The 95,082-nt window shown below is 46.8% G+C and carries 80 protein-coding genes (1 of these 80 cut by a window edge); 32 read left to right on the plus strand and 48 right to left on the minus strand.

The window, feature by feature from the left end; genetic code table 11:
• Positions 1 to 1,222, minus strand: the 5' portion of a protein-coding gene (locus tag HQN90_RS21410) for an MFS transporter (protein ID WP_246362711.1). It extends 53 nt beyond the left edge of the window; 1,222 of the gene's 1,275 nt are visible here — the first part of the coding sequence; the start codon lies at positions 1,220 to 1,222; the stop codon falls past the left edge of the window.
• A 129-nt stretch (positions 1,223 to 1,351) separates the two neighbouring features.
• On the opposite strand from HQN90_RS21410, the gene HQN90_RS21415 reads away from it, so the two are divergent.
• A complete protein-coding gene (locus tag HQN90_RS21415) occupies positions 1,352 to 1,909 on the plus strand; it encodes a hypothetical protein (protein ID WP_173222439.1) in 558 nt (185 codons plus the stop codon).
• 247 nt (positions 1,910 to 2,156) lie between these two features.
• Here the strand turns inward: HQN90_RS21415 and HQN90_RS21420 are convergent, their stop codons facing one another.
• The 4 genes from HQN90_RS21420 to sigI form a co-directional block, all read right to left on the minus strand.
• Positions 2,157 to 3,665: a leucyl aminopeptidase gene (locus tag HQN90_RS21420; protein WP_173222441.1), complete on the minus strand. Its 1,509-nt coding sequence runs from the start codon at positions 3,663 to 3,665 to the stop codon at positions 2,157 to 2,159.
• 27 nt (positions 3,666 to 3,692) lie between these two features.
• Positions 3,693 to 4,706, minus strand: a complete 1,014-nt coding sequence (locus HQN90_RS21425; RefSeq protein WP_173222443.1) for an aldo/keto reductase — start codon at positions 4,704 to 4,706, stop codon at positions 3,693 to 3,695.
• A 203-nt stretch (positions 4,707 to 4,909) separates the two neighbouring features.
• On the minus strand, positions 4,910 to 6,379 hold the full coding sequence (locus HQN90_RS21430) for an anti-sigma-I factor RsgI family protein (protein WP_173222445.1): 1,470 nt from the start codon (positions 6,377 to 6,379) through the stop codon (positions 4,910 to 4,912).
• A 29-nt stretch (positions 6,380 to 6,408) separates the two neighbouring features.
• Positions 6,409 to 7,188 (minus strand): RNA polymerase sigma factor SigI, encoded by a 780-nt coding sequence (gene sigI, locus HQN90_RS21435; protein WP_173222447.1) that lies wholly within the window; start codon positions 7,186 to 7,188, stop codon positions 6,409 to 6,411.
• Between the two features lie 196 nt (positions 7,189 to 7,384).
• Here sigI and HQN90_RS21440 point away from each other — a divergent pair, with 196 nt between their 5' ends.
• On the plus strand, positions 7,385 to 8,026 hold the full coding sequence (locus HQN90_RS21440; RefSeq protein ID WP_173222449.1) for a helix-turn-helix domain-containing protein: 642 nt from the start codon (positions 7,385 to 7,387) through the stop codon (positions 8,024 to 8,026).
• On the opposite strand, the gene HQN90_RS21445 is transcribed toward HQN90_RS21440, so the two are convergent.
• The gene (locus HQN90_RS21445) at positions 7,997 to 8,626 is read right to left on the minus strand and encodes a hypothetical protein (protein ID WP_173222451.1); all 630 of its coding nucleotides are present in this window, start codon (positions 8,624 to 8,626) and stop codon (positions 7,997 to 7,999) included. The two genes, HQN90_RS21440 and HQN90_RS21445, sit on opposite strands and share 30 nt — an antisense overlap.
• 154 nt (positions 8,627 to 8,780) lie before the next feature.
• Here HQN90_RS21445 and HQN90_RS21450 point away from each other — a divergent pair, with 154 nt between their 5' ends.
• Positions 8,781 to 9,581: a response regulator gene (locus HQN90_RS21450; RefSeq protein WP_173222453.1), complete on the plus strand. Its 801-nt coding sequence runs from the start codon at positions 8,781 to 8,783 to the stop codon at positions 9,579 to 9,581.
• A 34-nt stretch (positions 9,582 to 9,615) separates the two neighbouring features.
• On the opposite strand, the gene HQN90_RS21455 is transcribed toward HQN90_RS21450, so the two are convergent.
• The 5 genes from HQN90_RS21455 to HQN90_RS21475 form a co-directional block, all read right to left on the minus strand.
• Entirely contained in the window at positions 9,616 to 10,419 is an 804-nt protein-coding gene (locus tag HQN90_RS21455; protein WP_173222455.1) for a (2Fe-2S)-binding protein, read from the minus strand.
• A gap of 15 nt (positions 10,420 to 10,434) precedes the next feature.
• Positions 10,435 to 11,421, minus strand: coding sequence for an ABC transporter substrate-binding protein (locus HQN90_RS21460; RefSeq protein ID WP_173222457.1), 987 nt, complete (start codon positions 11,419 to 11,421; stop codon positions 10,435 to 10,437).
• Positions 11,422 to 11,437: 16 nt separating this feature from the next.
• The gene (locus HQN90_RS21465) at positions 11,438 to 12,643 is read right to left on the minus strand and encodes an acetylxylan esterase (protein ID WP_173222459.1); all 1,206 of its coding nucleotides are present in this window, start codon (positions 12,641 to 12,643) and stop codon (positions 11,438 to 11,440) included.
• A 102-nt stretch (positions 12,644 to 12,745) separates the two neighbouring features.
• Positions 12,746 to 14,284, minus strand: a complete 1,539-nt coding sequence (locus HQN90_RS21470) for a helix-turn-helix domain-containing protein (protein WP_173222461.1) — start codon at positions 14,282 to 14,284, stop codon at positions 12,746 to 12,748.
• 199 nt (positions 14,285 to 14,483) lie between these two features.
• A complete protein-coding gene (locus HQN90_RS21475) occupies positions 14,484 to 14,906 on the minus strand; it encodes a hypothetical protein (RefSeq protein WP_079418816.1) in 423 nt (140 codons plus the stop codon).
• Between the two features lie 182 nt (positions 14,907 to 15,088).
• Here HQN90_RS21475 and HQN90_RS21480 point away from each other — a divergent pair, with 182 nt between their 5' ends.
• The 9 genes from HQN90_RS21480 (at position 15,089) to HQN90_RS21520 (ending at position 29,136) form a co-directional block, all read left to right on the plus strand.
• Entirely contained in the window at positions 15,089 to 15,595 is a 507-nt protein-coding gene (locus HQN90_RS21480) for a DUF4912 domain-containing protein (protein ID WP_173222463.1), read from the plus strand.
• A gap of 9 nt (positions 15,596 to 15,604) precedes the next feature.
• Positions 15,605 to 18,508 carry a 1,4-alpha-glucan branching protein domain-containing protein gene (locus HQN90_RS21485; protein WP_173222465.1) on the plus strand — a complete coding sequence of 968 codons (2,904 nt, stop codon included), beginning with the start codon at positions 15,605 to 15,607 and terminating at the stop codon, positions 18,506 to 18,508.
• A gap of 39 nt (positions 18,509 to 18,547) precedes the next feature.
• Entirely contained in the window at positions 18,548 to 20,956 is a 2,409-nt protein-coding gene (locus HQN90_RS21490; protein ID WP_173222467.1) for a sugar phosphate nucleotidyltransferase, read from the plus strand.
• A 77-nt stretch (positions 20,957 to 21,033) separates the two neighbouring features.
• Positions 21,034 to 21,255, plus strand: coding sequence for a hypothetical protein (locus tag HQN90_RS21495; protein WP_216855408.1), 222 nt, complete (start codon positions 21,034 to 21,036; stop codon positions 21,253 to 21,255).
• A gap of 121 nt (positions 21,256 to 21,376) precedes the next feature.
• Positions 21,377 to 21,937, plus strand: a complete 561-nt coding sequence (locus HQN90_RS21500) for a DUF4912 domain-containing protein (protein ID WP_173222471.1) — start codon at positions 21,377 to 21,379, stop codon at positions 21,935 to 21,937.
• Positions 21,934 to 25,005: a 1,4-alpha-glucan branching protein domain-containing protein gene (locus HQN90_RS21505; protein ID WP_173222473.1), complete on the plus strand. Its 3,072-nt coding sequence runs from the start codon at positions 21,934 to 21,936 to the stop codon at positions 25,003 to 25,005. The genes HQN90_RS21500 and HQN90_RS21505 overlap by 4 nt, the downstream gene beginning before the upstream one ends.
• 221 nt (positions 25,006 to 25,226) lie before the next feature.
• The gene (locus HQN90_RS21510; protein WP_173222573.1) at positions 25,227 to 27,188 is read left to right on the plus strand and encodes a glycoside hydrolase family 15 protein; all 1,962 of its coding nucleotides are present in this window, start codon (positions 25,227 to 25,229) and stop codon (positions 27,186 to 27,188) included.
• A 168-nt stretch (positions 27,189 to 27,356) separates the two neighbouring features.
• On the plus strand, positions 27,357 to 27,926 hold the full coding sequence (locus tag HQN90_RS21515; RefSeq protein WP_338042364.1) for a TetR/AcrR family transcriptional regulator: 570 nt from the start codon (positions 27,357 to 27,359) through the stop codon (positions 27,924 to 27,926).
• A 73-nt stretch (positions 27,927 to 27,999) separates the two neighbouring features.
• On the plus strand, positions 28,000 to 29,136 hold the full coding sequence (locus HQN90_RS21520; protein ID WP_173222477.1) for a cytochrome P450: 1,137 nt from the start codon (positions 28,000 to 28,002) through the stop codon (positions 29,134 to 29,136).
• A gap of 1,224 nt (positions 29,137 to 30,360) precedes the next feature.
• On the opposite strand, the gene HQN90_RS21525 is transcribed toward HQN90_RS21520, so the two are convergent.
• From HQN90_RS21525 to HQN90_RS21540, 4 genes are all read right to left on the minus strand, one after another.
• Positions 30,361 to 31,434 carry a YbjQ family protein gene (locus tag HQN90_RS21525; protein WP_173222479.1) on the minus strand — a complete coding sequence of 358 codons (1,074 nt, stop codon included), beginning with the start codon at positions 31,432 to 31,434 and terminating at the stop codon, positions 30,361 to 30,363.
• A 160-nt stretch (positions 31,435 to 31,594) separates the two neighbouring features.
• Positions 31,595 to 32,152: a hypothetical protein gene (locus HQN90_RS21530; protein ID WP_246362712.1), complete on the minus strand. Its 558-nt coding sequence runs from the start codon at positions 32,150 to 32,152 to the stop codon at positions 31,595 to 31,597.
• A 44-nt stretch (positions 32,153 to 32,196) separates the two neighbouring features.
• On the minus strand, positions 32,197 to 32,373 hold the full coding sequence (locus tag HQN90_RS21535) for a hypothetical protein (RefSeq protein ID WP_173222481.1): 177 nt from the start codon (positions 32,371 to 32,373) through the stop codon (positions 32,197 to 32,199).
• Between the two features lie 25 nt (positions 32,374 to 32,398).
• Positions 32,399 to 33,106: an aminoglycoside phosphotransferase family protein gene (locus HQN90_RS21540; RefSeq protein WP_173222483.1), complete on the minus strand. Its 708-nt coding sequence runs from the start codon at positions 33,104 to 33,106 to the stop codon at positions 32,399 to 32,401.
• Between the two features lie 578 nt (positions 33,107 to 33,684).
• Here HQN90_RS21540 and HQN90_RS21545 point away from each other — a divergent pair.
• Positions 33,685 to 33,849, plus strand: coding sequence for a hypothetical protein (locus HQN90_RS21545; protein WP_173222485.1), 165 nt, complete (start codon positions 33,685 to 33,687; stop codon positions 33,847 to 33,849).
• Positions 33,850 to 34,066: 217 nt separating this feature from the next.
• Here the strand turns inward: HQN90_RS21545 and HQN90_RS21550 are convergent, their stop codons facing one another.
• Together HQN90_RS21550 and HQN90_RS21555 are read right to left on the minus strand one after the other, a co-directional pair.
• Entirely contained in the window at positions 34,067 to 35,284 is a 1,218-nt protein-coding gene (locus HQN90_RS21550) for an MFS transporter (RefSeq protein ID WP_173222487.1), read from the minus strand.
• Positions 35,285 to 35,300: 16 nt separating this feature from the next.
• The gene (locus HQN90_RS21555) at positions 35,301 to 35,870 is read right to left on the minus strand and encodes a winged helix-turn-helix domain-containing protein (protein WP_173222489.1); all 570 of its coding nucleotides are present in this window, start codon (positions 35,868 to 35,870) and stop codon (positions 35,301 to 35,303) included.
• A 982-nt stretch (positions 35,871 to 36,852) separates the two neighbouring features.
• Here HQN90_RS21555 and HQN90_RS21560 point away from each other — a divergent pair.
• Positions 36,853 to 37,134: a hypothetical protein gene (locus HQN90_RS21560; protein ID WP_173222491.1), complete on the plus strand. Its 282-nt coding sequence runs from the start codon at positions 36,853 to 36,855 to the stop codon at positions 37,132 to 37,134.
• On the plus strand, positions 37,097 to 38,581 hold the full coding sequence (locus tag HQN90_RS21565; protein WP_246362714.1) for a GDSL-type esterase/lipase family protein: 1,485 nt from the start codon (positions 37,097 to 37,099) through the stop codon (positions 38,579 to 38,581). The genes HQN90_RS21560 and HQN90_RS21565 overlap by 38 nt, the downstream gene beginning before the upstream one ends.
• 541 nt (positions 38,582 to 39,122) lie before the next feature.
• Here the strand turns inward: HQN90_RS21565 and HQN90_RS21570 are convergent.
• The 11 genes from HQN90_RS21570 to HQN90_RS21620 form a co-directional block, all read right to left on the minus strand.
• The gene (locus tag HQN90_RS21570) at positions 39,123 to 39,416 is read right to left on the minus strand and encodes a hypothetical protein (RefSeq protein ID WP_173222493.1); all 294 of its coding nucleotides are present in this window, start codon (positions 39,414 to 39,416) and stop codon (positions 39,123 to 39,125) included.
• Positions 39,417 to 40,161: 745 nt separating this feature from the next.
• Complete coding sequence (locus HQN90_RS21575; RefSeq protein WP_216855404.1) at positions 40,162 to 42,639, minus strand: hypothetical protein; 2,478 nt, start codon at positions 42,637 to 42,639, stop codon at positions 40,162 to 40,164.
• Between the two features lie 98 nt (positions 42,640 to 42,737).
• On the minus strand, positions 42,738 to 43,745 hold the full coding sequence (locus tag HQN90_RS21580; RefSeq protein WP_173222495.1) for a peptidylprolyl isomerase: 1,008 nt from the start codon (positions 43,743 to 43,745) through the stop codon (positions 42,738 to 42,740).
• Positions 43,735 to 45,006: a Gfo/Idh/MocA family protein gene (locus tag HQN90_RS21585; RefSeq protein WP_173222497.1), complete on the minus strand. Its 1,272-nt coding sequence runs from the start codon at positions 45,004 to 45,006 to the stop codon at positions 43,735 to 43,737. The genes HQN90_RS21580 and HQN90_RS21585 overlap by 11 nt, the downstream gene beginning before the upstream one ends.
• Before the next feature lie 19 nt (positions 45,007 to 45,025).
• The gene (locus HQN90_RS21590) at positions 45,026 to 45,916 is read right to left on the minus strand and encodes a carbohydrate ABC transporter permease (protein WP_173222499.1); all 891 of its coding nucleotides are present in this window, start codon (positions 45,914 to 45,916) and stop codon (positions 45,026 to 45,028) included.
• An 18-nt stretch (positions 45,917 to 45,934) separates the two neighbouring features.
• Positions 45,935 to 46,804 (minus strand): ABC transporter permease, encoded by an 870-nt coding sequence (locus HQN90_RS21595; RefSeq protein ID WP_079414195.1) that lies wholly within the window; start codon positions 46,802 to 46,804, stop codon positions 45,935 to 45,937.
• Between the two features lie 105 nt (positions 46,805 to 46,909).
• On the minus strand, positions 46,910 to 48,616 hold the full coding sequence (locus HQN90_RS21600) for an extracellular solute-binding protein (RefSeq protein ID WP_173222501.1): 1,707 nt from the start codon (positions 48,614 to 48,616) through the stop codon (positions 46,910 to 46,912).
• Between the two features lie 148 nt (positions 48,617 to 48,764).
• On the minus strand, positions 48,765 to 50,450 hold the full coding sequence (locus tag HQN90_RS21605; protein ID WP_173222503.1) for a response regulator transcription factor: 1,686 nt from the start codon (positions 50,448 to 50,450) through the stop codon (positions 48,765 to 48,767).
• Positions 50,443 to 52,188: a histidine kinase gene (locus HQN90_RS39685; protein WP_173222505.1), complete on the minus strand. Its 1,746-nt coding sequence runs from the start codon at positions 52,186 to 52,188 to the stop codon at positions 50,443 to 50,445. The genes HQN90_RS21605 and HQN90_RS39685 overlap by 8 nt, the downstream gene beginning before the upstream one ends.
• 198 nt (positions 52,189 to 52,386) lie before the next feature.
• Positions 52,387 to 54,288: a family 16 glycosylhydrolase gene (locus HQN90_RS21615; protein WP_173222507.1), complete on the minus strand. Its 1,902-nt coding sequence runs from the start codon at positions 54,286 to 54,288 to the stop codon at positions 52,387 to 52,389.
• Between the two features lie 160 nt (positions 54,289 to 54,448).
• Positions 54,449 to 56,086, minus strand: coding sequence for a hypothetical protein (locus HQN90_RS21620; protein ID WP_173222509.1), 1,638 nt, complete (start codon positions 56,084 to 56,086; stop codon positions 54,449 to 54,451).
• A gap of 197 nt (positions 56,087 to 56,283) precedes the next feature.
• On the opposite strand from HQN90_RS21620, the gene HQN90_RS21625 reads away from it, so the two are divergent.
• The 5 genes from HQN90_RS21625 (at position 56,284) to HQN90_RS21645 (ending at position 63,259) form a co-directional block, all read left to right on the plus strand.
• Positions 56,284 to 58,056 carry a sensor histidine kinase gene (locus HQN90_RS21625; RefSeq protein WP_173222511.1) on the plus strand — a complete coding sequence of 591 codons (1,773 nt, stop codon included), beginning with the start codon at positions 56,284 to 56,286 and terminating at the stop codon, positions 58,054 to 58,056.
• A complete protein-coding gene (locus tag HQN90_RS21630; RefSeq protein ID WP_173222513.1) occupies positions 58,034 to 59,638 on the plus strand; it encodes a response regulator in 1,605 nt (534 codons plus the stop codon). Before HQN90_RS21625 ends, HQN90_RS21630 begins: the two co-directional genes overlap by 23 nt.
• A 160-nt stretch (positions 59,639 to 59,798) precedes the next feature.
• Positions 59,799 to 60,755: an ABC transporter permease gene (locus tag HQN90_RS21635; protein ID WP_246362716.1), complete on the plus strand. Its 957-nt coding sequence runs from the start codon at positions 59,799 to 59,801 to the stop codon at positions 60,753 to 60,755.
• Positions 60,756 to 60,765: 10 nt separating this feature from the next.
• The gene (locus HQN90_RS21640; RefSeq protein ID WP_173222515.1) at positions 60,766 to 61,635 is read left to right on the plus strand and encodes a carbohydrate ABC transporter permease; all 870 of its coding nucleotides are present in this window, start codon (positions 60,766 to 60,768) and stop codon (positions 61,633 to 61,635) included.
• A 67-nt stretch (positions 61,636 to 61,702) separates the two neighbouring features.
• Complete coding sequence (locus tag HQN90_RS21645) at positions 61,703 to 63,259, plus strand: type 2 periplasmic-binding domain-containing protein (RefSeq protein WP_173222517.1); 1,557 nt, start codon at positions 61,703 to 61,705, stop codon at positions 63,257 to 63,259.
• A 343-nt stretch (positions 63,260 to 63,602) separates the two neighbouring features.
• Here HQN90_RS21645 and HQN90_RS21650 read toward each other — a convergent pair whose 3' ends face one another.
• The 10 genes from HQN90_RS21650 to ilvB form a co-directional block, all read right to left on the minus strand.
• The gene (locus HQN90_RS21650; RefSeq protein WP_173222519.1) at positions 63,603 to 63,980 is read right to left on the minus strand and encodes a glycine cleavage system protein H; all 378 of its coding nucleotides are present in this window, start codon (positions 63,978 to 63,980) and stop codon (positions 63,603 to 63,605) included.
• A gap of 81 nt (positions 63,981 to 64,061) precedes the next feature.
• On the minus strand, positions 64,062 to 64,610 hold the full coding sequence (locus tag HQN90_RS21655; protein WP_079414036.1) for a peroxiredoxin: 549 nt from the start codon (positions 64,608 to 64,610) through the stop codon (positions 64,062 to 64,064).
• 171 nt (positions 64,611 to 64,781) lie between these two features.
• Positions 64,782 to 65,861 carry a 3-isopropylmalate dehydrogenase gene (gene leuB / locus HQN90_RS21660; RefSeq protein ID WP_173222521.1) on the minus strand — a complete coding sequence of 360 codons (1,080 nt, stop codon included), beginning with the start codon at positions 65,859 to 65,861 and terminating at the stop codon, positions 64,782 to 64,784.
• A gap of 152 nt (positions 65,862 to 66,013) precedes the next feature.
• Entirely contained in the window at positions 66,014 to 66,859 is an 846-nt protein-coding gene (locus HQN90_RS21665; protein ID WP_173222523.1) for a VanW family protein, read from the minus strand.
• The gene (locus tag HQN90_RS21670; RefSeq protein ID WP_173222525.1) at positions 66,856 to 67,125 is read right to left on the minus strand and encodes a hypothetical protein; all 270 of its coding nucleotides are present in this window, start codon (positions 67,123 to 67,125) and stop codon (positions 66,856 to 66,858) included. The genes HQN90_RS21665 and HQN90_RS21670 overlap by 4 nt, the downstream gene beginning before the upstream one ends.
• A gap of 111 nt (positions 67,126 to 67,236) precedes the next feature.
• On the minus strand, positions 67,237 to 68,433 hold the full coding sequence (locus HQN90_RS21675) for an aminotransferase-like domain-containing protein (protein ID WP_173222527.1): 1,197 nt from the start codon (positions 68,431 to 68,433) through the stop codon (positions 67,237 to 67,239).
• 74 nt (positions 68,434 to 68,507) lie between these two features.
• The gene (locus HQN90_RS21680; protein ID WP_173222529.1) at positions 68,508 to 70,055 is read right to left on the minus strand and encodes a 2-isopropylmalate synthase; all 1,548 of its coding nucleotides are present in this window, start codon (positions 70,053 to 70,055) and stop codon (positions 68,508 to 68,510) included.
• Positions 70,056 to 70,383: 328 nt separating this feature from the next.
• On the minus strand, positions 70,384 to 71,376 hold the full coding sequence (gene ilvC / locus HQN90_RS21685) for a ketol-acid reductoisomerase (protein WP_079414041.1): 993 nt from the start codon (positions 71,374 to 71,376) through the stop codon (positions 70,384 to 70,386).
• 193 nt (positions 71,377 to 71,569) lie between these two features.
• The gene (gene ilvN / locus HQN90_RS21690) at positions 71,570 to 72,061 is read right to left on the minus strand and encodes an acetolactate synthase small subunit (RefSeq protein ID WP_079414042.1); all 492 of its coding nucleotides are present in this window, start codon (positions 72,059 to 72,061) and stop codon (positions 71,570 to 71,572) included.
• A complete protein-coding gene (ilvB, locus tag HQN90_RS21695) occupies positions 72,058 to 73,803 on the minus strand; it encodes a biosynthetic-type acetolactate synthase large subunit (RefSeq protein ID WP_079414043.1) in 1,746 nt (581 codons plus the stop codon). Before ilvB ends, ilvN begins: the two co-directional genes overlap by 4 nt.
• A gap of 715 nt (positions 73,804 to 74,518) precedes the next feature.
• Here ilvB and HQN90_RS21700 point away from each other — a divergent pair.
• From HQN90_RS21700 to HQN90_RS21720, 5 genes are read left to right on the plus strand one after another with little or no spacing between them, the layout of a single operon-like run.
• Positions 74,519 to 75,103, plus strand: coding sequence for a TetR/AcrR family transcriptional regulator (locus HQN90_RS21700; RefSeq protein ID WP_173222579.1), 585 nt, complete (start codon positions 74,519 to 74,521; stop codon positions 75,101 to 75,103).
• Between the two features lie 39 nt (positions 75,104 to 75,142).
• The gene (locus HQN90_RS21705) at positions 75,143 to 76,009 is read left to right on the plus strand and encodes a transporter substrate-binding domain-containing protein (protein WP_173222531.1); all 867 of its coding nucleotides are present in this window, start codon (positions 75,143 to 75,145) and stop codon (positions 76,007 to 76,009) included.
• Positions 76,010 to 76,036: 27 nt separating this feature from the next.
• The gene (locus HQN90_RS21710; protein ID WP_173222533.1) at positions 76,037 to 76,681 is read left to right on the plus strand and encodes an amino acid ABC transporter permease; all 645 of its coding nucleotides are present in this window, start codon (positions 76,037 to 76,039) and stop codon (positions 76,679 to 76,681) included.
• A gap of 12 nt (positions 76,682 to 76,693) precedes the next feature.
• Positions 76,694 to 77,446, plus strand: a complete 753-nt coding sequence (locus HQN90_RS21715; protein WP_173222535.1) for an amino acid ABC transporter ATP-binding protein — start codon at positions 76,694 to 76,696, stop codon at positions 77,444 to 77,446.
• A 54-nt stretch (positions 77,447 to 77,500) separates the two neighbouring features.
• Positions 77,501 to 78,718, plus strand: a complete 1,218-nt coding sequence (locus tag HQN90_RS21720) for a M24 family metallopeptidase (protein ID WP_173222537.1) — start codon at positions 77,501 to 77,503, stop codon at positions 78,716 to 78,718.
• A gap of 85 nt (positions 78,719 to 78,803) precedes the next feature.
• Here the strand turns inward: HQN90_RS21720 and HQN90_RS21725 are convergent, their stop codons facing one another.
• The 7 genes from HQN90_RS21725 to HQN90_RS21755 all read right to left on the minus strand — a co-directional run bounded on the left by HQN90_RS21725 (position 78,804) and on the right by HQN90_RS21755 (position 84,196).
• Positions 78,804 to 78,956 (minus strand): hypothetical protein, encoded by a 153-nt coding sequence (locus tag HQN90_RS21725; protein ID WP_173222539.1) that lies wholly within the window; start codon positions 78,954 to 78,956, stop codon positions 78,804 to 78,806.
• Positions 78,957 to 79,039: 83 nt separating this feature from the next.
• Positions 79,040 to 79,945 carry a helix-turn-helix transcriptional regulator gene (locus HQN90_RS21730; RefSeq protein ID WP_173222580.1) on the minus strand — a complete coding sequence of 302 codons (906 nt, stop codon included), beginning with the start codon at positions 79,943 to 79,945 and terminating at the stop codon, positions 79,040 to 79,042.
• Between the two features lie 120 nt (positions 79,946 to 80,065).
• Positions 80,066 to 80,425 carry a 50S ribosomal protein L20 gene (rplT, locus tag HQN90_RS21735; RefSeq protein WP_028553998.1) on the minus strand — a complete coding sequence of 120 codons (360 nt, stop codon included), beginning with the start codon at positions 80,423 to 80,425 and terminating at the stop codon, positions 80,066 to 80,068.
• A gap of 54 nt (positions 80,426 to 80,479) precedes the next feature.
• The gene (gene rpmI / locus HQN90_RS21740; protein ID WP_079414050.1) at positions 80,480 to 80,683 is read right to left on the minus strand and encodes a 50S ribosomal protein L35; all 204 of its coding nucleotides are present in this window, start codon (positions 80,681 to 80,683) and stop codon (positions 80,480 to 80,482) included.
• Positions 80,684 to 80,713: 30 nt separating this feature from the next.
• Complete coding sequence (gene infC / locus HQN90_RS21745; protein WP_141224956.1) at positions 80,714 to 81,214, minus strand: translation initiation factor IF-3; 501 nt, start codon at positions 81,212 to 81,214, stop codon at positions 80,714 to 80,716.
• Positions 81,215 to 81,435: 221 nt separating this feature from the next.
• Positions 81,436 to 82,671, minus strand: coding sequence for a glycosyltransferase family 2 protein (locus HQN90_RS21750; protein WP_079414051.1), 1,236 nt, complete (start codon positions 82,669 to 82,671; stop codon positions 81,436 to 81,438).
• Positions 82,672 to 83,017: 346 nt separating this feature from the next.
• Positions 83,018 to 84,196, minus strand: coding sequence for a glycosyltransferase family 4 protein (locus HQN90_RS21755; RefSeq protein WP_173222541.1), 1,179 nt, complete (start codon positions 84,194 to 84,196; stop codon positions 83,018 to 83,020).
• A 205-nt stretch (positions 84,197 to 84,401) separates the two neighbouring features.
• Between HQN90_RS21755 and HQN90_RS21760 the strand changes: the two genes are divergently transcribed.
• On the plus strand, positions 84,402 to 84,929 hold the full coding sequence (locus HQN90_RS21760; protein WP_173222543.1) for a phosphatase PAP2 family protein: 528 nt from the start codon (positions 84,402 to 84,404) through the stop codon (positions 84,927 to 84,929).
• 3 nt (positions 84,930 to 84,932) lie between these two features.
• Positions 84,933 to 86,060, plus strand: coding sequence for an MGDG synthase family glycosyltransferase (locus HQN90_RS21765; protein ID WP_173222545.1), 1,128 nt, complete (start codon positions 84,933 to 84,935; stop codon positions 86,058 to 86,060).
• A gap of 71 nt (positions 86,061 to 86,131) precedes the next feature.
• Here HQN90_RS21765 and trmB read toward each other — a convergent pair whose 3' ends face one another.
• Positions 86,132 to 86,863 carry a tRNA (guanosine(46)-N7)-methyltransferase TrmB gene (trmB, locus tag HQN90_RS21770; RefSeq protein ID WP_173222547.1) on the minus strand — a complete coding sequence of 244 codons (732 nt, stop codon included), beginning with the start codon at positions 86,861 to 86,863 and terminating at the stop codon, positions 86,132 to 86,134.
• A gap of 458 nt (positions 86,864 to 87,321) precedes the next feature.
• On the minus strand, positions 87,322 to 87,948 hold the full coding sequence (locus HQN90_RS21775) for a WGxxGxxG-CTERM domain-containing protein (protein ID WP_173222549.1): 627 nt from the start codon (positions 87,946 to 87,948) through the stop codon (positions 87,322 to 87,324).
• 151 nt (positions 87,949 to 88,099) lie between these two features.
• Here HQN90_RS21775 and mnmL point away from each other — a divergent pair, with 151 nt between their 5' ends.
• From mnmL to HQN90_RS21795, 4 genes are all read left to right on the plus strand, one after another.
• A complete protein-coding gene (gene mnmL / locus HQN90_RS21780; protein ID WP_173222551.1) occupies positions 88,100 to 89,059 on the plus strand; it encodes a tRNA modification radical SAM protein MnmL/YtqA in 960 nt (319 codons plus the stop codon).
• Between the two features lie 250 nt (positions 89,060 to 89,309).
• On the plus strand, positions 89,310 to 89,705 hold the full coding sequence (locus HQN90_RS39385; RefSeq protein WP_173222553.1) for a c-type cytochrome: 396 nt from the start codon (positions 89,310 to 89,312) through the stop codon (positions 89,703 to 89,705).
• A 22-nt stretch (positions 89,706 to 89,727) separates the two neighbouring features.
• Positions 89,728 to 90,309, plus strand: a complete 582-nt coding sequence (mnmM, locus tag HQN90_RS21790; protein ID WP_173222555.1) for a tRNA 5-(aminomethyl)-2-thiouridylate-methyltransferase MnmM — start codon at positions 89,728 to 89,730, stop codon at positions 90,307 to 90,309.
• 72 nt (positions 90,310 to 90,381) lie between these two features.
• Complete coding sequence (locus HQN90_RS21795) at positions 90,382 to 91,347, plus strand: type I phosphomannose isomerase catalytic subunit (RefSeq protein WP_246362718.1); 966 nt, start codon at positions 90,382 to 90,384, stop codon at positions 91,345 to 91,347.
• 85 nt (positions 91,348 to 91,432) lie between these two features.
• Here HQN90_RS21795 and HQN90_RS21800 read toward each other — a convergent pair whose 3' ends face one another.
• On the minus strand, positions 91,433 to 92,932 hold the full coding sequence (locus HQN90_RS21800; protein WP_173222557.1) for an IMP dehydrogenase: 1,500 nt from the start codon (positions 92,930 to 92,932) through the stop codon (positions 91,433 to 91,435).
• A gap of 382 nt (positions 92,933 to 93,314) precedes the next feature.
• Between HQN90_RS21800 and HQN90_RS21805 the strand changes: the two genes are divergently transcribed.
• Positions 93,315 to 93,986, plus strand: coding sequence for a DUF559 domain-containing protein (locus HQN90_RS21805; RefSeq protein WP_173222559.1), 672 nt, complete (start codon positions 93,315 to 93,317; stop codon positions 93,984 to 93,986).
• Positions 93,987 to 95,082: the final 1,096 nt, after the last annotated feature.

The raw sequence follows: 95,082 nt of genomic DNA on the forward strand, positions 1-95,082 counted from the left end.
CTAACACGAGCAAAATGGCCCCAACAATCGTTGAAACGCCGTATATTTGAACCCACTGCGGAGCATCGTTCAGCAAGGCATAGACCTTCCCGCCAAAAATAGGCCCCAAGAACGCTGCAAAGCCGGTAATCGCTGAATAAGTGGCAATGTACATCGGACGTTCACTCTTCGGCGTGTCGCCAATCGTAAATGTAAAGACCATCTGATTAAACCCGCCTAAGCCAATGCCCAGCACAATGTGAACGGCGTACAAAACAACGATAGCCGGTATGAAGGCGATTGCTCCCCATAATAAACAAGCCAGTGCAATGATCGGCAAGGACCACAGCAGCAAAGTCTGTGCGCTGAACCGTGTGTTTAAATTGCCCCAGACATAGTAGCTGCCCATCATGACCAAAGTATGCACCACGGTAATTAACGACACGGTTTCATAATTGATTTTCATTAACTTAAGCATAACATACGAGAAGAGCGGCACCGTCACTCCTTGTACGAATAAAAATACAGCTAGAAAGAGAATCGCTTTCAGAAAAGCGCGATCCTTCAGTGGCTTGCCGATCATCCCTACCGGATTGGATTCCGTCGAAGGCTCGAAGGGAGGGTTCGGGTATAAAGAGAAAGCTAATATATTCAAAACGACACATACCGCACAGATCATAAATAAAATATTAAAACCCTGCCCGCCGGGATAACGGTCCAGAATTTGCCCGCCAATGAACAAGGCAAGTGAGCTGACACCGCCGAGAATCGTATTGCGCATCCCAAAATAGCGACCGCGGACCGGACCTGGGACAGCATCGCTAATGAGCGAAGTCCAAACAATTCCACCTGCGGCATTGCCTAAATGAGCGGCCGTATAGAGCACGATATACATGAAAACCCACATGTCCTTGGGAAATACAAAAGGAATAATACCAACTGAAGTCCATAAGAATCGATGAGCCGAAGCGAAAACGAGCAGCATGCGCTTGCGGTTTCTGAATTTCTGCATGACCACCGCCATGCCAATCTGGATTATATTCACAACGGTTGTAATCGCCAAAACAAAGCCGATTTCCGTTGAAGTTGCGCCCAGGAACAGCAAATACCCGGTTAAGAAGGGGCCGCCTAATAGCTGAAAGATGATAACAGCCGGGAATCCTTCCATGGTCGCAACGAGCAAGCTTTTTCGATTGGAAGACATTTTTTTTCTAGGATGCCGCACACGATCCCATACATTCATAAGCAAACTCTCCTCCATTTGTAAATGTTCGTTGTTTCGCTGATCTTCTAGTTACAAATTATAGAGCGCTTATGGTAAAATAGGACTGACTTCCTAATCTATCATGTCAGGCGGGATCATCGAATAGTTATGAAACCAAACCAATTTGGTCTTATCACAAGCCTATTACTCTTTTTGATCTTCATTGTACTCTCTCTTGTGTTTCAGTCAACAACTTATTTGTATATCGCAAGCGTAGGTCCTCTCCTCATTGTCCCTTTTCTTCCTGATATCCGAACCAGCCAATTCATTAAACCGAATCAAGCCAAGGGTGCTGTCAGGCTGATTACCATGGAAAACAAAGATAAAGCGGACTCCGATTTTCTTGTGATCTATTTTGAACCAGGTTATGTCAATTGGACAAGCGGGAAGCTTTACTTTCATCTGGATGATGTTATGAAAAATGTGTACATCAAGCCGGATCCCCTAGCCGCTGCGATGACAGTACTAAAATATGATCTCTTTCTCCACCGAAGCAAAAAGAACTGGGTAGGCATTTCCTTAAACCAACTTAAGCAGCGCACCGAACAGCTGTCTTATACAACGAATGAAATTAACCGTTTAGTGATTCAGCTATCGGATGTGAATGAGCTGCTCCAGCGGCCGATCTCCCAACCAGCAGCTACTGGACAAAGTGTTGGCGCTTAGGTGAGAGCTATTAGCGAGGACGACGAAATTTCAAAAAATAAGAGCCCCTACAGACTCTTATTCGCGGAAAATGGAGCATTTCCCAGGGAATAAGAGGCTTTAGAGACTCCTAATTTCTAAAATTGCTATCACAATTGGTATGATTTCTGAAACAAGAGTCCCTAGGGACTCTTGTTTTTATTTTAATCCTGTTTTTCATGTAAATAGGAGTCCTTAAAGACTCTTATCCCCTGAAAACAGCTAAGTTCTACTTAAGCTGCTCCCCACATAAGTAGGCGGCAAGCGTCCGAACCATCACTCCGGTTGCTCCTTTAGGCTCGATGCCTTTGGCGGACCATAACCAGGCTGTGCCGCCCGTATCCAAATGGATCCACGGCGTTTCTTCGGCAAAGTAGCCAATGAATAAGCCCGCTGTAATCGCTCCTGCCCACCGATCGGAGGACGTGGAATTCTTGATATCTGCGACATCGCTCTTCAGCATGGCGCGATATTCAGGGTAGTTTGGCAGCTGCCAAACTTTCTCGCCTGCCGCCGAAGCTGCCTGAAGCAGCGGTTTCAGAAATTCATCGTCATTCGTGACCGCCCCTGTTGCGACATCCGCAAAGCAAATCAGGATGGCGCCTGTTAGGGTCGCTACATCAATTAAGCGGGTAGCTCCCTGCTGCTTCGCATAGGTGATACCCTCTGCCAAAATAATGCGGCCTTCGGCATCTGTATTCAGCACTTCCACGGAATGCCCGCTGAGCAGTGTGACGATGTCGCCAGGACGATAGGCAGCGCCTGATGTCATATTTTCCGCAGCCGGTATAACCACGACTAGGTTCACCCTCGGCTTCAGTTGCCCAACGATGTGCAAAGCACCCAGCAGTGTGGCGGCTCCGCCCATATCACTGATCATCTCTTCCATGCCATCGGGCCTTTTCATCGAGATGCCGCCGGTATCGAAGGTCACGCCTTTGCCAACGAGGCCCAGCACGTCGGCCGATTCCGGATCCCCCTTATACTGAAGGGTGATCATGCGAGGCGGGTTGACGCTGCCTGCGCCAACCGCGAGGAGACCGCCCATTCCGCGGGCGGCCAGCTCTTGCTCGTCCAGCACTTCGCAGGCGAAGCCATAGTGCTGTGCGAGGCGAACGGCTTCCTCGGCGAGGGAAGCCGGAACGAGCTTATTGCCCGGGAGGTTCGTGAGATCCCGGGCATAGTTCGTGCCCTCCGCAACCGCCTCGGCGGCTGCGATCGCTTCCTCCAGAAGCGCTGCATCGGCAGCCGCTTCTGTGAGCAGTACCGCCCGGCGCAGCTCTGCGCGCGCCGGCTCGTTCTTCCGGTACGCCGCGATGCGGTACGTACCGAGGAGCAGCCCTTCGGTCAGCGCCGAGGCGGCTGACCGGCTGTCGAACCCGCTTGGCAGCTTCAGCGCCAAGCTCTCTACCCCAAGCGCAAGCGCCTTGCGGCTTGCGAACACCGCGGCTGCGCGCAGCGTATCGCGTGACGCTGCGGGGCCAAGCCCCGCAACGAGCACGTACGCATACGGCAGCAGCCCGTAGGTAGGCAGCGCCTCAAGCTCGTCTGAGGCGCCGGTGAATTGGCCCTTGGCGCGCATGCGCGCAAGGGCTTGATCAAGCTGCGGATGCCCAAGGACGGCGTCCTGGCGCAGCTCAGCTTCACTTAGGCAGACAAGGATCGCGTCTGCCCCTGTCTCATTTGCCAGCAATGACGTATGTACTTGCGTGGTGATTTTCGTAAGTTTAGCAAACATAGCTTCAATCTCCCTGTTCATTTCATATTAATAGAAAGATGCGGCCTTCTGCACAACCGATTGCATCGGCAAGTGATAAGGACATTTCTCTTCGCAAAGCGGCTTTTCTTGGCATGGATCGTGATCTGCACAGCCTGTTATTCTTTCCTTTTGCCGTTCGAAAAATCCATGGCCTTTGGGCAGCAGCCCGAATTTCTCCCTGAATTTACTGGCAATCATCACATCCGGGATCGAGATTTCAAGCGGGCAGGAGCAATAATTACAGCGCCTGCAATCATGCTGGCCCAGCTCGGAAGCCAACTGTTCGAGCTCATGGCGTTCCTCCGTGCCAACTTCTTCCTCTTGTGCCGCCAAGTTCTCCTTAACTTCCTGCACGCTCACCATTCCAGAGATGGTAACGTGTACGTCTTGGCTGTACGGATACCGGATTGCACGATCCACAGGCTGAATAAACCCGCCCGATAAAGGCTTCATCGCCACTTTCATCAAATCCATTTCCGTCGCTTTGGGGATCAATTCATCCAACGCAAATGGCTGTGCCAAATTCAGATGAAACAAAATTTGTGAGAATTGCCCTTTGGCAATCCATTTGACAAGAAGATCCGGGCGATGTCCGGAAATGCCAATGAATCGGACCTTCCCTTCCCGCTGAGCTTCGAGGGCTGCTTTATATGCCCCTTCCACATCCATCGCTTTCTTATACTCGCTTACATAATTTACATAGTGAATTTGAAGCAAATCAACATGATCGGTTTTCATCCGTACCAAGCTGCGTTCGATTTCCGCTTTGGCCGTTTCATAGTCACGTGCCCCGGTCTTCGTTGCTAAGAAATATTCCTGTCGGCGATGGGAAATGCATTCGCCAATGATTTCCTCGCTATTGCGGTAAGCCGCTGCGGTATCTATATAGTTAATACCCTGATCGAGGGCATAATTTAAAGCTTCTCTTGCCTGCTCTAAGGGCACGCTTGGCAGGTTCATAGCACCAAATCCAAGCGATGATACATGGAAGCCAGACTTTCCAAACCTTGAATATCGCAAGCCTCTATCTCCCTTCCCATTCAGCTGCCAAGATTAAATGAATAATTGCATATATAACATATTGTAATACAACTCGCTCCTACTTTCCATGAACCATGCATAGAAAATGTACCTGAGCGAATTTTTCAAACAAAAACAAGCGCTTTAGGAATTCCTCGCATCGAAGAGTTCCTGAAGTGCTTGTGGTCTGCTGCCTGTATGAATTAATCTCTTGAATCATTTCCGCTATTCCTGGAATCTGATCCCCGATCTCCCCAATTCCAATTGAAGTTCGAGTTTCTATCATTCCCCTTCGGTGTCGCCGTTGGCTTGGCCGTTGGTTTCGCTGTAGGCTTGGATGTAGGCTTTGCGCTAGGTGTTGGCGTTGGTTTCGGCTTGTTGGACGATCCCTTCTTGGGATCATTGTCGTCATCACCTTCATCCGAGCGTCCCGGCTTTGGGGTTGCCTTGTTGTCATCATTTTTGTCATTTTTGTTGTTGTTCTTGCCATCATTCTTGTTATCATTGTTGTCGTTCTTGTTATCATTTTTGTTATCATTTCTATTGTCGTTCTTATTATCATTCTTATTGTCGTTCTTGTTGTCGTTCTTGTTGTCATCATTTTTATTGTCATTCTTGTTATCGTTCTTGCTCGTATTGCGACCATTCTTAGGCGTAGGGGTGGGCTTCGTTGTAGACTTCCCATTATTGCCGATCTTTGTATTGCCGTTGTTTTTATCATTCTTATCGGTATTCTTATCGTTATTCTTGTCGTTGTTCTTATCACTATTCTTATCGTTGTTTTTGCCGTTATTTTTGTCTTTATCCGACTTCTCATTTTGAATCTGTTGAATTTTCTCGCTCAGTTTGCCAGATTTCTCTTCTGCGACCAACCGCTGCAGGGAGGATTTATCTATCGGTTTATCTGGTTTGACGAGCTTATCGAGTCCGCCGCTTTCTTTGGCTAGCTGGTGAATCGACACCGTTTTGATATCGTCCAGAGAGACTTTAGCGCCATTATCTACGGCATTGAGATAAACAGCGTACTTCCCGGCCGATACTCCGCTGGCTTTGGCTTCTTGTCTGATTTCCTGCGGTGCAGCGAAAGCCGTCACACCATAATTGTTCACTTGATCCGGATGTGCCTCTTCAATATGCTTGCTAACTTGGGCTTTGAGCTTGGTTGCGATGGTTTCATCATTCACAGCTGTCTTCTGCTGCACGACAGTTGAACTGATAATAATATCGCCTTCGCCCTTAGCCAGTGCGCCCTGCTCCGCTTTGTCGAGAATATCCGAGGTAACGGCCTCCAACGATTTGCCCTTAAATACTAACGTCTTAATCAGTTCGTCGCCATCTGAGTTCAAGCCTTGCAAGTCTTGCACGACTTCGTCATTATCAATGCCAATTTCTACACTTGGATTGATATCTATCGTTACATAAGCAACCACTTGGCCCCCTGGAACGCTTCCAGTCAACGTTGACACTAACACAAAACATAAAAGAATAGCGGCTGTCAATCCCGATGCAATGGCCATCTGCGGCACGCGCAAACGTCGTTTTACAGGGGCAAACAGGATTTCTTCCCCAACTTCACAATTCCGTGTTCCCCTTGGAAGCTTCTCAAACCGACCCTCTGGATTCATGACAATAATGGAGTTTTCGCTCAGTTCCATTACGATTCCCTTGTTCATGCGCTGTTCTTCCCTTCTTTATGCTGTCCTCATTCTCGAATCTGTAAATAATCCCGCAAGTAAGGGTATGGACCATTAAATATGAGAGCTATCGCTATCAAATATTTACGGTTCCGCTCCAATGTTTTTCTGGAAACCTGTACTTGCTCGAGCAGCTCTTTGATAGGCAGCTGCCGTTTCGTCAGAAGAGTACGCATAAGTTCTGCATCCTGTGCTAGCGTGCGGCCGATACCGAACAGCATCTGTCTGGAATCATCGTGTTTGGGGGCTGCCTCTGTCAATTCAGAGAACTCAATATCGAAATCACGTAAGCATCGGCTAAAATCAAGAATTTCACTTCGTCGTTCTTCCAAACCTTTTTGCTTTTCATAAGCTTCTATCGCTTGATGAACCTCAATCGGATTCAACAGATTATCTTCATCATCTTCCTGATCGAATGAGCTGTATGGAATCTGGCCTTTGAATCGCTGCTCCTTGCGCAAGAAATCAATTAATCTTCTTCGCATAACGGTTTCAGCAAAACCCAGAAAAGATCTGCCCATCACAGAAGAATATTGATTGATTGCTTCGTTAAACGCCCCAAGAGCGATACTGAATTCATCATCTCGAGCTGGGTCAATATATCGTTTGCAGAACCTGCTGGTTACTTTGGCTACGTAGGGCTGGTAGTCCGAAATAAATTGATTCCTTAGTCGTAGGTCTCCTGCTTGAATTTGATGGATTGTAACCTCAAGGGAAGAGGCATGGGGTTCACTTTGTCCCTGGGACTGCTTCTTTCCAAGGAACTTTTTGAATAGTACCAGTAGCACCTTTCCACCTCACAGTATAGTAGTTTCGTCCTTATGTATCCTAATTAGGGGGGTATGTTGATTGAAAAAAATAAATAAAAAGTAGATTTATTATACCATACATGTGCAAATCATCACCTAATGGCAAATAAAACCTTTGGTTGCGATTTCATTTTGATCAAGAATCCTTTACAATTAGGGCAAGGAGGTGTTTCCTATGGAACAAGACAATCAATTTGGCAAGTTTCTTGAGTCATTGCGCGGCAAGATGTCCTTGCGTAAAGTTGCAAGCAAATGCGGTTTATCTCATGCTTATATTAGAGACTTAGAGCTAGGACGTAATCGTACCACGAATGATGTCATCAAGCCATCTCCAGACACGCTAAGGAAATTATCCCAAGCATATGAGTATCCATATACCGATCTATTAATGAAAGCCGGTTATTTAGAAGATGCGAGTTCTGGCCAGACGACATTGCCCGTCCGATTAGATACAGTTTGGTATGTTGAGTTCGGGATCAAGACGATTACTTATGTTAAGGCAGAGGCAAGGATAGAAGAAAACGTGGAATCACTCGTAGCTTTCACTAGCTTTATAGATACCCTAACCGATCATGAATTTGTGAAAATGGATATGCATTTGTTCGTGAATCTCAACAAAATAAAAAAGTATGCCCCCGCTGAGGGCAAACTTTATTTTGATCTTTATGAGGACCATACCGGAGTCACCATCGCGGCTTTGCCGCAAAAAAAGTATCACCAGCTCCTTCTTGATTGTGCTGCTCGTAACAATGGCCAATTTATTGGTGAAGATTCCGCTTTGGGACACTCAACGCTGAAAGCCAAGTTCCTTACCTAGCATCACGCAAAGGAAGAGCACGGTTGCCATACTTAACATTTGGATGGGCATGAGCGCGCTTAGGACATTGTCTGCGTACGAATGACGATTGGTGATCCCGATGATAACCACAGCAATAAACAGGTAAAAACCAACATTGGCTGGTGTAAACGGAATTCTTGTATAGTTGGACAAAAAAGTGAACCCCAAGCGCAGCTTGATAATGAGATACAATACACTGCATTTGGCCATCAAAATAAGCATTAGCGTCACATTCGCTATTTTTGAATCTGAACCGAAGTCTGCATAGGAAATGAATTCCGTCATTTCACAACTAATAAGTACTGCCGTAGAGACAATAACAGACAAAATGTAGCCCGATAAAGCGATAAGCAGCGAAGGTACTACACTGAATTTCCATACAACTCTAAGCAGCACACAAATAATAATTACGTATAATAAAGGCCAACTATCGAATAAAGTGACAATCGTTCCTGCCAATGCAGCGAGCGATATTTGTTTCCAATATGGTTTCAGTCTTTGTCTGAAAAGCACCAATGAAAATAAGATCATGGGTACAAAATCAATGCAGGTTAGGATAAAATTCACCCATGTAAACAAGTACAAATCCCTCATTTCTAAGCATGCTCTTAAGCTGTCTTCCTTAACTTATTATCTGCACCTAGAATTATACAGGATTACGGAGCTTTTGCGTTCAAAGTGGACTAAGTTGGCTGTTTCTGAGCATAAGCTGACAGGATGCAAGAGGCATGGGGTGAGAGAATTGGAGTGCGATGAACGTATGGGGCACCGTCACACAGTTGCGATTGTAGAAGATAATTACTGGGCAGGCAAATTGCTCGAGAGCTACAGTGAGCAGTGCGGATTGAAAGTTATCTCCATCGTTTCTGATGGTGAACAATTCATTCGGTTGTATGACCAGCTGCAGCCTGATATTTTGCTGGTAGACATCGGATTAGAAGGGAAATTAGATGGCATTTCAATGGTTCAAACTTTGCGCAGGGCTGGATATCAGCAGAAAGTTATCATGGTCAGCGGCACGACGAACATTGACCATGTTTTGACAAGCTTTCATGACTTAGGCTCTCTCTACTTTTTATCGAAGCCTGTCATGCTGCCTAAGTTCCAAGCTGCCATTCGTAAAGCGATCGCTGAGCTGCAGTTAGCGCGCAGTCAGCAGATTCAAACCGATAAACCTGCAGCTACAACATGGATTACAGTTAAAAATCAGAAATCAACATTGCCAATTTCAGAGGATTCCATCCTTTTCATAGAGAAAGAGGATAAGCGATTAACTCGCATTCATCTTATGAATGGCGCTCAAATGGAATCCAGTACGAATTTATCGGATATTCTGGCCCAAAGCTCCGCCTATATGTTCAGTCCTTTCAAAGGATTTCTAGTTAATTTAAAACATGTTGTTTCCTATGACAAAGAAAGTGGATTTCCCACGTCGCGAAGGTTTCTCATTCATCTGAACCATACCGCGATTAAAATACCGCTAAGCCGGAATTTGCAGAAAGAGTTTGCGAGATTACTGCAGGATTCGCAGTGAGTCAACTAGATAAAAAAAGGAAAACGGTTATGGCTCATTGGCCTCCGTTTTCCTTTTTGCTTCTTAACTTCTCCAGCCACAGCAATCGGTCAGCTTCTTTCATTCTAGGGCACGTATAGCAATAGGTACGATTCTCTCTCTTGTAATGAAGGCAGCAAGTACTCTTCATTCTAAGCTGCTTGGCGGCATCTCTGGGGTCTTCGATCCATCGCTCCTTCTTATCGAAAGGATTTCTGGACAAGCCGAACAGCTCGCCTTCCAGCCCTTTTTGGAGATACAAGTAATCTTCTGCTACCTGCTTGCTGACAGATTCGGAAAGCGGCTCTGAGGCCAGACGATCCATCCCATTGACAAGAGAATCCGGCAGTTGTCCCCACGCTTGACCAATCGGCAAGCCAGATACGGCAGCTAAGCAGTCCATTAAGGGGCGAGCCGTATATTGATAAAAAGAAGTGAAAACCGCCCTTCGCCACTCGCTTCGCTCTTCCTCCGGAGCCCAATTCTCCTGCCTGCTGCTAAGTTGAAAAGCGAGCCTAGTGTAACCCTCTTCCGGAATGAGATGAACAGTCAGGTTGGAAAGAGATAGATCCAACGCTGTATCATGGATCGAAACTGCATACTGCAGCGCACTTACAACGTCGCCAAACCAGCTGCTAAAATACGCTGCTGCGACAGTATCATCTAACGCATGAATGTGAACAGCATACGCAGCAAGGAATTTCCTCATCGCCGCAGGTTCCGTCAGTTCATTGCCCTTTAGCGAAATAACCGCTTTGTCCTGCGGCATAAGCGTAAGGTTCATTTTATTTTCAAGCACATCACGATCTATTCGATACATAAGCTCCCCCTCAGCTTACTTCTTCCCGAACAAACGCGTCAAATCATCTAACATTGCGTTCGCTGCATTGGGCCCATATCCGCCGAACCATGTATCCGAAGGGATCTGATAGACATGTCCCTCTTTCACTGCGTTCAGGCCTTTCCAAATATTCGTATCTTGCAAGCTATTTGTCGTGTCTTTATCATCGTTGATCAGCAAAATGTAGTCTGGGTTAATGTCCGGCAGCTTTTCTATGGACAATACTTCATAGTGACTCTCTGTGCTCGTTTTAGGAAAAACAGCCGGTCGAGAGAATCCGAAATCGTCATACAACCACTTGTAATCAATGTCGCCGTAATAGCGCAAATCTTTTCTAATGCGGAATACCATCAACGATTTGCCTTTAACTGTGCCTGCTAATTCTTCAATCGTTTTCTTCTTTTTATCCTGATAAGCCGTTATAGTCTGCTCTGCTTTATCGTTAAGTCCAAATGCTTTGGCGGTAGCACGGAAAGCATCCTGCCAGGTTGGTGCGTTGTAGCCATTTTCCAAATAAGCGGTAGGAGCAATTTTGGCAAATTGATCGTACACCTCTTTGCTGTTCGTGTCCGTAACGATCAGCTCTGGTCCGACCGATAACAATTTCTCGATGCTTATCCGTCCTTGCTCCCCGATAATTTCAACATTAGGCAGATACGGTTTCAGGTATAACGGGAAATCTTCGTTCTGAGATTTAACGGTTGCCGTTGGGGTTAGACCAAGCGCAATCATATGGTCTGTCAAATAAGTTACGGCCGTTGCAATTTTTCGGGGCGGCTGGGCGAGCTTCTGCTCTCCCTTCGTATCCGTAAAAGTGAATGCCTTTGAACTCGGGGTTACGGTAGCCTCGGCCTTCTTGGCTGCCGCTGGTGAGGCTGCTGGGGTTGACGTGCCCCCTTCAGTTACCTTGCTTCCGCAAGCGGAAAGCGATAGAACGGATGCTGCAAGCAGCGTGGAAATAACAACTTTACTGGCTTTCATGAATACAAATCTCCTTTTACTGCTGATTTATTAGTGATGTCTTCTCTGTCTTATTCACCCTTGCATCTGTCATAACAACAGTGCTTACAGTCAACCCCCTACAATCTGTTACATTCACAAAAAAGGACCCGTTGGCATGCGGCAAAATGGTTTTTACTATACTTAATTCCTCATGCAGAAAAGCTTCATAAGGCTCCCAATTGGCTGTTCGCCACTCCGTAGGATCGTTGCACCAATAAAGCTTGGCGTTTCTAACCGGAAGCTCTGAGGTGTACGTAACGGTCACTTCATTGCCTTGCTGCTTCATCTCTCCCAAATGAATAAGTCCAGGCGCAGCTTGGGTCGCCCAATCAGCAAATGCGGAAATCTCTTCGCTCGCCCAGCCTTCCTCATAGGAATGCCCTAGACCGGGATGAATGCTGAGCACACTATTCGCGTGACATCGTTTATTCAGCACATAAGATTTCACGAAAATGTGCAAGGAGAAATGCGTATCATTACTGCCATTCAACCACAGCATAGGTACCTGGCTTCGCGCCAAATACGAGGAAGGATCCCATAGCAAACGAACCCGCTCCGCTTCCTGTTCAGGCATCGCAGAAAATCCATCTCCATACATCGTTCCAGGTTCATGTAGAAAACCACAGCCGTAGACGGGAACCGCAAAGCAGAATCGATCGTCTACTCCTGCAAGGAGACTCGTTATAATACCGCCCCAAGAGATACCCGTAATGCCTATTTGGGTTGGGTCAACTTCGTCGAATGATCGAATGAGAGAATGGGCTAGAATGACATCAGCAACAGCATGGTACATCCATTGATCCTGAACGGGGAGCTGATAATCGTTGAAGACCCGAGGTTTAACGGGGCCGCTCCATGTATGGGAAGGCAGCTCATCTTGCTCATCGCATGGACCAGGAACATGTCCTTCCAAATCCATTGCAATCGCAGCGTATCCGCGATCCATCCACATACGGACCCACATCTTGAACGCTGTGCCTGCACCGCCATGAACGAGTACAACTGCTGGAACCTTTCTGCCGTGAGCAGCCTTTGGAATGCCATAATAAGCGAAAATGCGTGTTTCTTTCCCTTTATAAGGGAGACCTCGATAAAAAACAGCTTTTATATCATCGCTCTCAAAGCTTGGCGCAGTAAACAGCTCAGGGGCCTCATAGAGCTTTTTTAAATTCCATGGTAGTTCAAAAGCTATAACAAGCACTCCTCTTTATCGGATGATAATGATTTTCTTTCTCAATGTATAGATTAGCATAGGACCGTTCCGCGTAACATGGACTGCGAAACGGTCCTATCTGGACGATTATCATCTAAGCATTTCGGTGACATAGGTCAAAGCACGCTCATGTGACAAAGCTGAATATTCGAGCAGTTTATCTGTTCCCATTTGATAAGCCCGCCCGCTTCTTACTGCCTTAAGCTTAGTCCATTCATCGCTTGCTCGGAACGACTCCCATGTCCTGGCTGATTGGGCTGTTGGATCGACCATGACCAGCAAAATATCTGCATCGTAATTAGACATGGCCTCCTTCGATACAATTTCGTAAACATCATCTACCTTATAAGTAGAAGCAAACTGCAGGTCGCCATACAGGACAGTTCCCGCATTGCGCTCTCCGTATATTCGATACTGCGAATCCATAATTCGCCATATATTCAGCGTCGCACCGCCATACTTGCCTCTCACCTTGCGGTAGGCCGCTTCCGCTTTGTACGCATAGTTCGATAACCAGATTTGGGCTTCGCTCTGATGACCAGCGGATTCTGCCATCTTACTGAAGTGCTGACGCCAATCCATCCCCATCCAATCAATCTGGACTGTCGGCGCAATTCGCTCCAGCTCCTGCAGAGACCTCTCGTCCAAAAAATCCGTACAGAAAATCATTTCCGGAGCCGTCTGGCGAAGCATGGTCAAATTCGTTTCCCACACGTCTCCTCTCCCCAACTCACAGGAATGGAGTCGTGTCATTCGGCTGTTTAATTCATGGTGGGCGTATAAAGCAGCAGCCCGGGGCAGCAGTCGCAAGGCCAGCAGATTAGCAGAAAGCGGATCAGAAGTACTTGCAATATTCCGGCAGCGGCTCTTGACGAATGCCACCGGCGAAAGTCCTGTTTGCTTTTTAAAGCGGCGGCTAAAATAAAACTCGTCATCAAACCCAACTTTCCCAGCGGTCTCCTTAACTCCCTCACCCGCAAGCAGCAGCTGCTGGGCATGCGCCATTCGGATGTCCAGCAAAAAAGCGGTCGGACTTTTACCCATATATTGTTGAAAGGCCGAAGAGAAATACCCCTGACTTAAACCTGCCAACCTCGCCAGCTCCAGCCGGGAATGCTCTTTCTCATAATACTGTTCCATGAAGGCGGATACGCGTTCAATCGCTTCATCCGTGGTTTCTTCCTGCTTATGCACTGTCTGCTCCTGCACAGCCAAGCCGATTAGTTGGTAGAACACGGACTGCTCCAGCAGCCGATTCCTTGGCTCAGCAGTATGAAGGCTTAGCAACTGATCACAGCATTTCAGCATTTGCGGCCAATCTCGGGCGATAGAAGGGCCTTTGCGATACTGCGGCATGCGGATATAGCACTGCTCACTGTTTTCCTCATAAGCATCAAAATAGACAAAGCAGCCTCTGAACAGCTGTTCACCAGCCAACAGCCGAATTTCCTGACTCGATGGAATGAAAAAAACGTCCCCTTGCTTGATCACATAGCCGGCGTCCTCCATCCAAACCTCCCCTTCACCACTTAGGCAGAGGATCACTTGCTGGAAATCATTAGGTTCAAAGCTCATTTCCCCGCGCATAGGCAGCTCGAATGGCATTGCTTTATAATAACGAAACATCATTTCGGATTGCTCCTCTGATGGCTTCTCGATAGTCACTTGTAGGCTTCCTCTCTTGCTTTTCAAATTATCTTCTATCTAAATGATAATGATTTTCAATGGATAAGCAAGCTGAAATTCGCAATGAAAAAAACCGCTTAAACTTGAAAAGCCAAGTTCAGCGGTTTTTGTTCAGTTGAATCCTTTTCTATCTTAGAAACCTCTACGTGTTTTTGGAGGTTTTTTTGTTTTTCAGCTTATCGCGACGTACGCTCAGCATTTTCAAACGTTTCTTGAGCTGATCTTCCCACTCGGCATCGCCAATAGTCTTAGCAACTCCCAGCAAATCGAGCGCCATGTCAATCTGACTGCGTACGATATCCAAAGGCTCTTCGCCTTCATGATTCACACAATTGTCATGCAGCAAATGATCTTTGCCGTCGACATATTCAAGGAAATCAACCTCTGCCGCTCCATCGCCATGGGCGTATTCCGCTAAGATCTCGTATTCGTTCTCTACCAAATAGTGAACCTCAATACGGTGACATACCGGGCAGAAGAGAATGGGCACATTGTGAATTTGTGTACGAATATGCTTCAGTGTACCTTTCGTTCCAATCATACTGGCTCCACAACAAAAGCTCATGGATATCCCTCCTTGTTTGTTTACCCGGATTTACTCAATATATTCGCCATAAAAGTGTGAAATTCCTTTTTTAATCGACAGCTAGATTTTAACAGTCCGCGCATATTTTTCTGCCTAAAGGCGAATGCTTTTATCATCAAAAGCTCTCACGAAACAGCACTTGTCAGAAAAGAGGAATCGCCTTGGAAGCTTTAACTACTGCGGAATTCGAGGTTCCTGACCGCTATCATAAGGACTTACTCCATCTTATGGCAGTAAGTGCAGATTCGCTCTATGTATATTGGGAAATTAGCGATAGGCGAAGATGGCTTTTATCTCAGCATTTTGAGTGTGACTATGGCGCCATGCCCAAGGTCATTCGCCTGTACGATGTCACTCATATGTATTTCGATGGTTCAAATGCGCACGCCTATTGGGATGTTGTCACGACACCGGAAGCGACCAATTGGTATTTTCATGGGCTGAAGGCCAATCGAACTTATTTGACAGATATCGGGACTTACACCTGGGAGCATGAATTCATTCCTCTGCTTCGCTCCAACTGTATCGTAACGCCCAGAGACTCCGAAGCCGTATGGGGAGAACCGCTTCAAACGGTTGTTCCCGAGGCGCAGACAGATCAGGTCGATCAGCGCATCCGGCCAAGCTTCTTCGAAAATATTCAAACCTATACTCCTTACATGAGGTGAACGTATCCTTTGATCAACCGCATCAAGCAGAAGCCCGAGCTCAAAGGGTATTTAGCCCTTGTTTTGCATGCCCACCTTCCCTTTATTCGTCATCAGCAGCAAGAAGATGTCTTGGAAGAGCGATGGTTCTATGAAGCGATGACTGAAACGTATTTACCCTTATTGGAAGTTATGAATCATCTCGCTGAAGATCAGATTGATTTCCGCTTAACTTTCTCCTTGACACCTACGCTCTTGTCCCTGTTAAGCGACCCGCTCATGCAGATGAGATATCGGGCTTATCTGACTAAGCTTATCGCTTTAGCAGATGCAGAGCAGGCACGTCTCGCTAAGAATCCAACCCTCCTAGCTCTTGCCAAGCAATACGCGAAGCGGTTCCGGGAGCTGGAGCAGCTGTATGAACGCTATCAAGGGGAGCTCATCCCTGCTTTCAAGCAGTATCAAGATCTTGGGCTTATCGAAATCGTAACTTGCGCCGCGACGCACGGCTTTCTGCCGCTTATGAAAACAGAAGAAGCCATACGCGCTCAGATTATGACGGCTGTTCGGGATTATGAACGGCATTTCGCTCAGAAGCCCCGCGGGATTTGGCTGCCAGAATGCGGTTATACCCCTGGGCTGGACCGTATTCTGAAGCAAGCCGGCATTCGCTACTTCTTCACGGATGCCACAGCGGTCTCTTTCGCTTCTCCCCAGCCTAACCGGGAATTGGTTGCCCCGCTCCTGACACCTTATGGCGTAACGGCCTTTCCTCGCGACCCTGAATCAGCCAGTCAAGTGTGGAGTGCCGAGCATGGCTACCCGGGAGACTATCAGTATCGCGAGTACTATCGTGACATTGGCTGGGATCTCGGCTGGCAGGATCCAGTAGAGTGGGCTTATATTCAGCCCCATGTTCTACCGACCCACGAGCGGGTGAACACAGGAATTAAATATTATCGCATTACAGGCAAAGGCAATCAGAAAGAGCCCTATAATCCGGATATCGCCCTCGCTAAAGCAGCCGAACACGCTGAAGATTTTCTGGCGAAACGTCAAAAGCAAGCTCAGCATTGGCATCACTGGATGGATCGCAAGCCGATCATGGTATCGCCCTATGATGCGGAGCTTTTCGGTCATTGGTGGTACGAAGGGCCGAGCTTTCTTGAGCAGCTTTGCCGGAAAATGTTTCACGATCAGATTACCGTCAAAATGATAACACCTAGCGAGTATCTGGACGAATATCCCCTCGCCGATGTCGGCAAATTAAACGAATCCAGCTGGGGCCGCAACCATTCGGCCGAAGCTTGGCTGAGTGGAACGAACGATTGGATTTATCGTCACCTGCATCAAGCTGAGGAACGCATGATTCAGCTGGCAACGAAACATGAACATCTGGCTCGGCATGGCCAATTGCAGCCTGGCATGCTCAAGAGAGCCTTGAATCAAGCCGCAAGAGAGCTCATGCTGGCCCAAAGCAGCGATTGGGCGTTCATTATGGACTCCCAAACCGTGCTGGACTATGCCATTCGCCGAACGAAGCAGCATCTCGGCAGCTTTCATCAGCTCTGTGATCAGATAGATCAGAAGGCTGTGGACAATAGCTTCCTTGCTGCTCTGGAGGGGAGCAACAACTGCCTGCCAGCGATTGATTATAGCGATTATATCCGCATACAAAAGCTTTCCCCTATCCCTATTATTCCAAGCTTGGCCGATTGGGAAACATGCCTTGCAGAAACAAAGCACCGGCCAAACGTATTTATGCTCGCGTGGGAATACCCGCCCAAACAAGTAGGCGGCTTGTCCCGAGCCGTTCATGAGCTATCCGAAGCTCTGGCAGCTCGCGGAGAAATCGTTCATGTCATCACCACATCGGTACAAGGGGCGCCTGCTTTTGAAAAATTGAACGGTGTTTATGTACATAGGCTTCCGGTTGATCATTCCGGTGATACGCACTTCTATCACTGGACCTTTGAAATGAATCTGGCGATGATTGATCACTTGGTCAGGTGGCGGGAAAATGGCGGCCGAATGGATCTCCTGCATGCCCATGACTGGATGGTTTATCTCACGGCAAGAGAAATGAAAGCCAGCTACGGACTTCCCTTGATCGCCACGATTCACGCAACCGAATGGGGCAGAAACCAAGGCAATCTCTATACGGAGCTCCAGAACAAAATTCATCAAATCGAGTGGAAGCTGACGTACGAGGCTAACCGAGTATTTGTCTGCAGCTCCTATATGAAAGAAGAAGTTGGACGTATATTCAGTCTTCCCTACGACAAAATAAGCGTCCATCCGAATGGGATTGAAACTTTGCCCAGCGAAGCCAAGCTAGGTCGACCTGCGGAAGTGGCGAAGCAAGATAAAGTCATCTTCTACATTGGCAGGCTGGTTTACGAAAAAGGCATTCAAATCTTGTTGGATGCCATGCCCGCCATTCTCTCGCAGCTTCCGCAAGCGAAGCTCATTATTGCCGGCTCCGGACCGATGGAAGGCGAGCTTCGAGCCAAGGCTGCTCATGTCGGAGATCGCGTCTTATTTACCGGTTTCGTGAGTGATACCTACCGGGAACAGCTCTATCAAGCGGCGGATGTTTGCGTAATTCCCAGCTTGTATGAGCCCTTTGGCATTGTCGCCTTGGAAGCAATGGCACATAAGAAACCACTCGTACTTTCGGATACCGGCGGTTTAGCTGAAATTATCCGTCATGGCGTGGATGGTTTTAAAGCGCTCCCTGGCCATGTCGATTCGTTAGCCTGGCACATTACCGAAATGCTGCTGCAGCCTCAGCATGCGCGCCGCATGGCAGACAGTGCTTACCAGCTGCTTCAAGAGCACTATCAATGGCGCCATATTGCAGCAAATATCCAGCTGGAGTACCAACAGCTAACCCATTACCAGCCTGCGACTCAGGCCACTGTAACGGTTTAAAGACAACCCTATACAAGATATGCGAAGGAGGTCATCCCAATGAAGGCTGTTATTATGGCCGGAGGTAAAGGAACGCGACTTCGTCCCCTTACTTGCCATCTCCCCAAGCCCATGGTGCCTCTTCTTGGAAGGCCCTGCATGGCCTATATTATTGAACTGCTTCAAGGGAACGGCATTCAAGATATTGCCGTGACCATGCAGTATAAACCTGACGTGATTCGCGACTATTTCGGCGATGGGCAAGCCTTTGGTGTCAATCTCCATTATTTCGAAGAAACGAGTCCGCTCGGTACAGCCGGAAGCGTGAAACAGGCCCACGAATTTCTGGACGAAACTTTCATTGTTATTAGTGGTGATGCACTGACGGATTTCAACTTGCAGCATGCCCTCGCTTTTCATAAAGAGAAGCAAGCCAAGGCAACTTTAATTCTTACTCGTGTTAGCCATCCTCTGGAATATGGTGTCGTGATGACCGATGAACATGGTTCGATTACACGTTTCCTTGAGAAGCCAAGCTGGGGGGAAGTATTCAGCGATACCGTAAATACCGGCATTTACATTCTGGAGCCTGAGATGCTGGAACGTGTTCCACTCGGCGTGGAATTCGATTTCAGCGGGCAGCTGTTCCCTGAATTGCTTCAGGAGAAGAACAGTCTGTATGGATACATCAGTCCTGGCTATTGGATGGATATCGGCAATCTCCAGCAATATCGCCAAACACAATTTGATATGCTCGAAGGGAAAGTCCAGCTGCATATCGAGGGTACGCAAATCCGACCTCATGTTTATTTGGCGGAAGGCGTGGAAATCAGCGCATCTGCGCTAGTATCAGGCCCCGCTTTTATCGGTAAAGGGAGTATTCTGGAGGATGAGGTAGAGCTCGGGGAATACTGCATCATTGGGCAAAACAACCGACTTTCCAAAGGCAGCAAACTAACCCGCAGCATCTTATGGGACCATAATCATATCGCCCCTTACAACGAATTAGCCGGTTCTACATTAACAAGTCGGATTGTCAGCAAAGAATCCTCCTATATGGGGGATGGTTCCGTGATTGGCAATCATGTTGTCCTTGGCGCCAACAGCCGAGTTGAGCCGAATGTGAAAATCTGGCCCTACAAACAAATTCGTGAAAAAACCCGTCTTCATACTTCTTATATTTGGGGAGATCACGCAACGAAGACGTTATTCAAGACACATGGGGTAAGCGGCGTTCCCAATCTTGATTTAACACCGGAACTTATCGCCAAATTTGCCACGGCTTACGGGGCAACCCTTGCTGCGGGCAAAACAATGACCGTTAGCTGTGCGCCTCATCCTTTCACGCAGCTATTGAAACGAACACTAACCGCCAGCTTGCAATCGGTTGGCACGAATGTCATTGATTTGGGCGATTGCTTCGCACCGGCGGCTTGTTTTGCCATTCGCCACTTGGGAGCCGCAGGCGGCATTCATCTGGACTGGTCAGGCAACGATAACGAGTCTTGCTGCCTGTCTTGTTTGGACGCGGAAGGTTTGCCGATTCCCAAATCCCTTGAACGGAAGGTGGAAAATAGCTTTTGGCAGGAAGACTTCAGCCGGGCTTCCATGAAGGCGATTGGCACCTACAAAGACGAAACACACTGGTTTCAAACGTATATTGCCGCGCTCGCGCAAGAAATCACCGATGAGAGGAATGACTTGCCTACATCTCCTATGCGCATTGTCGTTGAGGCAAGCTCTTGGCTGCAGCCTTATCTCGTCCCTTTTTTCGCCAAGCTGGGGATCGAAGCCATTCATGTGACCTCGGCCAGCTCGCAGGAGCCGCTTCAACAGTTTATCCCACTGTCCGGTGCACACCTTGGACTTCGTATCCACGATGACGGACGCAGCATGCAGCTTATCACAGAGCAAGGAACGGCGGTAGACAGCGACTTGCAAACCATTTTCCTCTATCTGTGTTATTTGCACAGCCGTCCGGGATCAGCCATTGGCGCCCCAGTCAGTGCCCCCGAGCTGTTGGAAAGCATTGCCGAGGGGCTTGGCGGCACGATTATTAGGACCAAGGAGGGCGCGCGTGCCCTTCTGGAAGTTACGCATGAGGCGAAGATGCATCCGCTGCACGATGCCCTTTTTGCCATTGGACTCGTCGTCCTGCAGTTGGATCGAACGGGTCTGCCGCTCTCCGAGCTGCTGGCCTTATTTCCGACTCCCTACCTTCATCGCGAACGAATTGACTGCCCTTGGGACTCCAAGGGTGCCGTCATGCGGAGAATGATGGAACGAACGAAGGATACACGTGTCGACTTGGTTGATGGCATTAAGTTTTATCACGAGAACGGTTGGATCCTGCTGCTGCCGGATAGCGATGATCCCGTCTTTCAGCTGGTTGCGCAATCTACAGCGCCAGAGCTGGCCGAGCAGCTTGTCCACTCCTACCGTGAACACATTCTAAATGTTCTTCAATAAGCATATCTATGTACAGATACGGTAATATCCGATACGGTTTTCCAAAGTCTTAAGATGAAGGGGAGAGCGGCGTGAATATGATTCCAAGCGTTTCCAGGCAGATTGCTTTTGTACAGTATGACGATCAATCCTCCAGTATGACCGTGCAATATCATACCGGATTTAAAGCTTCTTATACGAATGTAAAGCAAGATGAATATCAGCTGATCTTCACCTCAATAAATCGGTATGACTCCTTGATGAGACTGACGGAAGCCTGGTACATGGAAGGCCAACACGCCCAACACCCTGCCAAGTAAAGGATGTACTCGTGATCTCCCCCTTTTCCATAAGGAGGAGATTTTTCGTTTGTATTCTGCATATGCTACAATACTGCTCAAAGGTCCATGCTGCTTATTCCCACTACTTTCCTGAGAAAAGGTGAGTCCGATTCCTACCCAAGCTCTCTCTGCTGAATCATTTGATCGGGATACACTTCAGCTGCTTGTCCAATCTCCATCTGTTCTGTTTGTCTATTGGCAGCTATCAACAAGAACGGCTAGACTGATCCACGAACATTTCAGTGCCCAGTGGAAGGCACTTCAACCAACCTTGCGCATATACGCTGCCCCTGATCAAGAAGGCGATGATTCACAGAAAGATACGCAGATCTCCCAGCTGCCGCTTCCTGAAGGAAATTCTTGCTTTCTCAGCGGTGTTCACCCAGGCCAAAGCTGCTACGCAGACCTTGGCATCGTGAATGAGCTTGGCCAGTTTCTCTCACTTCTTCGTTCCAATACGGTCCAGACACCCTATAGCCTTACGAACAAGGAAGATTCCAATAGCATGCTGAACCAAGAACAGCTAGAAACATACAGGCTTGCTCCTGTTTCCTTGAAGCTTGTCCCTACCACGACTTGTGAGTATTTCTCTGCCTATTCGGTCTATGCACCCAAAAGCGCATACGCGGCAGATACGGAATCCGGAGGCGATACAGATTGAGCAACCCCCACGCACACGGCTATGTTGCTTTCCTTTTGCATGCCCATATTCCCTATGTTCGTCATGAGAAGGACGACATTACCTTGGAAGAACGCTGGTTTTTCGAAGCGGTCGTTGACAGCTATCTGCCTTTGATCGAAATGATGGATCGTCTTCTGGAAGAGGACATCCCCTTTCAACTCACCTTGTCGCTTTCTCCTCCGCTGCTCGCCATGCTGGCAGATTCAACTCTGCAGCAAAGGCTTCGCAAGCATCTGGAATCACTTTGTGAGCTTTCGCAGCGAGAAGTGATTCGCCTGTGGGGCCATGCCGATTTCAGCACGACCGCCAGACAGTATGCCGATCACTTTCATCGGCTTATGGCTCTTTACGATCGTCTTCGCGGCGATCTGATCCGTAAATTTCGCAGCCTTGGAAGCTCAGGCTGCTTAGAGTTAATCACGTGCGCCGCAACGCATGCATTCTTGCCATTAATCAAGAACGATGCCGCTCTGCGGGCGCAGCTGGAGGCCGCCGCTGCTGAATTCCGGCGGCATTTCGGATCAGCTCCGGCTGGCATCTGGCTGCCGGAGTGCGGCTATACCCCTGCGATTGAACCCCATCTGCAAGCACTGAATCTGCGCTACTTCGTCGTTGACGCTCATGCGCATGCACTGGCAGTAGAGCAGATGGACAGCGAAGAGCAGCAGAAGATTTCGGGGCTCTGCGTACCCTTGCGGACGCAAAGCGGCGCCTGTGCCTTCGCGCGGGATCTTGAAGCCGGTGCCCAGGTGTGGAGCGCCGAGGTCGGATACCCAAGCGACGCCGACTATCGCGAATATTATCGCGATATCGGCTATGACCTCGGCCACTCCGGCGGGGCCGAGTGGGAGTACTTGAAGCCCTATGTGCTGCCGGACGGCGCACGCATTCATACGGGCTTCAAGTACTACCGCGTCACCGGCGCAGCCGCCGGCGATGCCAAAGAGCCCTACCACCCGGCGCGTGCCGCACAGAAAGCTCAGCAGCATGCTGAGCATTTCGTCGCCAGCCGGGTGGCGCAGCTGAGCCGCCTCGCTCGCGCGGCTCAGACGGAAGCAGGCCGCGAAGCGCAGCCTGCGCAGCCGCCGGTCATCGTATGTCCATACGATGCCGAGCTGTTCGGGCACTGGTGGTACGAAGGCCACCAGTGGCTGGAGGCTGTGCTGCGCGGGCTCGCCGCCGCGCAGGATCAGGGCGTAGTCGTGTCTACGACTACGCTTGGCGGCTACGCCGCCGGCCATGCGCCGACCACGGAAGCGAAGCTTCCCGTGTCGAGCTGGGGCCGCGGCGGCTATGCCGAGGTCTGGCTGCAGCCGCGCAGCCAGTGGGTTCATCCGCAGCTGCACGCAGCGGAGGATCGCTTGGTGCTTGCTGCGCAGAAGCACCCTGCCCCGGAGCTGCTGCCAAAGATGCAGCTTCGGGCACTAAACCAAGCAGCGCGAGAGCTTATGCTCGCGCAAAGCAGCGACTGGACGTTCATCCTGGACGCTCAAACCGTAACCGAATACGCGGTGAATCGTATCGAAACCCATTTAGCCCATCTCCACCAATTATTGCAGCTGGTAGAAGATGAAGCATCAGATCTAGACCTTTCCGAAATCGTCATTGCCTTGGAGCGGAAATCGCCCTTTTTGCCCGAACTCAACTATCAAGTATTCCAACCAAACCCACCAGTTGTCTCTATAGACAGCTCTTTAAATAGATCGGCAGAACCTGCAAGCCCGCTCCACAGCTTTCCAAGCAGTCTTTTCAATCTTTCATCGCTTAAAACTTCATCTTCTTCTCACTTGTCGATCATGGATACACACCCAGCATCCTCCTTGCGTATTCTGATGCTAGCATGGGAATATCCGCCGCATGTAATTGGCGGCTTGGCGAGAGCCGTATGCGATTTATCCAGACAGCTTGCTCGTTCCGGTCATGAGGTACATGTCATCACCTGTCTGACGACGGACTGCGTTCCTTATGCCTATTCGGATGGCGTGCATATTCATCGTGCTGAAGTGCTGGAGTCCATTGGCAGTGTGCATTTCCTGGATTGGGTTTTTCAAATGAATATAGCCTTCCTTCAAACGATAACTCGATTATCCGAGCAAGGCCTGCAGTTCGATCTCATCCATGCGCATGATTGGCTGGTCTTTTACGCAGCAAATGAATGTAAAACAACACTTCAGCTCCCATTGATCGCAACCATTCATGCTACTGAACATGGTCGAAATCAAGGAAAACTGGAAACGCACGTTCAACAACGAATCCATCTCCTAGAAAACAAACTAGCCAATAGGGCTGATCATCTTATTGTATGCAGTTTATATATGCAGCAGGAAGTTATGGACCTCTTTCAAATTCCAGAGCATAAAATAAGTGCTATCCCCAATGGGGTTATGCCTTTTCTCATCCCTGCGGATACTCTTTTGGCAACGAACCCGCTTCTATCTGACGTATTGCTTGACGGCGAATCGCCAATTCTTGTTTTTCTGGGGCGGCTTGTTTATGAAAAGGGCGTACATGTCCTTATTTCGGCCATGCGCCTCGTACTCAAACGCATTCCGCAAGCTAAACTCGTCATCGCAGGCTCGGGGCCTGAGCTAGAGGGGCTTCAACAACTGGCAGCAACCCTCGGGGACCGCGTCAGCTTCGTTGGTTTTCTGGAGGAAACCGACAAAAACCTGCTTTTGCACAAGGCAGCGCTCTGCATTTTTCCAAGTCTCTATGAGCCCTTTGGTCTGGTTGCTTTAGAAGCTATGGCCAGCGGCACGCCGGTTATTGTCTCTGATACAGGTGGACTTACAGAGATTGTCGATCATCCGATCAACGGTTGTAAAGTGAAGCCGGGGGACGCTCCTGCACTCGCCAAGGTAATTGTCAGCCTCTTGCAGGACCCCATGACTGCAGCTAATCTGACAAGTGACGCTCTAAGCAAAGTCAGCTCCATGTATAACTGGGAACTCATCAGCACTTTGACAATTGAGGTTTATAGCAAATTGATTTTCCTTCATGACCAGGAAACAGGTATATTCCGGCATCAGAAGGAAATAATCAAATAATATGGAGAACTATGCCAATTGTAAGCGTGACCAGTCTAAATTTTCAGAATTTTTTCAAAGAATCATTGATTCCTTGGTAATAATTAGGTAACCTATTGGCAAGCCCTGTGCTAACGAAGTCCTAGCAATTGCATTGCGAGAGACGCGATATCCCATAAATGGGCACCTCAAGGACGGGTTCTGAATTCGCGATCAAACAAACGAGTGGGGAAGTGATTGTATTGCCTAGACATCTGGTCATCGGAAACGGTAAATTTCTTATTAACCTCGATCAACATTCCTACATGCGAGATCTGTATTATCCTTTCGTAGGCCAGCTTAACCATATTGGTGGCTACCAATGCCGCGTTGGTATTTGGGTAGATGGTGACTTCGCTTGGTTGAATGCCCCAGAGTGGCAGTTCAAACTTGGCTATGTCGAAGATTCACTAGTCACCGAAGTGACAGCAACGCATCCGGGTCTTGGAGTCACCCTCCTCATGAATGATGGTGTGCACCAACGTGAAGATATTTACTTGAAACGCATTCAAATTACGAATCACAAAAGCACGGTTCGTGAAGTAAGGATGTTCTTCAATCAGGATTTGCTTATCAATGAGACTGAGGTCGGAGATACAGCCGCCTACTATCCCTTAACCAATACCGTATTCCATTATAAAAAAGACCGCTATTTTATGTTTAACGGCAGCACGGGAACAGAGGGCATTTATCAATATTCTACCGGTGTCAAAAGGTTCTATAACGCTGAGGGCACGTGGCGTGATGCGGAAGACGGCCATCTCATGGGGAATGCCATTGCACAAGGCTCTGTCGACAGCACGATTTCCTTCCGCTTATTCGTACCTCCTAACGCCAACCAAACGCTTTATTATTGGATGGGGGCAGGCAAGAATCTGGAGGAAGTTAAGAAGCTTGATGCTTATGTCAAAGACAGCCATCCTGGGAAGCTATTGGACCGTGTAACCGTCTACTGGCAACGGTGGGCCAACAAAATTGAGCGCGATTATTTCGATTTGAATGTGGATGTTCAGCGCCTCTTCAAACAAAGTCTGCTGCTTGTCCGCACACAAACCGATGTGAACGGAGCGATCATCGCGGCCAATGATTCTGACATTATGCAGAGCAACCGTGACCATTACAGCTACATGTGGCCGCGGGACGGCGCTTTAATCGCCTACTCCATGTCCATGGCAGGCTACCAGGGCATGATTATTCCCTTCTTTAATTTCTGCGCGAACGTGCTGTCTCCTGAAGGGTATCTGCATCATAAATACAATCCGGATGGTACCGTAGGCTCTAGTTGGCATCCTTATATTCATTCGGGACGTGTGCAGCTTCCGATTCAAGAGGATGAAACCGCACTAGTCTTGTTTGCGCTATGGCAGGATTTCCAGAAAAATGGAAGTCTCGAATTTGCGCAATCCCTGTATCGCAACCTCATTCGCCGAGCGGCTCGATTCATGTCCACGTACATTGATCAAGAGCTGAACTTGCCGAAGCCGAGTTACGATCTGTGGGAAGAGCGTTACGGTATTTATACGTTCACCGCTTCTGCCGTGTATGGCGGATTAATTGCAGCTTCCAACTTCAGCAACTTGTTTGGTGACGAAGAGCGAAGCAACCGCTACAAGCATACCGCGGAGAAAATCAAATCCGGCATCCTCAAGCATCTGTGGGACGAAAAAGAAGGTCGTTTCGTTCGCGGCTTGTATATGGAGGATGGCGAATGGGTCAAAGATATGACGCTCGAGAGCTCGGTCTACGGCATCTTCGAATTCGGCGTTCTGCCTGCGGATGACGAGCGGGTCGTTGGCACGATGCGAGCGAATAAAGCCGGTCTCACGATCAAAACCGAAGTTGGAGGCTCAGCCCGCTATCATCATGATTATTACTTCCAACGCTCTACGGATATTGAAAATGTACCCGGCAATCCATGGATCATCTGTACCCTCTGGATCGCCGAATGGGAAATCGAATACGCCAAAACGTTGGCTGAACTCGAAGCCCCGCGCCAAACGCTAGAATGGGTCGTCAAACATGCGATGGAAAGCGGCGTGCTCTCCGAGCAGCTCGATCCTTTCACTGGTGATCCGGTTTCCGTTGCTCCACTCACTTGGTCTCACGCGACTTACGTGCTTACCGTTGTGAAGTATTTGAATAAATACAAACAGTTGTCGAAGTAATTACGAACCTCTCGGAATTGAACATTTGTTCATTTCGGGAGGTCTTTTTATGCTGCCAAACTTGCTTTCACCTGTATTGACTGTTCTTTTACCAATATGTTACACTTCACTTGTACTGACCAGTCAGTTATTCATATCGTTACGAAAGGAGAATCTTCATTGAGCAAAGTGAAAATTATTCATGCCGCGGTCGACGTATTTTCTAAAAACGGTTACCATCGAGCAAGCATGGACGAAATCGCCCTGAGAGCCAATGTGGCCAAAGGAACTCTCTACTATCATTTTCCGGGTAAAGCCCAATTGTTTAAAACGCTTGTTATCCAAGGTTTCCAGGAGGTTATTGATAAAATCCGCGCCGATCTTCAGGCTAATCTCACTCTCGAAGAACAAATTCGACGAATTGTCAGGCACAATCTCGATCTCTTTTTGGAGTCCAGCGGCTTAGCTCACATCGTTTTTAATGAATTATCCAATGGAATCGACCAGGAAGTGCTGGAAGAATTGAAAAAGCTGAGAATTGACTACATTCATTTTCTTGCTGAGGTTTTGGAAGAAGGCAAGCAAGAGGGCGTGCTGCGCGATGTTAACTGCAAGTTAGCCGCTGCAGGCATTGTCGGCATGCTCGACAGCGCAGCTAATTATTTTATGAGCAATACGCATGAATTGTCTCGTGAGCATATGGAGCGATTCTTCTACACAATCATTACGTCGGGGTTGTTTATGACTGCAGGTGAGTAATTCACCTTTTTTTGATTTCTTTGTACTGACTAGTCAGTTTAAGCGAAAATCAAATGAAAGCATGGTGATATGAATGAATTGGGAAAATTCAGCTTCAAACGAACTGATTCCATTACCTTATTTTAAAGAAATGCGCAATTCCTCCCCGGTTTCGTTAAATAAAGAGAAAACGGCATGGAATGTTTTTAAATACGAAGATGTCAAAACGATTTTCGCTCGTCATGATCTGTTTTCATCGCAAGGCGTAGAATCCGTGAATGATCCGATTGAGTCGAGTATTCTGAGACAGGATCCGCCCAAACATCGGCAATTGCGGATGCTTGTTTCTCAAGCTTTCACGCCTCGAATTATCCAAGGACTGACAGCTAAGATTGAGGCGATAGCCGGAGCGTTAAGCGACCAGATGGAGACAAACGCCAAGGTCGATGGTCTGCATAATTATGCGAGTCCTCTGCCGATTATCGTCATTGCCGAAATGTTGGGTATTCCACCGGAAGATCGTGAGCGTTTCAAAGCGTGGTCGGATGCGCTGGTTGGGAACGATACCGATAGGTATTATCAATGTCAGCAAGAGATGAGTGTCTATTTTAGTGAGATTGCCGCTAGGCGGCGAGTGGAGCCTCAGGAGGATCTAATTAGCAATCTTGTGCGCGTCAATGAAGAAGGAGCCCAATTAAGTGATGTAGAAGTGATCGGTTTTTGCATACTGCTGCTTGTAGCGGGAAATGAGACCACAACCAACTTGATTTCCTCGGCGATGCTCCTCTTTGACAGCTATGCGGATGTCAGGGAACAGGTTATCGCGGATCACACCTTGATCCCGCAAGCCCTTGAGGAAGTTCTTCGTTACTGTTCACCTGTTCAAACGATGATCAGAACGGTAACGCAGACAACGATTCTACGCGGGCAAACATTGAATCCCGGACAAATGGTCAACATCTGGATCGGCTCGGCCAACCATGATGAAGATATCTTCGAGCATCCGGAAATCTTCAATATCCACCGGAATCCGAATCCCCATCTCGCTTTTGGTCACGGCATTCACTACTGTTTGGGCGCGCAATTAGCACGTTTGGAAAGTAAAATAGCGATGCAAACGCTGCTGAAACGGTTCCCTGATTTCCGTCTCGATTACTCGCAGCCTTTGGAGCGGATCGACAGCTGGATTATGTTTGGTGTCAAACAACTGCCGATTATTTTGCGACGTTAATACCTGATGGAACAAGTATTAATAAATGCTCCCGGGAGGTATAGGAAAATCTCTATTAAATCGACTTTAAACGGGTTTCTTATACTTTTTGTTTATACTTTTGGAGCATTTCGTTATATTTCGACTACATGTTTTATGATAATTTAGGGACATAAAAAATTATAATCCTTTAATGATATTATTTGGCGTTCTAAATTATCTGAAAATTTAGATTTTTAGGCCGAGTATTATCAATACGAAGGGAGGCGGTGCCTGATCCAACTGAAGTATTTTACAAGACAGGAGGAAAATTATGGGTTCTTAGACGTATAAAGAGGCGTGTATTGGCATAATCGAGCTGCCTTTGGCGGTACGCAGGAGAGATTGCAGCCTGCGTCCAGCTTGGCCGCGGAGAATCGGTAAGGCGTTTGGTAAACGGTATTTCGTTGACGACTTTATCCATTTCATACCAGGTATTATCTGTAGGGGAAAAAACAACTTGAAACTCTTTTTCCACCAACACTTTATATTGTCGTTCCTCTTTCTGAGTTGATCTATAAGTGAAAGAATCATTCCTGATCAGTGGGAGTATTTCCATTCAAACCAATCCAGAGGGAATAATGGTCGTATGAGGTTTTCAGCTGTGGGAATCACTCCTATTGAAGCTTCTGGTGTCAAATTAAATTGATTCTTGATTTGATACAGAAGCATTTGTTTATCTACTTCGCGTACTCCTAGATATACTATGGCAAGAGTAAGAAAAACAGATACAACTCTCTTTTGGGTAGGCTGGAAAAACATTGTACCTAAACTAATGACTAACGGAAACAAAAACCAAGGGTCTCCTAGAAGCAGAACATCAAAGCTAAGAAAGGAACCCCATGTTCTAAGGAATCGGGTACCAAATGAGCTCCCCCAATAATGGCTACCGCTATACCAAATTGCTTACTAAAAGTCTTCTTTCTCGTAATCATTGCAAAAACTAGCCCTAAAAATAGAGAAAATAGAATGGAATGACTTAAGCTAATGAGACTAGAAAGAAAATACTTAAAAAAATCAGGAGATATTGCTATTTGCAATTATACCAAAAAATAACAATTTTAATATTATAATGCACTTCTAAATTTCTCAGATCGAAGCCTGTAACAAGCGCAAAAAAAGCGAACTGCGCATCTCTGCGCAGCTCACTTTTTTCAACGAGAAAACCATTCCAGAAAATCCTCGCACGCACCGAACTACCGCTTCTCAAGCCTGGCCGAAAATATGCTGCAATACATATAGATTTTCTTTTAGCTTGGACAACGTGTCTTCAATGCTGACCTCGCCTTTCTTGAACCCCCGATCATCCTGATCGCATGACTTGCAGTAGATGATGCCCGACTTGTTCACCTTGCCGCATTCGCAGGTCCATTTGTCTGAATCGTGCTTCCCCCGTTGAACAAACGTGCGCGTGACTAGAGCAATCAGCTTCTCGAGCTTGCCAATGTCATCAACGTGATACTTGCGTTTATCTCCTGATACGAGGACAAGCGCATATTTCTTCACGATCCATTCCGTATTGGTAACGAGCAGGTTCTCGATGAAATCATAGTCCGTCAGCTTCGCTTGTTTGATCACGGTCATCGCTTTGCCGTTGGTTTGGAGCTTGTCGTACAAAAACGCCTTGGCGAGCGGCTCTTCAACACCCGCGAAATATTGGAACACATTTTCCAGCGAATTATTGTAATCATAATCGATCGAATGATAAAACTTGAATACTTGGGCCATCACTTCTGGCGAAAAATACTCCAAAATGGTAGGCCAATAGTTTGGCACCACATTAAAATCTTGGTTCACGTTATTAATCATACTCAACCGTTTGTGCTCGTACTGGTACTTCTCGAATGAGATCTCATCCTTCACACCAGCGGCTGCGACTTCCTTCTCATAACCATAATCCGGGATGAAGGCGGACGTTCCGGTTGCCGTGACCATAAACATTTGTTTGCCTTTACCGGAAACCTCATCATGGTCAATCCTCACTCCTATGATTGCGTTAGCCCCCAATTTGACGGCCTCCTCTGTCAGCAGGTGGATCACTTCGTCATAAATACTTTTCAATTGTTTCTGATAGGTGGCGGACCGACCGCCAAAAACATCGCTAAAACTAGCGAATAAGTCCGAGAATAGATCGACGCCAGTCACGACTCTTGCCGACACGATCCCTTTGTAATGTTCGAGTTTGATCGCTTCATTAACAGATGTCGTTGTAATTAACACACCATTTTTCGCCATATGTATCGCCTCCATGAGATGCTGCCAAGCAGTATTGATACCCATTCTCGAGATTCCTCAAAATAATCCTTTCAAAGCCACTATTCGTTTCTTATTATTAGATCTATCTGACGTATGAAATCTTCCGCAAGTTCTAGCTGTCTAGTTGCGAATTCCAAATCTCCGTGACCTGCAAGGGCGACATCCAAATTACCTAATGTAGACATTAGTGTACGTGCGGTAATAGCAAACTGGGTTCGAGCCGCATTCGTTTATCTACCCTTAGAAACACTTTGATAAGTGCTTGTATACGCAGATCGGAGTATTTTCTCAATCTGGCAGCCGATTGGCATGTCCGCTCCCAAACACCAAGCATAGGAAGCTCGTCAAAGAAATCTTTCATTGCTAGTGAAAGTCCGTTTACCAATTCGACTACTTCACTCGGTGAAGGAGGTTGAATTACTGTGGGAGGGATATATTCCCATAATGTCAACCAAGTACCCGCTACATCGTGCGGTCCTGCATCACTAAGGTCAGCAGGACATAACACGGGGACGCTCTTGGATTGGAGGTGACGTGATATATGCAACTCACGATCAAGTATTTTGTATGCGTACTCTGCATTTTCTTTGGAAATGACAGTAGCTATTCGGGCCACAATCGGGTAGGGAGCCAAGTGAATGATCAGGTTCCCACCATTACTGAGTTCAATTGGTGTAATGTCAGTTAAACCATTACTTTCAGCAATTGATAATACTTGTGAAATAAGTATGCCTTTCTCCAATACTACAACAGCTCCTTATTTGTTTGAGTTAATCGAGATAGACCTCAATCCAGACATTTGGCGAAGCGTTCCGTTACTTGAATGCCTCTGTGCCAATCCGTTCCTCCGTCTTCAATCGACCAGCAAGCCTCAAGCACGCCTCGCACCACACCCCACATCGCGATTCGGCGGGGGGCCAGATTGAGGCGGTCAGCCATAATCGCAATTCGACCCCGCAGCACCTGCTCACATTCACCACCCCGATCCTTAGTTAAGCAGATACTGGACCGTGTCGAAATGGATGTCGCCGATGATGCCTTTTGGGTCAATGACTGCCCATTGCTCTTCGCCTTGTCGAAGGATATTTTCATGATGCAGATCACCATGCAATAGGAAATTCTCACTCGTGGTCGTGATGAGGTACTCCAGACATTCTTCCGCATTTTCCACCCAGCTCTCAGGTAGCGGTGCGGCTATGCTCACGTCGTCGAATCGCTTGCGGTATCGCTCGATTGCCGCGAAGTGCCGCTTCATGGACGGATAGAGTCTGCCCGTAGGTACCAGTAGGTGAAGGCGGCGAAACACTTCGCAAAAGATATTCGTCGCACGCGCATCATCATCAATTATGGATAACGGTGTGCCAGGGTCGGCACCCTCCAGCAGGGCCACCCCCCACTCCTCGTCTGCATCAAGCACTTGAATCGCCCCACGGCCCTCAAAGGCACGAAGTACACTGACTTCTCTAGAAAGCTCCTCCTTCATGAAAGATGCTTTAAGAACGACTGGCTTCCCATCGCTGCGCGTTGCGCGGAGCACGAAGTTATAGGTTAAATTGGAAAATGGAGCTTGAGGACTAAAATCAAAACGGCTTGCACTGTCGGCGATCAGTTTAGGCAGCGCCTCCGACCATGCGACGCCTTGCTCACCGTGAAGCTCTTGCATTCTATCAGTAAATGTATCAGGGATCACAAGCATGCCGCCTTGCTCCTTTAAGCAATGTAGTCAGAGTAAGTTGTCATTAATTACTTCACTACTCTTTACTAACTCTTTTCCAAATAATAACACAATTTTCCTGTAACTGTGGAAGAAAGCAATTGTCAGAGTTCCCTAGTAGGTAACATTATGGAGGAGAGCCCGCATAAGCGGGCTCTCCTCCATCTCCTCTCCCCTATAGTCACCTAGCGCTCAGTATCCGATAACAAGTCCGACTGCCCCAGCTAGTTGTACGAGCCCAGTAACAACTCGAAAACATCCCGCAGTTGGTTGTTCTCGTTCACAACACCCTCTCCCATGTTCTTTATGGTCTATCTAATAGGACACTATATGGTGAAATTTTTTAGCATGTGACACCATTTGGTGTCTTGTAAATAATAGTAAGCAAATCCTAGCCTGCGGCAAGGTCTTCAACTCCATGCACCTTCGTAAGCCTCCCAACGAACTCTATCCCCTTTATTTACACGAAATTTTAGAACATTTTTTGGGGGCTCGCCAGAGACTGAGCTTTTCCTGTTAATGACCGGCGATTATAGGGCGAGGAAAGGAGTATATATAGGATGGGAACAAAAGATGATGTTGGGCAATTTCAAGACTGCATCGATGAAATGGAAGCAACCATTGAGCGTCTTCGGGCAGAGATACAAAGACTTAAAGAACAACAGGACGCACTTGAGCAGGGAAATCTGCTACTTTACCAAAAACTCACTCAGACTGATTATTGACGTGTTCCTCAAAGGGAATATTTAGACTCACATAAAGACGCAGCGGCATACAGAGATTAGAAAATATAGTCTTAAGTTGCCGCTATAATATTTTAACGATCGTTCACCGTTTGTTTAACAACAATCAAATATTCATATGGATTTTTAGTCTATTAGGTACCTTCTCTTCTGATATCTCTAGTGCCTAATTAAAACGGATACGAGCATGTTGCATATACTAAACTGAATGTTCTGCGAGTTCAGTATGCTGCCCGTAAGAGAACAGCCAACTGCTTAACAATCCACCTAATATAATAATAACCCCGCCGCTAATTACAAGTGCTCGTAATGGAATGAATTGATACATCCATCCTGAAACTAAGAGTGCTACTGTCAATGCCCCCATTAGAGCGGAATGAAAGGTCATCTGAACACGTCCTTGATACGTATACTGCACTTTGGTTTGCATTAACGTAGCTATCCCTACATTTAATGAGATTTGTCCTAAACTAAATACAAGGATACCTGCTGCTGTAATGGCAAGATTCGGATAAAGAACCATCAATCCAAGCCCTATACCCATGACAATCATCCCGTAGGTAATTAATTGATCTGCGGATAACTTAGATCTTTGAACAAGAAATGCACTAACTAACATTCCTCCCCCTTGTATGGAACCTAATACAGCTATAATTGTCTGGGGAAGCTCAAGAAAATCGGTAATAATAAAAATTTCCAAAACTTGAATGAGACCGGCACCAAACCCAACAAACATCGCTGAAATTAATATGGGTCGAACAGTTGTATGTTTAAAAGCGTACCGAATTCCTGTTAATAAATCGGACCAGACAGAATAGATACTAAGTCCCTTTCTCTCGATAATTTCAGAAGTTAATATGGTTTTTATGAGCACGGCGCTTATTACAAATAAAAGGATGGTGATTAAAAAAGACCATTGTACACCTAGAAACATATAAATGGATGTACCCACTACTGGTCCTATTAAAATCATTACACTACTAGATATTTGACGAAGGCTAGCTGCAGTTTTCCGATCTTCTTCTGGAACAAATTGCATTGTGTAAGCATTCCCTGGTGCTCGAAAAAACAAAGTTCCGACCGCAGATAGAAAAGCTCCGAGAAAAATGACCCACGAAGGTCCGAACCACACAGCCTCTAGTAGTAACATAACCATCCCAGCGCGATACCAATTAGCGGCAATTATGGTCCGTTTACGATTCCAACGATCAGCAAACACACCAACAAGAGGTGCAAATAAGAAAATTGGTGCATACTCAACGAACATAATATAAGACATGGCAACAGATGATTTATGAAAAAGATCAAGAACAGCGTACATTAGCGCCATATTTCTTAACCAGTCACCTAACTCTGATAACCAAGTTGAAATCCAGTATTTTCTGAACAAAGGATTTCTTTTCAAAAATGAGTACATAACTTCATGCCCCTTCCTATAGTTTTCTGTGGGCTGTCATCATAATTCGAGTGGGCTCGCTTTGCTCTATATCATTCTCCGCGATCTTACTCCATCTTTCAAAAACATCAGTGATTTCGTTATAAAATTCGATTTGTTTCTCTTTGGATAAAAGTAATGTAGTTGATTTAATAAATGCTTTTTGAGTGTCAAACTCTTTCATTTGCTCAAGTTTTACAATAGTTGAAAGAATGGAATCCTGATATTCCTCTAATACCGATTTAGCGACAATATATCGACCGCTTTTCTCTCCTTCTTCCGATAAGAATTCATCACTTAGACAAATACGATAGGTTTGAGCAATCGGCAAATAATATTTCTCGATAATTCCTCCTTTATCTTTTTTTTCCTTGAGGAGCAGCAAATTAACTTTGGCTAGTTCACGAACATGATAATGCACTTTGGATGCAGGTAGTCCCAATTCATCAGCTACTTGCTTAGATGTGCGGGGAATACCATCTTCAAATGTGGAGATTATTCTCATACGAAGTTTATTTGATATAACTTTGGCTTGCTCATAGGATGTAATTTCGTAAATCTCGTCCATCAAGTACACCTTACCTTTAATCAATTTTATTTGCTCGATCAGTTTTTTTTGATCGTATCATTAAATTATACTAATGTACATTATTTGTAAACTAATGAATAATATGTATATCCCTTTATTTTATTCTTAATACACCTGGATCACGCCTTGAGTGACGCGAACTGGGTATCAGCAGTGGATTTGTCTCAAACGACTTGCGCGCCGGCTTTTTTTGTATTTCTTAATCAGTTCGGCGACAGCCGCATCCACCACGAAATTTCCAACCTAATGAGCAATTTGGTCAGCAATTCCTCCATGGGATTGTGCGCCCAGAACTGCTCCCAGGTACTCTTGGGAGCAATGTAGAAATTATTCCCGGAGGCACGATTGAAATATAGCCTTGTATGGCTAAAAATTCTTGTTGCACGTACACGATCAATCCTGTCCCGGACAATGTGTACGTGTACATCATTAACCAGTCTTTGGTTCCAAGAGGCCGATAGCAGGAGTAACCATGCGGTACAAAATAATGATCGGATACGAGTACGCCTGCAGGCCGCACAGGGTCTGAATAATCAAGTGACAAACGACAAACAAAAGCATTAGCAATTATCAACGTATATACAGCAGTATTGTTCGAGCAAATGAGAACGTGAACGAATAAAATAATATGCAAGCGCTTACCTAGCACGAATTCGAGGAGGAATGATACCGATGAGGAAATGACTCTGCTCAGCCAGTTCATAAGCGCGGGCACCATGGATGCTCAGCTGGTCGTCAGGCAGCGATGCCAATGCTTACAAAGGGAATATTCGGTGGGCAGGAACCGCAGGATATCCCTATTCCATCCGATCCATTGGTGATCAGATTACCTTATACGGCTCCAAGGATACGAATCAAGGCCGGGCCCGTCTATGGTCGCAGCGAATAACGGGCTGGCCAATGTTTCGATCGAATTGTCATTTCCAAATAATTAGTGGGTTCAGAAAGGGGAAGAGGCTTTATGACAATCAATCGGAGGAAAAAGGGGTTGCTCGCGCTAGTCTGCACGATGCTGCTCCTGTTCACAACATTTTATCTTGTCACTCCTGCAGAAGCAGCGGACAATCAGGTTCATAATCCTTCGTTCGAAGACGGGGGCAGCAGCCAAACGGCGACCGGATGGTCGACTTGGGGGCCGAATCCCGAGGCGGATTATTATCAGGCAGGCGGCGTTACTGGCGGTTCGAATGAAGGGGTTCACTGGAATGCTAGCAGCTATACTGTTTATACGTATCAAACGTGAAGGGGGTCATTGGAAAGCTAGCAGCTATACCGTATATACGTATCAGACGCCGAGTCTGGAGAACGGAACTTATACCCTTAGCGCATGGGTGAAATCAAGCGGCGGACAAAGGGAAGCCAGAATGGTGGCCAAGAACTATGGGGTAACTGAAATGTCGGTTAACATTCCGGCGGCATCTTCCTATACTCGAATCAGCATTCCGAATATTAACGTTACAAACGGTTATCTTGAAATCGGTTTTTATTCGGTTGGGAATGGGGGCAATTGGATCACTTTCGATAATATCGAACTGACTGGAGAGCGCAGCGCTAACACATTTTACGGAGGGAAAGCTTCCGGGACCGTTCTTGGCACGTCGAATAATAAAATCATCAACTTTGTGACCCCATTTACTTACACCTATAGAACTTATATTAAACCGCACGAATACGGGGACTTCATGTGGAGCTTATGGTATAGCAACAGCGTGGATAGCACTTGGGCAGACGGAGCGTTAGCGTACGCCAATCAACCAGGTTCAACTTGGCGTATTGATGCTGCATATGTGGCAGACGGCGGAACAAGTCCTGATGGTTCTGTTGTGTCCGGAACCCAGCAGCAAGTCTCCTATGGCGCATCGACTTCCAAATTAGTGCGTCCGGGTGAGACTTTTTGGAGCAATCCGGTCCAAATTAACATTCCATCCGGGCATTATCTTGCTTTTACCTGGACGATTGCGACTTATGCCAGCGGCAGTACAATTCCCTATACGTACAACTCAATGGTCACAGCATTTCAAGCAAACGGCAGTTATGCAGGCTCCGAAAGCGGGACGCCCTTCAGCAATACCGGCGATTATTTAGTCGCTCCGAATTTATTCGCCTATAACAAACCCGTTACAAAGAATATCGCATTCTTGGGGGATTCCATTACTCAAGGGATTAGTACAACGAGGGATGCTTATGCCTACTGGGTATCTAAAATTGCAGACGGAATGCCGACTGACAAGGGCATCTGGAATCTCGGCAGTGGATACGCACGGGCACAAGATGCGGCATCCGATGGCAGATGGCTAAACAAAGTCAAAACAAATGATGAGATTAATATCTGTTTGGGCGTGAACGACATCGGCACGGGAGTGAGAACCGCAAGTCAAATCGTTGCGGATCTCACGACAATTGTTAGCAAAATTAAACAAGAGAATCCCTCTGCCACCGTTATATTGTTTACGATACCGCCGTTTAATTTCACCGCCGCAGCTGAAACGACGTGGAGGAGCGTTAACCAGACCATTCGCACCAGTCCACCGGCCGGAGTTGACCGCGTATTCGACATTGCCGCAGTGCTGTCGCAAGCTGCGCCGAATGATAACAATATTCAAGTGCAGTACCTCAGTCCCAATAACGATCCGCATCCCAATGGTTTGGCTGGAACGGCGGTTGCCAACGCCTACCTCAGCTGGTATTAAGCGTACATTCCAAGAAAGTATACTCTGTTCCGGAGGCTGCCCATCACCTGTGGGACAGCCTCCTCTTATTCCCTAATGGACTATTTTCGTTATTAATTATCAATTGAATATTGATTTATTGACTTGCCTTGCGAAACCCTTGCGGTTTTGCCCTTTCGCATGAATCACGCTTGTAGAGGCTCCATGTCAAGAGTCACCAATTTTACCACTACAATTCTTGTAAATGGCTCAAGCCATTGTAATCAAAGAGGCTCAACCACTTATTAGCGAATACAGGGCTGTTCTATTGGCGACAGAGCGCCAGCAAAAGGAGCCCCAGTAATGAGTAAACCCTAGGAAGTCGAAAGGTTTCTGGTTTCTTTAAACCTACCTCTTTGCATGCCACTTCTGACTGCCTTCCGAATCGGATAATTTTCGTCTTCTCTTCTACAATCTCTAACCCAAACGTATTCAGCCTTACAACCAATGCCTCATAGAATCGCTTTGCATCCTTTTCCTGTTCAAAGCAACACACAAAATCATCCGCGAGTGTCATCTAAATTCACAACATCGCCTTCTTGTAGCTGTGTTTGCTCATCTTGCTGAAGGCGTTCAATTCGCTTTTTCCCGACGTTTTCCACGCAAAAGAAGTGGTGAAAAAGCGGCTCATCGTGTACTGAGCAAGCTTCCGTGACTTAAACATGTGTTTTAATAACGAGTCCTTTTGAGCCATATCGGCCATTTGGACAACGGAAGAACAATTCGAAATGAGACCCACAACGTAGAGAAAACATAGCAACCAGGACGGAGTCCCGCTGCGCTTCATCATGCCAGACTGAGTTAAAAGTAGCGACATGTCAAAACGTTCCCAAAGGGTACGCAAAATTGGAGCCCCCGCACACTCACTCAGTTGTAATCACGATATTTCGGTTCTTTTAGCGTTTTCATTAGAAAATCACCTACATATTTGAAGTAATACCTTGGTTAAGGTATCCTTCGCAATTATTGTGGTGAATTCCAAAAGTCAAGTGTTTTTTATCTTCCTATGCTTTTTGACTTTTACCAATATTTATCTCGAACTGCATAGGTCTATAAACGAACTTTGCAGGGATTGTGCAAAAAAGTAATGAATCAATTATTTATCTTTAGAGGCATTAGTACAAGTGATTGTGTACTAGGAAATCAAGTGTATGAAGGGTATTTAGATCTTCTACAAAAATCTGAATATCTTTAGTTTTTTACAGCCCTCAAAGGCTTTTTGGGAGCTGAGTTTTTATTGGAATTGTTAAGAAACGTGCGTCTGTTGTTGTATAACTTACGATCACCGAAGGTCCCCTAAAAAGGCCGGGTCTCGGAATGTCCCAAGCCTGGCATTAGTTAACATACCGACGAAGTCGGCGCGCGGTACTTTGCTGAAGGCGTTCGATTCGCTCCACACAAGTGAAGTAGTGAAAAAGGGTACGTACTAAAACTCGATGATTATCATGAAGACCCCTTCGTCCGGCAAAATCTGCGGCCAAGGGGTCTTGCTGCATTTGCTTCCTAAGTTTTTCGGCAGACTCAAAAGCTTAGTTTCCCGCCACAGGAAAGACGCATCCGCATCAATTCGACCACACACGCAGCTCATTCAACGCGATATTGCCCCACTGACGGTTCCCATTATTAACCTTTAGCCTGATTTTGCTCGTAGTAACCGTAGGGAATACAACATCTCTCGTCTCCACTGTACTGTTATTAAGCCCCCAAACGATAGCCGCATTGGATAGCGCTGCTGCCCAGCTGGTGCCGTTGAAATACTCGACATCCACGTTCGTAATTCCCTGGCCCATGCCGAAATGGGTGGCTAAGCTGAGCTTACTCGTGGTGACGGAATTGCTCCCAAAGTCCAGCGTAATGTACTGCGGGAATGTGAACGATGTCGCGCTGGACCACGCTGTGGAGTCGCTGTTATCGTTGATATTGCTAATAGGTCCGGCATTTCCCGCCGGAAATGTAGTACTTGCCGCTGCTGAAGCCGCAGCGTTGGTCGGAGCGTTATACAGCTCCAATTCATTCAACGCAATGTTCCCCCACTGGTGGTTTCCGCTATTAACCTTCAATCTAAGTTGTGAAAAGGTTTTTGGGGCAAAGTTTAAGGTTTTGACTTCATCGGCGCTGGTGTTGGAAGTCCATGTGAGATTGATCCCCGATTGAATGGGCAGCCATGCCGAGCCGTTATAGTATTCAAGATCGAAATTCGTTATTCCCTGTCCCTGGCCAAACCTCGTATTTAGCTTCAATTGGTTGGCCGTCACCTGAGCCCCGCCGAAATTGAGCGTTATATAGTTCGGAAACGTAGGCGTCGTGCTGCTTGACCAAGCATAGTCATAATACGTATCGTTGATATTTCGGATCACAGCGGTCGTCGCGTTTAAAGATGCGAATGTGGTGCTTGCTAGAGCACGCGAAGCCAGATCATCGGCTGCTGCTTTGGCTATCGTCGGATAAGCGACCGGCGCCTTGTTCGTTGCCGGAGGCACAGAACCTTGGTACTCGTGGGCCCCGATGTCAGGATCTCCGTTATACAAGCTATTTCCGAAGTAGTCTCGGTCACCGTTCGATGTAATAGGAACACCGGCACCAATTAACGGAGAAGTGGACTGCAGCTGGTATCCGCTCACCGAATTCATGCCGTTGCCTCCGCTGCCTGAGCTGACAAATTTCGGATCACTCGTCACTTTATGCGTATCGGAGCTGACAAGCGTACTGCCGCCATAATAGGCGTTGTAATCAAACGATTGTCCCGTTAGATTCCATCCGCGATCTCCTACGCTGTAATAAGCGTTGTTGTAGTTTTTAATATTGGTCGGAGAGCCTGAGGTCTTCGTGAAATAATCGCTCATAACGGGATTGCCGGATTGGCTTCCTACATAGATCGTATTATTGTGATTGGTCACGTTTTTAATCGAACCACTGTACCTGTAAATGCTTCTTTTGTCATTTTGGCTGATATTATACCTGACCACCGTATCGACCGTGTAGTACGTATCATTCACAAACAGCATAAAACCGCCTGCATTATCATGGCTGTAGTTATACTGAACCAGCGAGCCGATGTTCCCCGCATCAACGTCAAATCCCTCGCCGTCCTCGGCGCCATTATGGCTTCCGAACGACTCGTTGAATTGCACCACGTTGCGATCCGAATAAGCCCACCAAATGGATGCATTCGTTGCCAGATAGGTGGCTTCTTGAACCGTATTGCGCTCAACGACTGCCCCGTCCGTCACGTTCCAGGCGATTCCGCCCGTAGCCGGTCGAATGATCGTATTGTTCGAGATTCTCAGATTCGTCGTCGGTGTCCACGGACCGTAAGGCTTAGGCACCCAAGGCCATAAATCGCTCATCCCATAGCGAAGAATGCAATTGGAGCTGATGTAAATCCCATAAGCATCCACATCCGTCAATACATTGCCATCGATCAGGATATCGTCGAAAGCACTCGGCACATTCGATCCTACAGAATCGAAAATAATGCCCCCGGCGCGCGTTGTATAGATCCCATCCACATCGTGAATGTTCATATTTTTCACATAAATATGCTGCAAAATCCCGCTTTCCTCATTCAAAATATAAACACCACGCCGTTCACCACGCGCGCTATTGGTTAAAGGTCCAGCAAACGGATTCGTCACTTCCAAATTGTTAATTTCCCAATACCGCTGGTTTTTCAAAAGCACGGTTGATAGCTCCGTAGTTACGCCAGCGATAAGCGGCTTGCTGCCCGTTCCGTACTGGTCAATTACGATCGGACTTCCGCTGGCACCGGAACCTTTGGGCCATAGCTGACCGCTCCAGCTGCCGCCTGCCTTGAATAAAATGCGGTCCCCGGGAGCAAAGTTTGTGGCATTCACCTTCGCCAATGATTGCCACGCTGCGGATGTACTCGTTCCGCTGTTGCTGTCATTGCCTCCCGTATTATCTACGTAGTAGGTCGTTCCAGCTGCCTCAGCAGTTGGCGGCGTTGCAACACTCAGGCTGAGAAGCATAACGGTCGCAACGATTAGACTGAGGATTTTTCTTGCCGTCCATTTGGACATAAAACACCTTCCTTCCTATTCTTGTTTATGTAATGCTTCACATGTAATCCCACAAAGGAATATATATGAAGCGCTTACAACATTCAAATTGCAGCCTCTCATTCACCAACTTTCACAGCTTGATACAGCCTGTCATTTACCATAATCTGAGCTCGCGAAATCCTTGTTTGAAGCTGCTCTTTATATTTGTCATCTATATAATCTTTGAGGATTTGTTCCTTGATTTCCTCAAACGGGGTATAAGCGGAACCGGGCTCGCTTTTCTCCATACATTTCATAAGGATATAGCTGCCATTTTCTTCAATGACATCGCTTATTTCCCCCTGCTTCATCTTCAGGGCTGCTTGCGCTGCAGGGCTTCTTAAGTTTTGTCTGACGTTGTTTGCAGCAAACTGCTGCACGGAAATCGTCCCCTCCGGCATATAAGCTTTGGCAACCTCTTCCAAATCTGCCCCAGATGAAAGCTTGGCCTTCACCTCTTCCATCTCCTGCCGTTTCTTTTCTTTCAAAGAAGCTTGATGATTAGCATCAAGCAAAGTCAGCATAACCTGCTGCACCTTCACAGAACCGGGTGAGGCATATAACGAATCTTTTTTCCTCTCATAAAAGGCTTTCAAGCCATCCGCCAATCCCGCTTCCTGCTCTTGCATCTTTTTCTTCACCGCTATATTGGCATTGCTGAGCATGTATTCAAAATAGCCATCTTCGCTATATTGGGTTGGTCCAAACACAACTTGTTTGTTCTGAATGGCTTGCTGTCTTCTTTCATTTTCTCGCTTCCACTGCTGCAAAAAGCTCGAATAGCTGATATCTGACCATACGCCGTTTTCCTGCGCAATGATTTGCTGCATTTTGATGCTTACGCTGTCGTCGAGCGCCTTTTGCTTCCACTCATCCGTCGGCGTTTCCCCCGAGTAGCCTCTATTCTTGCGCAATGCCTTATTAAATTCAACGACGCTAATAGGAATCTCATTGACCCAAGCCATGTCATCGCTGCTTGCTTGAACGACAAATAGACTCCCTTTTGCCAGAACAACAATAGCAACCGCAGTGAGCACAAGTACTACTGCGGCCATCCATTTGCCTAAACCCACTTTACGCCTCATTTACTTCATTCACTTCCCAAAACTCCTTCAAAGCAACAACTTTTCGATCCAGCCTTGACCGCTCCGCCGCAAATGCCATCAAGTGGCTCTGCACCGATTGAGCCGCAGATGTCAATCCATCCCCTTTGCTGTCCTGTTGAACCAGCTTGATGAAATCGCGAATCAGACCAAAATCTCCGCCTCCGTGCCCGATATGTCCTCCCGGGATTTCCAGTGAGATTTGCGTAGCTGTGCCTGTTGCAAAGTCAATCACTTCAATCTCATTTTTCTCCATCGCACCGCGAATTTCGCCTTTCGTTCCCATCAATTTCAGCGTTCGACTGCAATCATTCGTAAATGCGCTCATCGTAAAAGCAGCCGTCACTTCATTGGCAAACGCCAGATTGACCACTTGATGGTCCACGACATCATTGTCGCAATGATACACGCATCTGCCGTATGGTCCTTCTTGCAGCGCTTTGGTGCGGGCTTCCAAGCTAAGATCATCGCTGATCGCAGAAGTAGGCCAATATATATCGTCCGTCAGATACACGTTAGGCGCGTAGTATAGACATTGATCCGAAACCGGGCATCCGTCCAAGCATCGCTGCGGTGCTCCTTCCGGGGCATTTTCCTTTTTAAAATGAGACAAAGATCCAAATGAGGATACATGCGTGCAATCCGCTCCTGCCAACCATAGAATGATATCCAGGTCATGGCAGGATTTGGCCAAAATCATCGGACTGGATTCGGAAGCTTTGCGCCAATTCCCTCTGACAAAGCTGTGTGCTTGATGCCAGTACGCTACATTTTCATTGTGTTGAATCGACATGAGCTGTCCAATCGCACCCTCGCTTATCAACCTTTTGATCGTTGTGAAAAAGTTTGTATACCTGAGCACATGACAAATCGAAAATACGCGTTCAGCTTGCTCCGAGCGCTTCCCCATTTGGATGCATTCCCATGGATCGGAGGACATCGGCTTTTCGAGCAGCACGTGATAGCCCGCTTCCAAAGCTTTCATCGTTGGTTCATAGTGCATATGGTCCTGCGTGCAAATAAGGACGGCATCCGCAAGATTAGGTTTACCCAATAAATCTTCCCAGCTCTCAAAACAGAGCTCATCGGATAATCCGTGCAGCGCTTGAAAATTGTGCCTTCTACTCATATTTGGTTCAGCGACAGCAACAACCTGCAGTTGATCTGGATGCTCAAGCGCATATCCCGCATAGTTAACTCCTCTTTGTCCCGCTCCGATTAATGCCACTGTTATTTTTCGCATGTGTTACCCCGCCTTCGTTTTATTCCTTCACACTGCCTACAGTCATTCCTTTAATAAAAAATCGTTGTACGAACGGGTACACCACTAAAATCGGCAGCGCCCCCATGAAAATCTGCGCAGTGCGCAGCGTTTTCTCACTCAGATTCTCCAACTGTTTGAGCTGCTCGACATTCACAGACTGCATTTGCGCATTCATTGCGGTGATTAAGGTGGACAGGTAGGTTTGAAGCGGATATTTATCCGGTGAATTCATATATAGAATACCGTCAAACCAAGAATTCCAGTGTCCGATAATGGTAAATAACCCTATGGTTGCAATGGCTGGCAACGAGACAGGCAAATAGATTTTCCATAGCAGCGTCCAATGACTTGCTCCGTCAATCGTAGCAGCTTCTTCCATTTCTTTGGGAATACCTCGGAAGAAGTTCAGCATCATAATCATATTCCATACATTCAATGCGCCAGGCAGAACAAGCGCCCAGATCGTATTGATTATCCCGGTTGATTTGACAATCATATATGTCGGAATGAGTCCTCCGCCCAAGAAAATCGTAACCGCAAAAAACCATACATACACGGTTCGTGAGCGAAACTGCGTCGTTTCTTTGGCAAGCGGATAAGCGGTAATGAAAATCAGGAACATATTGATGACCGTTCCGAGCACGACCCTTTCCAGGGAAACACGGAGAGATCTAATAAATTCCACCTTATGTCCAAGATACACGTAAGCATCTAGCGTAAATCCTATCGGCAGCAGCTTAACTTCGCCAGCCATCGCCGCTGTGTTGGAGCTTAACGAGACAGCGAGCAGGTGAATGAACGGCACAATACCGATGATCATAATGAAGGTAAGTACCAAGGCATTCATCAAGACGAACAGCTTTCTGCTAAACGATGGTTTATAAACCATATGAAGTCCCCCAGCCGTCTAAAATATTCGGTAATTGCTGAATTTATACGCCAGATAGTAGGATAGCGATACCAAACCGACGGATATGCCTGACTTAAATAGTCCCACTGCCGCAGCAGGTGCAAACTGTTGACTGAATAAACCAAGCCTGTAAGTGAAGGTATCAATAATATCAGCACCCTGATACACGGTTGGATTGTACATGATCAAGATTTGGTCAAACCCTGCGTTCAATATATTTCCAAGACTTAATGTCGTCATTAGAATGATGATTGGCATCATCCCTGGCAATGTAATATGCATCATTTGCTTCCATTTGCCAGCCCCGTCTACTTCGGCAGCCTCGTATAAACTTGCGTTAATGCCGGTGATGGCAGCCAAAAAAATGATCATATTATAGCCCATGCCTTTCCAGACATCCGAACCGACCATAATCGCTCGAAACCAATTATTGCTGCCCATGAACATAATCGGCTCCAGACCCATGCTTGAAATCATGCCGTTAACAGGGCCCCTCAAGGAAAACAACTCCAGAATGACTCCGCCAAGAACCGTCCACGCAAGAAAAAACGGTAGAAAAATACTCGTCTGAATCATGCGCTGAAACCACTTTTTGGTGATTTCATTCAGCAGCAGCGCCAAAATAAGGGGAACCGCTAACGAAAAGATAATTTTCAAAGACGCGATAAGCACCGTATTCCACAAAACTTGGTTAAAGTCAGGCAGGTTGAATACGTATCTGAAATTTTTCAGCCCCACCCATTTGGATTTGAAAAAGCCAAGCACCGGTTCATATTTTTGAAATGCCATCACGACGCCAAGGATAGGGCCGTAAGCATAGACAAGCGTAACTAAAACGCCAGGCAGCAGCATTAGATGCAGCGGCATATCTGTTTTTATTCTCAACTGTGTAGCCTCCAATCGCACCTAAATTCAGCCATCTTACTAAAAAAGGGGAGCGTGTAAAGGGCCTCCCCCGCTTTATGCTTCACCCTATTTCAATGCATTCTTCGTATACCACTCGTTGACTTCCTTCGTAATATCGTCACCGCCAAGCTTCTTCCAGCTCTCCACATACTTGTCAAATTCGCTTACAGGAGCGCCCATAATAATCTTGGTATACGTTTCGTCGAGCAGCTTGTCGAGCTGTGCTCCCTTCTCAACCTGTGTTTCCGTCGGAACGCCGTAGAACTCGTTGAAGAACACCTGCTTGTTGTCGCGAATTTGGCGTGTCATGCCCCAACCGCCGTTTTTGGCTGCACGGCTGTAGTACTGACCCCAGTTAGAGCCTTTTGTGGCGTTCGTCGTATCGCCGGCAAGGAACTCCTTGGTTGCTTTGAATACGTCCGCAACATTCTTATAGTTCTCATCATCGAGTGTAATGGCATCTTGCTTGGCATCCAAAGCCTTGTTAACCTCTGTATAAATGTTGTCAATTTGAGCAGGATTATAGATTCTTGGCACAAACCAGTTGTACACGTATCCGTTTTCTGCTTTGTTTTTCTCCAGATACTGTTTTTTGCCCATTTCAATGTAGAAGTTAATCATCTTAATCGCAGCTTCCGGATTTTTGGCTTTTTTGTTCACAGCAATAATGTGGCTCATCCGTACCTTGCCGACCATCGATTTCCCTGGCTGACCGTCCAGCGATGGAATCGGATAAGCTTCCCATTCTGCATTGGGATCTTTATCCTTGCTAATATTAAGCGGCCAGTTCGGGTACCACCATTCACCGTACGAAATACCAACCCTGCCGGCAACAATATCTTCCACAACCTTGTTTTCGTCTTTCAGCGCAAATTCTTTATCCAGCAGTCCTTTCTGATACCAAGATTGCAGCTTGGCAAGAGCGGTTTTCGTTTCGGGCTGGATTTCACCTGCGGCAAGCTTACCGTCTTTGCCTTTGAGCCAAGCTTTGGGAGCTGTGCCATAGCCGTTAAACACACCTCTGGCATCAAATCCCCAGCCGATCAGTGTTTTCTGCATCGCGATGCCATACCGGTCATTTTTACCGGTTTTGCCAGGGTCGTTTTTGACAAAGGCTTCGGCAATTTTCTCCAGATCGTCTATTGTTTTTGGCGGCTGCAGGTTGAGAGTGGTGAGCCAATCCTTCCGAATCCACAAGAGCTGTGTGGACAGATAAGGATCCTCGAACCCCGGAATGCCTAATATTTTGCCATCTGTCGTCGTAGTTTTCATGGCAAACCCGCCGTCCACCTGCATATAATTTTTTAAAGCGGGGGAGGCGTATTTATTATAGGCATCTGTCAAATCTGCAAGCATACCCTGACTTTTCAATTTCTCATATTGCATCGTATCCAGATCCAAAATATCAGGCAAATCGGCAGAAGCAAGCGCAAGCGAAAACTTCTGTTCGAATTGTTCGGTCGGTACGCTCCACATATATTTCAGATCAATATTAAGCATCTCTTTCAAATCTTTTAGATAGGCGTTCTGATCAGGCGTAATTCCCTTCGGTGTTTTCGGATCTTCCGGCGGGCGGAAGCCCAGCACTTCGGTAACCGTAACCGGTTTAGCGTATTTACCCAAAGGATCTATGTTTTCCGTTGTTTGGGCACCCGTTGTTTGCGGTGCAGCACTTCCTGCACTTGAAGCGCTTTCATTGTTACTGCTGCATCCCATTAGCGCAGTCGATATCAGTGAAGTAAGTAGGACAGAACGGACAAGCTTTTTTCTCATGTTATACCCCCCACATTTTATGCGAATTAAGTAACTGGAACGATCGTTGTTCATGGTCTGTGGTAAAGGCTCGAGCTTTACTGTACTTATTGTAATGCTGCGGGACGAACAACCGCTATACTAAACTGTTTACATCGTTCTGTTTTGTTTACTTCCTTGTTTTATGGAGGATCGCTTCCCTAAATTCCTGTGGCGACACCTCTTTCATTTTTCGAAAAAATGCTGTGAAGTAGGAAGGAGATTCAAAACCTAATTTCAAAGCAATTTCATTTATTTTCATCTGCATATCCTCCAGCATGTTCACCGCCATCTCCGCTTTGGTTGCATTAATATAATCGGACAAATTCCGCCCCGTAAGCTGCTTATAGAAACGCGATAGATAGGAAGGGTTGAAATGGACCACTTCAGCAATTCTGGCAAGGGAGAGATCACCGCTCAAATTCTCGTTAATAAACCTGTGAATGCGCTCAACCAGCAAATTTTCTCCCTTTTCAACCTGCTGCTGTTTCTCCAGGCATATCTGTTTGCCAAGTTCGAGATAATAGGATTCCACCGCCATCCAATCACCGGGAATGTCCATCATAGCAAAACTTTCGATCGGCATATGATCCTTGGCTCTGTCCGATAGCTGTTGATTATTGATATTGGCCAAGAAGACCAGCACAAACGCATAATACCTTTCTAGACCAAGAAGGTAATTCTGAGAGGTTTCATGCTGCAAGCTGATGATCAGGTCTTTGCAAATCGTTTCTGCTTGGAGCTCATCCCCTTCATCCAACTTCTTTTCCAGTAAGCGCAGCTTTTTGTTAAATTCATCCGAATAAGCAGCAACCTTGGAAGGCTCCACTTTAAAAAGTTCGTTCGCCATGCCAAGGTCCATCATCGTCATTTTTTGCCCGGATACCATTCTTTTCTTGATCATCGCTTTCATCAGTTCGAATTCTTTATGCAGGTTGTCCCACTCCACAGCGCCTCTTGATATGACGAAAGATATGTCCATTTGCAGCAAATCGCGGCATGCATTTTGAACCGATTCAAGAATGCCTTTTAAATAAGTGACAAATCCTCTCCAATCGACCGCATCGTCTTCACTTCGAAATCTGTCCGCATTCGCAGCTAGTTGCAGAAACGAAATCATCATCGAATTCTCATAGACAATCTCTTCGCTTGTTAGCACAGAAGGCCAATACTGTTCAACTAGGTTTCGCACAGCATACAGGGCGTTTCGTTTATTGGCATACGACATGCCTTCGGACCAACTGTCAATCTTGCCAACGAGCAGCAGCACAGGCGCTTCCCGATTCAACTTTATGGCTTGTTCTGCAAATAATTCTTCGGATAAAAGGTCATATACACGCTCTCCTAATAGAAGCGCCTCGAACAATTCCTTTTTCAGCAGCGGCGCCATGACTAGCATTTGGTTTCGGGCCTTTTCCACGATATCCTTGTTCTTAAGCTCATCCTCTATTTTCTTTAACGCATTGGTGACCGCCCCGATGACAACCTTATCTTCTTCTGTTTTTAAAATATAGCTTTCCACATTTTTTTGAATCGCCGTATAAACATAATCAAACTCATTATGCCCCGTCAAAAAAATGATTTTGCAGGCAGGCCAGTAAAATAAAATCTCATCCATTAACTGCAAGCCATTTTTCTCCGGCATACGAATATCGCTGAGCACAACATCAATCTTCGTCTTCTTGATCACGTCAATCGCCTCAAACGCTGAATACGCCTTGCAGATATCGAGATCAAGCTCCTCCCTTTCCTGAAACATCTGTACCAGTCCTTCAACAATCGCCGGTTCATCGTCAACAATTAAGAGTCTATACATCACTGCCGCCTCCATAATTAAAATGAATGATCACTTCTGCTTTCAACCCGCCATGTTCGCTTCTGGAAACAAATACGCCGCTAGGCTTGCCATACTCCAACTGGATTCGCCTGCACACATTGATGATGCCTGTCTTTTCAAGAACAATGGAGCAATTAGCCAACTTCTTCTGAAGGGCATGAAGCCTTTCATCCGTCAGCTTATTTCCGTCATCCTCCACACAAATACACAAGGTTTTTTTCCCGTAAGTGACCGTAATATGGATATTGCCGCCTCTACGTTCGTTCTCGAAAGCATGCTCAAAGGTATTCTCGATAATCGGCTGCAGAATCAGACGAGGCACCATGAGATGCTTGCAGGCATCTGGAATTTCACCGGTAACAACATGAATCCGATTCGAAAACCGTATACGCTGAATCTCCACATAATCCATAGCATGCCGATATTCCTTGTCAAACGGCACCTCATCCGCACCGCTTCTTGTAACAAACTGATAGTAACTGCCCAGCTTCTGGGCTAAAGTGGCCACGGTTTCATAATCCTTCGCCTTGCACATCATATAAATATTGAAAAATCCATTGTACAGAAAGTGAGGCTTGATCTGCGACTGCAGCTGCTTTAACTCCGAATGCTGCAGCGCCATCTTTTGCTCATAATTTTGCCGGATGGATTGCCTCAGCTTGTCGATCATCTTATCGAAGCTCCTGTAGAGATAGCCAAACTCAATATCATTTTTGGGCCTAATCAAAATATCCAGGTTATCCGTTTCCAGCGTTCTGAACGCAGCAATCAGTTCTTTCAAAGGGTTATGGATCATCAATTTGACTGAAAATGAAAAAACAACAATAATGACAACCGAAACCAGCGACATAACAAGCAGCCAAATATTAAATGTCTTCAGAGACCCCGTGAGCTCATTTTGGTTCATATAGGAATAGAGTGACAATCCGAGCGTACTTATGTGGTTGTAAGTGATCCTGTAACTTTGATCTCCAAATTTTAAAATATGGCTATCATCATTTTTATTGTTCTGCTCCACGGAAACATTATCATGTATTTTTCTTACAATAGGGTCATCCTGCTTGGCCGATATATAGTAGCTAAAATCCTCATTGGTAATAAAAGCTCCCGAGTAGCCATAATTGCCCACTAATTGGTCTAATGTCTTTTCCAGCTTCTTAACGGACAGCTCCAAATACACAATTACACTTGAATTGTTGGCCGCTTCAATAAAAAACAATCTTCCTTCATAATAATAAATGGAAGATTTCTTGCTATTTGAATACAGTTTACCAATTATTTCATATTCCTGATTAGGCAGCTTATTGATCCCGCTTTGGGTAGAGATCGTTCTTCCGAATGATTTCATATATACCCCGGTGTTCAGCAAATAATCACTCGAGTTCTGTATCGTGGACAAGCGTTCCTTAACCCTGTTTACGAGTTGGATTTCTTCAAATACATCCAGTGTGCCGGACAGAAAGTTCAGCTTCTGGAGATCGGAATCATTGACAACCTGCAGCTGCTGATTGCGAATGAAGGAAATCTGATCATCCAACTGGTTCGAATAAAATTGCACCTTAGACTGGATAGAGTCGGAAAATTCCTGTTTAATAAAGGATTGCCCCTTCATATTCATCAGCAGATTGACGAAATAGACAGGAATGATCAAAGCTGCAAAAACGATAATCACTTTTTGATACACATACAATTTGGGAACCCTTGTTTTTTTTATCACCTATTTCCCTCCTGTAGGACATCCAGCTTCAAAATGAATTTATTGCCTATAAGCTTAGCATGAAATCAATAAGCCATGTATAAGGTCTGCCAAAAAAAGCATTCCGTGCGGTTTTGGATGATTTCGGGAAATTAAAAAAAAGCTGCCCTCTAAGTAGATAAACCTACTTGAGGACAGCTCCTTGATCATCGGAAATGCTTATCTTGCTTCTACGTATAGGTCATCTACTTCGAAGCTGGCTGTGTATGCTCGAACGCCAACCTTGCCTGGAGCAAGCGGAGCATTGTCCGTCGCGCTGAGTTTCTCTTCGCCATTCAAGTATCCTTTCAATTGATTGCCGACAATTGAAAGCTCCATTCGGTACCATTCGTTGATAGTAATACTCATCGGATACGAGGCTAGATCCGTTACGACACCGTTGCTTTTTTTGCTAATAGCTAATTTATTGGAAATTTTATCCAACCGCAGCATGTAGAAGTTATTGCTGTCTGTATAGCGGCCTGTCACGCTGGCATAACCTGTGTTCGTAAGCAGCTTGATATTGGCCGAGATGAAAGCATTATTGTAGGATGCGCTGTTCGCGAAAGCACGGGCTTCACCAGCGATAGAAGTATTTTTCAATACATAGCTTCCATCCGTTGCAACAGACCATGTGCCCGTTGCTGTTGTCCATTTGTCAGCATTGCCGGACTCTAGGTCATCGCTGTACATGATTCGTGAGGATAGGAAATTATCCACGCTGACGATTTGATTATAGGCTCTGAAACCTGCGGCACCAAGTGTCAACTGATCGTCAGTCACCGAGAATCGTTCCACACCATTCAAATACCCTTTCAACGTCGAACCATTCAAGTACAATTTTAAATTGTAATCGTTTCCAGAAACAAACGTTTCAGGAGAAGACGCAAGAACCGTAGTCGCAGATGGAGTGACTTTGGCCAGTTCAAACATATGGTTAGTTGCATTTATTCTCAGATAGTAGTAATTGGCTGGATCCGCAGGATTAGGAGGCACGACCTCTTCATAGCGCGCTACCAAGCCGGTAATTCCTGTTGTGCCGTTCAACTTGAAATTGGCTTGCATGGCGCTGTCGGACCAACTTGCGGAAGAATAAGGTTGATCATTATACACAGCCATGGAAACTCCGCTAGATGTGGATGTGTTGAGTCGGTTGCTGTTTCCATCGGATACGAGGCTCCAGCTGCCCGACTTTAAGTCCCAATTCGTAATGGTTCCGCTTTCAAAATTATCCGTTCGAATTGGATTGTGAGGCGAGGGGGACACTGGCGATGTAACTGGCGCCGTGCCAGTTGTCGTATAGTATCTAAAGTAATCGACATCGTACGTACCGTACAAGTATCCCGGAGGTTGAGCTGGATCAGCATTTTGTGGAATCGTTGACAAGTAGAACACCATTGGCGAATTGAATGGCGATGCTGCCTTATCTAGTGTTGCTTCTGTCCGAAGCGGATAAATAAATTCTTTCACTAGTACGTTATCTTTGTAAAAGGCCATGCGCTGAGGCCCGTAATCAACACCATAAGTATGGTACTCGTTGGAATAGTCTCCTGTGTAAACTCCGCGGTTAGAAGCAAATAATTTGGCGTCTCCGCCGCCCGATGCAGCCAATTCCGTATTCCAGTTTAAATAACCTGCGGTAATTTGGCCGTTCTTATAGTGCTCAAAGAAGTCGATTTCCGTGAATTTGGAAAGACTATTCGTTTTGGGTAATTGCGCGTCCCAGATTTGAGTCCAAGCGGAAGGATGGAAGCCCGCGCCTGGATTGGTCCACTTGGCATTTAGTTCATAATAACCGTAACCGAAGGTACGCTTGGTTGTAACCCCAGCGCCGCGGTAGCCGGAAACGGAGCGAGTCATGTTCAGATGAATGGCCCCTCCGGAGACCGTCACATTATTTTCGTCCGTGTATTGATTTTGTCGATAATTCCATTCTTGCTCGTCCAGACTAGTTCCGTTAAATTCGTCTTGCCATACGAGATTGTAGCCTGCAGGGGGAGCCGCTTTTGCCTCGTCTGCTGCCGCAGATGATATTGCTACCGCAGCCAAAGTCCCCAAGCCGAATGCTAGCATCTTTCTCATGAATGAATCCACCTTTCAGTTTTGAAGTAGTGACACTGCTTCTGCTTCATTTGTCGACATATGATTTAAGAAGTGAGTTTAGCATATCGCACTGCTCACGGTGGAAAAATGCATTATTTATCGAAATTATGCGATATCCAATGAAAATAAGTTCACTTAATCAGTCAATCCCTGTCCCTGTTCGTTCCGTTGATAGAATCGTTCCATTCACTTCCTCATCCTGTAGTAAAGGCATGTCGACGCCTTCAAACGTATTGCCGATGAGACAAACGTGATGTGCATCAATGGCGTGAACGCCAATTTCCGAATTCTTCATGATATTGTTCATAATGATGATATCTGTATTGAATTTGCCGCTGAAGCCCGCAGATTTAATACCGATACAACCGGATGCGCCATATCTCGGAAAAAATCCGCAATTGTCAAATTCGCAATCCTTGATCACAATATCCGTCGCGTGTCCGCCTTCCGAGTGCACAGGCAGCTCGGCGCCTAACAAAATACCGGGATTCATTGTATTCTTATATTTGCAATTGAGAATGAGCAGATGGTCATACCTGACTAGATGACCCGCTCCGGCAATATTCGTAAATTGCGAATCTTTGCAGATGTAGCGATCCGGCTCCCAACAGGATGCGGTTCCCAGCATTCCCGTTTGTGCCATGTCAGGCAAAGGCTGCTCGAACCAAATGCGATAATAATGTCCTCGCTCTCCTTTTCCCTCATGCTGCCACTTGGATATAGACAATGGATAAATGTCCTCCTCATGCCATAACTCGACGACACTGCCAATTTCCAGACTAGCAAATGTATGCTTGCAGAAAAAGACGGCCTCATGCCTGCTTTCAATCCGGCTAAGCTCCAGCCAAGTACTGTGCATATTCTGTCCATCCATTCGCACGCCTTCAATGATCATCTCGTTAATAAAGATATCTCCGCTGCATTTGAACAATTTCCAGGCATCGCGGGGAGCCGTGAATAAACGGTTCCCATCCGGCTGAAAGATGATACGATCGGCATGGATTCCCTTGCAAGATTCGGTTAACATGCAAAATCCGTTTGCATTAAACGTCCTTAAATTCAATAATTTCAATTGATTGCATCTTGCAAAATAGGTTTGAAAATCCGTTTGCGCGCCTTGATGCCAAGACAGGTGTTCGCCGACGTGCACTTTGGAAGCGACATCGGCGCTTTGTAGCCTTAACTGATTAGGTCCCACTAGTTCCCAAAGTGCCCCAGCGCCGCCTCCATACGTAACACTCTCCCCTGTTAACGCTCCTGTCTCCGGATCGAAACGGTTCATACAATAGCAGCCCATATGATCCGAGCAAGGGTTGCCCTCGAACACTTCTACCCAAATATGAGTGTCGTCTTTACGCAGCACAACTCCGGCCGATGCGAACTCCGGCTCGCGGGTAAAGGCGATATTTTTCACGGTTAGCTGATCGCAATCCTCGCACCATAGAATGGCCGGGAGGTAGCTGTGAACTTGTCCATTATTAGAACCAACAAGCACAGTTGCGGGGTTGCCTTGTTCGTCGGTAGCGCCTAGCAAGGTCAGGCTTCGCACTCCTTGGATAACGATATGGCACATCTTGCTGTCTTGCTTGGAGCTTCCAGCATCATGTTCAAAGCCATCTGTCCTGAATGTGATCTCACTCTGAAGGATATAGCGGCGCGGCTCAAATACAACGAAGCCTGCGTTCGTCTCCACTGCCCTTTGGATCGCTGCCCGAATGGCAGCCGCATCATCTTGTCCTTGGAAGTCTTTTACATAAATTGCGTCTTGAGTCATCATCCTTTTACCCGCCTTTATCTGAATTTTAAAAACAGTATAGGGCGTTCGAAGTGAAAAAAACATAAAATATCACATGATAATTTGAGGTATATGGCGGAATCATCGAAATTTGCTATATTTAGCATGATAGTGACTGTTTTTTGTCGTATACGTAGATATAATCAACTACATAACCTCCCTGAAGGAGCTAACCCGCAATGAGTCGAGCAAGAGCAATGCTAAGAAAATTAAGGATCACGCCAAAAATTTTTCTGCTTACGTTTGTTTGTTTCGAACTGCTTACTCTTTTGATGGCCTTTTCGTTCAATCGGCATTCCTCCGAAATTCTAGTGAAATCGCAAATGGGATATGCTCGGCAAGCTGTTCAAAAGTCAAACCGGTATTTGGATTCGAATTTGCAAAATATACGCACAACAATGAGTTCAATTGTGAATGACAGCAGGCTGCAAAATGGGGACTACAAGCAGTTGGAGAAGTGGATGTCGGGCAGCCTGCTTTATTTGACGCCTAATCTCAGCAACGTTCATTTCATCTCCGGAGATGAAGTGCTCGCCAGTACATCTACCCATAGCTGGGATGTGTTCAGCGACCCGGTCATCACGCGGATCTTGTCGGACGCTACCCGTGCAGAACCTTCTTGGGTAGGACCTTACCATTCCAATGTATCGGGATATACGATCACGTATGTGTTCCCGACTACCCTAACGAATGGCCGTTCCGGCTTCCTGCTCGCAGATATTAGCCTAGACAGGCTGTATTACACGTTATTTCCGGAAGAAACGCAAGATGTCATGGAGAATCTCATTATTCTGGACAAATCGCTCCACCCTGTTATGGGCAAAGCTCCTTATGTTCGCTTCGACTATGTCGACAAGCAATACAATCTCACTGGATTTGATCCTTCCATCCTGCATTCCGATTGGGGACAGATGGAGATTGCCGGTTCTGCCGACAAGGACAGCATCATTGTAACTAGAGGGTACAATACCATCGTTCAATGGCAGCTTGTGATGGTCATGAACAAGCGCGAGCTGTTGGAGCCTCTGAAACAATCGGTCGCCTTTACTTGGCAGCTTACGATTATTTGTTTTCTGCTGTCCCTCGGCTTGTCACTGCTGTTAACCGTAATCATTTCTGGCCCGATTAAGAAAATGACCAAATTTGTACAAAGAGTCGGAGAAGGGGAGTTAGATACCTATATCGCGATCAAAACGGAAGATGAGATCGGCTACTTGGCTGTGCAGTTCAATCTTATGACCAAAAAAATGGCACAGTTGATCGTGGATTTAAAGCATAGCGAAGAGCAAAAGAAGCTTTCTGACTTCCGCGCCTTGCATGCCCAAATCAAGCCGCATTTTCTGTATAATACTTTGAACACGATCTCCATGCTTGGACGGCGGGGCGATATGGAGAAGATGGACAGTTTAATTTCCGCGTTGTCCAACCAACTGCATTATGCCCTAGATAATTCCCCCGATCCGGTTAAAGTTCGAGAAGAACTGATTACGATTGAGAATTATTTGGAATTAATGAAAATTCGGTACCCGAATAAATGTGAATTTCAATTCGATATGGACCCGCTATCCCTGGAATATAAGCTGCCAAAGTTCATTCTTCAGCCGCTTGTCGAAAATGCCATTTTTCACGGGATTGTTCCCAAACCTACAGGGGGGAGCGTCTACATTGCCACTATGGTCGATCATGATTATTGGGAAATATTAATTGAAGATAACGGAATTGGCATGAATGCTGAAACTCTGCACGCCCTTACGGAGAAGCTGCGGCGCAAAGGGACGGTTTTTGAAAATGCGGAGCATATCGGTATTCTCAATGTTCATGAACGATTCCAGCTTATGTTCGGCGATGCCTATCAGCTTACGATCGACAGTCAACCTCATATCGGTACGAAAGTTTGGATAAAGCTTCCTAAAGAAAGGATAGATCCCGGTGAAGCGTCTTTTATTGATTGATGATGAATTCATGGCAAGGCAGCATATCAAAGAGGCTTTTCCCTGGGAGGAATGGGGATATACGATTGTAGGTGAAGCCACGAACGGAGTGGAGGCGCAGGCGGCAGTTGAAGCGCTTGATCCCGACATTGCGTTAATTGACATTACCATGCCTGTAATGGACGGCTTGACGCTGCTCAAGCATATGAACACCCGTTTCCCCCATACGAAATGCGTGATCCTCACGGCGCACCGGGAGTTTAGCTATATTAACCAAGCGATGCAGAATGGAGCAGTCGGATATATTCTCAAATCGCCGATCAATCTGACGGAAACGAAAGCAGCCTTGGACAAGGCTTTAAAGGAATCAGAGAAAGATTCCCAAATTTTATCGGCCTCTCAGAATCGCAAGACGATTCAAAGCAACAGTTATCCGCTCAGGAAACATTTTTTTCAGCAGCTGCTTACGGGTTTATATGTGAATGATGATGAAATTACCCAGCGCGCTAATGATATTGGGGCACAATTGAAATTTGCTTCCTTCCTTCTGCTTACCGTTGAAGTGGATGGTTTGGCAGGCGTATACAGCCTTTACTCCAACAACGATCGAATGCTCATTGAATTCAGCATGCTGGAGATTATTCGTGAATCCTTGCTGGAGCTATTGCCTGTGAAGATTGAAATTTTTCCTCTTGAGTTCGGGAGACTAACATTGATGGTTTGCACGAATGAAAAGCAGTTGGATAAAGAGAGCTGCATGGAGATCTGTTTACGCCTGGAACAGGCGATTCAGCCGCAATTGGAGAAGTATTTGGATGTAACAGTGAAGCTGGCCGCAAGCGAAGGGTTCCACCGCCCTAGTCAAATTCGCACGATGTTTAGACAGACGGAAGGTTTGTTTATTTATCGATTTTATCAGGAGAAACCCAGAACAATTGTCACCTATGGCCTTCGTCCTTTTCGCCAAATGAGCAGTGATCAATGGGATATTTTGCAAACGATGACGACGCCTTTGGAAGAAGTAAGGCCCTATGAGTTCCATGTGAAAACGATGGATAAGATTCAATCCTACCTGATTCAAATGAATCCATGTCCCACAGATGTGATCAACTGGTTTATCTCCTTGCAGGTCAGTTTGAATAAGGCTGCTTATTTGTCTGAATGGCCTGACTTTAAGCGGGCTGCTTATCTTGGCGAGGCGACAAAGCTCCTGCTGGCTTGGTTGCAGAAACGGGATCGAGTCGCTGGCGAAGCCATTGCCGTTCGGCCTGAAATCGCTCGCGCCATTCAGTACATTCGTCAGCATCTTGGAGATGAGCTCACGGTAGATGCAATATCGGCGGAGTCGGGATTCAGCACCTCGCATTTCAGCCATATTTTCAAAAAAGAAGTGGGGATGTCGGTCATTGACTACGTGCTGGAACAACGGATTGAATTGGCCAAAAAATACTTATCGGAAGGGAAATTCCGAAACTATGAATTGTCTGAAAAAGTCGGTTTTCAGCATTACTCTTATTTCTCCAATATTTTCAAGAAAATGACGGGCGTGAGTCCGAATGAGTACAAACGTTCTTTGAAAAATGTGATTACGCAATCAGAGTAGATAGATTTCCGCCTGGTCCTGTCGATTTGTCGCAGGGCTTTTTATTTTTTCATGCTGCCTCTCAGTTGAATACTTCAAGAAATCGATTGATTATTCATATCACACGATGTGCTCCCCATGTAAACTAAGGATAGTCAAAATGGAGAAAGGAAGACACATCATGGGAATTTCGTTGGAACACGAACAGCCGACAGTTGTCACAACGATGCAAAGAAGGAATGAAAGCAGACGGCACTTCGCCAAGCATAAATGGTTGTATATCTTTTTAATTCCGGGCTGCGCGTATCTGCTCATCTTCAAGTATATCCCCATTTTCGGGATTGTTATTGCTTTTCAGGATTTCAGTCTCGTGAAGGGAATATGGAACAGCGAATGGGTAGGACTGGAAAATTTTCAATATTTATTTCAGTCCAAAGATTTCTATGTTGTGCTTCGCAATACGTTAATACTGAGCAGCTATCAGTTAATTTGCGGATTTCCGGCACCGATTATTTTGGCAATCATGCTGAATGAAGTCAGACATATGGCTTTCAAGCGCGTGTCCCAAACGATTCTGTATTTGCCTCACTTCATTTCTTGGGTAGTCTTGGCCGGTATGATCATTAATTTCTTGTCGCCTTCCACTGGTGCTGTTAATCATATCATAACGGCTTTTGGCTACAAGCCAATTCCGTTTTTGCTTGAGCCGCAGTATTTCCGAAGCATTATCGTATCAGCGGATGTATGGAAAGGAATCGGGTGGGGAACTATCATTTATCTAGCCGCCATGACGGGCATTGATACGTCCCTTTATGAAGCGGCCAAAATGGATGGGGCAAGCCGGATCAAGCAAATTGTCCATATTACTTTGCCTGGCCTACTTCCAACTATTGTTATTCTCCTCGTCCTTCAACTCGGGCATATCCTGGATAATGGGTTTGAACAAGTATTTCTTCTATACAATCCTTCTACATACGAAGTTGCGGATGTGCTGGAAACGTATACGTATCGAATCGGGTTAATTGATGGAAGGCTGTCCTTCTCTGCTGCGGTTGGTTTGTTTAAAGCAGCAGTCGGGTTTGTATTAGTACTCGGAGCGAATCGAATCGCCAAACTGTTCGGTCAAAACATCTGGTAGGTGAATCAAGATGACAAAAAAAATGGAAGCAATCGATTTAATCAACTACACGCTGCTAACACTCATAACGCTTGCTATGCTGTATCCTTTTCTGAACGTTGCCAGTGTATCGCTCAGCTCTTATGATGCCTATATCAGCCATCCGTTAATGCTCTGGCCGCATGATTTTAGCTTGTCGTCCTACAAGGAAATTATGTCTCGTCCTATCTTGTGGAGCAGCTACTTGAACACTGTTATTATTACGACAATAGGCGTGTTTGGAAGTTTAGTCTTATATGTGTTGATGGGATATCCGTTGTCCAAAAAAATTCTCAAGGGCAGAAGCTTTATTATCGTTGCGATCATTTTCACGATGTTGTTTAACGGTGGAATCATACCTAATTATTACTTAATGCGTTCCTTAGGTCTTCTGGATACTTTAGCTGCACTCATATTGCCATCGTTATTTTCGGGATTCAATCTCATTTTGATGAAGAGTTTCATTGAATCGCTGCCGGAAGAGCTAGAGGAAGCAGCCAGCATAGATGGTGCATCCTACCCTTACATTTTGCTGCGCATTATCGTCCCGCTTTCCAAACCAATTCTTGCTACGTTAGCTTTATTTGGAGCCGTAGGATACTGGAACAACTTTTTTAATGCCGTTTTGTATATTCAATCGGATTCGAAATGGCCTCTGATGCTCTACCTGAGAGAAGTGATTGAAGCAGCGAGTATGATGGCTTTGAATGCCAATACGGCAGAGCTTGGCGCTAACTCCGTAACGTCTGAAACGCTGCAATATGCAACATTAATGCTTGTCATGATCCCCATATTACTCGTTTATCCGTTTTTGCAGAAATATTTTGTAAAAGGCATGCTGCTTGGATCTGTCAAAGGCTAAGATGATTCTGGAAATTTTCCATTGATCATACACAATTCTAAATTAAACTAGTATAGGAGATGAGAACATGAGTCGTCAAAAAAGAGGGGTATTGACCAGTTTAGTTAGTCTAACGGCGATAAGTTTGCTTGTTGCAGGTTGTGGAAGCAGTACAGGCAGCACTACGCCTTCGGCTGCTCCAACGAATCAGGCTAAGGATCCAGTCTCTCTTAAAATCATGGGTAACTACGATTCACCGACGCTATCGGAAGCGGACCAAAAGTTTGTTAAATCTTTGGAAGTGAAAAACAACGTGAAGATTCAATTCGATATCCCGCCAATAACGGGGTATGCAGAAAGACTGCAGCTGATGCTAGCCTCCGGTTCCTATCCCGACTTAGTATTTTTCCCGGGTACCACAGATGTTAGCTTCCAAAACGCAGTGAAAGACGGGATTCTCTTACCTGTCAATGCGTACATTGATAAATTTCCTGAGCTTAAAAAGTATACGTATCAAACTGCACTAGATTCACTTAAAGTTAAAAACGATGGCGACATTTACGGTATTCCAAGAACTTCCATTCTTCGCAATGACGGATTTTGGGTTAGAAATGATTGGTTACAAAACGTAGGCGTTACGGTTCCGGCAGACGGTCAAGTTACAATTGAGCAGTTTGAAGATATTTTGAAAAAATTCACGTTTAATGATCCTGACAAAAACGGTAAAAATGATACGTACGGATATGCAGGATATGTTAACGTACAAACAAAAGTGTTTGAACCTGTTCTGACTGGCCCATTTGGTGCGTTAGGTTGGCAAGAAAGCAAAAATGGCAATTATAAATACATGGATTCCAAATATGATACTAGCACTACAAGTTACAAAGATGCTTTAGCATTTACGGCTAAGCTTTATAAAGAAGGCGTATTCGATCCGGATTCAGCTACGAATGACGATACGAAGAGCAGAGAACGTTTCTGGCGCGGTATGACAGGTGTATACCCAGGATTTGCTGGTCACTATACGTGGCATTTGCCAGAAATCCAAAAGCAAACACCAAGTGCGGATCTTACCTACATTTGGGTAAAAGGAGCAGACGGCAAAATACTTAACGCGGGAGCAACAGGCGCCACAGGGGCTTGGGGGTTCTGGGCTATTACCAAAACGTCCAAAAGCCCACTAAAAGCAGCTGAGCTTCTGAATTCATGGATCACTGACGATACGTGGACAATCGTTAAAGATGGTTATGAAGGAAATGACTACACCGTTAAAGACGGTCAAAAGGTAGGCATTACGCCTCTGCCAAAAGATTATGTTCGTACGAACACGATGAGACGGGCTTACGATGAATCCTTCTTTATTAAAGTCGGTACGCCACAAGCCATTGTAGACAAAATTAAACCATGGCTGAAAACCGCAGTTGAAACAGCTGTTGTATCCAAAGATCTTGGTTATGTGCCTGAAGCTGCCAAAAAACCAAACTACCAGGACTACAAAAAAACGTGGGATCAAACCATTATGAAAATCATTATGGGCAAAGAACCGGTCGACAAATTCACAGAACTTCAAAGCGGTTGGTATAAAAATGGCGGCGATGAGTACGCCAAGCAAATGAACGACTATATCGCCAGCTTGAAAAAATAACGCTAGCAATGCGAAGCTGCCCTCAAGGTAGATTGATCACTTGAGGGCAGCTTCTTTGTATTGAAATTATAAAGCGAACTGTGGCTTGAGCTGGCGTAAGCTGGCCGTTTGCCTCAGATTCTTACGTTTCACATATTCCTGCGATTATGCAGGTTTTTCGTCTTGGGAATAGGCAAAATCATGAAAATCATGCGATTATGCATCCTTTCGCGACCTTTTTTCGATTCCAGGACGTAAAACCTTAAAAAGCCTGCACAATCGCAGGCTTTCTGATGTTTTTACACGATTTGATCGATAAAGCCTGCATTTACGCAGGTTTTTCAAAACAGATGAGTTGCGGACCCTATTCACTTTCAACTTGATAAGAATTCGCATCCCAGAGCTGTTCCAGCTCCGATGCCTGACTCCACTGAATCGCGAATAGCCATCCTTTGTCATAGGGAGATTCATTCAGCAGTTGTGAGGCTCGCTCTAGTAGAATATTCACAGCGGTTATTTTCCCTGATAAGGGAGAATGCAGATCATGCTCGTTGTCCACAGTCTCTAGCGAGCCTATGAACTCGTTTTGCTTGACTATTGCTTCCCGCTCTGGCAATTCAATATAAAGAATCATCCCTAGTTTCTCCAGGCCACTCTCGGTTAATCCAATAACAGCCCGATCCCCTTCTTGGCGGATCCAGAAATGATCTCTTGTATACTTCAAATTCGCAGGTACCGACATCTCTGTTCTCCTTCAAGAAGAAAAGCTCCTCGGCCCGCATTCGCATGCCAACCTGAGGAGCTTCTCTGTATGGTCTAAAGCTTATTTTACAACCAGGTTTTTGTCGCCTGGTTTCCAGTTCATTGGGCACAATCCGCCGGATTGAAGCGCTTGAAGCACACGAAGTGTTTCTTCTACGCTGCGGCCTACATCGTTGTGGTTAACAACTTCGTATTTCAGTTCGCCTTCTGGATCGATGATGAAAAGACCGCGAAGCGCGATACCTTCTTCTTCAATCAGAACGCCGTAGTCACGAGCTACGGATTTCGTGATGTCAGCAGCAAGAGGGAATTCCAATTTGCCAAGACCGTTGTCGTTGATTGGTGTGTTGATCCATGCTTTGTGAGTATGGATACTGTCGATGGAAACACCTAGAATTTCAGTGTCCAATTCTTTGAATTGAGCAGCTGCATGACTAAGTGCTGTGATTTCTGTTGGACATACGAATGTGAAGTCCAATGGGTAGAAGAAAAGAACTAACCATTTTCCTTTGTAATCAGACAAAGATGCTTTACCAAATTCTTTACCGTCGCCTGTAGCTGTCTCCATTGTAAAATCAGGAGCTTGTTTACCAACTAAACGCTCTGCCATGTATAATTCCTCCTCAAATCTATCTTATTCGTATAAAATGGTAACATCCGTCTACTTGAAAGTCAATAATTAGATCCAATACTACCTAATAATTATTTTAATATATGAAAGGTTCAAAAAAAGCTCGCTCTCCGAAGCATCGGATGCCTCGGCAAAGCAAGCTTATTTTTACTATTTACGCATAGCGTCTACGATTAATTGGCCCATTGCCAGTGTTCCAATCGCTGTGCTCTTATCTACAGCGATGTCGCCTGTACGGTGACCTGCATCCAATACTTCTTTCACTGCGCGCTCGATGGAATCCGCTGCTTCGTGGTAACCGAACGTCAGACGGAACATCAAAGCAACAGAAAGGATCGTTGCGATTGGGTTGGAAATACCTTGGCCAGCGATATCAGGCGCAGAGCCGTGTACCGGCTCGTACAAGCCGAAGCTGCCTTCGCCAAGAGAAGCGGAAGCCAACATACCGATGGAGCCTGTCAGCATCGCTGCTTCATCGCTCAAGATGTCGCCGAACATGTTTTCCGTTACGATAACGTCGAAGCTGGATGGACGACGAAGCAATTGCATCGCACAGTTGTCCACGAGCACGTGCTCAAGCTCAACATCCGGGTAGTCAACCGCAATACGGTTAACCGTTTCGCGCCATAGACGGGAAGTTTCCAGAACGTTCGCTTTGTCGACGGAAGCAAGCTTCTTACGGCGCGTTTGAGCAATTTCAAACGCTTGACGAGCAATACGCTCAATTTCCGTTACATTATAAGCGCAAGTATCCACAGCTTCTTGACCGTTCGCTGTTTCACGACGGAATTTCTCACCGAAGTAGATCCCGCCTGTCAACTCACGAACAACGATCAAATCTGTGCCTTCCAACACTTCAGGTTTCAATGTGGAAGCTTCTTTCAAGCAGTCAAAAATGAAAGCCGGACGAATGTTCGAGAACAATCCGAGCGCTTTACGGATACCGAGCAAGCCTGTTTCAGGACGAAGCTCTTTGGAGTTGTTGTCCCATTTTGGTCCGCCAACTGCACCAAGCAGAACAGCGTCTGCGGATTGGCATACTTCCAATGTTTCTTGCGGAAGCGGTGTTCCTTTCTCATCAATCGCAATACCGCCGAACAAAGCGTGCTCTGTTTCAAATTGATAACCGAATAATTCTTCGGTACGTTTCAATACTTTTTCTGCTTCTGCAACAACTTCTGGACCAATGCCGTCTCCAGCAATGATAGCAATTTTTTTCACATCTGCCATGACTGTCATTCACTCCTTAAATTTGGAAAACTGTTTATAAGCATTTACTATCGCTATATGATGCTCTCATTGTAACATAAGATAACCTTCCTCATTAGATATAAAAGCTATTGCTTTTATAGGTTTCACCTATAAAGATGCATGAGGAAGACTTAATTAGCGGCTTCCCCCGTTTTGGCCGAACATTCGCCTTGCTCGAGCAATGGCTCGTACATCATAATCGCATGATTTTCCGTAATCCATTCGTCTCCAACCAACTCATCCTGTTGATTGTACACTTTGCGATGAATCTCATTGTGGCGAACATAACCACCCCAATATTCTCGCGTGATCCAGTGACTCCGCTCATAAATTTCATACGTATGAATCGGTGGCATTTCCGCTCGCCATTCTCCAACCAAATGTGACTCCGTTAATCGAATCGCAAGTTGATAGGTCTGCTGGGTATCATTGCGAATCTGAAGATCCAAATAATTATAAAAGCATGTAGCTCCTGTGCCAAAAGGCTGAGTCCTGCCTGCATCCGGAAATACGTCATAGCTATGACGATACCTTTCTGTCACCGTTAGCGGCGAGTGGAGAGTCATCCAATAGATTAAATTGGAAAGCTGGCATAAGCCGCCTCCAACCCCCGCTGTTACTTTACCATGAAAAAGCACCATGCCATCCTGATAGCCTTTGTGACGTGTTGTACGGCCAATTAACCGCCAATAGGAAAAGGTTTCACCTGGTCTCAAGACAATGCCATTCAACTTATTTGCCGCAAGTCTTAAATTGGTTACTTTATTATGCTGCAGCCACATATCCACATCCTTTAGTTTCCTAAGCAGCGGCGTTGTGTGCGTGAAAATGACATGAGGCAATTTCGCCTCTTGTTTCTTCTTGGCATAAGCTTTTCCGTCCAAAATCCATTGAAAATAACGCCTAAGTCGAAAGGCTTTGATACCCAAATAAATACGAACTCGGCTCCGGTATATCGGTTTAAGCGGTTCTCTCATATTTTTGAAATCACAACAGATGCTAGTATTCCCAAGATAGAGATCCAAAAGAAATAAGATTTAACAATCCTTCCCACGGATGAATCCTGAAGTTTAAACAGTTTCTTCGGACTGTGCTCCATATTCAAATCGGTCACAGCGCCATGGATCCCATCCAAGCCAGTTACCTTGGTAAATCCTTGGTTTAGCATCCCTTTTGCCACACAAGTAATCAACAATAAGACCAGGGAACCCATGAATAAATAATTAGATATCTCTATGAGCATGATGTCTTCCTCCTCGTATGATGACCTGTATTTATCATAATTTGGAAAATAATCCAAGTCAACTCATAAAAAAAAAGCACCTCAGCCTGAAGCTAAAGTGCTTTTCATTAGTTAGGCATTTTGCAGATAGGACTCCATGGCTTTCCCTAACTTCTGCATACCCAGAATCGTGTTCGCACGATCGGTATGCGTGTAGTTCAGGCGCATTGTGTTATACTGCGGATTTTCGGCGAAAAACGTAGATCCTGGAACAAAGGCTACGCCTTCTTTAACGGCAATTTTGAGCAAATCCTCAGCACGGATATGTTCTGGAAGCTCTACCCAGATAAACATGCCGCCTTTCGGCTCTTCCCATTTCAATCCAGGCCAGTTCAGCTCTGCCAGCAGACCTGACATGAACTTCATGCGATCGTGATACTGCTCACGAATCAGGGAGATATGCGCATCAAGATCAAAATTCTCTAGCAAATGATACAGTGTCTGCTGATCAATCGTGCTGGAATGCAGATCAGCCGATTGCTTGAAACGGGCAATTTGGCGGATGATCGTCTCGTCACCGATAACCCATCCTGAGCGGAACGCAGGTGCAACGGTTTTGGAGAACGTGCTCGTGTATACGACATTTCCGCCTTCTGCTTTACCGCCAAGCGAGAAAACCGTCGGGTAGCTTTCATTCTCGTCGAATTGAATCTCTCCATACGGATCATCTTCCAGAATGAGCACATCCGCGCCGCGGCAAATATCCAGCAAGCCTTGACGGCGTTCCAAACTCCATGCACGACCAGCCGGGTTGGAAAACGTAGGAATAACATAAACCATTTTCGGGTTGTACTGCTTGATTTTAGCTGACAAATCCTCAAGAATCATCCCGTCATTATCGCTGTCTACGGAGTAAATCTTGGCTCCTTTGGCTTGAAAAACTTGAATGGCAGCCAAGTAAGTCGGACTTTCCACCAAAATGATATCGCCTTCATCAATGTACACACGTGTCAGCAGATCAATCGCTTGCTGGGAACCAGTCGTCAGCAGCATCTCATCCGGAGTTACATGCATGTTCTTGGCAGCCATCCGTTTGCAAAGAGACTCACGCAGTGGCTTGTAGCCTTCTGTCAGCCCGTATTGCAGCGCGGATTTGCCGCCTTCAATAACACGTTTGAACGCATCGCTAACCGCATCCAACGGGAAAAACTCTTCCGCAGGCAATCCGCCGGCAAAAGAAATGATCGAACTGCCTTGCGTCAGCTTGAGAATTTCTCTGACTGCCGAGGATGAGAAGCCTTCCAACGATTTCGAAAATCGATATTTCATAAATGGACGCATCCTTTCACATTTGTAGAAAGCACCCCTCCTCTTGCATGGAGGCGAGGTGCTTATCCGGTTGATTATATCAACGTAACGTTGCTTCTGTTGCTGGTTGGGGTTTTGCGTTTCTCGATGAGCCTGTTCACTGCATCCAAATAAGCTTTGGCGCTTGCTTCGAGGATATCCGTCGAAATACCACGTCCTTGAACGGACACATCGTTTTGTTTCAACACAACGTGAACTTCGCCGAGCGCATCTTTCCCGTGGGAAACGGATTTGATGGAGTAGTCGTCCAGCTCCACCTCTTCCTTCGTTGCTTTGTCAATCGCATTGTAAATGGCATCAACCGAGCCGTTGCCGACTGCGCTTTCTGCGACTTCACTGCCATCTTCGAAGCGCACGTGAACAGTTGCCGTTGGCGTCATTTGGTTGCCGTACGTCACTTGAAGCGTTCCGAGTGCGAAAACTTCCGGCGTCTCGATCAACTTCTCTTCGATCAGCGCGCGAATATCCTCGTCTTCGACTTGCTTCTTGCGATCCGCCAAATCCTTGAACTTGGCGAAGGCCGTGTTCACTTGCTCGTCTCCGAGATCGTAGCCGAGGTCGATCAGCTTCTCACGGAACGCATGGCGTCCGGAGTGTTTACCCATCACGAGCTTGCTTTCCTTGACACCGATGGTCTCTGGGGAAATAATCTCGTAGGTCGTTTTCTCTTTGAGCATCCCATCCTGATGGATGCCGGACTCATGCGCGAACGCGTTGGCGCCGACGATCGCCTTATTGCCTGGCACCACCATACCAGTCAGCTTGCTGACCAAACGGCTGGTGCGGTAAATCTCTTTCAACACAAGCGAGGTCTTGGCTTGGTAGAAATCTTGGCGCGTTTCGAGCGCCATGACAACTTCCTCGATCGAGGTGTTGCCTGCGCGCTCGCCGATGCCGTTGATGGTGCCTTCGATTTGATCGGCACCATTCAGAACGGCTGCCAGCGCGTTGGCTGTAGCCATGCCGAGATCGTCATGGCAGTGCGCGCTGAGCTGAATCTTCTCGACGCCAGGCACCTGCTCCTTGACGACTTTGAAGATGTTCCCGTAATCATAAGGCGTCATAAAGCCGACGGTATCCGGAATATTGACGACAGATGCTCCGGCCTTTACAGCCATCGCCGTTACTTCAACGATGAAATCAAGCTCTGTGCGACCTGCATCCTCAAGGGAAAACTCAATTTTGCTGAAATATTTCTTCGCATATTTAATGGCAGCTTCCGCGGCTTCCAGCACTTGGTGCTTCTCCATCCGCAGCTTATGCTGGCGGTGAATCGGCGATGTTGCCAGGAATAGATGGATACAAGGGTCCACAGCGCCCTTCAGCGCTTCGCGAACAGCCTCAATATCATTCTCCCGCGAACGGGACAAACCGATGACAGAGGCATTCTTGATAGCTCTGGCAACGGCGTTAACGCCAGCCAAATCGCCTGGCGATGCCGCTGGGAAACCAGCCTCCATGCGATCGACCCCTAGCTTCTCCAGCTGCAGCGCGATTTCGACCTTCTCCTGCATATTCAGGTTCACACCTGGCGATTGCTCTCCGTCTCTGAGCGTTGTATCAAAGATGTAGATTTTGCGCACCCATGGTCACCTCCTAAAGGATTCGATTGTTCCATTAATCCTCGATAACTAACCTTGACCGTTACGTTCTTCAGCATTTGTCTCCGATCGTTTCTTGAAAACGTGTCCCCTCATCCAATTAAACAAATGGTCGGGACACGTTTTCAAATACGAACGCTACGCTTCTCCGACAAACACTGAGCCCTACACTAGGCTGTTCTTCGTAGAATTAAAAGTCACATTTATAATCTTTACTCGTCTGTATAGTATTCACAGGGAGTGATTGGGAAATTCTCCTCAATCACTCCCTGTGGAATGGTGTAGCTATGGAATTTGTCAGGATGACGAATTATTTTTTGATCCAGTGCATCATTTCGCGCAGTTCTTTACCAACCACTTCGATTGGGTGCTCTGCTTCATTGCGGCGAGTTGCGTTCATGAACGCGAAGTTGGATTGGTTTTCCAAGATGAAGTCGCGAGCGAATTTACCTTGTTGAATATCCGTAAGAACAGCTTTCATCGCTTTTTTCGTTTCAGCTGTAATGATGCGAGGTCCAGTTACATAGTCACCGTACTCAGCTGTGTTGGAGATGGAGCTGCGCATGGAAGCAAGTCCGCCTTCATACATCATGTCAACGATCAATTTCAGTTCGTGCAGACACTCGAAGTAAGCCATTTCTGGTGCATAACCAGCTTCAACCAATGTTTCGAAACCAGCTTTAACCAGTTCAGAAGCACCACCGCAAAGAACGGCTTGCTCACCGAACAAATCGGTTTCTGTTTCTTCACGGAAGGAAGTTTCGATAACCCCTGCGCGTGTACAGCCGATACCTTTTGCATAAGCAAGACCGATTGCTTTTGCGTTGCCAGTAGCGTCTTTTTCGATTGCGATCAAGCCAGGAACGCCAAAGCCTTCAACGTACGTACGACGTACCATGTGACCTGGGGATTTCGGAGCTACCAAGAATACATCTGTACCTTCAGGAGCTACGATTTGTCCGAAATGGATGTTGAAACCGTGGGAGAACATGATCGCTGCGCCTTGTTTCATGTTCGGTTGAATGGACTCACGGTATACGCGAGCTTGCGTCTCATCCGGCATCAAGATTTGGATCACGTCAGCGCGACGTGCTGCTTCTTCAACAGAAACAACTTCAAAACCATCGTTTTTCGCAGCGTTCCAAGAACGGCCTTCACGAAGTCCGATAATAACGTTCAATCCACTGTCACGCAAGTTTTGTGCTTGTGCGTGCCCTTGGGAACCGTAACCAACCACTGCAATCGTTTTACCTTTAAGTACCGCTAAGTCTGCATCTTTTTCATAATAAGTAGTAACTGCCATTCGAATAAATCCTCCTTTGATATGATGAATCCGTAATTGTCTACCCCTTGAGTGGGTGTTTCAACGATTTACCCTTCTGAAGCAAGCGAGCGCCAACATCGCCAGCGATCATCCTTTTAAAGCGCTAAAGAGTACGCCGCTGAAAGCCCCACTCAAGGAGGCTAACCTACTTTTCAACGTTGTTATGAATCTATTATCTTACTGAACCGCGAATCATGGCTGTAGCCCCTGTACGGGAAAGCTCACGAATGCCGTATGGACGAAGCAATTCAACCATAGCATCTATTTTATCTGAATCTCCGACAACTTGCACGATAATTGAAGCTGGCCCGATATCTACAACCGCTGCGCGGAACGTTTCGACAATTCCGAGAATTTCCGGACGCATAATTGGTTCTGCATTTACTTTAATAAGGGCAAGCTCTCTGGCTACCATCGGGTTCGCGCTCAGATCAACGACTTTAATGACGTCAATCAGCTTGTACAATTGCTTGGAAATTTGCTCCAGCGTATTGTCATCCCCCGTTGTTACAATCACCATCCGGGAAAGCCCGAGTTCTTCGGACTCCCCAACAGTGATGCTTTCGATATTAAAGCCACGGCGTCCGAACAATCCGGATACACGCTGCAGAACACCTGGCTGATTGTTTACGAGTACGGAAACTGTATGTTTAGTAGTTGTCATTCCGAATCCCCCATTAACATGTCACTAATTGTATCGCCGGCTTTAACCATCGGGAACACGTTCTCTCCTTTAGGTACGACGAAATCAATAACGACAGGACCTGGTGTGTCGAGTGCTTCCTGCCATGCTCTTCTAGCTTCTTCTTTCGTCGTTGCCCGCAGGCCTTTCACGCCGTAAGCTTCTGCCAGCTTTACGAAATCCGGGCTGCCAGCCAAATCAATGTGGCTGTAGCGGTTCTCGTAAATGATTTCCTGCCACTGGCGAACCATGCCGAGTACTTGGTTGTTAATAATAACAACTTTCACCGGAATGTTGTTAATCGCACAGATCGCAAGTTCTTGCGCACACATTTGAACGCCGCCATCTCCATTAATGGAAACGACGAGTTTGTCCGGGTTCCCCATTTGAGCGCCGATCGCGGATGGGAATCCGAAGCCCATCGTACCGAGTCCGCCTGAGGTAACCAATGAGCGCGGGTTTTTGAAACGATAGAATTGCGCAGCCCACATTTGGTGCTGTCCAACGTCTGTCGTGATGATCGCTTCGCCCTTGGTCGTCTCACTGATCATTTCAACAACGAATTGCGGCTTCAATTCCGTTTCGGTATCCCCGTATTTCAAAGGGAACTTCACTTTATTGTCTTGAAGCTCTGCAATCCACGCCTCGTTCTTCGCAGGCTTTGCTTTCGTATTGGCGTAAGCCAGTACGGCTTTTACGTCGCCAACGCAAGGGATATCCGTTTTCACGTTTTTGCCGATTTCCGCTGGATCCACATCGATATGCGCGATAACTTTTACTTTTGGCGCAAATCCATCTAAATTCATCGTCACACGATCATCGAATCGGGAACCGATGGAGATTAATAGATCCGCGTTTTGAATCGCCGTATTCGCTGTATAGGTTCCATGCATCCCCGGCATGCCGAGCCACAGCTCATGCGCGCTAGGGAAGCCGCTTAGGCCAAGCAAAGTTGTCGCAACCGGAATGCGAGTTTTGTTAACAAACTCAATCAGTTCCTCGGAAGCATCGGAGTAAACAACGCCGCCGCCTGCGATAATAACCGGACGCTCTGCCTCTTCAATCGCTTTGATCAGCTTATCCACTTGCAGTTTGTTTGGCTGCACCGTAGGGTTGTAGCCGCGGATGCTAACATCTGTAGCTGGTTTAAATATCGTTTTATGAGCGGAGACATCCTTTGGTATGTCAATGAGAACCGGACCCTTACGACCTGAGTTGGCAATATGGAACGCTTCATGAATGATGCGCGGCAGGTCGTTGACATCTCTAACCAAGTAGCTGTGTTTCGTAATCGGCATCGTAATACCGGTAATATCCGCCTCTTGGAAAGCATCCGTACCAATGAAGTTTGTAGCTACGTTCCCTGTAATCACGACTAACGGAACAGAATCCATATATGCAGTAGCAATTCCTGTGACGAGGTTGGTTGCCCCCGGTCCGGAAGTTGCGATACAAACACCAACTTTGCCTGTGGAACGAGCATATCCATCCGCTGCGTGAATGGCGCCTTGCTCATGTCTTGTCAACAAGTGATTAAAATCATCAAAACCATGCATCGCATCATAGATGTACAATACAGCGCCGCCAGGGTATCCAAAGACGCAGTCCACACCCTCCAGCAATAAGCTTCTCAGCAAAATTTCAGAGCCTGTAATCAGGTCTGGCTGTGTCAGCTTTTCAATCAGTTCTTCTTTGGAGCGTTTTGGTTCAGTTTGAACATTCATTGTGATCCTCCTCTCGAAAAGTCAGTTCATGTGAAACGTTAAGCTTTTTTAAAAATAAGAAAAACCCCTATTCATCCCGCACACGCAATAAGCGTGTTAAACGGGACGAAAGGGGTTCAAGCTTCCGTGGTACCACCCAAGTTTGCTACGTACTTCACAGTCCATAGCCTTAGCAGGTATGCTCATGAATGAACAATACCCTCAGCACGATAACGTGTGCTTTTCCGATTCTCCCTACGGCATGCAAATCTGCATGTTTCAGGAAAACAGCTCCGAGGTGACTTCGTACGTAAGGGATTAAGGCGATGGTTTCAGCAGGTCCAACGCTCTCTGCGCATAAGTGCCCTTATTACTTCTTCCTCTTCATAGCCGATTCATTAATGTTGCTTCAGCATCATTGAATATGATTTAGAGATAATTATATGCATCCCCCGAACATTAGTCAATAGTTTGATTAAGAAACTGATCAATAAATTGTTCCGGTTAAGAAAACATCTATCCAGCTTCACAAAAATGCATCCAGTGACACCATATGCCGCTCTCCCTCATCACGTTCAATTTCCTCTGCGGATATTCCATTATAAGCTTGACAACTAGCAGGTTTCAAAATATAGTAAACCTATCGGAATTACATTAACTGACTCGTCAGTTAAGAGAAGAGGTGTTATCACTGCCTATATCGCCGGACCAAGATCAGAACCGCCGTCAGCAGTTAATGAAAGGCGCCCTTGAGTTATTCGCACGCAAAGGTTATCACAGTACGAAAATATCTGATGTGGTTAAATCAGCCGGGGTGTCACAAGGAACTTTTTATTGGTACTTTCCAAGCAAAGAAAAGCTCGCCATCGACTTGATCGAAGAGGGTAGAGAGAAGCTAAGGAAAGTAATCGAGCAAGGCTACCGCAAGCATGCAGGTACAGTTGACGACATGATTCATTCGTCCGCCCGTCTACTGACCGATTTATTCGAATTCGCCGACGAGAACCGATATTTGATGGCGCTGCTGCTGATCAAAGGCCAAGGTACGGACCCACCGGTCCAAGAAGCCGTTTCGCAAACGTGGATCGCGTTCGAGGAAGCGTTCAAGGTCAATGTCGCGCGTGCCATCGAATTAGGCATGCTGCCCGGTTCCAAGGATTTGAATATTCGAGTCAACATACTGGTCGCATTATTTACGGGCGTGCTGTCCAAATGGCTGTTCGGGCCTATGCACGACGTCGATTTCCAGTCGCCTTATACTTCTTCCGAAATGGCCGAGGAAACGGCAAGGTTTGAAATTCGCGGTTTATTGGGAAGCTAAAAACACCCATTACATTCATTACTAACAGGAGGCCACATCATGAACACACAGACTAAGAAACTATTCAAATCCGTCTCGCTGGTCGGAGCTATCGTCATCGCGCTGACGGGATGCGCAAGCAAACAATCCCCTTCCTCATCTCCGGTCAATACGGCGACAAACACGCCGGCCGCGACGACTGCGTCATCAAACCTGCTGGAAACGATTAAGAAAAACGGTAAAATTCGCATCGGCTTGATGGGCACATACGCCCCGTACAACTTTTTGAACGACAAAAAAGAAGTCGATGGCTTTGACGCCGACGTCGCCAAGCAAGTCGCTAAACGCATCGGCGTACAGGCCGAATTCATCACTGGCGAATTTTCCGGGCTCATTGAAGGACTGCAAAAAGATAAATACGACGCGCTGATCAGTCAGGTAACTATCACAGACGACCGGAAAAAAACGATGGATTTTTCCACGCCGTACATTAAAAACTCTGTTAGCATCGTCGTGAAAGCCGACAATACGACCATCAAATCGCTCGAAGACTTCAAGGGCAAAAAGATCGGTGTAGGCCTTGGGACAAACGATGAAAAATATTTGCGTGAAGTCGCTCTTCCGAAGGTCGGCAACTTTGAAATTCCCACCTACAACGACGTCATCACGTCATTGACGGACCTGAACGTTGGCCGAATTGATGCGACCATCAACAACATGTTTGCCATTCAGCCGCTGGTTGAAAAAAACAATTTTAAAATCAAAGCGGTAGGACAGCCTATTAAGGAAGATTTCGCCGGAATCGCGATTCGCAAAAATAATCAAGAACTGCTCGACGCGCTGAACAAGGCGTTGGACGATATGAAAACTGACGGCACGTTCAAGGAAATTTTCAAAAAATGGTTTGGGGTCGACCCGACGATTTAATCGGCAGGAACGGGAGAGAAAGCATGCATGGAACTGGTTTTTAACAACGTAAACTTCCTGCTGACTGGCGCGTACTATACGCTTCTGATCACGATCATCTCGATGTTTTTCGGCTTTATTATCGCGCTGATCGTGGCGATCGCCCGTTTGAAAGGGAATTGGCTGGTCCGCAATGTGGCCAGAGGATATGTCTCCATCATTCGCGGAACTCCGATCCTCGTCCAAATCTTTATCGTCTACTACGGGTTGCCTGACTTCGGAATCACTTTCGGGCCGCTAACCGCGGCCTATATTTCTCTTAGCATCAACATCGGGGCGTATTTGTCGGAAACGTTCCGCGGGGCGATTCTTGCCGTAAACAAAGGTCAGACGGAAGCGGCTTTGTCCCTCGGTTTGTCGCAGTGGCAAACGATGGTGAAGGTCATTCTTCCCCAGGCCGCCCGCGTCGCTATCCCCCCGATGGGCAACACATTTATCGGGATGCTGAAGGAGACATCGCTCGTTTCTGTCGTTACAGTGACGGAATTGCTTCGTTCGGCTCAACTGCTGATCGCACAGTACTATATTGCGATGCCTTTCTACATCGCGATCGGCCTCATGTATTGGATCATGAGCATGGTCTTTTCCGGTATTCTCAACCGCATTGAAACGAAATTATCTAAGGCTTATTAAGGGTGTGTACGCATGATAGAAGTAAACAGTCTTGGTAAACATTTTGGCGATTTGGAGGTGCTGAAGGGCATCGACATCCAAATTGGTGCAAAAGAAATCGTTGTTCTGATCGGACCGAGTGGCTCAGGCAAAAGCACCCTGCTGCGCTGCCTGAACGGTCTAGAGGAGCCAACGGAAGGCACAATTCGTGTCGGCGGCATCGAATGGAATCAGGCCATGTCGGCAAATATGAAAAAAGAAGCCATCCGGGAGATTCGCAATCTGACCGGGATGGTTTTTCAATCTTTTCACTTGTTTCCGCACATGACCGTCCTTGAAAATGTCACTATGGCGCCGATGACCGCCAAAAAAATGCCCAAGGAGCAGGCAGTTCGGCTTGCCGAATCGCTGTTAAGCAAAGTCGGCTTGCTTGAAAAAAGGGACGTTTACCCTTCCAAGCTTTCCGGCGGCCAGCAGCAGCGGGTCGCTATCGCCCGTTCGCTCGCCATGCAGCCGCAGATCATGCTGTTTGACGAGCCTACGTCGGCGCTTGACCCCGAATTGACTGGCGAAGTGCTTGCCGTTATGAAACAGCTGGCCAGAGAGGGCATGACGATGATCGTCGTTACCCATGAAATGAAATTCGCACGGGAAGTCGCGAACCGAGTCATCTTCATGGCCGATGGCATCATTCAGGAGGAAGGCGTGCCCAAGCAGTTTTTTGCGCAGCCGCAAACCGAGCGGGCGCGCAAATTCCTGAGACAATTGGATCAACAGTCGGACTGATCGGAAGCAATCATTACATTACGATTTGGGGCAACTTTAGGAGGAATCGACATCATGGTCGCTGCAGAAAAAGAACATCTCGAGAACATCGTAGAAAGAGCCCGATTGATCATGGAGAAGGAGCAGCTCGATGCGTTGGTAGCCGTGAGCTGCGAAAACTTCTACTACCTTTCCGGTTACCCAAGCGCTTTCATGTATACGCTGCAAATGAATGAAGTGGCGCTGGCCGTCCTGTTTCGAGATCCGGCCCGGAAGACGGTCCTGATTATGAACGAATTCGAAGCTGCCGGCGTGCCGGAAGATATGACCCATTGCGAGATGCGATCGTACCCGACATGGGTCGACGTAGACGATCCATATGGCATCCGCGGCAGCAAATTCCAAGGCAAACGGCCCGTCGCGCCACTTGTGGAAGAAATGTTCGGGATGCTTGGTGAAGTACTGGCCGAATATGGCGTTTCGAGCGGCGGCCGCGTGGCTGTCGAGCTGAGCGCCCTGCGCTATCCCGCTGTGTCCGCTTTGCGGCAAACAGCGGGCGCGTTTGAATTCGTTGAAGCGAAAGGCGTCTTTACTGAGCTGCGCGTATTGAAGACCCCTTGGGAGATCGAACAGCTGCGCAAAGGCTGCTCCTATGCGGAGAGAGGCATTGCTGAAACCGTGCGAGCGATCGGTCTGGGCAGCTCCGCTGCGGAAATCGTACATGTTTTCCGCAAAACGCTAATGGAGCACGCAGACGGCCATCCCGCCCGTTTCCATATGATTTCCGTTGGAGACCGCTTCGCCCCCGTAGAGCGGTTTGACACACGGCCGTCCAAGCCCGGCGACCTGATCAAGTTCGACGTAGGCGTCGAGGTGATGGGCTATGGCTCCGACATCGCCCGCACCTTCGTGCTCGGCACTCCTTCGGATACGGCCAAGCGCGTCTACGGCGCCCTGCGGGCCGGACACGACCGGCTTCTGGACATGATTGAGCCCGGGCTTCCGATGCAACAGGCGTTTCACGAGGGGATGGACTTGATTAGGCGTTCTGGGCTGGATAATTACAACCGCGGGCATCTCGGGCACAGCGCAGGCTTGAGCCTTGCGGCTGAAGAGCCGCCTTTCATCAGCCCCTCCGAAACAACCGTCTTCAGACCAGGCATGGTCGTTTGTTTGGAAACGCCTTATTACGGCTATGGTGTAGGATCGATCATGATCGAGGATATGGTGCTTGTGACCGAGAACGGCTCCGAGCGGCTTAACAAGCTATCGAGGGACTTAATTTCACTATAGAATAAATTCTATATCTCCAAAAAAGCGCTAGAGTTTCGCTCATTCGAGCATGCTCTGGCGCTCTCTTTTTCTCACCTCGAGTGCCTTACAACCCCATCAACCCCAATATTCCGAGCCAGAAAGCTCCAGACTTGCAAGGCGCGGCTTGCGTCCATTTCCATGCCAATCGATCAATTTCTCTCAACTCATGAAGCTGCTGTTCCAGCATTACCTCTAAACAGTAAGGATGATTCGGCATTGCTTTTCACTCCTTTTTTCAATTAACCCTGATTTCATGATCTCATTGTATAAAAAAAAGTATGACAGCTAGGTGTCATACTTTTATTCGTATCGCATTAGTATTTTTCTAATTTTAGCGTGAACCAGTTCCCTGAGCGAGCTCGGTTCCAGCACCTCCACATCTTCTCCAAAGCTTAGGATAGTTGCCGCTAACCAATCCACGCCCGAAGGGTTGATGACCCTGACCGTCAGACTTCCATCTTCATTGAACCGTTTATCCTCCGCGTAAAAACAATCCATTGCCCGTGCACAAGAACCGGTCGCAAAGTGAAGAACGGCATCCTCCAGCTTTTCCTCCCCGTTATTTTCAACAGAAAGCTCGCTCGCAGGAGTCGTATGGTTTCGGTGAAAAACCTCCGGCAACACGACCAAATTCACCATCCTCGACAGCTTGAACATCCGGTAGTCCTTACGTGTTTTGCAATAGGCATGCAAAAACCAGGCGTAATATTTGAACAGCAGGCTCACTGGCTCCACCGTTCGAAAACTCCTTTCATCCTTCCCATTTATGTATTCAAACCGGACCGTTTGACGGGATGTAATGGCCGACCGCAGCGTATACAAATCATCGTTGTTGGCCCGCCAGCTGCCCAAATCCATCGCTAGGCTGGGCGTGTCGGGACCGTTTTGAATCGTCTGAAGCCTATGAAGGGTATCCATCGTTTTGTCGTCCTTGAACACCGTGGCCGTGCTGCGCAGGAGCGTAATTAACGACTCGATGTCGTTTGATCCCAGCAAGCTCTTGTCCATCTTGTATTCCTTGATGATGCCGTAGCCGCCATTGACGCCCTGATACGACACGACTGGAATGCCCGCCGCACAGATCGCCTCAATATCACGGTAGATCGTCCGCTGGGATACCCGGTATTTCTCTGCCAGTTCCGATGCGGACAGTACTTCGTGGTTTAACAAGGCATATGTAATCGAAATAAGCCGTTCCAATTTCATTCTTATCACCGTCTCGATAAATATATGCCCGAAATACGAACATATGTTCATTGTACCACACTAAAGCGCTCAAAAAAAAGAAGCTTGCCCCGCAACGGGACAAGCTTCTTGGAACGCGATTTACGCGTTTACTTTTGCTTTTGCAGCTGTTGCCAAATCGTTGAACGCTTTGGAATCATTCACAGCCAAATCAGCCAAGATTTTGCGGTTTACTTCGATACCAGCCAATTTCAGGCCGTGCATCAATTTGCTGTAGCTAAGGCCGTTTTGACGAGCGCCAGCATTGATACGTGTGATCCACAGTCTGCGGAAGTTACGTTTTGTTTGGCGACGGTCACGGTAAGCATACACTAAAGACTTCATTACTTGTTCTTTAGCTGTTTTAAATAAGCGATGCTTGGAACCAAAATAACCTTTTGCTAGTTTTAGAATTTTCTTACGACGATGAGCGCGAATAAATCCGCCCTTGACTCTTGCCATGGTTAACTACCTCCTGGGATGTATAAATAATGTTCGAATTTTAGCTAATAAAGATTAACCTTTGATAAGGGACAATTGTTGTTGCAAACGACGCACATCGCCAGGAGCCATTACTGGGTTCGTGGAAAGTACACGTTTTGTACGTGAAGATTTACCGGAAAGCAAGTGGTTCTTACCTTGTTTGTATCTCATCACTTTGCCTGTGCCAGTGATTTTGAAACGGCCTTTAAGGCTGCTGTGTGTTTTCATTTTCGGCATGGTGTTGTTCCTCCTAATTTAGTATACCGCCTAAGTTGTCGCTTTCGGCGTTAAGATCATGATCATGCTTCTTCCCTCAAGCTTAGGAGCGCGCTCCTGCGAGGAAATGTCAGCTGTTTCTGTAGCTAGACGCTCAAGCACTCTGCGACCAATCTCCGAATGCGCGATTTCACGCCCACGGAAACGAACGCTGGCTTTCACTTTATCGCCTTCGCCAAGAAACTTAACGGCATTGCGAAGCTTCGTTTGGAAGTCATGCTCATCAATTGTTGCGCTTAAGCGAATTTCCTTGATGTCCACGATCTTCTGATTCTTGCGAGCTTCTTTTTCTTTCTTCTGTGTTTCGTAACGGAATTTACCGTAATCCATAATGCGGCATACGGGCGGCTTCGCCGTCGGTGCCACGTTTACCAAATCAAGGTTCGCGTCTAATGCGATTTGAAGAGCTTCGCGAATCGGTGTTATACCGAGTTGTTCTCCGTCCGCCCCAATCAGGCGTACTTCCTTCACACGAATCTCATCATTAATCATATGGTCTTTGCTAATAGTGTTCCACCTCCAGAAAGTATGTAACTCTCTATCCATAAAATAAAAAGATGCGGGCGCAGTGGCCCACATCTTCATCAATAACAGGTTCATGACCTATTGAACATACATGATGATTCATTCAAACCAGCCAACAGTGTCGGTCAGGTGAGAAGCGGGCGCTTCTGCTTTTACTTGAAATATAATATCATCTAGGTTTAGAAAAGTCAACTCACTTGTTTACTCTTCATTTCATCTAGTCGAATAACACGTGTGTGCTCGGTATGGCTCCATTGTTTGTTGTTTTGCGTGAAGAATGCATAGAACGTAATCGGCCACCACGAAAGCATGAAAATGGGATACAAAATTAAATATTTATACACTTTGCCTGGAGCCTTCTCAACGAACATGGAGATCGGCAGCAGCACATAAATGGCTAAACTTACAGAGTTGAAGAAAACAGGATTGACATCGGCAAGCATCGGCGTTTCGGACCAACCAGGCGTCACGGATTTAATCCAGAGCAGCACGGTGATAATCGCGCCAAAAAAGAAGTTATATACGTTAGCGGAATAAATCGCCGCGTCAATCTTCGTCCAGCTGCCTTCTTTGATACCCTGCCAAAGCAGAGGGAAGAAATAACGCTTGGCCACGTCAAAGTGTCCTTGCATCCAGCGTAGACGCTGCTTCGCAGATACTTTGAACGTAAGCGGCTTCTCATCATACACGATCGCTTCGTAGTTGTAAGTGGGTCTAATACCAAGTTTAATGCAGCGCATCGAGAACTCTAGATCCTCAACAAGGCTCGTAGCTCCCCAGCCGATTTGTTTAAGCAGCTTGGACTCGAAACACATTCCTGTACCGCCCAGGTAATTAGCAAGTCCCAGATTCGTACGAGGCATTTGCCAGAAGCGGTTTGCAAAATAGTAAGAAATCGCGTAAGAACCAGTAACCCAAGAGTCAGTCGGGTTCTTGCTGTCCAGATAAGCTTGGATAACGCGGGAACCGGAACAAAGATCATTGTTCATGTGAATCAAATAATCGGGACTGGACAGATTGTCGGCGTCGAACATCACCACAGCATCATACTGACGCTCACGTTTCCAAAGCTCTTTGAGCATCCATTCGATCGCATACCCTTTTCCTCTCAGATTAGGGTTATGGCGTTCCATGGCATAAACACCGTGACTGCGTGCGATATCCGCTGTTTGGTCTGTGCAGTTGTCACAGATCACGAAGATATCATAAAGCTCCTTGGGGTAATCCAAAGCTTTCAGATTCTCGATCAATGCCCCGACCACCTGCTCCTCATTATGAGCGGCAACCAAGACGGCGAACGATTTTTGCGGAGCAAAAGTTTGTTTGTTTTTCGGACGATACCATCCAAAAAAAGTTAAAAACAATTGATACGCACCAACCAAGGCCAAGCCAATTTGAAAGGTAAGCATAATATTGTCAAGCATGAAGCAAAGTCCCCCTTTTTTGTTTATGCACACAAGCTATCTTTTTATACGCGTATGCGCAGTTTTATGTACAGGTGAATTAACCGTTCTTGATTTTCCTCTCTTTCCCCCTATTTGTCAAAGTCTGCATTAAACGAAAATAAGCCAGTTCTTTGAGATTTAAGGGGAACGCGCACATACTTTGCAGCAAGTGCTTGAAATCAGTTCGTTAATGTCCTGTTTTCATCGTTTTTCATTTTATTGTGTACAAAAAGTTCACCATTTAGACGAAGCGGCCAGTTGTAGGATACGGGGTTTATTATAATTCACCAGAAGTCCCCCTGACAACTTTTGCCGAAATGGCTTCTCAACGAACCATGCGAGCTTCTTGACTATGCAGCGGATTGCCTGAAGTTCCATAGACAACTTCTTCATAGCTGGCTAGCAATTTATTAAAAATCTCATCCCAAGATTGATGCAAAGCGTACTCCCTGCCGGCCAAAGCAAGTTTGGAGCATGTTTCCTGCGAGACATACAACCTCAAAAGCGCTTGAGTAAAAGCAGCAATGTCCCCTGGCGGGCATAGCAAACCTGTAACCTCATGCTCAATAATATCCATTACCCCGCCGGCCGAAGGTCCAATCACCGTTGTCCCGGAAGCCATCGCTTCCAGAACCACATTGCCGAACGTTTCCGTCGCCGAAGGGAACAGAAAGACGTCCGCTGCGGCATAAAGTTCAGCGAGTCGGGTACCTTGCACGAAGCCGGTAAATGAAATCCCTGGATCCCCTTCATAGCATTCGCGCAGATAACTTGCAGAAGGTCCGTCACCGGCAATGATCAAGTGGCAGTTCTCCTTGACGTCCGCAGGAAGCGCTGCATAACTGTCCAGAGCAACGTCTACACTTTTCTCGGGGGCTAGACGCCCGACATACAGCATAACGAATTTGGCAGGGTCAACGCCATAAGCCTCAAGCACTGACTTCCGATCGACAAGCGGCTGAAATCGTTCTGTATCGACACCACGGCTCCATATCTCCAGCTCACGCAGTCCTTTGGCATGCAGATGATCCAATGTGGATTGCGAAGGCACATAAACCCGCTGGCAGCTTTGGTGAAACCACTGCATATATTTCCATAATGTGGGTTCTACCCAAGGGATTTTATAGTGGCTCAAATATTGATCAAAGTGTGTATGGTAAGAGGCGACGAGCGGCGTCCTATGCTTGCGGGCATAGTAGAGGCCAAAAAGTCCTAAATTGAAAGGGGTTGCACAGTGGATGAGGGTAGGCTGAAAGGCATGGAGCGCTTTGCGAAGCTGCACGGGGTTGGGGATAGCCAGGCGACATTCGGGGTACAATAAAAAGGGAATACTGTAAAATCGTTCTACACGGAACACATCGTTGTCATCTGCTGTCAAACTAGTAGGGGCAAATACTTGGCATTCGACACCTTTACTCTCCAAGAAACGCGTCCATCTGCCCAGCGTCTTCGCGACTCCGTTAATATCCGGCAGGAAAGTATCCGTAAACAAGGCAATTCTCAACCTACTCAGCCCCTTTACCTTTTAACATGAACAGCCTCATGAAATGCTTTATCGCTTTCATGCTAGCATGGATTTGTTATTGAAAGATCAGGGGAGCGTAAAATCCTGTTTCTGAAAATTTATTATTCCGTTAATCTTCTTTTAATAAATCTTCTCTACAATGTACATAAGCAGGTATCTCAGGCTATGAAGGGGGCTACTACTCATGAGCAGGGTCGTGAATTGGCTTCAACATCATGAAACACGCGCATTCCATTTTGTGAACCAACGTATTCAGCACTTCTTTCTCGACTTATTCTTTTCAAAAATCACACATGTAGGCGGAGCCACCGCTACGATTGTTATTTCTATATGCTGTGCCTTACTCGGACATGGCGCGCTGCGGACAGCAGGCATTCAAGCGCTGGTTGCTTTAACCATAAGCCATATTCCCGTTGCTATCATTAAGAAGAAGTACCCACGGCTTCGTCCCTACCTCGTCCATCCCCAAACCATTATAGGTAAAAATCCGCTAACCGATCATTCCTTTCCTTCCGGGCATACAACCGCCATTTTCTCCATCATTTTTCCTTTTATGACACTAATGCCTGCACTTGGCCTTGTCCTTGTCCCACTTGCTTTAAGTGTGAGCCTGTCACGTATCTACTTGGGACTGCACTACCCTTCGGATTGTATCGTTGGTTGTTTGATCGGTTCCACCGCTTCTCTACTTACAGTAGCAGCATGGGGGTAATGAATGGACATCTTGCATGGTAAAAAAAGGGTTCTCATCCTCTCCGAAGGCTTCGGAGCCGGCCATACACAAGCGGCCTACGCGCTTGCCGTTAGTCTGGAGAAGCGCTGCTCAACGATTGAGACGCTTGTTCTGGAATTAGGCTCCTTTCTTCACCCGACGATTGCACCTTGGGTCTTCCAAGCCTACAAGAAGACGTTGACGACCAGTCCCAAGCTCTATGGGAAACTTTACCGTTCGCAATATAAAAAATCGTTAAATCGCCTGACACAATTGGCGCTGCATCGAATCTGCTACGCACAGACAGCAGCAATTATCCAGGAATGGGCGCCGCAAGCCATCGTTTGTACGCACCCTTTCCCCAGCGTTGTTGTCTCCCGTTTAAAAAGAGCCGGCCTCGCCGTTCCCCTATGCACGGTTATTACGGATTATGATGTGCACGGGACTTGGGTAAGCAGCGAAGTGAATAAATACATGGTTTCAACAGCCTGTGTCAAAAACAAGCTACTTGGCCGAGGCATTGCCGACGCTCAGGTTGCTATTACCGGCATTCCTGTGCATCCTAGCTTTCGTGAAGCGCACGACAAAACGCTGATTCGACAGCAATTTCAGTTGGCCTCCATGCCTACGGTCTTAGTCATGGGCGGCGGTTGGGGATTAATCGGCGGGGATTCACTCAGTGAGCATCTGGTGAAATGGCGGGATCGCATTCAATTCATCTTTTGCTTAGGCAACAATCACAAAGCGCGGGCAAAGCTTGCAATGGATAGCCGCTACCAGCATCCCAACATTCATTTGCTTGGATTCACCCAGGAAATTGACAAGCTGATGGAGGTTTCCGATCTACTCGTCACGAAGCCAGGCGGCATGACTTGTTCAGAAGGACTCGCCAAATCGATTCCCATGCTTTTCTACGATCCAATTCCGGGACAAGAGGAAGAGAACGTACACTACTTTACCCAGCAAGGCTTGGGTGAACGAATCCGCTCGGCAGATACGATTGCCAGCTGGCTGACCATGTTGGCAAGCCGGTATACCGATGTGGAAGCTACACGCGTTTCCAACTACCATCGCAGACTGAAAGAACCTTCACTGGATTGTTCTGAAGTCATTTTGCAATTAATGGGCTAGATTAGCCCCTGCATAGAGAAAAAGCCATCTTGCTGAAGCACCAAGGCTGCAGTATGATGGCTTTTTAACGTTTATTCGGCTTGAGGCTTGCTCAACTGCTCAAGATGTGCGGCAAGCGCATCTTGACCAATCACAACCTCACAGCGGTGAATGTTCATGCCTTGTCCGGCGAACTTCGTTTCGTATTCGGTCATCACATGGTCAGGATGAATGCCATCCACATGCAAATTCAACGAAATATTGCGCATTCTTAGTCCCATATCGGCAAAAGAATTCAAGGAGAATTCAAATAAGGATTGGGAATCGGTTTTCAGATGAATCTCACCCTTCGCATTCAGGATTTGTTTGTATTTCTCAACAAAACCAGGGTGTGTCAAGCGTCTGCGTGCGTGCTTTTTTTTCGGCCATGGATCACTGAAGTTTAGATAAACCCGCTCCAATTCTCCTTCAGCGAAAGCTTCTTCAATATGCTCAATGTTGAAAAGCATCAGCTTCAGATTCGGAATATTCAGCACAGCATCCGTCTCTTCCTCTGATTGCAGCTCGTGAGCAACCTTTGCCTTCTCGCTGGCTTTGCGGATAAGCTCATCATACATATCGACGCCGATGAAATTAATATCCGGGTATTTCTTGCTCATCTCGCTGATGAAGCGGCCTTTGCCCATCCCCAGCTCCGCATGAATCGGATTGTTGTTTCCGAACAAGGCAGCCCACTTTCCTTGGTGGTCCTTCGCATTCAAAACAACGAGTTCCTTCTGACGTTCTATATCTTCTCGAATTCCTTTTCTTCCCCGTAAACGCATCTACAATTTGCCTCCTACACGTACAAGCTATCGAATACAAATCATAGACCATTCCAACGAAAAAATCAAAGGGAATTACACATCCAGCATGTGATGGGCAATGCTTCCAAAGCCAATGCTTCTTTAACAATCAGCACAACTGACAACGTATCCACTGCTGTCGAAGTAGTCATAGGAGACATTCACTTTCACCTGTTTTTCTTCAACTTTATAGTAGTAGCTTTGGCCATATCGTTCGGCTTTATGATTGGTAGATCGTTCTAGTTGGAGTTGAGAAAGCCTTTTTCGCTGGCTCAGGGCGAGTTAGCTGCCTTTCACCCTCTGAGACTGCTTTTTTGGCAGGCTCGGCTCATATTTGCGGGGGGATTGCCCTTTTCGCGAGGTGAGAGAGCCTTTTTCGCTGGCTCAAGTATACTCGCACAGAAAAAACGCCCTCCAATTGGAAGGCGCCTTGTTCTTTACTTAAAGCTTTCGTCTCTGTGTTTGTTGCCACTGCGTAGTCCCACTAGACCCAACAGACCAACAAGGCCAAGCCAGCCCCAATTCATACTTTTGCTCTCTGTGGGAGTTGTTGCATAAGCTCGATAAGAATTAGTATCATAATGACCAATGTTTGTTCCTGTTCCCGTGCTTGTACCTTTCATCTTCGTGCTCATGCGATCCATCATATTATTGCCGTATCCGTTAATCTGACCCATGACACCTGTTCCGTTACCGGAATATGTGCTGCTCCCTGTCCCATTGGAATAGGAGCTTACGCCCGTGCCCGTCCCCGTTCCTGTTCCATTGGAATAAGAGCTTACGCCTGTGCCGTTACCCGAATAGGTATTTGTTGTCCCGTTCGTCGTATTCCCCGAGTAGGAGCTCGTCCCTGTCCCTGTCATTGTTCCCGTGGCAGCTCCTGTGCCCACCGTGGCGTCGTAGTTGCTGCCCGTATAACTCGAAGTTGTCGTAGTCCCCGTTGCTCCCGAATTCCCCGTACCAGTATTCATTGTTGTACTCGTGTTTGCTTGAGCACCCATTGCCCCCAAACTCAATGCAGTCGTCAGAGCTAACGTCAAAGTAATGGTATGAAGCTTCTTCATCTGTCCATTTCCCCTCTCGCCGTGTAATGGTGGTGCAAAGTTATCATGCTCCTAGAAGCTCACTTTTAACGGGGAACTTGTTGGAAAGGCAGGGGTCGCTTTCATAGTTGTTTTTCGCTACAATAAGGTGGAAAGAAAGGAGCAACAACTCATGTCTACTACTTTGCAGGAGTCGCCTCAATTATGGGGAGACAAACGTTTCCATACATGGAATTATGAAATGCGCGATGCTTTCGGCGGAAAAGTGTTTAAAGTTATGCTGGACGCAGGCTTTACTTGTCCTAACCGCGATGGCAAGATCGCAACCGGCGGCTGCACGTTTTGCAGTGCCAGAGGATCAGGTGATTTTGCGGGCAGCCGCCGCGATGATCTTGTGACCCAGTTCAATAAGATCAGAGATCTTCAGCATCAAAAATGGCCGGAAGCCAGCTATATCGGTTACTTTCAGGCATATACCAATACGTATGCGCCCGTCGAGGAATTACGGGAATATTATGAAACCATTTTGCAGCAGCCGGGTGTTGTTGGCTTATCGATCGCAACCAGACCGGATTGCTTACCGGACGATGTCATTGAATACTTGGCGGAGCTGAATGAGCGAACCTATTTGTGGGTCGAAATGGGCCTGCAGACGGTCCATGAGTCGACGTCACAGCTCATTAACAGAGCGCATGACACACAATGCTATCTAGATGCGGTTGCCAAGCTCCGCAAGCATAATATCCGCACCTGTGCGCACATTATTTACGGATTGCCCGGCGAAACGCATGAGATGATGCTAGATACCGGACGAGCAGTCGCTCAAATGGATGTGCAGGGCATCAAAATCCATTTGCTTCATTTAATGCGTAAAACACCAATGGTGAAACAATATGAAGCTGGCCTACTCCAATTCCTCGAAAAAGATGAATACGTGAAGCTGATTGTTGATACACTTGAGTTCCTCCCTCCGGAAATGATTGTACATCGGTTAACAGGAGACGCGCCGCGTGATCTATTGATCGGACCCATGTGGAGCCTGAAGAAATGGGAAGTGCTGAACGCTTTTGATCAGATGTTGAAGGAAAGAAACACGTGGCAGGGGAAACTCTGGACAGGGAAAACAAATTAGGACGCCATAAAACCATAACCGCATTTGTTCCGTTTCCTTTATATAATGAGAACGCATAGAGGAGATGGGATGAATGAAAAAGTGGGCTGGAGTTTCTGTTCTTAGCATGATGATCGTTGCGGCGGGGTGCAGCAGCCAAACGGAGTCGCTTGCGCCGACCGCCACACCGTCGGCGGTCGTGAGTGCGTCGCCGCAGGCGACCGCAGCGGCAAGCGCAGCGCCGACTATTGCGCCGACGGCAGTGGTGACCGTGGCCGCTAGCGCGACGCCAGCGGCCAGCTCAACGCCGCAGCCTAGCGCGGCGGCAGCCCCCATAGCGGCGACTGCAAAGCCGTCGCCGATACCAACGCCAGCGCCTGCAAGCGCGGCGCCACCTGCATCCGCCAAGCCGCAGACGGCGGATGATGGCGCAACCAGCACCGCAGCGCAGGCGCAGGTGCTTTATAAGGATAACTGCATGGCGTGCCACGGGGAAGGCCTTACCGGAGACTTCGGACCGAACCTGACCAAGGTCGGTTCGCGCAAAACGAAGGATGAGATCGCTGCGCAGATCATCAATGGCAAAGGCGATATGCCGCCTTTCCAAAGTACATTGAAATCCGCTGAAATCGAGGCGCTGGCCGCTTGGCTGGCCGCCAAAAAATAATCCAGCATGGAGGCTTTCTAGCATGGGTTTTGTTTCTGTTTTGGGCTTTGCTCACCAATTAATCAGCCAGCGTGTCCAAGCTGGCGAGACGGTCGTTGACGCGACTCTCGGCAATGGCGTGGACGCTTTATTCTTAGCGAAGCTGGTGGGCAGCCGCGGCAGCGTGTACGGCTTCGATATCCAGCAGCAAGCGCTGGACCAAACCAAGATGCGTCTGGAGAAGGAGCTTCCAGACGACGTTTCTTCTTGTGTTTCCATGAGCTTATGCAGCCATGCGCTCATGGAAACCGTCGTGCCGCAGGACCGCCATGGCAAGGTCGCGGCGGTCACCTTCAATCTCGGCTATTTGCCCGGCGCCGATCCAAGCACCATTACGAAGCAGGAATCCACGATTCCTGCACTTGAAGCCGCCCTCCGCTTGCTCCGCAAGGGAGGCATCGTAACCATCGTGCTTTACAGCGGCCACGATGGTGGATCGGAAGAAGCTGCCGCTGTCGAAAGCTGGGCGCAGCAGCTTTCCCTTGCCGCTTTTCAGGTGCTGAGCTACCAATTCAAAAATACTAGTACTCATGCCCCCTATCTCCTGGCTCTAGAAAAAAGATAGACGCATGATATAATGCTAGAGAGTGGAAGCACCATCATTTAGCAGGAGAACTTAGAGAAAGTAGGGATAGCATTGAAATCATACCCGCTTCAATTTCAACCTGAAATGAAAGAACGTGTCTGGGGAGGAAGAGCCCTGGAGAAGTTTGGTTTTCAGCTGCCGGAAGGCGCTATTGGCGAAGGCTGGATGATCGGAGATCACCCGAATGGCACAACAAAAGTACTTAATGGCGAATTAGCCGGTCTGGGTTTAGATGAAATTCGGGAGAAATACGGTAAAACGTTATTCGGTACAAAAGGATTTTCCGAAAAAAATGGCCGATTCCCGCTTCTGATTAAGCTGTTGGACTGTGAAGATGATCTTTCTGTACAAGTCCATCCGAACGATCACTACAAGAATTTGGCTGTTGGTGAACTTGGCAAAACAGAGATGTGGTACATTCTGGACGCTAAGCCCGGCGCCAAAATCATATATGGCATGAAAGAAGGCGTTACCCGCGAAAGCTTGGCTCAAGCTATTGCTGAGAACCGGATCTTGGACTGCTTGCAAGAGGTTCCTGTTGAAGCCGGGGATTCCTTCTACATCCCGGCAGGTACGGTTCATGCTTTAGGCGCAGGCGTGCTTGTTGCCGAAATTCAACAAAACTCCGACACAACCTATCGGTTGTACGATTACGATCGTCCCGGACTCGATGGCAAGCTTCGCGAGCTTCATATAGAAGATTCCCTCAATGTGATCGCTTATGAAGGCTCCGGCTCCACACGGATGAAAACCGATATTGCGGCGTCAGGCACATGGCTGACATTAGCTGAATCACCGTTTTTCACAGTGGAAAAAGGGCTTGTAGGACCCAAGTGGGAGCTCCATACATCACCTGAAAGCTTCGTCATTCTCGTCATCGCAGATGGAAATGGCACTTTATCGTGGGCCGATGGCAGCATTTCCACCAAGCCAGGTGACTGCTTCCTGCTTCCTGCTGATCTAGGGAGCTATGCCCTGGAAGGAACAATGACCGTCATTCGCAGCTACTTGCCCTAAGGCTTCCAAGCTTACGGTTATAACAAAAAGGCTCTCTACCTTCATCCCTAAGATGATTGTGGAGAGCCTTTTATTGATTTTGCAGCTATTCTTCCGACAAGCTGCTTTCTTTGAGAATTACGTCGTGCGCGCCGCCTTCAACAAGGCTGGTTGCGGAAACAAGTGCAATTCTTGCATTTATTTTTAATTCATCCAAGGTTAAAGAACCGCAGTTGCACATGGTGGACTTGATTTTGCCAATCGTCTTGTCCAAGTTCTCTTGCAGGCCACCCGCATAAGGCACATAGGAATCAACGCCTTCTTCGAACAAAAGCTTGTTCTTGCCGCCGGTGTCATAACGCTGCCAGTTGCGGGCACGGTTGGAGCCTTCTCCCCAGTACTCTTTCACAAAGTTGTTGCCAACCTTCAATTTTCTTGTAGGGCTCTCATCAAACCGCGCAAAATATCTGCCGAGCATAACGAAATCTGCGCCCATCGCCAACGCTAAGGTAACATGGTAGTCGTGCACGATACCACCATCAGAACAAATAGGAATATACGTACCGGTTTCCTTGAAGTACTGGTCTCTCGCTTCCACAACTTCCATAATGGAGGATGCTTGGCCGCGGCCGATCCCTTTTTGTTCCCGTGTGATGCAGATAGAGCCACCGCCGATACCTACTTTGATAAAGTCTGCGCCAGATTCTACTAAGTATAAGAAACCTTCACGATCAACTACGTTGCCGGCACCGATTTTCACATTAAAATTCTCTTTTACATACTGAACCGTTTCGCGCTGCCATTCACTGTAACCATCCGAAGAATCAATAACAAGAATATCTACTCCCGCTTCGACAAGCGCAGGTACTCTTTCTTTGTAATCCTTCGTATTGATGCCAGCGCCAACAATGTAGCTTTTATTGCCATCAAGAAGCTCTAGCGGGTTCTCTTTATGCTCATCATAATCCTTACGGAAAACGAGCGTATCCAGCTTCTGATGCTCATCGACAATCGGCAAGCAATTTAATTTATGATCCCAGATCAGATTGTTCGCTTCCGACAAAGTGATCCCTGATTTTCCGTAAATCAACTTTTCGAAAGGTGTCATGAACTGATGAATAGGTCGATTCAGCGGGTCGCGGCTAATTCGATAATCTCTTCCAGTTACAATACCAAGCAGTTTTCCGTTTGCTGTACCATCGTCGGTGATGGCAACTGTGGAGTGTCCTGTTTCTTCCTTCAAAGCAAGCAAATCGCTAAGCGTATGGTCCGGTGTCAAGTTAGAGCGGCTAACGACGAAGCCGGCTTTGTATCCTTTGACTTTGCGCACCATTGCCGCTTCTTCTTCAATGGATTGCGAGCCAAAAATAAATGAAATCCCGCCGCAACGCGCCAAAGCAATCGCCATTCCATCATCAGATACGGCTTGCATAACAGCAGATGAAAACGGGATATTCAACGAGATCGCTGGTTCCTCACCTTTGTTGAATTTCACTAACGGCGTCTTCAGCTTCACATTCGCTGGTGTACAGTCCTTCGTTGTCAGATTAGGAATCAACAGAAACTCACTAAACGTACGGGATGGTTCCATGTAATACGTGGCCACTTTTCGATTTCCTCCTCATTGATCCATAGGTAAATTTTTTCAATCTTATCACTGATCCTTGTCTGTGGTCAATGGATTTTTCAGGGAAATCTAATTTTTGTTGATTTGCAAGCAATGCCTCCACTTCATCCAGCTGCCATTGCTGGGCAATCGTCCTATCCAAGGTCCATTAGCGACTCGGTGGATACATGTGATTTTGCAGTATGAGCGGCCACAGATTCCCACGTTGAGCTCTGTCCATACCCTTTTTGCCGCGATTATTGGAACAGGACTGGTTAAATCATTGATTTCACATTATAATTTCTATGAGACGAAGAACGTCCTAGCCCATTCTTGTGAATGGATTAGGGCGTTCTTTTATTATGGAGGAGGGGTCGGCACGATGAATTTCGAGGAAGCGCACGCTGTATACATTCAATCCCATCTGCTGAGGAGGACAGGGGAACGCAGAGGACGTTTGGAGCGGGGACACAGGGAAGCAGAAAAACTGTTTTGCCAACAAGTATGGTGGCCGCTTCGTGGCAATTTTGAAGATTTGCATCCCGAATTCGAAGTATTCGATTGGAGGGGGCTCTCCTACTTTTGTGATTTCGCCTGGCTTACCAAGTCCGTGAAACTGGTTATCGAAATTAAAGGCTTTGGTCCGCATGTTCGAGATATGGACAGACAGAAATACTGCAACGAACTGAATCGAGAAACTTTTTTATCTGCGATGGGTTTTCAGGTAATTTCATTTGCGTATGACGACGTCGCTCACCGACCCGAACTATGCTTAACACTGCTGCGGATGGTCATTAGCCGGTACCAACCAGATTCCACCCCAGTCAACCTGCATAGTTTGGCAGAACGAGAAATCGTTCGACTTGCCTGCATGCTCGCTCAGCCTCTTCGCCCCATTGATGTGGAGACCCATCTAAGCATCAACCACCGTACCGCAGTTCGAACACTTCAAGCCCTCTGCTCCAAAGGGTGGTTGGCTCCAGTAACCGGAACGGAAGGCAGGCATGTCGTGCGCTATGAACTGCAGCCTGATAGGTTAATGCGGTTGCAGTAAGGTTTGGGGGGCAGTAAGGCTTGGAGGGTGCTTGCGGTTGCAGAAAAGCCTGCAAAAGTGCATCTTTTGGGGCTTATATTTGAGCTATTACCGCAAATTCCTGCGATTGTGCATCTTTTTCGGACTCAGGATCAACTTTAGGCTAAAACATCCGCAAATTCCTGCATAATCGCAGGCTTTCCTTCTTTTCAAACGATTATTGGAAAAAAACCTGCACTTTCGCAGGTTCTGTGAGTTCGAGCGGACATGAGCTTTAAACATGATGATATGTGGGTGGGGCGCTGGCAGATACTGCGTCTGATTGAGCTTCCAAGCAATAATTTGTTGGAGTAGATAGTGACTTGGCGTGTGATATGAGCTTCTAAGTGATAATGTGTTGGATTAGATAGCGACTTGGCGTGTGATATGAGCTTCTAAGTGATATGTGTTGGAGTAGATAGCCGCTTGGCTTCTGGTATGAGCTTCTAAGTGATAATGTGTTGGAGTAGATAGCGACTTGGCGTGTGATATGAGCTTCTAAGTGATATGTGTTGAAGTAGATAGCCGCTTGGCTTCTGGTATGAGCCTCTTCGTGATAATGTGTTGGTGCTAATTGCGACTTGGCGTGTGATATGAGCTTCTAAGTGATAATGTGTTGGAGTAGATAGCGACTTGGCGTGTGATATGAGCTTCTTCTGATAATGTGTTGGAGTAGATGGCAATTTGGCGCGTGGTATGAGCTTCTAAGTGATAATGTGTTGGAGTAGATGGCGACTTTGGCATGTGATATGAGCTTCTTCTGATAATGTGTTGGAGTAGATGGGGACTTTGGCGTGTGGGATGAGCTTCTTCGTGATAATGTGTTGGTGCTGATGGCGACTTTGGCATGTGATATGAGCTTCTTCTGATAATGTGTTGGAGTAGATAGCGACTTTGACGTGTGGTATGAGCTTCTGAGTGATGTGTGTTGGTGCTGAGGGGCTTGGCGTGTGATATTGTATCTGAGTCAATAGAGTGGACACAAAAAAGAGCTAAGAAGTTAGTTTTGTTTGCTTGTAAAACTGCGATTCGAATTTGTCTGGAGACAAATAGCCGAGCTTGCTGTGCGTACGCTTCC

Source organism: Paenibacillus alba, from assembly GCF_013204855.1.
Classification (GTDB): Bacteria; Bacillota; Bacilli; order Paenibacillales; family NBRC-103111; genus Paenibacillus_E; species Paenibacillus_E alba.

What these genes read in the sequence shown, in the direction of transcription:
- HQN90_RS21415 (WP_173222439.1), top strand. Translation starts at nt 1,352, where the DNA reads ATGAAACCAAACCAATTTGGTCTTATCACAAGCCTATTACTCTTTTTG.
- HQN90_RS21420 (WP_173222441.1), bottom strand. Translation starts at nt 3,665, where the DNA reads ATGTTTGCTAAACTTACGAAAATCACCACGCAAGTACATACGTCATTG.
- HQN90_RS21430 (WP_173222445.1), bottom strand. Translation starts at nt 6,379, where the DNA reads ATGAACAAGGGAATCGTAATGGAACTGAGCGAAAACTCCATTATTGTC.
- HQN90_RS21440 (WP_173222449.1), top strand. Translation starts at nt 7,385, where the DNA reads ATGGAACAAGACAATCAATTTGGCAAGTTTCTTGAGTCATTGCGCGGC.
- HQN90_RS21455 (WP_173222455.1), bottom strand. Translation starts at nt 10,419, where the DNA reads ATGTATCGAATAGATCGTGATGTGCTTGAAAATAAAATGAACCTTACG.
- HQN90_RS21460 (WP_173222457.1), bottom strand. Translation starts at nt 11,421, where the DNA reads ATGAAAGCCAGTAAAGTTGTTATTTCCACGCTGCTTGCAGCATCCGTT.
- HQN90_RS21470 (WP_173222461.1), bottom strand. Translation starts at nt 14,284, where the DNA reads ATGATGTTTCGTTATTATAAAGCAATGCCATTCGAGCTGCCTATGCGC.
- HQN90_RS21475 (WP_079418816.1), bottom strand. Translation starts at nt 14,906, where the DNA reads ATGAGCTTTTGTTGTGGAGCCAGTATGATTGGAACGAAAGGTACACTG.
- HQN90_RS21490 (WP_173222467.1), top strand. Translation starts at nt 18,548, where the DNA reads ATGAAGGCTGTTATTATGGCCGGAGGTAAAGGAACGCGACTTCGTCCC.
- HQN90_RS21495 (WP_216855408.1), top strand. Translation starts at nt 21,034, where the DNA reads ATGATTCCAAGCGTTTCCAGGCAGATTGCTTTTGTACAGTATGACGAT.
- HQN90_RS21520 (WP_173222477.1), top strand. Translation starts at nt 28,000, where the DNA reads ATGAATTGGGAAAATTCAGCTTCAAACGAACTGATTCCATTACCTTAT.
- HQN90_RS21525 (WP_173222479.1), bottom strand. Translation starts at nt 31,434, where the DNA reads ATGGGTATCAATACTGCTTGGCAGCATCTCATGGAGGCGATACATATG.
- HQN90_RS21540 (WP_173222483.1), bottom strand. Translation starts at nt 33,106, where the DNA reads ATGCTTGTGATCCCTGATACATTTACTGATAGAATGCAAGAGCTTCAC.
- HQN90_RS21545 (WP_173222485.1), top strand. Translation starts at nt 33,685, where the DNA reads ATGGGAACAAAAGATGATGTTGGGCAATTTCAAGACTGCATCGATGAA.
- HQN90_RS21550 (WP_173222487.1), bottom strand. Translation starts at nt 35,284, where the DNA reads ATGTACTCATTTTTGAAAAGAAATCCTTTGTTCAGAAAATACTGGATT.
- HQN90_RS21555 (WP_173222489.1), bottom strand. Translation starts at nt 35,870, where the DNA reads ATGGACGAGATTTACGAAATTACATCCTATGAGCAAGCCAAAGTTATA.
- HQN90_RS21560 (WP_173222491.1), top strand. Translation starts at nt 36,853, where the DNA reads ATGACAATCAATCGGAGGAAAAAGGGGTTGCTCGCGCTAGTCTGCACG.
- HQN90_RS21565 (WP_246362714.1), top strand. Translation starts at nt 37,097, where the DNA reads ATGCTAGCAGCTATACTGTTTATACGTATCAAACGTGAAGGGGGTCAT.
- HQN90_RS21570 (WP_173222493.1), bottom strand. Translation starts at nt 39,416, where the DNA reads ATGTCGCTACTTTTAACTCAGTCTGGCATGATGAAGCGCAGCGGGACT.
- HQN90_RS21575 (WP_216855404.1), bottom strand. Translation starts at nt 42,639, where the DNA reads ATGTCCAAATGGACGGCAAGAAAAATCCTCAGTCTAATCGTTGCGACC.
- HQN90_RS21580 (WP_173222495.1), bottom strand. Translation starts at nt 43,745, where the DNA reads ATGAGGCGTAAAGTGGGTTTAGGCAAATGGATGGCCGCAGTAGTACTT.
- HQN90_RS21585 (WP_173222497.1), bottom strand. Translation starts at nt 45,006, where the DNA reads ATGCGAAAAATAACAGTGGCATTAATCGGAGCGGGACAAAGAGGAGTT.
- HQN90_RS21590 (WP_173222499.1), bottom strand. Translation starts at nt 45,916, where the DNA reads ATGGTTTATAAACCATCGTTTAGCAGAAAGCTGTTCGTCTTGATGAAT.
- HQN90_RS21595 (WP_079414195.1), bottom strand. Translation starts at nt 46,804, where the DNA reads ATGCCGCTGCATCTAATGCTGCTGCCTGGCGTTTTAGTTACGCTTGTC.
- HQN90_RS21600 (WP_173222501.1), bottom strand. Translation starts at nt 48,616, where the DNA reads ATGAGAAAAAAGCTTGTCCGTTCTGTCCTACTTACTTCACTGATATCG.
- HQN90_RS21605 (WP_173222503.1), bottom strand. Translation starts at nt 50,450, where the DNA reads ATGTATAGACTCTTAATTGTTGACGATGAACCGGCGATTGTTGAAGGA.
- HQN90_RS21615 (WP_173222507.1), bottom strand. Translation starts at nt 54,288, where the DNA reads ATGAGAAAGATGCTAGCATTCGGCTTGGGGACTTTGGCTGCGGTAGCA.
- HQN90_RS21620 (WP_173222509.1), bottom strand. Translation starts at nt 56,086, where the DNA reads ATGATGACTCAAGACGCAATTTATGTAAAAGACTTCCAAGGACAAGAT.
- HQN90_RS21625 (WP_173222511.1), top strand. Translation starts at nt 56,284, where the DNA reads ATGAGTCGAGCAAGAGCAATGCTAAGAAAATTAAGGATCACGCCAAAA.
- HQN90_RS21635 (WP_246362716.1), top strand. Translation starts at nt 59,799, where the DNA reads ATGGGAATTTCGTTGGAACACGAACAGCCGACAGTTGTCACAACGATG.
- HQN90_RS21640 (WP_173222515.1), top strand. Translation starts at nt 60,766, where the DNA reads ATGACAAAAAAAATGGAAGCAATCGATTTAATCAACTACACGCTGCTA.
- HQN90_RS21645 (WP_173222517.1), top strand. Translation starts at nt 61,703, where the DNA reads ATGAGTCGTCAAAAAAGAGGGGTATTGACCAGTTTAGTTAGTCTAACG.
- HQN90_RS21650 (WP_173222519.1), bottom strand. Translation starts at nt 63,980, where the DNA reads ATGTCGGTACCTGCGAATTTGAAGTATACAAGAGATCATTTCTGGATC.
- HQN90_RS21655 (WP_079414036.1), bottom strand. Translation starts at nt 64,610, where the DNA reads ATGGCAGAGCGTTTAGTTGGTAAACAAGCTCCTGATTTTACAATGGAG.
- leuB (WP_173222521.1), bottom strand. Translation starts at nt 65,861, where the DNA reads ATGGCAGATGTGAAAAAAATTGCTATCATTGCTGGAGACGGCATTGGT.
- HQN90_RS21665 (WP_173222523.1), bottom strand. Translation starts at nt 66,859, where the DNA reads ATGAGAGAACCGCTTAAACCGATATACCGGAGCCGAGTTCGTATTTAT.
- HQN90_RS21670 (WP_173222525.1), bottom strand. Translation starts at nt 67,125, where the DNA reads ATGCTCATAGAGATATCTAATTATTTATTCATGGGTTCCCTGGTCTTA.
- HQN90_RS21675 (WP_173222527.1), bottom strand. Translation starts at nt 68,433, where the DNA reads ATGAAATATCGATTTTCGAAATCGTTGGAAGGCTTCTCATCCTCGGCA.
- ilvC (WP_079414041.1), bottom strand. Translation starts at nt 71,376, where the DNA reads ATGGCAGTTACTACTTATTATGAAAAAGATGCAGACTTAGCGGTACTT.
- ilvN (WP_079414042.1), bottom strand. Translation starts at nt 72,061, where the DNA reads ATGACAACTACTAAACATACAGTTTCCGTACTCGTAAACAATCAGCCA.
- ilvB (WP_079414043.1), bottom strand. Translation starts at nt 73,803, where the DNA reads ATGAATGTTCAAACTGAACCAAAACGCTCCAAAGAAGAACTGATTGAA.
- HQN90_RS21700 (WP_173222579.1), top strand. Translation starts at nt 74,519, where the DNA reads ATGAAAGGCGCCCTTGAGTTATTCGCACGCAAAGGTTATCACAGTACG.
- HQN90_RS21705 (WP_173222531.1), top strand. Translation starts at nt 75,143, where the DNA reads ATGAACACACAGACTAAGAAACTATTCAAATCCGTCTCGCTGGTCGGA.
- HQN90_RS21710 (WP_173222533.1), top strand. Translation starts at nt 76,037, where the DNA reads ATGGAACTGGTTTTTAACAACGTAAACTTCCTGCTGACTGGCGCGTAC.
- HQN90_RS21715 (WP_173222535.1), top strand. Translation starts at nt 76,694, where the DNA reads ATGATAGAAGTAAACAGTCTTGGTAAACATTTTGGCGATTTGGAGGTG.
- HQN90_RS21720 (WP_173222537.1), top strand. Translation starts at nt 77,501, where the DNA reads ATGGTCGCTGCAGAAAAAGAACATCTCGAGAACATCGTAGAAAGAGCC.
- HQN90_RS21725 (WP_173222539.1), bottom strand. Translation starts at nt 78,956, where the DNA reads ATGCCGAATCATCCTTACTGTTTAGAGGTAATGCTGGAACAGCAGCTT.
- HQN90_RS21730 (WP_173222580.1), bottom strand. Translation starts at nt 79,945, where the DNA reads ATGAAATTGGAACGGCTTATTTCGATTACATATGCCTTGTTAAACCAC.
- rplT (WP_028553998.1), bottom strand. Translation starts at nt 80,425, where the DNA reads ATGGCAAGAGTCAAGGGCGGATTTATTCGCGCTCATCGTCGTAAGAAA.
- rpmI (WP_079414050.1), bottom strand. Translation starts at nt 80,683, where the DNA reads ATGCCGAAAATGAAAACACACAGCAGCCTTAAAGGCCGTTTCAAAATC.
- infC (WP_141224956.1), bottom strand. Translation starts at nt 81,214, where the DNA reads ATGATTAATGATGAGATTCGTGTGAAGGAAGTACGCCTGATTGGGGCG.
- HQN90_RS21750 (WP_079414051.1), bottom strand. Translation starts at nt 82,671, where the DNA reads ATGCTTGACAATATTATGCTTACCTTTCAAATTGGCTTGGCCTTGGTT.
- HQN90_RS21760 (WP_173222543.1), top strand. Translation starts at nt 84,402, where the DNA reads ATGAGCAGGGTCGTGAATTGGCTTCAACATCATGAAACACGCGCATTC.
- HQN90_RS21765 (WP_173222545.1), top strand. Translation starts at nt 84,933, where the DNA reads ATGGACATCTTGCATGGTAAAAAAAGGGTTCTCATCCTCTCCGAAGGC.
- trmB (WP_173222547.1), bottom strand. Translation starts at nt 86,863, where the DNA reads ATGCGTTTACGGGGAAGAAAAGGAATTCGAGAAGATATAGAACGTCAG.
- HQN90_RS21775 (WP_173222549.1), bottom strand. Translation starts at nt 87,948, where the DNA reads ATGAAGAAGCTTCATACCATTACTTTGACGTTAGCTCTGACGACTGCA.
- mnmL (WP_173222551.1), top strand. Translation starts at nt 88,100, where the DNA reads ATGTCTACTACTTTGCAGGAGTCGCCTCAATTATGGGGAGACAAACGT.
- mnmM (WP_173222555.1), top strand. Translation starts at nt 89,728, where the DNA reads ATGGGTTTTGTTTCTGTTTTGGGCTTTGCTCACCAATTAATCAGCCAG.
- HQN90_RS21805 (WP_173222559.1), top strand. Translation starts at nt 93,315, where the DNA reads ATGAATTTCGAGGAAGCGCACGCTGTATACATTCAATCCCATCTGCTG.